This window comes from Micromonospora sp. NPDC050980 (genome assembly GCF_040653835.1).
GTDB lineage: Bacteria > Actinomycetota > Actinomycetes > Mycobacteriales > Micromonosporaceae > Micromonospora.
The window spans coordinates 293,051-401,160 of the sequence record NZ_JBFAGS010000003.1; the positions used below are offsets into that span (position 1 = coordinate 293,051).

At 73.7% G+C, this 108,110-nt stretch carries 103 protein-coding genes and 2 pseudogenes (1 of these 105 cut by a window edge); 49 read left to right on the forward strand and 56 right to left on the reverse strand.

The window, feature by feature from the left end:
- From AB0H28_RS07820 to rfbB, 4 genes are all read right to left on the reverse strand, one after another.
- A protein-coding gene (locus AB0H28_RS07820; RefSeq protein WP_358035727.1) for an expansin EXLX1 family cellulose-binding protein crosses the window boundary here: on the reverse strand, window positions 1-470 show its start. 496 nt of this gene lie to the left of the window's left edge; 470 of the gene's 966 nt are visible here — the first part of the coding sequence; its start codon is at window positions 468-470; the stop codon falls past the left edge of the window.
- A 54-nt stretch (window positions 471-524) separates the two neighbouring features.
- Window positions 525-821 carry a hypothetical protein gene (locus AB0H28_RS07825; RefSeq protein ID WP_358035729.1) on the reverse strand — a complete coding sequence of 99 codons (297 nt, stop codon included), beginning with the start codon at window positions 819-821 and terminating at the stop codon, window positions 525-527.
- Window positions 822-920: 99 nt separating this feature from the next.
- A complete protein-coding gene (gene rfbD / locus AB0H28_RS07830; protein WP_358035731.1) occupies window positions 921-1,808 on the reverse strand; it encodes a dTDP-4-dehydrorhamnose reductase in 888 nt (295 codons plus the stop codon).
- Complete coding sequence (gene rfbB / locus AB0H28_RS07835; RefSeq protein ID WP_358035733.1) at window positions 1,805-2,803, reverse strand: dTDP-glucose 4,6-dehydratase; 999 nt, start codon at window positions 2,801-2,803, stop codon at window positions 1,805-1,807. The genes rfbD and rfbB overlap by 4 nt, the downstream gene beginning before the upstream one ends.
- A gap of 33 nt (window positions 2,804-2,836) precedes the next feature.
- Between rfbB and rfbA the strand changes: the two genes are divergently transcribed.
- The 8 genes from rfbA to hutH are packed head-to-tail and all read left to right on the forward strand — an operon-like array spanning window position 2,837 to window position 12,191.
- Entirely contained in the window at window positions 2,837-3,706 is an 870-nt protein-coding gene (rfbA, locus tag AB0H28_RS07840; protein ID WP_358035735.1) for a glucose-1-phosphate thymidylyltransferase RfbA, read from the forward strand.
- Entirely contained in the window at window positions 3,703-4,323 is a 621-nt protein-coding gene (locus tag AB0H28_RS07845; protein WP_358035737.1) for a dTDP-4-dehydrorhamnose 3,5-epimerase family protein, read from the forward strand. The genes rfbA and AB0H28_RS07845 overlap by 4 nt, the downstream gene beginning before the upstream one ends.
- Before the next feature lie 54 nt (window positions 4,324-4,377).
- Window positions 4,378-5,226, forward strand: a complete 849-nt coding sequence (locus tag AB0H28_RS07850) for a MurR/RpiR family transcriptional regulator (protein WP_358035739.1) — start codon at window positions 4,378-4,380, stop codon at window positions 5,224-5,226.
- 12 nt (window positions 5,227-5,238) lie between these two features.
- A complete protein-coding gene (gene hutU, locus AB0H28_RS07855; protein ID WP_358035741.1) occupies window positions 5,239-6,918 on the forward strand; it encodes a urocanate hydratase in 1,680 nt (559 codons plus the stop codon).
- 11 nt (window positions 6,919-6,929) lie between these two features.
- Window positions 6,930-8,150, forward strand: coding sequence for an allantoate amidohydrolase (locus AB0H28_RS07860; RefSeq protein WP_358035743.1), 1,221 nt, complete (start codon window positions 6,930-6,932; stop codon window positions 8,148-8,150).
- Window positions 8,147-9,493: a formimidoylglutamate deiminase gene (locus AB0H28_RS07865; protein ID WP_358035962.1), complete on the forward strand. Its 1,347-nt coding sequence runs from the start codon at window positions 8,147-8,149 to the stop codon at window positions 9,491-9,493. The genes AB0H28_RS07860 and AB0H28_RS07865 overlap by 4 nt, the downstream gene beginning before the upstream one ends.
- The gene (gene hutI / locus AB0H28_RS07870; protein WP_358035964.1) at window positions 9,493-10,656 is read left to right on the forward strand and encodes an imidazolonepropionase; all 1,164 of its coding nucleotides are present in this window, start codon (window positions 9,493-9,495) and stop codon (window positions 10,654-10,656) included. The genes AB0H28_RS07865 and hutI overlap by 1 nt, the downstream gene beginning before the upstream one ends.
- Complete coding sequence (hutH, locus tag AB0H28_RS07875) at window positions 10,653-12,191, forward strand: histidine ammonia-lyase (protein ID WP_358035745.1); 1,539 nt, start codon at window positions 10,653-10,655, stop codon at window positions 12,189-12,191. The genes hutI and hutH overlap by 4 nt, the downstream gene beginning before the upstream one ends.
- 80 nt (window positions 12,192-12,271) lie before the next feature.
- Here hutH and rdgB read toward each other — a convergent pair whose 3' ends face one another.
- From rdgB to AB0H28_RS07925, 10 genes are all read right to left on the reverse strand, one after another.
- Window positions 12,272-12,895: an RdgB/HAM1 family non-canonical purine NTP pyrophosphatase gene (rdgB, locus tag AB0H28_RS07880; protein WP_358035747.1), complete on the reverse strand. Its 624-nt coding sequence runs from the start codon at window positions 12,893-12,895 to the stop codon at window positions 12,272-12,274.
- Window positions 12,892-13,620, reverse strand: coding sequence for a ribonuclease PH (gene rph, locus AB0H28_RS07885; RefSeq protein WP_358035749.1), 729 nt, complete (start codon window positions 13,618-13,620; stop codon window positions 12,892-12,894). Before rph ends, rdgB begins: the two co-directional genes overlap by 4 nt.
- 53 nt (window positions 13,621-13,673) lie before the next feature.
- Window positions 13,674-14,813, reverse strand: coding sequence for a glycosyltransferase family 1 protein (locus AB0H28_RS07890; protein ID WP_358035751.1), 1,140 nt, complete (start codon window positions 14,811-14,813; stop codon window positions 13,674-13,676).
- A gap of 90 nt (window positions 14,814-14,903) precedes the next feature.
- Entirely contained in the window at window positions 14,904-15,650 is a 747-nt protein-coding gene (locus tag AB0H28_RS07895; protein ID WP_358035753.1) for an MBL fold metallo-hydrolase, read from the reverse strand.
- 224 nt (window positions 15,651-15,874) lie between these two features.
- Window positions 15,875-16,840 carry a pyridoxal-phosphate dependent enzyme gene (locus tag AB0H28_RS07900; RefSeq protein ID WP_358035755.1) on the reverse strand — a complete coding sequence of 322 codons (966 nt, stop codon included), beginning with the start codon at window positions 16,838-16,840 and terminating at the stop codon, window positions 15,875-15,877.
- 11 nt (window positions 16,841-16,851) lie between these two features.
- Window positions 16,852-17,196 (reverse strand): MoaD/ThiS family protein, encoded by a 345-nt coding sequence (locus tag AB0H28_RS07905; protein WP_358035757.1) that lies wholly within the window; start codon window positions 17,194-17,196, stop codon window positions 16,852-16,854.
- 70 nt (window positions 17,197-17,266) lie between these two features.
- A complete protein-coding gene (locus AB0H28_RS07910) occupies window positions 17,267-17,755 on the reverse strand; it encodes a M67 family metallopeptidase (protein ID WP_358035759.1) in 489 nt (162 codons plus the stop codon).
- Between the two features lie 55 nt (window positions 17,756-17,810).
- The gene (locus tag AB0H28_RS07915; RefSeq protein WP_358035761.1) at window positions 17,811-18,314 is read right to left on the reverse strand and encodes a DUF2017 domain-containing protein; all 504 of its coding nucleotides are present in this window, start codon (window positions 18,312-18,314) and stop codon (window positions 17,811-17,813) included.
- Entirely contained in the window at window positions 18,311-18,601 is a 291-nt protein-coding gene (gene clpS, locus AB0H28_RS07920) for an ATP-dependent Clp protease adapter ClpS (RefSeq protein WP_358035763.1), read from the reverse strand. The genes AB0H28_RS07915 and clpS overlap by 4 nt, the downstream gene beginning before the upstream one ends.
- Before the next feature lie 115 nt (window positions 18,602-18,716).
- Complete coding sequence (locus tag AB0H28_RS07925) at window positions 18,717-20,279, reverse strand: hypothetical protein (protein ID WP_358035765.1); 1,563 nt, start codon at window positions 20,277-20,279, stop codon at window positions 18,717-18,719.
- Window positions 20,280-20,474: 195 nt separating this feature from the next.
- Between AB0H28_RS07925 and AB0H28_RS07930 the strand changes: the two genes are divergently transcribed.
- Genes AB0H28_RS07930 through AB0H28_RS07940 form a run of 3 tightly spaced genes read left to right on the forward strand, consistent with a single transcriptional unit; the run spans window position 20,475 to window position 25,046 of the window.
- Window positions 20,475-23,147 carry a LuxR C-terminal-related transcriptional regulator gene (locus tag AB0H28_RS07930; protein WP_358035767.1) on the forward strand — a complete coding sequence of 891 codons (2,673 nt, stop codon included), beginning with the start codon at window positions 20,475-20,477 and terminating at the stop codon, window positions 23,145-23,147.
- Window positions 23,148-23,163: 16 nt separating this feature from the next.
- Complete coding sequence (locus AB0H28_RS07935) at window positions 23,164-24,450, forward strand: nicotinate phosphoribosyltransferase (RefSeq protein WP_358035769.1); 1,287 nt, start codon at window positions 23,164-23,166, stop codon at window positions 24,448-24,450.
- Window positions 24,451-24,464: 14 nt separating this feature from the next.
- On the forward strand, window positions 24,465-25,046 hold the full coding sequence (locus tag AB0H28_RS07940; RefSeq protein ID WP_358035771.1) for an isochorismatase family protein: 582 nt from the start codon (window positions 24,465-24,467) through the stop codon (window positions 25,044-25,046).
- 243 nt (window positions 25,047-25,289) lie between these two features.
- Here AB0H28_RS07940 and ctaD read toward each other — a convergent pair whose 3' ends face one another.
- Window positions 25,290-27,050 carry a cytochrome c oxidase subunit I gene (gene ctaD / locus AB0H28_RS07945; RefSeq protein WP_358035773.1) on the reverse strand — a complete coding sequence of 587 codons (1,761 nt, stop codon included), beginning with the start codon at window positions 27,048-27,050 and terminating at the stop codon, window positions 25,290-25,292.
- A 128-nt stretch (window positions 27,051-27,178) separates the two neighbouring features.
- On the reverse strand, window positions 27,179-28,285 hold the full coding sequence (locus AB0H28_RS07950; protein ID WP_358035774.1) for an FAD-dependent monooxygenase: 1,107 nt from the start codon (window positions 28,283-28,285) through the stop codon (window positions 27,179-27,181).
- Window positions 28,286-28,504: 219 nt separating this feature from the next.
- Between AB0H28_RS07950 and AB0H28_RS07955 the strand changes: the two genes are divergently transcribed.
- Window positions 28,505-29,638: a cellulose binding domain-containing protein gene (locus tag AB0H28_RS07955; RefSeq protein ID WP_358035776.1), complete on the forward strand. Its 1,134-nt coding sequence runs from the start codon at window positions 28,505-28,507 to the stop codon at window positions 29,636-29,638.
- A 61-nt stretch (window positions 29,639-29,699) separates the two neighbouring features.
- Here AB0H28_RS07955 and AB0H28_RS07960 read toward each other — a convergent pair whose 3' ends face one another.
- Window positions 29,700-30,482, reverse strand: a complete 783-nt coding sequence (locus AB0H28_RS07960) for an aldo/keto reductase (RefSeq protein WP_358035778.1) — start codon at window positions 30,480-30,482, stop codon at window positions 29,700-29,702.
- 81 nt (window positions 30,483-30,563) lie between these two features.
- Between AB0H28_RS07960 and AB0H28_RS07965 the strand changes: the two are divergent.
- Window positions 30,564-31,363, forward strand: a pseudogene (locus AB0H28_RS07965) (DNA polymerase ligase N-terminal domain-containing protein).
- An 8-nt stretch (window positions 31,364-31,371) separates the two neighbouring features.
- Window positions 31,372-32,535, forward strand: coding sequence for a threonine synthase (locus tag AB0H28_RS07970; protein WP_358035780.1), 1,164 nt, complete (start codon window positions 31,372-31,374; stop codon window positions 32,533-32,535).
- 58 nt (window positions 32,536-32,593) lie between these two features.
- Here the strand turns inward: AB0H28_RS07970 and AB0H28_RS07975 are convergent, their stop codons facing one another.
- Window positions 32,594-32,986 carry a cupin domain-containing protein gene (locus AB0H28_RS07975; RefSeq protein ID WP_358035782.1) on the reverse strand — a complete coding sequence of 131 codons (393 nt, stop codon included), beginning with the start codon at window positions 32,984-32,986 and terminating at the stop codon, window positions 32,594-32,596.
- Window positions 32,987-33,230: 244 nt separating this feature from the next.
- Window positions 33,231-33,632 carry a hypothetical protein gene (locus AB0H28_RS07980; protein WP_358035784.1) on the reverse strand — a complete coding sequence of 134 codons (402 nt, stop codon included), beginning with the start codon at window positions 33,630-33,632 and terminating at the stop codon, window positions 33,231-33,233.
- 303 nt (window positions 33,633-33,935) lie between these two features.
- Here AB0H28_RS07980 and AB0H28_RS07985 point away from each other — a divergent pair, with 303 nt between their 5' ends.
- Entirely contained in the window at window positions 33,936-35,057 is a 1,122-nt protein-coding gene (locus tag AB0H28_RS07985; RefSeq protein WP_358035786.1) for a hypothetical protein, read from the forward strand.
- Here AB0H28_RS07985 and AB0H28_RS07990 read toward each other — a convergent pair.
- On the reverse strand, window positions 35,041-35,322 hold the full coding sequence (locus tag AB0H28_RS07990; RefSeq protein WP_358035788.1) for an iron-sulfur cluster biosynthesis family protein: 282 nt from the start codon (window positions 35,320-35,322) through the stop codon (window positions 35,041-35,043). The genes AB0H28_RS07985 and AB0H28_RS07990 overlap by 17 nt on opposite strands.
- 241 nt (window positions 35,323-35,563) lie before the next feature.
- On the opposite strand from AB0H28_RS07990, the gene AB0H28_RS07995 reads away from it, so the two are divergent.
- Both AB0H28_RS07995 and dacB read left to right on the forward strand, forming a co-directional pair.
- Complete coding sequence (locus AB0H28_RS07995; RefSeq protein ID WP_358035790.1) at window positions 35,564-36,280, forward strand: aquaporin; 717 nt, start codon at window positions 35,564-35,566, stop codon at window positions 36,278-36,280.
- 75 nt (window positions 36,281-36,355) lie between these two features.
- Window positions 36,356-37,939, forward strand: coding sequence for a D-alanyl-D-alanine carboxypeptidase/D-alanyl-D-alanine-endopeptidase (gene dacB, locus AB0H28_RS08000; protein WP_358035791.1), 1,584 nt, complete (start codon window positions 36,356-36,358; stop codon window positions 37,937-37,939).
- A 20-nt stretch (window positions 37,940-37,959) separates the two neighbouring features.
- On the opposite strand, the gene AB0H28_RS08005 is transcribed toward dacB, so the two are convergent.
- The 4 genes from AB0H28_RS08005 to AB0H28_RS08020 form a co-directional block, all read right to left on the reverse strand.
- On the reverse strand, window positions 37,960-38,271 hold the full coding sequence (locus AB0H28_RS08005; protein ID WP_358035793.1) for a hypothetical protein: 312 nt from the start codon (window positions 38,269-38,271) through the stop codon (window positions 37,960-37,962).
- Between the two features lie 106 nt (window positions 38,272-38,377).
- Window positions 38,378-39,253 (reverse strand): hypothetical protein, encoded by an 876-nt coding sequence (locus tag AB0H28_RS08010; protein WP_358035795.1) that lies wholly within the window; start codon window positions 39,251-39,253, stop codon window positions 38,378-38,380.
- Window positions 39,254-39,410: 157 nt separating this feature from the next.
- Window positions 39,411-40,694 (reverse strand): hypothetical protein, encoded by a 1,284-nt coding sequence (locus AB0H28_RS08015; RefSeq protein WP_358035797.1) that lies wholly within the window; start codon window positions 40,692-40,694, stop codon window positions 39,411-39,413.
- A 214-nt stretch (window positions 40,695-40,908) separates the two neighbouring features.
- The gene (locus AB0H28_RS08020; protein WP_358035800.1) at window positions 40,909-41,502 is read right to left on the reverse strand and encodes a pentapeptide repeat-containing protein; all 594 of its coding nucleotides are present in this window, start codon (window positions 41,500-41,502) and stop codon (window positions 40,909-40,911) included.
- 66 nt (window positions 41,503-41,568) lie between these two features.
- On the opposite strand from AB0H28_RS08020, the gene AB0H28_RS08025 reads away from it, so the two are divergent.
- Together AB0H28_RS08025 and AB0H28_RS08030 are read left to right on the forward strand one after the other, a co-directional pair.
- Entirely contained in the window at window positions 41,569-42,801 is a 1,233-nt protein-coding gene (locus AB0H28_RS08025) for a serine hydrolase domain-containing protein (protein ID WP_358035802.1), read from the forward strand.
- Window positions 42,802-42,893: 92 nt separating this feature from the next.
- Window positions 42,894-43,535 (forward strand): NAD(P)H-binding protein, encoded by a 642-nt coding sequence (locus AB0H28_RS08030; protein ID WP_358035804.1) that lies wholly within the window; start codon window positions 42,894-42,896, stop codon window positions 43,533-43,535.
- On the opposite strand, the gene AB0H28_RS08035 is transcribed toward AB0H28_RS08030, so the two are convergent.
- Both AB0H28_RS08035 and AB0H28_RS08040 read right to left on the reverse strand, forming a co-directional pair.
- On the reverse strand, window positions 43,536-44,000 hold the full coding sequence (locus AB0H28_RS08035) for a PPOX class F420-dependent oxidoreductase (protein ID WP_358035806.1): 465 nt from the start codon (window positions 43,998-44,000) through the stop codon (window positions 43,536-43,538).
- Window positions 44,001-44,031: 31 nt separating this feature from the next.
- On the reverse strand, window positions 44,032-44,673 hold the full coding sequence (locus AB0H28_RS08040; protein WP_358035808.1) for a hypothetical protein: 642 nt from the start codon (window positions 44,671-44,673) through the stop codon (window positions 44,032-44,034).
- 214 nt (window positions 44,674-44,887) lie between these two features.
- Between AB0H28_RS08040 and AB0H28_RS08045 the strand changes: the two genes are divergently transcribed.
- Complete coding sequence (locus AB0H28_RS08045) at window positions 44,888-45,664, forward strand: D-Ala-D-Ala carboxypeptidase family metallohydrolase (protein WP_358035810.1); 777 nt, start codon at window positions 44,888-44,890, stop codon at window positions 45,662-45,664.
- A gap of 79 nt (window positions 45,665-45,743) precedes the next feature.
- On the opposite strand, the gene AB0H28_RS08050 is transcribed toward AB0H28_RS08045, so the two are convergent.
- The 3 genes from AB0H28_RS08050 to AB0H28_RS08060 form a co-directional block, all read right to left on the reverse strand.
- Window positions 45,744-46,265: a hypothetical protein gene (locus AB0H28_RS08050; protein ID WP_358035812.1), complete on the reverse strand. Its 522-nt coding sequence runs from the start codon at window positions 46,263-46,265 to the stop codon at window positions 45,744-45,746.
- 299 nt (window positions 46,266-46,564) lie between these two features.
- Window positions 46,565-47,236, reverse strand: coding sequence for a response regulator transcription factor (locus AB0H28_RS08055; protein ID WP_358035814.1), 672 nt, complete (start codon window positions 47,234-47,236; stop codon window positions 46,565-46,567).
- 144 nt (window positions 47,237-47,380) lie between these two features.
- Window positions 47,381-48,622 (reverse strand): histidine kinase, encoded by a 1,242-nt coding sequence (locus tag AB0H28_RS08060; RefSeq protein ID WP_358035816.1) that lies wholly within the window; start codon window positions 48,620-48,622, stop codon window positions 47,381-47,383.
- Between the two features lie 133 nt (window positions 48,623-48,755).
- On the opposite strand from AB0H28_RS08060, the gene AB0H28_RS08065 reads away from it, so the two are divergent.
- The 4 genes from AB0H28_RS08065 to AB0H28_RS08080 all read left to right on the forward strand — a co-directional run bounded on the left by AB0H28_RS08065 (window position 48,756) and on the right by AB0H28_RS08080 (window position 51,791).
- Window positions 48,756-49,655: an ATP-binding cassette domain-containing protein gene (locus tag AB0H28_RS08065; protein WP_358035818.1), complete on the forward strand. Its 900-nt coding sequence runs from the start codon at window positions 48,756-48,758 to the stop codon at window positions 49,653-49,655.
- On the forward strand, window positions 49,652-50,443 hold the full coding sequence (locus AB0H28_RS08070) for an ABC transporter permease (protein WP_358035820.1): 792 nt from the start codon (window positions 49,652-49,654) through the stop codon (window positions 50,441-50,443). Before AB0H28_RS08065 ends, AB0H28_RS08070 begins: the two co-directional genes overlap by 4 nt.
- Before the next feature lie 2 nt (window positions 50,444-50,445).
- Complete coding sequence (locus AB0H28_RS08075; RefSeq protein WP_358035822.1) at window positions 50,446-51,141, forward strand: hypothetical protein; 696 nt, start codon at window positions 50,446-50,448, stop codon at window positions 51,139-51,141.
- 140 nt (window positions 51,142-51,281) lie between these two features.
- Window positions 51,282-51,791 (forward strand): hypothetical protein, encoded by a 510-nt coding sequence (locus AB0H28_RS08080; protein ID WP_358035824.1) that lies wholly within the window; start codon window positions 51,282-51,284, stop codon window positions 51,789-51,791.
- Between the two features lie 93 nt (window positions 51,792-51,884).
- Here the strand turns inward: AB0H28_RS08080 and AB0H28_RS08085 are convergent, their stop codons facing one another.
- From AB0H28_RS08085 to AB0H28_RS08095, 3 genes are all read right to left on the reverse strand, one after another.
- A complete protein-coding gene (locus AB0H28_RS08085) occupies window positions 51,885-52,817 on the reverse strand; it encodes a helix-turn-helix domain-containing protein (protein WP_358035826.1) in 933 nt (310 codons plus the stop codon).
- Entirely contained in the window at window positions 52,814-53,086 is a 273-nt protein-coding gene (locus AB0H28_RS08090; RefSeq protein WP_358035828.1) for a hypothetical protein, read from the reverse strand. The genes AB0H28_RS08085 and AB0H28_RS08090 overlap by 4 nt, the downstream gene beginning before the upstream one ends.
- Window positions 53,087-53,867: 781 nt before the next feature.
- A complete protein-coding gene (locus AB0H28_RS08095) occupies window positions 53,868-54,650 on the reverse strand; it encodes a serine hydrolase (RefSeq protein WP_358035830.1) in 783 nt (260 codons plus the stop codon).
- Window positions 54,651-54,763: 113 nt separating this feature from the next.
- Between AB0H28_RS08095 and AB0H28_RS08100 the strand changes: the two are divergent.
- The 6 genes and pseudogenes from AB0H28_RS08100 to AB0H28_RS08125 form a co-directional block, all read left to right on the forward strand.
- Window positions 54,764-55,420: pseudogene (locus tag AB0H28_RS08100) on the forward strand (CDP-alcohol phosphatidyltransferase family protein); the annotation flags it as partial.
- A 218-nt stretch (window positions 55,421-55,638) separates the two neighbouring features.
- Window positions 55,639-57,387 (forward strand): sulfatase, encoded by a 1,749-nt coding sequence (locus AB0H28_RS08105; RefSeq protein WP_358035832.1) that lies wholly within the window; start codon window positions 55,639-55,641, stop codon window positions 57,385-57,387.
- A 13-nt stretch (window positions 57,388-57,400) separates the two neighbouring features.
- Window positions 57,401-58,156: an FkbM family methyltransferase gene (locus AB0H28_RS08110; protein ID WP_358035966.1), complete on the forward strand. Its 756-nt coding sequence runs from the start codon at window positions 57,401-57,403 to the stop codon at window positions 58,154-58,156.
- A 15-nt stretch (window positions 58,157-58,171) separates the two neighbouring features.
- On the forward strand, window positions 58,172-58,711 hold the full coding sequence (locus AB0H28_RS08115) for a DUF1697 domain-containing protein (protein WP_358035834.1): 540 nt from the start codon (window positions 58,172-58,174) through the stop codon (window positions 58,709-58,711).
- 67 nt (window positions 58,712-58,778) lie between these two features.
- Window positions 58,779-59,942: an endonuclease gene (locus AB0H28_RS08120; RefSeq protein WP_358035836.1), complete on the forward strand. Its 1,164-nt coding sequence runs from the start codon at window positions 58,779-58,781 to the stop codon at window positions 59,940-59,942.
- A 137-nt stretch (window positions 59,943-60,079) separates the two neighbouring features.
- On the forward strand, window positions 60,080-60,934 hold the full coding sequence (locus AB0H28_RS08125) for an aldo/keto reductase (RefSeq protein ID WP_358035968.1): 855 nt from the start codon (window positions 60,080-60,082) through the stop codon (window positions 60,932-60,934).
- Here the strand turns inward: AB0H28_RS08125 and AB0H28_RS08130 are convergent.
- The gene (locus AB0H28_RS08130) at window positions 60,919-61,476 is read right to left on the reverse strand and encodes a nuclear transport factor 2 family protein (protein ID WP_358035838.1); all 558 of its coding nucleotides are present in this window, start codon (window positions 61,474-61,476) and stop codon (window positions 60,919-60,921) included. The genes AB0H28_RS08125 and AB0H28_RS08130 overlap by 16 nt on opposite strands.
- A gap of 124 nt (window positions 61,477-61,600) precedes the next feature.
- Here AB0H28_RS08130 and AB0H28_RS08135 point away from each other — a divergent pair, with 124 nt between their 5' ends.
- The 6 genes from AB0H28_RS08135 to AB0H28_RS08160 all read left to right on the forward strand — a co-directional run bounded on the left by AB0H28_RS08135 (window position 61,601) and on the right by AB0H28_RS08160 (window position 66,203).
- A complete protein-coding gene (locus AB0H28_RS08135; RefSeq protein WP_358035840.1) occupies window positions 61,601-62,326 on the forward strand; it encodes a hypothetical protein in 726 nt (241 codons plus the stop codon).
- The gene (locus tag AB0H28_RS08140) at window positions 62,295-62,552 is read left to right on the forward strand and encodes a helix-turn-helix domain-containing protein (protein ID WP_358035842.1); all 258 of its coding nucleotides are present in this window, start codon (window positions 62,295-62,297) and stop codon (window positions 62,550-62,552) included. Before AB0H28_RS08135 ends, AB0H28_RS08140 begins: the two co-directional genes overlap by 32 nt.
- A 57-nt stretch (window positions 62,553-62,609) precedes the next feature.
- Window positions 62,610-63,593 (forward strand): aldo/keto reductase, encoded by a 984-nt coding sequence (locus AB0H28_RS08145; RefSeq protein WP_358035844.1) that lies wholly within the window; start codon window positions 62,610-62,612, stop codon window positions 63,591-63,593.
- Between the two features lie 158 nt (window positions 63,594-63,751).
- A complete protein-coding gene (locus AB0H28_RS08150; protein WP_358035846.1) occupies window positions 63,752-64,306 on the forward strand; it encodes an NAD(P)H-dependent oxidoreductase in 555 nt (184 codons plus the stop codon).
- Window positions 64,307-64,335: 29 nt separating this feature from the next.
- Complete coding sequence (locus tag AB0H28_RS08155) at window positions 64,336-65,349, forward strand: ATP-binding cassette domain-containing protein (RefSeq protein ID WP_358035848.1); 1,014 nt, start codon at window positions 64,336-64,338, stop codon at window positions 65,347-65,349.
- Window positions 65,346-66,203: an ABC transporter permease gene (locus AB0H28_RS08160; RefSeq protein WP_358035850.1), complete on the forward strand. Its 858-nt coding sequence runs from the start codon at window positions 65,346-65,348 to the stop codon at window positions 66,201-66,203. The genes AB0H28_RS08155 and AB0H28_RS08160 overlap by 4 nt, the downstream gene beginning before the upstream one ends.
- Before the next feature lie 79 nt (window positions 66,204-66,282).
- Here the strand turns inward: AB0H28_RS08160 and AB0H28_RS08165 are convergent, their stop codons facing one another.
- Window positions 66,283-69,714, reverse strand: coding sequence for an AAA family ATPase (locus AB0H28_RS08165; protein WP_358035852.1), 3,432 nt, complete (start codon window positions 69,712-69,714; stop codon window positions 66,283-66,285).
- 151 nt (window positions 69,715-69,865) lie between these two features.
- Window positions 69,866-70,705: a helix-turn-helix transcriptional regulator gene (locus AB0H28_RS08170; RefSeq protein ID WP_358035854.1), complete on the reverse strand. Its 840-nt coding sequence runs from the start codon at window positions 70,703-70,705 to the stop codon at window positions 69,866-69,868.
- A 99-nt stretch (window positions 70,706-70,804) separates the two neighbouring features.
- Here AB0H28_RS08170 and AB0H28_RS08175 point away from each other — a divergent pair, with 99 nt between their 5' ends.
- On the forward strand, window positions 70,805-71,572 hold the full coding sequence (locus AB0H28_RS08175; protein ID WP_358035856.1) for an SDR family NAD(P)-dependent oxidoreductase: 768 nt from the start codon (window positions 70,805-70,807) through the stop codon (window positions 71,570-71,572).
- 103 nt (window positions 71,573-71,675) lie between these two features.
- Window positions 71,676-72,242, forward strand: a complete 567-nt coding sequence (locus AB0H28_RS08180) for a snapalysin family zinc-dependent metalloprotease (protein ID WP_358035858.1) — start codon at window positions 71,676-71,678, stop codon at window positions 72,240-72,242.
- Window positions 72,243-72,269: 27 nt separating this feature from the next.
- On the opposite strand, the gene AB0H28_RS08185 is transcribed toward AB0H28_RS08180, so the two are convergent.
- The 4 genes from AB0H28_RS08185 to AB0H28_RS08200 are packed head-to-tail and all read right to left on the reverse strand — an operon-like array spanning window position 72,270 to window position 76,179.
- Entirely contained in the window at window positions 72,270-73,229 is a 960-nt protein-coding gene (locus AB0H28_RS08185; RefSeq protein WP_358035860.1) for a hypothetical protein, read from the reverse strand.
- A complete protein-coding gene (locus AB0H28_RS08190; protein ID WP_358035862.1) occupies window positions 73,226-74,578 on the reverse strand; it encodes a hypothetical protein in 1,353 nt (450 codons plus the stop codon). Before AB0H28_RS08190 ends, AB0H28_RS08185 begins: the two co-directional genes overlap by 4 nt.
- A complete protein-coding gene (locus AB0H28_RS08195) occupies window positions 74,575-74,877 on the reverse strand; it encodes a DUF6403 family protein (protein WP_358035864.1) in 303 nt (100 codons plus the stop codon). The genes AB0H28_RS08190 and AB0H28_RS08195 overlap by 4 nt, the downstream gene beginning before the upstream one ends.
- Before the next feature lie 54 nt (window positions 74,878-74,931).
- Entirely contained in the window at window positions 74,932-76,179 is a 1,248-nt protein-coding gene (locus AB0H28_RS08200; RefSeq protein ID WP_358035866.1) for an AAA family ATPase, read from the reverse strand.
- A gap of 184 nt (window positions 76,180-76,363) precedes the next feature.
- Between AB0H28_RS08200 and AB0H28_RS08205 the strand changes: the two genes are divergently transcribed.
- Together AB0H28_RS08205 and AB0H28_RS08210 are read left to right on the forward strand one after the other, a co-directional pair.
- Entirely contained in the window at window positions 76,364-78,577 is a 2,214-nt protein-coding gene (locus AB0H28_RS08205; protein WP_358035868.1) for a choice-of-anchor J domain-containing protein, read from the forward strand.
- A 99-nt stretch (window positions 78,578-78,676) separates the two neighbouring features.
- Complete coding sequence (locus tag AB0H28_RS08210; RefSeq protein WP_358035870.1) at window positions 78,677-79,222, forward strand: flavoprotein; 546 nt, start codon at window positions 78,677-78,679, stop codon at window positions 79,220-79,222.
- Between the two features lie 80 nt (window positions 79,223-79,302).
- On the opposite strand, the gene AB0H28_RS08215 is transcribed toward AB0H28_RS08210, so the two are convergent.
- The 7 genes from AB0H28_RS08215 to AB0H28_RS08245 form a co-directional block, all read right to left on the reverse strand.
- Complete coding sequence (locus AB0H28_RS08215) at window positions 79,303-79,917, reverse strand: DUF6879 family protein (RefSeq protein ID WP_358035872.1); 615 nt, start codon at window positions 79,915-79,917, stop codon at window positions 79,303-79,305.
- Entirely contained in the window at window positions 79,910-80,179 is a 270-nt protein-coding gene (locus AB0H28_RS08220) for a hypothetical protein (protein WP_358035874.1), read from the reverse strand. Before AB0H28_RS08220 ends, AB0H28_RS08215 begins: the two co-directional genes overlap by 8 nt.
- Before the next feature lie 144 nt (window positions 80,180-80,323).
- A complete protein-coding gene (locus tag AB0H28_RS08225; RefSeq protein WP_358035876.1) occupies window positions 80,324-80,596 on the reverse strand; it encodes a hypothetical protein in 273 nt (90 codons plus the stop codon).
- Entirely contained in the window at window positions 80,596-81,582 is a 987-nt protein-coding gene (locus tag AB0H28_RS08230) for an oxidoreductase (protein ID WP_358035878.1), read from the reverse strand. The genes AB0H28_RS08225 and AB0H28_RS08230 overlap by 1 nt, the downstream gene beginning before the upstream one ends.
- Entirely contained in the window at window positions 81,579-81,791 is a 213-nt protein-coding gene (locus AB0H28_RS08235) for a hypothetical protein (RefSeq protein ID WP_358035880.1), read from the reverse strand. Before AB0H28_RS08235 ends, AB0H28_RS08230 begins: the two co-directional genes overlap by 4 nt.
- A gap of 206 nt (window positions 81,792-81,997) precedes the next feature.
- Window positions 81,998-82,810 (reverse strand): hypothetical protein, encoded by an 813-nt coding sequence (locus AB0H28_RS08240; RefSeq protein ID WP_358035882.1) that lies wholly within the window; start codon window positions 82,808-82,810, stop codon window positions 81,998-82,000.
- 62 nt (window positions 82,811-82,872) lie between these two features.
- Window positions 82,873-83,343: a hypothetical protein gene (locus tag AB0H28_RS08245; RefSeq protein WP_358035884.1), complete on the reverse strand. Its 471-nt coding sequence runs from the start codon at window positions 83,341-83,343 to the stop codon at window positions 82,873-82,875.
- Between the two features lie 170 nt (window positions 83,344-83,513).
- Here AB0H28_RS08245 and AB0H28_RS08250 point away from each other — a divergent pair, with 170 nt between their 5' ends.
- The 4 genes from AB0H28_RS08250 to AB0H28_RS08265 all read left to right on the forward strand — a co-directional run bounded on the left by AB0H28_RS08250 (window position 83,514) and on the right by AB0H28_RS08265 (window position 89,891).
- Entirely contained in the window at window positions 83,514-84,938 is a 1,425-nt protein-coding gene (locus AB0H28_RS08250) for a helix-turn-helix transcriptional regulator (RefSeq protein WP_358035886.1), read from the forward strand.
- Window positions 84,938-85,495 (forward strand): GNAT family N-acetyltransferase, encoded by a 558-nt coding sequence (locus AB0H28_RS08255; RefSeq protein WP_358035888.1) that lies wholly within the window; start codon window positions 84,938-84,940, stop codon window positions 85,493-85,495. Before AB0H28_RS08250 ends, AB0H28_RS08255 begins: the two co-directional genes overlap by 1 nt.
- Window positions 85,496-85,581: 86 nt before the next feature.
- Window positions 85,582-88,656 (forward strand): DUF3427 domain-containing protein, encoded by a 3,075-nt coding sequence (locus AB0H28_RS08260; protein ID WP_358035890.1) that lies wholly within the window; start codon window positions 85,582-85,584, stop codon window positions 88,654-88,656.
- Window positions 88,657-88,769: 113 nt separating this feature from the next.
- Entirely contained in the window at window positions 88,770-89,891 is a 1,122-nt protein-coding gene (locus AB0H28_RS08265) for a macro domain-containing protein (RefSeq protein WP_358035892.1), read from the forward strand.
- A gap of 128 nt (window positions 89,892-90,019) precedes the next feature.
- Here the strand turns inward: AB0H28_RS08265 and AB0H28_RS08270 are convergent, their stop codons facing one another.
- A complete protein-coding gene (locus AB0H28_RS08270) occupies window positions 90,020-92,179 on the reverse strand; it encodes an MMPL family transporter (protein ID WP_358035894.1) in 2,160 nt (719 codons plus the stop codon).
- A gap of 44 nt (window positions 92,180-92,223) precedes the next feature.
- Between AB0H28_RS08270 and AB0H28_RS08275 the strand changes: the two genes are divergently transcribed.
- Both AB0H28_RS08275 and AB0H28_RS08280 read left to right on the forward strand, forming a co-directional pair.
- The gene (locus AB0H28_RS08275; protein WP_358035896.1) at window positions 92,224-93,264 is read left to right on the forward strand and encodes a hypothetical protein; all 1,041 of its coding nucleotides are present in this window, start codon (window positions 92,224-92,226) and stop codon (window positions 93,262-93,264) included.
- A 35-nt stretch (window positions 93,265-93,299) separates the two neighbouring features.
- On the forward strand, window positions 93,300-93,665 hold the full coding sequence (locus AB0H28_RS08280; protein ID WP_358035898.1) for a VOC family protein: 366 nt from the start codon (window positions 93,300-93,302) through the stop codon (window positions 93,663-93,665).
- 340 nt (window positions 93,666-94,005) lie between these two features.
- Here AB0H28_RS08280 and yidD read toward each other — a convergent pair whose 3' ends face one another.
- Window positions 94,006-94,374, reverse strand: coding sequence for a membrane protein insertion efficiency factor YidD (gene yidD / locus AB0H28_RS08285; RefSeq protein ID WP_358035970.1), 369 nt, complete (start codon window positions 94,372-94,374; stop codon window positions 94,006-94,008).
- Window positions 94,375-94,502: 128 nt separating this feature from the next.
- Here yidD and AB0H28_RS08290 point away from each other — a divergent pair, with 128 nt between their 5' ends.
- A complete protein-coding gene (locus AB0H28_RS08290; protein WP_358035900.1) occupies window positions 94,503-95,363 on the forward strand; it encodes an AraC family transcriptional regulator in 861 nt (286 codons plus the stop codon).
- On the opposite strand, the gene AB0H28_RS08295 is transcribed toward AB0H28_RS08290, so the two are convergent.
- Window positions 95,360-96,697 carry a phosphotransferase gene (locus tag AB0H28_RS08295; RefSeq protein WP_358035902.1) on the reverse strand — a complete coding sequence of 446 codons (1,338 nt, stop codon included), beginning with the start codon at window positions 96,695-96,697 and terminating at the stop codon, window positions 95,360-95,362. The genes AB0H28_RS08290 and AB0H28_RS08295 overlap by 4 nt on opposite strands.
- A 129-nt stretch (window positions 96,698-96,826) precedes the next feature.
- A complete protein-coding gene (locus AB0H28_RS08300) occupies window positions 96,827-97,981 on the reverse strand; it encodes a hypothetical protein (RefSeq protein WP_358035904.1) in 1,155 nt (384 codons plus the stop codon).
- A 264-nt stretch (window positions 97,982-98,245) separates the two neighbouring features.
- On the opposite strand from AB0H28_RS08300, the gene AB0H28_RS08305 reads away from it, so the two are divergent.
- Both AB0H28_RS08305 and AB0H28_RS08310 read left to right on the forward strand, forming a co-directional pair.
- Window positions 98,246-99,787, forward strand: coding sequence for a gluconokinase (locus AB0H28_RS08305; protein WP_358035906.1), 1,542 nt, complete (start codon window positions 98,246-98,248; stop codon window positions 99,785-99,787).
- A 22-nt stretch (window positions 99,788-99,809) separates the two neighbouring features.
- Window positions 99,810-101,327, forward strand: coding sequence for an SLC13 family permease (locus tag AB0H28_RS08310; RefSeq protein ID WP_358035972.1), 1,518 nt, complete (start codon window positions 99,810-99,812; stop codon window positions 101,325-101,327).
- An 85-nt stretch (window positions 101,328-101,412) separates the two neighbouring features.
- Here the strand turns inward: AB0H28_RS08310 and AB0H28_RS08315 are convergent, their stop codons facing one another.
- The 6 genes from AB0H28_RS08315 to AB0H28_RS08340 all read right to left on the reverse strand — a co-directional run bounded on the left by AB0H28_RS08315 (window position 101,413) and on the right by AB0H28_RS08340 (window position 107,957).
- On the reverse strand, window positions 101,413-101,550 hold the full coding sequence (locus AB0H28_RS08315; RefSeq protein ID WP_358035908.1) for a hypothetical protein: 138 nt from the start codon (window positions 101,548-101,550) through the stop codon (window positions 101,413-101,415).
- A gap of 298 nt (window positions 101,551-101,848) precedes the next feature.
- Window positions 101,849-102,133, reverse strand: a complete 285-nt coding sequence (locus AB0H28_RS08320; protein ID WP_358035910.1) for an antibiotic biosynthesis monooxygenase family protein — start codon at window positions 102,131-102,133, stop codon at window positions 101,849-101,851.
- 36 nt (window positions 102,134-102,169) lie between these two features.
- Entirely contained in the window at window positions 102,170-102,928 is a 759-nt protein-coding gene (locus AB0H28_RS08325) for a MerR family transcriptional regulator (protein WP_358035912.1), read from the reverse strand.
- A 54-nt stretch (window positions 102,929-102,982) separates the two neighbouring features.
- Window positions 102,983-105,262, reverse strand: a complete 2,280-nt coding sequence (locus tag AB0H28_RS08330) for an EAL domain-containing protein (protein ID WP_358035914.1) — start codon at window positions 105,260-105,262, stop codon at window positions 102,983-102,985.
- A gap of 155 nt (window positions 105,263-105,417) precedes the next feature.
- A complete protein-coding gene (locus tag AB0H28_RS08335) occupies window positions 105,418-106,890 on the reverse strand; it encodes a hypothetical protein (protein WP_358035916.1) in 1,473 nt (490 codons plus the stop codon).
- Entirely contained in the window at window positions 106,887-107,957 is a 1,071-nt protein-coding gene (locus tag AB0H28_RS08340; RefSeq protein ID WP_358035918.1) for a hypothetical protein, read from the reverse strand. Before AB0H28_RS08340 ends, AB0H28_RS08335 begins: the two co-directional genes overlap by 4 nt.
- Between the last annotated feature and the right edge of the window lie 153 nt (window positions 107,958-108,110).

Sequence of the window (108,110 nt, forward strand, 5' to 3'; positions counted from 1 at the left end):
CCCCGCACCGGGTCGGCGATCCGCGCGAACGCCTCGGCGGAGAGGTCGAGGTGGCCGGGCGCGCACTCCGGGCACTGGTCCAGCACGAGCACCCGGACGGTGCCGCGCGGGCCGGTGACGTCGAGGAATCCGCCGCAGGACGCGCCGGCGGCGTACTCGCTCGGGCCGAGCGCCACGTAGAGCCGGTTCGCGGGAGCGGCGGGCCGGGAGCAGTTGCCGCCGGCGCCCTTCGAGTCGTAGAAGGTGGCCTTGCCGGTGTGGGTGGCGCCGCCGGCCGGCGGGGCGGCGCAGGCGGGGGCGGCGCCGCCGCGTACCGCGAGGGTCACGGCGACCACGACGGCGAGGCCGGCCAGGCCGGCGGCGGCGAGCCGGCGGCGGGTCCGGGGCGGGGTCCGACGGTGCCCGGCCGGGGCGGGCGGACGCCCGTCGCCGGTGGTGGTCGGTGGGTGGGGCGCGCTGCCGTCGGTCACGCCGGTCGATGCTGCCGGACCGGCGGGCCGCCGGACAAGCCGGCTAAGCGAAAGCTAAGGACGGCGGGCGCGCACGATCGACGCGAGCCCGGCCAGCTCAGCGCCGAGTTCCGGGCGGTGCCGAAGCGCGTCCTCCAGGCGGGCCCGCCAGAGGCCGGTCTCGACCGGCAGCCGGGCGTCACCGATCCGGCGGACGCGGTCGCGGCTCTCGGCGAGGGCCGCCTCGGTGGCGGGACCGAGCAGGTTGGCCAGTTCCTCGCGGAGCCAGCCGAACACCTGCTCGTCGTGGAACGCGCCGCCGATCATCCGGGCCGTGTCCCACGCCACCCGCGGCTGGTGCATCACCTGCATCTCGACTCCTCCGTCGACTGGATACCGTGCCCATCATCGATCCGGTGGCGTGCGCCCGGCAAGGGCCGGACGCAGCCGTCCTGGTCGGGTACGCCGGCTTCACGGCGTCGTCGGCGCACTCCGGTCGCCGAGGTCGGTGAGCGCCTCGGTCAGGTCGGCGTGCCAGTGCGCCGGCGGCGGCAGCTTCGCGGCGGCCCACCGGCCGTGGGCCAGCACGCTGTAGCGGGGGCGAGGGGCCGGGCGCGGGAACCGGTCGCTCGTGGTCGGGCGGACCCGGTCGGGATCCAGGCCGCGCAGCGTGAACACCGCGCGGGCGAGGCCGTACCAGGTCGTCTCGCCGGATGCGGTGCCGTGGTAGACGCCCGGCGCGGCCTCCCCGGCCAGCGCCGCGTCGGCCAGCGCGACGAGCCGTCCGGCGAGCCGGCGCGACCAGGTGGGCTGGCCACGCTGGTCGTCCACCACGTCGATCCGGTCGCGTTCGCCGGCCAGTCGCAGCACGGTGGTGACGAAGTTGCGCCCGTGCGCGCCGTAGAGCCAGGCGCTCCGCACCACGTAGCCGCTCTCCGGCAGCAGCCGCGCGACGGCCCGCTCCCCGGCGAGCTTGCCGCGGCCGTACGCGTTCACCGGCCCGGTCGGCGCGTCCTCCGGGTAGGGCTCGGCGGCGTCGCCGGAGAACACGTAGTCGGTGGAGACGTGCACCAGCCGGGCGCCGGTCGCCGCGCAGGCCCGGGCCAGGTGCGCGACGGCCGCGCCGTTGACCGCGGTGGCGTCGCGCTCCCGGTTCTCCGCCGCGTCCACGTCGGTCCACCCGGCGGCGTTGAGCACCACGTCGTGCCCGGCGACCGCGTCCCGCACCGCCTGTGCGTCGGTGACGTCGAGGTCGGCGCGGCGGGCGGCGGTGACGGACCCGGCCGGCCGGTCGCGCAGCACCGCCAGCAGGTCCCGGCCGAGCATTCCGCCGGCGCCGGTGACCAGCAGTCGGGTCATCGGCGCACCGCCTTCAGCGGCTTCCACCAGGCACGGTTCTCCCGATACCAGCGCACGGTCGCGGCGAGGCCGCGGTCGAGGTCGATGCTCGGCGCGTACCCCAGCCCGGTTTCGATCTTGGCGATGTCCAGTGAGTAGCGGCGGTCGTGGCCCTTGCGGTCGGTGACCGGCACGACCCGGTCCCAGCCGGCGCCGCACGCCGCGAGCAGCCGCCCGGTGAGGTCGGCGTTTGTCAACTCGGTGCCGCCGCCGATGTGGTAGACCTCGCCGGCGTGCCCCTTCTCCTGCACCAGCGCGACGCCCCGGCAGTGGTCGTGCACGTGCAGCCAGTCCCGCACGTTGCCGCCGTCGCCGTAGAGCGGGACGGTGCCGCCGTCGAGCAGGTTGGTGACGAAGAGCGGGACGAGCTTCTCCGGGAACTGGTACGGCCCGTAGTTGTTGGCGCAGCGGGTCACCACCACGTCCAGGCCATGGGTGCGGTGGTAGGCCAACGCCAGCAGGTCCGACCCGGCCTTCGACGCCGAGTACGGGGAGTTGGGCGCCAGCGGCGAGTTCTCCGTCCAGGAGCCGGACTCGATCGAGCCGTACACCTCGTCGGTGGAGACGTGCACGAACCGGCCGGTGCGGTGGCGCAGCGCGGCGTCGAGCAGCGTCTGGGTGCCCAGCACGTTCGTGGTGACGAACGGCGCCGCGCCGGTGATGGAACGGTCCACGTGCGACTCGGCGGCGAAGTGGACGATCACGTCGTGGCCGGGCACCACCTCGTCGACGAGCGCCGGGTCGCAGATGTCGCCGTGGACGAAGCGCAGCCGCCGGTCGTGCCGCACCGGGTCGAGATTGGCCGGGTTGCCGGAGTAGGTGAGCTTGTCCAGCACGGTGACCACGTCCGGGGCGGTCGGCGGCGCCCAGGCCGCCTCGCCGCCGGGGCGGCCGAGCAGCATCCGCACGTACTCCGACCCGATGAAGCCGGCCCCGCCGGTGACGAGGATCCTCACGGTGGTGAATCTACGCGACGGTAGTCTCCGCGGGTGCGTGGAATCCTTCTCGCCGGCGGGACCGGGACCCGGCTCTGGCCGATCACCCGGGCGGTGTCCAAGCAGCTCATGCCGGTGTTCGACAAGCCGATGGTCTACTACCCGCTCTCCACGCTGGTGATGGCCGGGGTACGCGAGATCCTGGTGGTCACCACGCCGGACGACCGCCCGCAGTTCGAGCGGCTGCTCGGTGACGGGAGCCAGTGGGGGTTGCGGCTGGCCTACGCCGAGCAGCCCCGCCCGGAGGGCATCGCGCAGGCGTTCCTGCTCGGTGCGGACTTCATCGGCGACGAGTCGGTGGCGTTGATCCTGGGCGACAACATCTTCCACGGCGTCGCGCTCGCCCAGCATGGTGACCCGGCCGGCGCCCGGGTGTTCGCGTACCCGGTGGCCAACCCCGGCGACTACGGCGTGGTCGAGTTCGACGCGGCCGGCCGGGTGCTGTCGATCGAGGAGAAGCCGGCCCGGCCCCGGTCCCGGTACGTCGTGCCCGGCCTCTACTTCTATGACAACCGGGTGGTGGGGATCGCCCGCAAGCTCACCCCGAGCGCCCGGGGCGAGCTGGAGATCACCGCGGTCAACGAGACCTACCGCGGATGGGGCGAGCTGTCCGTGACCGTGCTCGACCGGGGCACCGCGTGGCTGGACACCGGCACGTTCACCTCGATGATGCAGGCCGCCGAGTTCGTCCGGGTGATCGAGGAACGTCAGGGCCTGAAGATCGGCTGCATCGAGGAGGTGGTCTGGCGGTCCGGGCTGATCGACGACGACCGGCTGCGCGCCCTGGCGCACCCGCTGGCCCGCAGCGGCTACGGCGGCTACCTGCTGGGCCTGCTGGCGGAGCGGCCGGTGAGCGGGCCGTGAGGATCCGGCCGCTGGGCATCGAGGGGGCCTGGGAGGTCACCCCGCAGCAGCACGGCGACCCCCGTGGGCTGTTCGTCGAGTGGTACCGGTTCGACCGGCTCGCCGAGGCGGTCGGGCACCCGTTGCGGCTGGCGCAGGGCAACCTGTCGATCTCCGCGCGCGGCGTGGTCCGCGGCGTCCACTTCGCCGACGTGCCGCCCGGCCAGGCGAAGTACGTGACCTGCGTGCGGGGGGCCGTGCTGGACGTGGTGGTGGACGTGCGGGTCGGCTCGCCGACATTCGGCAGGTGGGAGGCGGTACGCCTGGACGACACCGACCGGCGGGCCGTCTACCTGGCCGAGGGGTTGGGGCACGCGGTCTGCGCCCTGACCGACGACGCGACGCTCAGCTATCTCTGCTCCGCGACGTACCGCCCGGCGGCCGAGCACACCGTGCACCCGCTGGACCGGGACCTCGGCATCGACTGGCCGGTGGGGAGGCCGCTGCTGTCCGCCCGGGACGCGGCGGCGCCGAGCCTGGCGGCGGCCCGCGCGGCGGGGCTGCTGCCCGACCATGCCATCTGCCGGTCCTACGTCGATGGCCTGCGTTCGCCCGGGCTCCGCCCTCCGGCCGGCTAGCGCGCCACCGGCGGGCGCTTGCGCGATGAAATTTTCTATGCATAGAGTCTCGATATGAATGAAGGCAGCGCGGCGGGAGCGGATCGCCTGCTCGACCTGCTGCACGGCGTGCGGCTCACCCCCACCCAGCGCCGGATCGCCCACTGCCTGATGCGACACAGCGGCGCGGTCGCCTATCTGTCCGCCGCGGAGGTGGCCGAGTTGGCCGGCGTCAGCCAGCCCTCGGTGACCCGGTTCGCCATGGCGCTCGGCCACGACGGCTACCCCGCGCTGCGCCGCCGGCTGCGGGAGCTGACCGTCACCGCGGGCACCGACCCGACCGACGCCGGGAACGCCCTGCAACGGGCCGTACGCACCGAGATGGCCAACCTGGACCGGCTCGCCGGGCAGCTCGCCGACGCCGACCGGATCGCCGAGGCCGGCCGGCTGCTCGCGGCCAGCCGTCCGCTGCCGGTGCTCGGGCTGCGCGCCGCCGCGCCGCTGGCCGCCTACTTCGCGTACTTCGCCGCGAAGGTGCACCCCGACGTGCGCGTCCTCGACCACGGTGGCAGCCTGCTCACCGACCGGGTCGACCAGGCCGTCGCGGCCGGCGCCACCGCGCTGCTCGCGTTCGTGCTGCCCCGCTATCCCCGGGAGACGCTGGACGCGCTGCGCGAGGCCCGCGACGCCGGGCTGACCGTCGTGGCGATCACCGACTCCCCGGTCAGCCCGGCCGTCGACCACGCCGAGGTGGTGCTGCCCGCCGCCGTCGGCACCGATCTGGTCTTCGACCTGCACACCGCCCCGATGACGCTGGCCATGGTGGTGCTCCAGGCGATCTGCGACGCCGCCCCGGCCGAGACCCAGACCCGGCTCGAGGCGTTCGAGTCGTCCGCCGCCCGCCGCCAGTTGTTCCTCGGCTGAGAGGAGTACGACATGCACCAGCCCGTCCGCGCCGCCCGCGGCACCGTACGCACCGCGAAGGGGTGGCCGCAGGAGGCCGCGCTGCGGATGCTGATGAACAACCTCGACCCGGAGGTGGCCGAGCGCCCCGACGACCTGGTGGTATACGGCGGCACCGGGAAGGCGGCCCGCGACTGGCCGTCCTACCACGCGCTGGTGCGCACGCTGACCGAGCTGCGCGACGACGAGACCATGCTGGTGCAGTCCGGCCGGCCGGTCGGCGTGATGCGCACCCACGAGTGGGCGCCCCGGGTGCTGCTGGCCAACTCCAACCTCGTCGGCGACTGGGCCACCTGGCCGGAGTTCCGCCGGCTCGAATCGCTGGGCCTGACCATGTACGGGCAGATGACCGCCGGCTCGTGGATCTACATCGGCACCCAGGGCATCCTCCAGGGCACCTACGAGACGTTCGCCGCGGTCGCCGAAAAGCTCGCCGGCGCCCACGGCGACGGGCAGCAATCCAGCGGTGGCACGCTGGCCGGCACCCTCACCCTCACCGCCGGGTGCGGCGGGATGGGCGGGGCGCAGCCCCTGGCCGTCACCATGAACGGCGGCGTCTGCCTGGTCGTGGACGTGGACCGCACCCGGCTGGAGAGGCGGGCACACGACCGTTACCTGGACGAGATCGCCGACTCGCTCGACGACGCGGTCGAGCGGGCGCTCGGCGCGAAGCGGGACCGCCGGGCGCTGAGCGTCGGCGTGGTCGGCAACGCCGCCACCGTCTTCCCCGAGCTGCTGCGCCGGGGCGTCGAGATCGACATCGTGACCGACCAGACCAGCGCGCACGACCCGCTGTCGTACCTGCCGGAGGGGGTGGACCTCGCCGACGCGCGGGACTACGCGGCGGCGAAGCCGGCCGAGTTCACCGACCGGGCCCGGGCGTCGATGGCGAAGCACGTCGAGGCGATGGTCGGCTTCCTCGACGCGGGCGCGGAGGTCTTCGACTACGGCAACTCGATCCGGGGCGAGGCGAAGCTCGGCGGATACGAGCGGGCGTTCGACTTCCCCGGCTTCGTGCCGGCGTACATCCGGCCGCTGTTCTGCGCGGGCAAGGGGCCGTTCCGCTGGGCGGCGCTCTCCGGCGACCCGAAGGACATCGCCGCCACCGACCGGGCGATCCTCGACCTGTTCGGCGAGAACGACTCCCTGGCCCGGTGGATGCGGATGGCCGGCGAGCGGGTCGCGTTCCAGGGCCTGCCGGCACGGATCTGCTGGCTCGGCTACGGCGAACGGGACAAGGCGGGGGTGCGGTTCAACGAGATGGTCGCCTCGGGTGAGCTGAGCGCGCCGGTGGTGATCGGCCGCGACCACCTGGACTGCGGCAGCGTGGCCAGCCCCTACCGGGAGACCGAGGCGATGGCCGACGGCTCCGACGCGATCGCCGACTGGCCGCTGCTCAACGCGCTGGTCAACACCGCCAGCGGGGCCTCCTGGGTGTCGATTCACCACGGCGGCGGCGTGGGCATCGGCCGGTCCATCCACGCCGGTCAGGTCTGCGTCGCCGACGGCACCGCGCTGGCCGGGCAGAAGATCGAGCGGGTGCTGACCAACGACCCGGCGATGGGCGTGATCCGGCACGTGGACGCCGGCTACGACGACGCCCGTGCGGTCGCGCAGCGCACCGGCGTCCGCGTCCCGATGACCGAAGCTTAAGGAGGGGCCCCTTGTTAACGCATTCGGTAGAGGAAGGGCCCCTTGTTAACAGGTTCCGCGCCCTGTGGGACGAGATCGCGCCGGTCGGGCGCGACGAGGGCAGCGGCGGCTACCTGCGGTACGCGCTCACCGAGCCGGAGCTGCGGCTGCGGGAGTGGTTCCGGGAGCAGGCCGACGCCCGCGGCATGCCGGTGAGCCAGGACGGCAACGGCAACCTGTTCGCCTGGTGGGGCGACCCGGCGGCCGGCGACGCGGTGCTCACCGGCAGCCACTTCGACTCGGTGCCGCACGGTGGCGCGTACGACGGGCCGCTCGGCATCGTCAGCGCGTGGCTCGCCGTGGACGAGCTGCGGGCCGCCGGCGTCACCCCGGACCGGCCGATCGTGGTGGCCGCGTTCGTGGAGGAGGAGGGCGCGCGGTTCGGCGTACCCTGCCTGGGGTCGAGGCTGCTCACCGGCGAGATCGACGTCGACCGCGCGGCCGGGCTGCGCGACCGGGCCGGGACGACCTTCGCCGACGCGCTGGCCGAGCGGCCGGCGGGGGCCGACCCGGCGCTGCTCGGCCGCTTCGCGGCCTTCGTGGAGCTGCACGTCGAGCAGGGCCGCGCGCTCGTCGACGCGGGCGCGCCGGTCGCGGTGGCGTCCGCGATCTGGCCGCACGGCCGCTGGCGGTTCGACGTCACCGGCGAGGGCAACCACGCCGGTACGACCCGGATGGCCGACCGCCGCGACCCGATGCTCACCTTCGCGTTCGCGGTGCTGGCGGCGAACAAGGAGGCCCGGCTGCGCGACGCGCACGCCACAGTGGGCCGGGTGTCGGTCGAACCCAACGCCACAAACGCGATCCCGTCCCGGGTCACCGGCTGGCTGGACGCGCGGGCGGCCGAGACGGACACGCTGTACGGTCTGGTCGAGGCGGTACGCGCCAAGGTCACCGAGCGGGCCGGCCGGGACGGCACCGCGCTGACCTGCACGCAGGAGTCGGCGACCCCGCCTGTCGCGTTCGACGGTGGGCTGGCCGGTCGGCTGGCCACGCTGCTCGACGCGCCGGTGCTGCCGACCGGCGCCGGGCACGACGCCGGGGTGCTGGCGGCGCACCTGCCCACCGCGATGCTGTTCGTGCGCAACCCGACCGGGGTGTCGCACTCCCCCGCCGAGTCCGCCACCGACGCCGACTGCGCGGCCGGGGTGGCCGCCCTGGCCCGGGTCCTGGAGGAGCTGGCATGCAGGTGACCCGCTGGCTGGCCGAGTACGCCTGGCTGCCCGAGCACGCCGAACCGACGCCGGACGTGCTGATCGAGGCGACGGACGGGCGGCTCACCGCGGTCACGCCGCTGACCGGCGGCGGGCCCCCGGCCGCCGGGGTGGCGGTGGACGCCACCCGGCTGCCCGGGCTGACCCTGCCCGGCCTGGCCAATGCCCACTCGCACGCGTTCCACCGGGCGTTGCGCGGGCGCACCCACGCCGGCCGCGGTGACTTCTGGTCCTGGCGGGACCTGATGTACGCGGTCGCCGCCCGCCTCGACCCCGACTCCTACCTGGCGCTGGCCCGGGCCGCGTACGCGGAGATGGCGCTCGCCGGGATCACCTGCGTGGGCGAGTTCCACTACCTGCACCACGGTCCCGGCGGCACCGGCTACGACGACCCGAACGCGATGTCCGCCGCGCTGGTCGAGGCCGCCGCGCACGCCGGGATCCGGCTCACCCTGCTGGACGCCGCCTACCTGACCGCCGGCGTGGACGGCGCAGAGCTGACCGGCCCGCAGCGCCGGTTCGGCGACGGCGACGCGCTGCGCTGGGCGGAACGGGTGGACGCGTTCCGCCCGGCCGACGGGCACGTCCGGCGCGGCGCGGCCGTGCACTCGGTGCGCGCGGTGCCGGCCGGGCAGCTCGCCACCGTGGCCGGCTGGGCCGACCGGCACGGGCTGCCGCTGCACGTGCACCTCTCCGAGCAGCCGGCCGAGAACGACGCCTGCCGGGCCGTGCACGGCCGCACCCCGGCCCGGTTGCTGGCCGAGCACGGCGTGCTGGGCCGGCACACCACCGCCGTGCACGCCACCCACCCGACCGCCGCCGACGTGGCGCTGCTCGGCGACAGCGGCACCGGGGTCTGCCTCTGCCCCACCACCGAGCGGGACCTGGCCGACGGGATCGGCCCGGCCCGCCGGATCGCCGAGGCGGGCAGCCCGCTCAGCCTGGGCAGCGACAGCCACGCCGTGGTGGACCTGTTCGAGGAGGCCCGCGCGGTGGAGCTGGACGAGCGGCTGCGCACCCGCAGTCGGGGTCACTTCACCGCCGCCGAGCTGCTCGCCGCCGCCACCGTCACCGGGCACGCGGCGCTCGGCTGGGGCGACGCCGGCCGGCTCGCCGCCGGCGACCGGGCCGACCTGGTGACGGTACGGCTGGACAGCGCCCGCACCGCCGGGGTGCCGCCGGCCGGCGTGTTCTTCGCCGCCACCGCGGCCGACGTGACGCACGTGGTGGTCGACGGGCGGCCCGTCGTCGCCGACGGCCGGCACCTCACCGTGGACGTCCCGACGGAGCTGCGGGACTCGATCGCGGCGGTCGCCCCATGATCGGCAGCCTGCTGGTGGACCGGATCGGCGAGCTGGTCACCAACGACGGCCGGAACGGCGACCCGCTGGGCGTCCGCCGGGACGCGGCCCTGTTGATCGAGGACGGCGAGGTGGCCTGGGTCGGGCCGGCCCGCTACGCGCCCGCCGCCGACCGGCGGATCGACGCCGCCGGCGCGGCCGTGCTGCCCGGCTTCGTGGACAGCCACGCCCATCTGGTCTTCGCCGGCGACCGGGCCGCCGAATTCGCCGCCCGGATGGCCGGCGAGCCCTACACCGGCGGCGGCATCCGCACCACCGTGGGCGCCACCCGGGCCGCCTCCGACGGTGAGCTGCGCGCCGCCGTGGGCCGGCTGCGCGCGGAGATGCTGCGGCAGGGCACCACCACGGTCGAGATCAAGAGCGGGTACGGGCTGACCGTCGCCGACGAGGCCCGCTCCCTGCGGATCGCCGCCGAGTTCACCGACGACACCACGTTCCTCGGCGCGCACGTGGTGCCCGCCGAGTACGCCGACCGTCCCGACGACTACGTGGGCCTGGTCTGCGGGCCGATGCTGGCCACCGCCGCGCCGTACGCCCGCTGGATCGACGTGTTCTGCGAACGCGGGGCGTTCGACGCCGACCACGCCCGGGCGATCCTCGCCTGCGGGCAGGCCGCCGGTCTGGGGGTGCGGCTGCACGCCAACCAGCTCGGCCCCGGGCCGGGCGTCCAACTCGGGGTGGAACTCGACGCGGCAAGCGTGGACCACTGCACCCACCTGTCCGACGCCGACGTCGACGCGCTCGCCGGCTCGGCGACGGTCGCCACGCTGCTGCCCGGGGCGGAGTTCTCCACCCGGTCGCCCTACCCGGACGCCCGCCGGCTGCTCGACGCCGGCGTCACCGTGGCGCTGGCGACCGACTGCAACCCCGGCTCGTCGTACACCTCGTCGATGCCGTTCTGCGTCGCGCTCGCCGTACGCGAGATGCGGATGACCCCGGCGGAGGCGGTGTGGGCCGCGACCGCCGGCGGGGCGGCGGCGCTGCGCCGCACCGACGTCGGCCGGCTGACCCCCGGGGCCCGGGCCGACCTGGTCGTGCTCGACGCCCCGACCCACCTGCACCTGGCCTACCGGCCGGGGGTGCCACTGATCCGCCAGGTTCTGCACAACGGAGTGCCACGATGACCACCGTCACCATCCTGCCCACCGGGGTCACCCCGGCCGACGTGCTCGCGGTCGCCCGCGGCACCGCCACGGTCCGGCTCGACCCCGCCGCCGTCGAGGCCATGGCGACCAGCCGATCCATCGTGGACGGCATCGAGGCCGCCGGCCGCCCGGTGTACGGCGTCTCGACCGGGTTCGGGGCGCTCGCCACCACAACCGTCGCGCCCGAACGACGGGCCGAGTTGCAGCACGCGCTGATCCGCTCGCACGCGGCCGGGGTGGGCGCGCCGATGCCCCGGGAGGTGGTGCGGGCCATGATGCTGCTGCGGGTACGCTCGCTCGCGCTCGGCCGCTCCGGCGTCCGCCCGCTCGTCGCCGAGGCCCTGGTCGACCTGCTCAACCACGAGATCACCCCGTGGGTGCCGGAGCACGGCTCGCTCGGCGCGTCGGGCGACCTGGCGCCGCTGGCGCACTGCGCGCTGGCGCTGCTCGGCGAGGGCTGGGTCCTCGGCCCGGCCGGGGAACGGCTCGACGCCGCCGAGGCGCTGCGCCGGGCCGGGCTGACGCCGATCGAGCTGGCCGCCAAGGAGGGGCTGGCGCTGATCAACGGCACCGACGGCATGCTCGGCATGCTGCTGCTGGCCGTGGCGGACGCCCGGCACCTGTTCGCCATGGCCGACGTCACCGCCGCGCTCGCCATCGAGGCCATGCTCGGCTCGGAACGGCCGTTCCGGCCCGAGTTGCACGCCATCCGCCCGCACCCCGGCCAGGCCGCCTCGGCCGCGAACATCCACCGGCTGTTGCAGGGCTCGGCGGTGATGGACTCGCACCGCGACGACCTGGCACACGCGGTGCAGGACGCGTACTCGATGCGCTGCGCGCCGCAGGTGGCCGGCGCGGCCCGGGACACGCTCGACTTCGTCGAGGTGGTGGCCGGCCGGGAGCTGCGGTCCGTGGTGGACAACCCGGTGGTGCTGCCGGACGGGCGGGTCGAGTCGACGGGCAACTTCCACGGCGCGCCGCTCGGCTTCGCCGCCGACTACCTGGCCATCGCCGCCGCCGAGGTGGGCGCGATCGCCGAACGCCGGGTGGACCGGCTGCTCGACGTGGCCCGCAACCGGGACCTGCCCGCGTTCCTCTCCCCCGACGCCGGAGTGAACTCCGGGCTGATGATCGCCCAGTACACGGCGGCCGGCATCGTCGCGGAGAACCGCCGGCTGGCCGCGCCCGCCTCGGTCGACTCGCTGCCCACCAGCGGCATGCAGGAGGACCACGTCTCGATGGGCTGGGCGGCCACCAAGAAGCTGCGCACCGTGCTGGACAACCTGACCAGCCTGCTCGCGGTGGAGCTGCTCGCCGCGGTACGGGGGCTGCAACTGCGCGCGCCGCTGGAGCCGTCCCCCGCCGGCCGGGCGGCGCTGGCCGCGCTCGGCGACACGATCGGCGCCCCCGGCCCCGACGTCTTCCTCGCCCCGCTGATGGAGGCGGCCCGCGAGGTGATCCGCACCCCGTCCCTGCGCACCGCCATCGAACACACCACCGGCCCCCTCACCTGAACCCCCACCCGCCTGATTCACGGAAAGAGTGGCTGTCCGGCGTCGGACAGCCACTCTTTCCGTGAATCAGCAGCGGGGGGTCAGGGGGTGGGCGGGAGCACCTTGGCGATCAGTTTGGCCAGGTCGCGTAGCGCCTTGCCGCGGTGGCTGACCGCATCCTTCTCCTCGGGCGTCAACTCGGCGTTGGTGCGGTCCTGACCGTCGCCCAGGAAGATCGGGTCGTAGCCGAAGCCGCCCTCGCCGCGCGGTGCGCGCAGCAGCCGACCGGACTGCCGGCCGTCGACCAGGTGCTCCTTGCCGCCGGGCAGCACCAGCGCCACCGTGCAGACGAAGGCCGCGCCGCGGTGCTCGTCCGGCACGTCGGCCACCTGGTCCAGCACGAGCTGGAGGTTGGCCCGGTCGTCGCCGTGCCGGCCCGACCAGCGGGCGCTGAACACGCCGGGCATGCCGTTGAGCGCGTCCACCGCGATGCCGGAGTCGTCGGCGATGGTCGGCAGGCCGGTGCGCCGGCAACCCTCCCGGGCCTTGATCAGCGCATTCTCGCCGAACGTGAGGCCGGTCTCCGGCAGCTCCGGATATTCCGCCACGTCGTCGAGGCCGATCAGGGCGACCCGGTGGGCGCCGAGCGCGCCGTCCAGGATCCGCTGCAACTCGACCAGCTTCTTACGGTTGCGGGTGGCCAGGAGCACCTTGTCGTCGGTCACAGGTTGAGCGCCTTCCGCTGCGCGTCGGCCAGTTCCAGGCAGCCCGCCACGCCCAGGTCGAGCAGCGCGTCGAGCTGGTCACGGGCGAAGACGCCCGCCTCGCCCGTCCCCTGCACCTCGACGAAGTCGCCGGTGCCGGTGCAGACCACGTTCATGTCCACCTCGGCGGTCACGTCCTCGGCATAGCAGAGGTCGAGCATCGGCTCGCCGCCGATCACGCCGACGCTGACCGCGGCCACCGAGCGGTGCATCACCTTCTCCACCCGGCCGGTGAGCGACTTGCGCTCGGCCAGCCAGGTGACCGCGTCGTACAGGGCGACGTACGCGCCGGTGATCGCCGCGGTGCGGGTGCCGCCGTCGGCCTGGAGCACGTCGCAGTCGAGCACCACCGAGTTCTCGCCCAACGCCTTGAGGTCGACGCAGGCGCGCAGGCTGCGGCCGATCAGCCGGGAGATCTCATGGGTCCGGCCGCCGACCTTGCCCCGGACGCTCTCCCGATCCGAGCGGGTGTTGGTGGCCCGGGGCAGCATCGCGTACTCGGCGGTCACCCAGCCCAGCCCGGAGCCCTTGCGCCAGCGCGGCACGCCCTCGGTGACGCTGGCCGTGCAGAGCACCCGGGTCGCGCCGAACTCGACGAGCACCGAACCCTCCGGATGGGTGCTCCAGCCCCGGGTCAGCGTCACCGGTCGGAGTTGGTCGGGCCGCCGCCCGTCAGGTCGCGCCATGCCTGCACCCTATGCGGTGCGGTGATCGCACCGCCCGCGGGTGCCGACCCCGGTCACGCCGGCTGCCGCCCGGCGGTCGGCGCACCGGCCAGCACGGCCTCGTAGTGCCCGATCAACTCGTCCCCGACCGCGTCCCAGCTACGCCGGGCCACCGCCGCGCGGGCCGCCGCGCCGAACCGGGCCCGGCGCGACGGATCGGCCGCCAACTCGGCCACGGCGGCGGCCAGCGCCGCGCCGTCGTCCGGCGGCACCAGCAGCCCGGTCACCCCCGACTCGACCAGATCCACCGGACCGCCGCTGGCCGGCGCCACCACGGGTACGCCGCTCGCCGCAGCCTCCTGGAGCGTCTGCCCGAACGTCTCGTGCGGTCCGGTGTGGACGAAGACGTCGAGGCTGGCGTACACCTCGGCAAGCGCGTCGTCGCGTCGCACACCGAGGAACCGGGCCGCCGGAAGCGCGCGTTCGAGCTGCCGCCGGGCCGGTCCGTCGCCGACCACCACCACCCGCACCCCGGGCAGGTCAATGGTCGCCGCCAGCAGTTCCACCCGCTTCTCCGGGGCGAGCCGGCCGACGTAGCCGACCAGCAGTTCGCCGCCCGGTGCGAGAGTCGCGCGGAGGCGAACGCTCCGCCGCGCCGGGTGGAACCGGACCGCGTCCACGCCGCGCCGCCACAGCCAGATCCGGCGTACCCCGTGGCTGATCAGATCCGCCGCGGCCCGGGTGGACGGCGCCAGGGTGCGCTGCGCGGAGTTGTGGATCTCGCGGATCCGTCGCCACGCGGCGGCCTCGCCCCACCCCACCCGGTACGCCCGCGCGTAGGCCGCCACGTCGGTCTGGTAGACCGCGACGGCGGGCAGTCCGTGCCGGGCGGCCACCGAGGCCCCCGCCGCGCCCAGCACGAACGGGCTGGCCAGGTGGACCACGTCGGGCCGGTGCCCGAGCAGCGCGCCGGTCAGCCCGACGCGCGACACGCCGAGCCGGAAGCCCTGGTAGCGGGGCAGGGGCACGCTCGGGATACGCACCACCGGATAGGCGTGGTGGTCGACCCGCCGCCGCCGGCCGCCGGCCGGGGCGGGCGCGACCACCAGGGGCTCGTGACCCCGGGCGACCAGGTGCTCGGCGGCCCGGACGACCGAGTGCGCCACGCCGTTCACGTCCGGCGGGAACGACTCGGTGACAATGGCGATCCGCATGGCCCGAGGGTGCGGGCCGCACGGATGCGGCAGGCGACCGCACGCTGACCGGCCGGCGAACACTGCGGCAACGCACGGGCCGGCCACCGGTCAGATGTCGTAACCGGCGCCCGCCCGGACCACCTCGATCGGCCCGGCGTACGCACCGACCGCCGACTCGACGGTGTGCGACTCGCTGCCCCACGCGGGGACGAGATGGGTGAGCAGCAGCCGGCCCACGCCCGCCTTGGTGGCCGCCTCACCGGCCTCCCGGCCGGTCAGGTGCAGATCCGGCGGGTTGTCCATCCCGTCCAGGTAGCTGGCCTCGCAGAGGAACACGTCGGCGTCCTGGGCCAGCCGCAGCAACGCCTCGCAGGGAGCCGTGTCGGCGGAGTAGCAGAACACCCGGCCGCCGTGCTCCAGCCGCACCCCGTACGTCTCGACCGGGTGGTTCATCCGGTCCACGGTCACGGTGAACGGGCCGATCGGGAACGTGCCGGGCTGGAGGCCGTAGAACTGGTAGACGTCCTCGACCGTGGCGTCCTCCTGCCCGTACGCGGCGGCCAGCCGGTCCGGCGCGCCGGAGGGCGCGTACATCGGCAGCGGCGGGTACGGGCCGTCCGGCGCGTACCGGCGTACCACCACGTAGTTCACCGCGTCGAACATGTGGTCGCAGTGCAGGTGGGTGAGGAGGATGGCGTCGGGGGCGTGCAGCCCGACGTAGCGCTGGAGCGTGGAGAGCGATCCCGCTCCGAAGTCGATCAGGAGGCGGAACCCGTCGGCCTCCATGAGGTAGGCCGAGCAGGGCGATTCGGGACCCGGGAAGCTGCCCGCACAGCCAAGGACGGTCAGTCGCATCCGGTTGCCTCGATCTCACCGTGGGTAGTCGACGCATCGGCAGCCGCCCCGCCGTTGATCTCCACCGACGCGCTCGCCACGCTGCGCAGCCTACGCGGCAGCCCGCGCTGGCAAGAATCATCTGGCGGAAGTTGTCATCAACGTGACACCCATACACGTCCGGATCCGGCACGCCGCGACGGTCCGGCCGGAGGCGTACCCGCCGGCCGGACCGTCGCCGGCCGTCAGGCCCAGAGTTGACCGTCGAGCGCGTCCTCGGCGTCCGCGAGCGTTCCGCCGTACGCGCCGGTGGAGAGGTATTTCCACCCGCCGTCGCAGACCACGAACGCCACGTCGGCGCGGCGGCCGTCGCGGACCGCCTCGTGCGCCACGGCCAGCGCGGCGTGCAGGATCGCGCCGGTGGAGAACCCGGCGAAGATCCCCTCCACCTCGACGAGCTGCCGGGTGCGCAGCACCGCGTCCCGGGTGCCCACCGAGAAGCGCCGGGAGAGCACCCCGGCGTCGTACAGCTCCGGCACGTAGCCCTCGTCGATGTTGCGCAGGCCGTAGACCAGCTCGCCGTACCTCGGCTCGGCGGCCACGATCTGGATGCCGTCGACCTTCTCGCGCAGGTAACGCCCGGTGCCCATCAGCGTGCCGGTGGTGCCGAGCCCGGCCACGAAGTGGGTGACGCCGGGCAGGTCGTGCAACAGCTCCGGGCCGGTCGTCTCGTAGTGCGCCCGGGCGTTCGCCTCGTTGCCGTACTGGTAGAGCATCACCCAGTCCGGGTGCTCGGCGGAGATCTGCTTCGCCGTGGCGACGGCCTGGTTCGAACCGCCGGCGGCCGGCGAAAAGATGATCTCGGCACCGTACATCCGGAGCAACTGCACCCGCTCGGTGGAGACGTTCTCCGGCATCACGCAGACCAGCCGATAGCCGCGCAGCTTCGCCACCATGGCCAGCGAGATGCCGGTGTTGCCGCTGGTCGGCTCCAGGATGGTGTCGCCGGCGCGCAGCCGACCCGCCTCCTCGGCCGCCCGCACCATGAACAGGGCCGCCCGGTCCTTGATGCTGCCGGTCGGGTTCCGGTCCTCCAGCTTCGCCCAGAGCCGCACCGGCGGCGCCCCGTCGGGCACCGTCGGCGACAGTCGGGGCAGGCCGACCAGCGGCGTGCCGCCACAGGCGTCGAGCAGGCTGTCGTACCGCGCCATGCCGGCCGCCCTCAGCGGGCGGCGGTGGCGCGCGTGGAGACCGCGTGCGAGGCGATCGCGGCCGCCGCCGCGAAGCCGAACGCGCCCCCGGCCACCGCCGGCAGGATCGTCACGCTGTCGCCGTCGGTGAGCTTCGCGTCGAGCGCGCCCAGGAAGCGGACGTCCTCGTCGTTGACGTAGACGTTGACGAACCGGTGCAGCGCGCCGGCGTCGGTGACCAGCCGGCCCCGCAGGCCGGCGTGCCGGGAGTCCAGGTCGGCGAGCAGGTCGGCGAGCGTGTCGCCACTGCCCTCGACGACCTTCGCGCCGCCGGTGTAGCTGCGCAGGATGGTGGGGATGCGAACCTCGATGGCCATGGTGTCTCGTGCTCCTCGTTCAGGATCGTGCCGGGTGACGGGAAGGGAAGGTGTGCCGGTGCGCTGGGGGTCAGCGGCCGGAACACTCGTAGTCGACCGTCGCCGGGCTCTGCCCGAACATGTAGGACTGGACGGCGTTCGGATCCACGGCGGCGTCCACGATCTCGACCGGCTCCTCGGTCACGACGCCGTCGACGATCCGGAAGGACCGGATCTCCTCGGTGTCGGGCTCGCGCGTCGAGACGAGCAGGTAGTGCGCACCCGGCTCGCCGGCGAAGGAGACGTCCGTGCGGGACGGGTAGGCCTCCGTCGCGGTGTGCGAGTGGTAGATGACGACCGGTTCCTCGTCGCGGTCGTCCATCTCGCGCCACACCCGCAGATGCTCCATCGAGTCGAACTCGTAGAAGGTCATCGAGCGGGCGGCGTTCTCCATCGGGATGTGCCGGGTCGGGGTGTCGCTGCCGGCGGGGCCGGCGACCACGCCGCACGCCTCGTCCGGGTGGTCCCGACGCGCGTGGGCGACGATCGCGTCGATGATCGACCGGTCGATGCTCAGCACGCCGACCAGACTAGCGCCTGGCCGTGCCGGGCGGCGAGGTGGTGACCGTCACCACTCAGTCGACAAGCGCGTTGAGCAGGGACTCCTGGAGATATCCGAGATAGGCGTAGACCGACAGTTGGAACACCCGGGACGAAGCCGGGTCGGCGGCGACCGCGTCGTCGAGCTCCTCACCCAGATCGGTGCCGTCCTTGATCTCCAGCCGGACGCCCATGGCCAGCCGGGCGTCGTTGAGCGCCCGCAGCCACGCCTCGGCCGCCTCCGCGTCCAGCCGCACCTCGCCGCCGGCGTCGCCGTCGGGCAGCGCGGCGAGGACCGCACCCGCCTGATCGATCTTCGCGGTCTTCAGGTCGCCCTCGGTGTAGCGACGGAACTCGGCGGTGCCGGCGTCGTCGTCCGGGTAGACCTCGGGGAACAGCCGGCCGACCACCGGGTCGCCGTGGTCGAACCCGTCGGTCAGCAGGCCGACCACCTCGGAGGCGACCTTGCGCAGCACCCGCGCCTCGTCGACCGCGAAACTCGCCACGTAGTGGTCGCCCCGGCGGCGGAACATGCTCATGAGCGTTCCACCGTCGCCCACAACCCGTAGGCGTGCAGCTGGGCCGCGTCGTGCTCCATCCGCTCCCGGGCCCCGCTGGAGACCACCGCCTTGCCCTTGTGGTGCACGTCCAGCATGAGCTGCTCCGCCTTCTCCCGGCTGTATCCGAACAGCTTCTGGAAAACCCAGGTCACGTACGTCATCAGGTTGACCGGATCGTCCCAGACGATGGTCACCCACGGCCGGTCGGGGACCGGCACCTCTTCGGTGTCCGGCGTCTCGACCGGCGCAACCTGTGGAGCCGCCATGCCCCCCATCGTGCCACCGGATCCGCCGAACCGATGAACCGGAACGGCGCGGCGGTCCGGATCGCCCGCCCGGAGCGGTCGCGCGGGCCCGGGGCCCCGCGCGGCGGCCCCGGCCTCAGGCAAGCAGGATGCCGTTGTCGACAGCATCGGCGAGCACCACGCCCAGCGAGAGACGGATCACCTCGAAGCGGCGGGACACCTCGCGGGACAGTTCGAGTTCGACCTCGCGCAGCGCGCGCTGCGCCCAGGACCGGGCCACGTTCGGGTCGTCGTTGCCGGGCGCCCGCCAGTGCTGCCAGCACCCGCCGTTGAGCGCCACCCCGACCGGCGGGAGCACCTCGTCACGCTCCGCGCCGGGCAGGCCGGCCAGCGCGTCCAGGGCGCCGGCGCCGGCCAACCCGGCGACCCCGGCCGAGCTGGTGACCAGGAGCACGCGGTCCAGCTCCCGGCCGTCCGGGTGGTCGGCCAGGCCCCAGCGCACCGCGCGGGTGATCCGCAGGCGCACGCCCTCGGCGAGCGGCGCGCCGAAGACCCGGGCGGCGGCGTCGTCGACGATGCTCCGGACCGCCTCGTCGCACTGCGCGGTGGCGAGCATCGACAACGCCTCCAGCTCGCGGTCGAGCAGTTGCGGCAGGCCGCCGCAGCCGACCCCGAAGACGATCTCCTGCACCACCCGGAGATGGATGTCGGCCAGTGCCAGCGCGAGGTGCTGGCGGATCCGCTGGGCGCAGGAGCGCGCCCGGCGGTGGATCCGGTCGCCCAGCTCGGTCGGGTCGACCCCGGCCAGCACCGGCACCCGGCCGTGCGCGCCGGGCGGCTCGGGCGGCCGGGCGCCGGCGCGGCGCAGCCCCTCGTCGGCGGCCCACCCGACCAGCGCGCGGCGCAGGTTCGGCAGTTCGGCCCGCCGGCCGGGGAACCATCGGGCCGACGCGAGCGCGGGCACCGCGGCCAGCAACGCCGCACGGTGGGCCGCGATGGAGACCCCCACCGGGTCGAGCCGACCGGCGGGGCCGAGCGGGCCGGACCGGGCGGGCGACGGCACGGACGCCCCCGTGCCCTCCGCCGTCGTGCCGTCCGCCGGCGCCGCCCGGCCGGTCACGCCGGGGGTGACGGCGAAGAACACCGCGACCCGGGCCCGCGCCACCTCGGCCAGCAGGTGCAGCTCGGCCGCACTGAACGCCTGGTCGGCGGAGATCACGAAGAGCAGTGCGCCGGCCCGGCCGACGGCGTCGCGCAGCACCCGGCCGCCGGCCGCGCCGAGGGTGGCGGTGTCCGGCGGGTCGAGCACCGCGAAGTGCCGCAGCAGCGGGTCGGGCAGGCTGAGCTCGACCCGGCGCGGCGGCCGGGCCAGCGCGGGGCCGGCGGCGAGCGGGTCGGCGCCGTACGAGTGCGGCTGGCGGTAGCCGGGGACGTAGGCCGCGCGGGTGGCGACCTTGGCGTGGTTGATCAGCAGGTAGCTGCCGGCGGGCACGACGAGCGTGCCGGCGTCCGACCCGAGCAGGCCGGCGATCAGCTCACGGCGGCCCGCGCCGGCCGGCCCGGCCACCACGACGGCGAGCGGCTCGCCCGGCCCGGGTTCCACCGCGCCGAGCCGGGTCGGCAGCGGGGCGCACCGCGACGGCTCGCCGCGCCCGCCGTGCTCGGGCACGTCGACCGAGGGGAGCGGACCTGGCCTCATCAGGTGGCCTCCCGGTCAGGCGGCCGGCGCATCAGCGCGGTCGCGGATTTTCCCGGCCAAACGGATGCTGGAAGCCTACGGGTGTCGGGCATCCGACAGCGAACGCATCCGGTACTCACGAGTAATGGACAGATTACTCAACTTCGCTGCGTGACGACGCGCACGCCTACGGCACACCATCGATATGCTGCACCGATGACCAGGTGGGAGTTCGTCGGCCGAGCGGATGAACTCAACCGGTTGTCGTCGGCGGTCGGTGGCCCGCACGGAAGCGGGCTGTTCTTCAGCGGTGACGCGGGCGTCGGCAAGAGCCGGCTGCTGCGCGAAGGGGTGGCCGCGCTCTCCCCCGAGCGGCACGCCGTCTGGTCGGTCGCGGCCAGCGCCACCACCGCCGCCCTGCCGTTCGGCGGGCTGGTCCAGGTGCTCCCCGAGCCGCAGCCGCAGGGCCTCTCCCCCGCCGGCATCCTGCGCTGGGCGGTGAACCTGCTCCAGGAGCAGGCCGCCGGCCGGCCCATCGTGCTCGCCGTCGACGACGCGCACCTGCTCGACCCGCCGTCCGCCGCGCTGGTGCACCTGATCGCCCGCTCGGAGAACGCCACAGTGGTCGGCACGCTGCGCAACGGCGAGCAGGTCCCGCTGCCGATCCGCGCCCTGTGGACCGACGACCTGGTCGAGCTGGTCGAGCTGGGGCCGCTCGGCCGTCGCGAGACCACCGGTCTGCTCGCCGCCATCCTCGGCGGCCCGGTCGACGCCGGCTCGTCCGAGCGACTGTTCCGGCTCTCCGCCGGCAACCCGCTGCTGCTGCGCGAGCTGGTGCTCGCCGCCGACGGCGAGCTCACCCGCACGTACGGGATCTGGAAGTGGACCGGCCGGCTGGAGTTGGCACCCAGCCTCACCGACCTGATCGACACCCGGATCGGCCAACTCACCCCCGGTGTCCGGGCGGTGGTGGAGCTGGTCGCCTTCGGCGAGCCGTTGGGCCTGCACCTGCTGCAACAGGCGGTCGAGCCGACCGACGTGGAGGTGGCCGAGGAACGCGGGCTGATCGCCATGGTCCGCGACGACCGGCGGCTCAACGTCCGCCTGGCCCACCCGCTCTACGGCGAGGTGATGCGCCGCCACTGCCCGGTCAGCCGCACCCGGCGGCTCCAGGCCACCCTCGCCGACCTGCTGGAGCAGGTCGGCAAGCGCCGCCGCGACGACCTGCTGCGGGTCGCGGTCTGGCGACTCGACTCGGGTACGGCGCAGAACGTGGCGCTGCTGCTCGACGCGGCCACCCAGGCCTTCGGCCGGTACGACGTGCCGCTGGCCACCCGGCTGGCCCGGGCGGCCCTGGAGGCCGGCGGCGGCACGGACGCGGCCGAGTTGCTCGCCACCATCCTGATGTTCGGCGACCGGCCGGAGGAAGCCCTCCGGGTGCTCGACCAGGTCGCCGGGGAGATCCGCGACGACCGGCGACGCAGTCGCTGGCTGACCGTCCGGGGCATGGTCGGCTACTGGGGTCTCAACCGGGAGTCCACAGTGGAGGAGATCGCCGCCCGGGGCGACGAGCTGGCCGACCCCGCCGACCGGGCCCGGGTGCGCGCCTTCGAGGCCACCATGCGGCTGCACCGGCTGGACCTCGACGTCGCGGTGCGGCTGGCCCAGGAGGTGCTGGACCGCCCGGCCGCCCCGATGGCCGCCCGGGAACTGGCCCGGTGCACCCTCGCCCACCTCCAGGCCGCTCAGGGACAATGCCGGCGCAGCGCCACCGCGATCGCCCGGGTGCAGGCCGAGGCGGCGTGCTGGCGGTCCGACATGCCCTACCTCCAGCTCGCCATGGAACTGGCCCGGGGCACCCGGCTGGCGCTCTCCGGCGACCTCGCCGGCATCGACGCGATCGTCGCCGACGAGTTCGCCGACCTGGCCGGCGCCGGTGACTTCCGGCTCGGCACCGGCTACCTGGCCATCCTCCAGGCGTACGCGGCGCGGCTGCGCGGGCGCGGCGACGACGCGCTCAAGACCAGCCTGGGCGCCTGCGCGGTGCTCGCCACCAGCCGGGTCTACGCCGGCCTGGCCCACGCCGAACGCGCGCAGGCCGCCGCGCTGCGCGGGGACGCCGTCCACGCGGCCGAGGCGATGGCCGAGGCGGACCGGACGCACGCGCCCGGGATGGCTGTCCTCTATCCGTGGCTGGAACAGGCCCGGGGCGCGGCGCAGGCGGCGGCCGGCGACCTGCCGGGCGCCACCAAGCACCTCTGCGCACTGGCCGACCGGCTGCGGGAGGACGGCCTCGCCGGCCACGAGTTGCTCGTCCTGCTCGACCTGGTCCGGCTGGACCAGGCCGCCGCGCCGGTCGGGCCGACCTGCACCGACGGCGGCCGGCGCAGCGTGGCGCAACGCCTGACGGAGCTGTCCGAACAGATCGACGGCGCGCTGCCGCCGCTGGTCGCCCGCTACGGTCGAGCCGCGCTCGACGGCTCCCCGGACGACCTGCTCGCGGTGGCCGACGGCTTCGCCGCCCGGGAGCTGGTCGTCTACGCCGCCGAGGCGACCGCGATGGCGCTGTGCCGGATACGCGAGGCGCGGGCCGGCGCGACCGGGCCGGCCCGGGAACGCCTCGCCGACCTGCTGCGCCGCTGCGACGACATCTCCACCCCGGCGCTGCGGCTGCTCCGCCCGGCGCTCAGCGACCGGGAGTGGGAGATCGCCCACCTCGCCGCCGGCGGGTCGACCAGCCGGGCCATCGCCGAGCGGCTCTATCTCTCCACCCGCACCGTGGAGAACCACCTCCAGCGGGTCTACAGCAAGTTGGGCGTCACCCGCCGCAGCGAGCTGGGGGCGGCGTTGCGGTCGATGCCGGGGCACGACGGCGCGGATCCGGCGTGAACTCTAGGCTGGGGTGGTGAGCACCCTTCGCCCCGCGCTGCTGACCGACCAGTACGAGCTGACCATGGTCAGCGCCGCGCTCTCCGACGGCACCGCCGACCGCCACTGCGTCTTCGAGGTGTTCAGCCGGCGGCTACCGGCCGGCCGCCGGTACGGGGTGGTCGCCGGCACCGGCCGACTCGTCGAGATGATCCGCGACTTCCGCTTCGACCCGGCCGAGATCGACTTCCTCCGTCGCACCGGCGTGGCCGACGAGCGGACCGCGCGGTGGCTCGCCGACTACCGCTTCACCGGTGACGTCGACGGCTACGCCGAGGGCGAGTTGTTCTTCCCCGGCTCGCCGATCCTCACCGTCTCGGGCACGTTCGCCGAGTGCGTGCTGTTGGAGACGCTGGTGCTGTCGGTGCTCAACCACGACTGCGCGGTCGCCGCCGCCGCGGCCCGGATGGTCACCGCCGCCCGGGGCCGGGCGCTGATCGAGATGGGCTCCCGCCGGGCGCACGAGGAGGCCGCGGTCGCCGCCGCCCGCTCGGCCTACCTGGCCGGGTTCCGGTTCACCTCCAACCTGGCCGCCGGGCAGCGCTACGGCATCCCGACCGCCGGCACCGCCGCGCACGCGTTCACCCTGCTGCACGACGACGAGCGGGCGGCGTTCGCCTCCCAGGTGGCCACGCTGGGCAAGGACACCACCCTGCTGGTCGACACGTACGACATCGCCCAGGGCATCCGCAACGCCATCGCGGTGGCCGGCCCGGAGCTGCGGGCGGTCCGGATCGACTCGGGCGACCTCGCGGTGATCGCCCAGCAGTCCCGCGAGCTGCTCGACTCGCTCGGCGCCACCGAGACGAAGATCATCGTCTCCGGCGACCTGGACGAGTACGCGATCGCGTCGCTCGCCGCCGAACCGGTGGACATGTACGGCGCGGGCACCGCGGTGGTCACCGGCTCGGGCGCACCCACCGCCGGCCTGGTCTACAAGCTGGTCGAGGTGGCGGGGCGGCCGGTGGTCAAGCGCTCCGAGCACAAGGCCACCATCGGCGGCCGGAAGGTGGCCGTCCGCCGGCACAAGCCGACCGGCACCGCCACCGAGGAAGTCATCGTGCCGCAGGGCGTACCGGACCGGCAGCCCAACGACCGGCTGCTCCAGCACTCGTACGTGGTGTCGGGCGAGCCGGTGGCGCTGCCCGCGCTGGACGAGTCCCGGGATCACCTGCGCCAGTGCCTCATCTCCATCCCGTGGGAGGGGCTGAAGCTCTCCGCCGGCGACCCGGCCGTTCCGGTGACCGTCGTACCCGCGACCTGAGGAGGACCGACCAGATGGCGAACGCCCTGATCATCGTGGACGTGCAGAACGACTTCTGCGAGGGCGGCTCCCTCGCCGTCGGCGGCGGGGCCGGGGTGGCCGGCGGCATCTCCCGGCTGCTCGCCGCCGAGCCGGACCGCTGGGACCACGTGGTCGCCACCAAGGACTACCACGTCGACCCGGGGGCGCACTTCGGTGATCCGCCGGACTTCGTCGACTCCTGGCCCCGGCACTGCGTGGTCGGCACGTCCGGCTCCGAGTTCCACCCGGAGCTGGAGACCGGCCGGGTCGAGGCGATCTTCCACAAGGGCGAGCACGCGGCCGCGTACTCCGGTTTCGAGGGGCACGCGCCCGACGGCGAGTGCCTGGCCGACTGGCTGCGCCGCCACGACGTGGACCGGGTCGACGTGGTGGGGGTCGCCACCGACCACTGCGTCCGCGCGACCGCGCTGGACGCGGCGCGGGAGGGTTTCCGCACCACCGTGCTGCTGGAGCTGACGGCCGCAGTCGCCCCGGACACGCTCGACGTGGCGCTGCGTGCGCTCGACGGCGCCGGCGTGGAGCTGGTCGGCGAGCCTGTGATCAGGGCCGCTTGACCGGGTAATCGCCTGCGGCTGTCGTACCCCCGCCCAGAGTGGGCCCGCGCTGCCCTTCCCGGTGCTGCTGCCCACCGCGTCCCTGGCCGGGCTGCTCGCCCTGCCGGTCCTCCACCGCGGTTCCCGCCCCCACCCTCGCGCATTGATCATGAAGTTGGCGGCGACGGATCGGGCGCGGAGTGCCGCCTACTTCATGATCAACGCTGCGAGTGGTGCGGGGGGGGCCAGCGGCGGGGTTGCTGATCAGCGCTGGTCGAGGTTGCCGGCGGTGTCCTCCTGGTAGCTGGCACCACCGTTGGTCTCGCTGGTCAGCGGCTTGGCACCACCCTCGGGGGGGCCGGCCAGGCTCTGCTGCCCGGCGGCCAGCTCCGGGAACTTCGCGTCGAAGGCGGGCCGCTCGGAGCGGATCCGCGGCATCCGGTCGAAGTTGCGCAGCGGCGGCGGGCAGGAGGTGGCCCACTCCAGCGAGTTGCCGTGCCCCCAGGGGTCGTCGACCTCGACCACCGGGCCGGTCTTGTACGACTTCCAGCAGTTCCAGATGAACGGCAGGGTCGAGATGCCGGTGATGAACGCGCCGATGGTGGAGACCATGTTCAGCCCGGTGAAGCCGTCGTCGGCCTGGTAGTCGGCGTAGCGGCGGGGCATGCCCTCGGCGCCCAGCCAGTGCTGCACCAGGAACGTGGTGTGGAAACCGATCATGGTCAGCCAGAAGTGGATCTTGCCGAGTCGCTCGTCGAGCATCCGGCCGGTCATCTTCGGGAACCAGAAGTAGATGCCGGCGAAGACGGCGAACACGATGGTGCCGAACAGCACGTAGTGGAAGTGTGCCACCACGAAGTACGAGTCGTGCAGGTGGAAGTCGATGGGCGGGCTGGCCAGCAGCACCCCGGTCAGGCCGCCGAAGAGGAACGTGACCAGGAAGCCGATGGCCCACAGCATCGGCGTCTCGAAGCTGATCTGGCCGCGCCACATGGTGCCGATCCAGTTGAAGAACTTCATCCCGGTGGGCACCGCGATCAGGTAGCTCAGGAAGCTGAAGAACGGCAGCAGCACCTGACCGGTGGCGAACATGTGGTGCGCCCACACGCTCATCGACAGCGCGGCGATCGCGACGGTGGCGGCGACCAGGCCCTTGTAGCCGAAGATCGGCTTACGGGAGAACACCGGGATGATCTCGGTGATGATGCCGAAGAACGGCAGCGCGACGATGTAGACCTCGGGGTGCCCGAAGAACCAGAACAGGTGCTGCCACAGCATCGGCCCGCCGGTGGCCGGGTCGTACACGTGCGCGCCGATGATGCGGTCGGCGGCGAGCGCGAACAGCGCGGCGGCCAGCAGCGGGAAGACCAGGATCGCCAGCAGGCTGGTGACCAGCATGTTCCAGGTGAAGATCGGCATCCGGAACATGGTCATGCCCGGGGCGCGCAGGGTCAGGATCGTGGTGATCAGGTTGACCGCGCCGAGGATGGTGCCCAGACCGGAGATGGCCAGGCCGACCACCCACATGTTGGCGCCGACGCCCGGGGAGTGCTCGACGGTGCTCAGCGGCGTGTAGGCCGTCCAGCCGAAGTCGGCCGCCCCGCCGGGGCTGATGAAGCCGGCCACGGCCAGCGTGCCGCCGAAGAGGTAGAGCCAGTAGGCGAACGCGTTGAGCCGGGGGAACGACACGTCGGGCGCGCCGATCTGCAGCGGCACCACGTAGTTCGCGAAGGCGAACACGATCGGCGTCGCGAAGAACAGCAGCATGATCGTGCCGTGCATGGTGAAGAGCTGGTTGTACTGCTCGGGCGACAGGAACTGCAGGCCCGGCCGCGCCAGCTCGGCGCGCATGATCAGGGCCATCAGACCGCCGATCATGAAGAACGCGAACGCGGTGACCATGTACATGATCCCGATCTGCTTCGCGTCCGTGGTGCGCAGCAGCCGCGCGATGGCCGACCCCTTGACCGGCTCGCGGACCGGCCAGGGCCGGGTCACGACCGGCTTGGGTGCGACGGTGGTCACGAGTGGCCTCCGGTTCTGGGTTGTCCCGCTCGGCGCGCTGGTCATCGGCGCAGCCGTCATCCGCAAGGAGGATAGTCCCCGGTAGGTGGCCCCGCCGCGTGGGGTGGGCGGCTACGATCTTCGCCTTCCTACAGCGGCCCGGTGAGGAGCCGGTAGTGCTCGCCGAAGATCCGCCCGCCGCGCCCGCGCAGCACCGGGTCGCGCAGCGCCGGCGGCACGTCGCGGGTGCGGTTGCGGTCCCGGGTCCGGTCCCGCACCCAGCGGGTACGCGGCCGGCGGCGACTCTCGTACGCGATCAGCGCGGCGTCGACACTGCCGGCGGCCCGAAGCGACTCGGCGAGCACGACGGCGTCCTCCAGCGCCATCGCGGCGCCCTGGGACAGGGTCGGCGCCACGGCGTGAGCGGCGTCACCGACCAGCAGGACGCGGCCGTGTGACCATCGCCCCAGCTCGACCTCCTCGGTGCGCTCCACGTGCACCGTCTCGAGCGCGGCGAGAACCTCGGGCACCGGCCCGCCGTAGTCGCCGAACAGCTCGCGGAGCCGGGCGAGCGGGTCGGCCGGCAGGACGCTGCCCGCCTCGTCCGCATAGCAGTAGAGCCGGCCGGCGCCGAGCGGCACGACCAGGAAGCCGGCCCGCTGGCCGAGCAGGGCGGTCCAGTCGGCGACGTGCGGGCCGCCGCGCACGAGGGCGCGGTAGACCACCTGCCCGGCCGGTCGGGGCGGCCCACCGAGCGCGGCCAGGGTGCGCACCGCGGAGCGCGGCCCGTCCGCGCCGACGACCAGGTCGTACTCTCCGCCGGTGCCGTCGGTGAAGCCGACCGCGACGCCGCCCGGGAACGGTTCGACGGTGCTCACCTCGGCGCCGTGGCGGACCGCGCCGCCGGCCCCGGTGAGCAGGACCCGGTGCAGCTCGGCCCGGGGCAGGGCCCGGCACTCCCCCACGCCGGCCCAGAGCGCGTCGAGGTCCACCTCGCACAGCGGCGCTCCGGCGGCGTCGAGGAAGCGTTGCCGGTGGATCACCTCGCCGAGCGGTCGCAGCGGACCGTCGAGGTCGAGCCGGCGCATCGCCCGGGCCGCGTTGCCGGGAAGGTAGAGGCCGGTGTCGGTGCGCTCGGTGGGTGGCAGGCGCTCGGTGACGTCGGGCCGGAATCCGGCGAGGCGCAACGCCCGGGCCACGGCGAGGCCGGCGATGCCCGCGCCGACGACGAGGATGCGTGCGGGAGAACCACCCATCGTGGGGTACGCCTCCGGAGGGGGGTCGGGACGCGTTGGAGGCAAGACACTACTCGCCGCAATCAGGCGACGGAAGTGTCCGGCGACCCTTTCGCATGCTTCTTAACCGGTTCAGTTGCACAACGGTTTCAGACATGTAAATGTGTTCCTGAGCATGGGAGCGCTCCCGCACGTACCCCCCGTCAGCCCCGGCGCCTGGGCGCCGAACCAAGGAGCATCATGAAGCGTTCACTCAGAGCCCTCGCCGCGGCCGGCCTGCTGGCCGCCGGCAGCATCGTCGCCGTCGCGCTCGGCGGCACCGCTTCGGCCGACACCCAGATCTGCGAGCAGTACGGCTCCACCACCATCGGCGGCAAGTACGTGGTGCAGAACAACCGCTGGGGCACGAGCGCCCAGCAGTGCATCAACGTCACCTCGACCGGCTTCTCCATCACCCGGGCGGACGGCTCCGCGCCGACCAACGGGGCGCCGGTCTCGTACCCGTCGGTCTTCGTGGGCTGCCACTACACCAACTGCTCGCCCGGCACCAACCTGCCGGTCCAGGTGAAGAACATCAGCAGCGCGCCGGCCAGCATCAGCTACAACTACGTCAGCGGCGCGATCTACGACGCCGCCTACGACATCTGGCTCGACCCGTCGCCCAAGCGCGACGGCGTGAACCAGATGGAGATCATGATCTGGCTCAACCGGCAGGGTCCGATCCAGCCCATCGGCTCCCCGGTCGGCAACGCCAACATCGCCGGCCGGAGCTGGGAGGTCTGGCGGGGCAGCAACGGCTCCAACAACGTCATCTCCTACGTGGCGCCGTCCGCCGTGTCCAGCTTCAGCTTCGACGCGTTGGCGTTCATCAACGACACCCGCAACCGGGGCGCGATCACCAACGACTGGTACCTGACCAGCATCCAGGCCGGCTTCGAGCCGTGGCAGGGCGGGGTCGGGCTGGCGGTCAACTCGTTCTCGCAGAGCGTCAACACCGGTGGCAACCCGCCGCCCACCAGCACGCCGCCGACCACCACCCCGCCGCCCTCCGGCAACGCGGCCTGCACGGTGACCTACAAGGCGAACGCGTGGAACAACGGCTTCACCGCCGACGTGACGGTCAAGAACACCGGCAACAGCACCATCAACGGCTGGACGATGAACTACAACCTGCCGTCCGGGCAGACGATCACCGGCGCGTGGAACGCCACCGTGACGCAGAGCGGCTCGGCGGTGACCGCCCGGAACCTCAGCTACAACGGCACGCTGTCACCCGGCGCGTCGACCAGCTTCGGCTACCAGGCCACGCTGAACGGCAGCTACTCCTCGCCGAGCAGCTTCACCCTCAACGGCACCACCTGCGCCCGGGGCTGACCACCGGAGCGCACGGCGGGGCGCGGTCCGCATCGGACCGCGCCCCGCGCCGCACCTCGGGTCAACCGCCGAGCGCGTCGATGTCGCGCATCTCCTCGGCGGTCAGCGAGAACCCGAACACGTCGGCATTGGCCCGGATCCGCTCCGGCGTGACCGACTTCGGAATCACCACGATCTCGTGGTCGATGTGCCAGCGCAGCACCACCTGCGCGGGCGAGACGCCGTGCGCCTGGGCGATGCGGACCAGCACCGGGTCGGACAGGTCGCTGGTCTTGAACGGGCTGTAACCCTCCAGCGCCACCCCCCGGTCCCGGTGCGCCACGTGTGTCTGCCGGTCGTACAGCGACGGGCTCCACCGGATCTGGTTGAGCGCGGGCGTCTCCTCGGTCGCCTGGATCAGCTCGTCGAGCTGCCCGATCGAGTAGTTGCTCACGCCGACCGCGCGGGCCAGGTTCTCGTCCCGGGCGGCCAGCATCTCCCGCCACACCGGAATGCTGTCCCCCGGCGCCGACGGCGGCCAGTGCACCAACCACAGGTCGACGTACCCGGTGCCCAGCGCGTCCAGGCTCGCCTCGATGGTCTCCCGCTCGCGGCCCACCCGGTCCGGCGGCAACTTGGTGGTGATGAAGAGGTCCTCCCGCCGCAGCCCGCTCTCGGCGACCGCCCGACCGACCTCCTTCTCGTTGCCGTACATGGTGGCGGTGTCGAGGTGGCGGTAGCCGGCGTCCAGCGCGGCGAGCACGGCCTGGTAGCCGTCCTCACCGGTGGCCTGCCAGGTGCCGAAGCCGAGCAGCGGAATCCGCACGTCGCCGGTGAGCGGGAGGGTGGGCTGGTCGAGGTCCATGCCGACGGTTCTACCCATGATCGCCGCCGCCATGCCGGCGCCCGGGGCGGGTGTGCCGGAGAATACGGGTGTGGGGACCGGCTGGAGGACTACCGGCGCAAGCGGGACGCGGCGCGTACCCCGGAACCCGTGCCCGAGCGGTCCCCGCGGCGCGGGCGGCCGGCGCGGCGCGCGCCCCGCTTCGTCATCCAGCAGCACCACGCCCGCAGCCTGCACTGGGACCTGCGGCTGGAGCACGACGGGGTGCTGGCCTCCTGGGCGGTGCCACGCGGCCTGCCCCGCGATCCAGGCCGCAACCACCTCGCCGTGCACACCGAGGACCGGGCTGGACACCGATGCCGGAGCTGGTCCGCCCGATGCGCGCCGTCGCCGGGAAGCGGCTGCCGCGCGATGCCGCCGCCTGGGGGTACGAGCCGCGCTGGGTGGGCGTGCGGGCGACGGCGTACGTCTCCGGCGGCCGGCTGCGGCTGCTCGACGGTGACGACACGGACGTCACCGGGGCCTACCCCTGGCTGCGGGCCATGGCCGAGGAGCTGGCCCCGACCGAGGTGGTGCTGGACGGGGTGCTGGTGCGGATCGACCCGGCCGGCCGGCTCCACCCGCCCACCCGGCGCGACGACCAGTTCCTCGCCGTCGACCTGCGCTGGCTGGAGGGCGTGTCCAGCCTCGACGTGCCGTACGCGCAACGCCGCGAGCTGCTCGACTCGCTGGCGCTCGCCGGCCCGCACTGGCAGACTCCGCCGTGGTTCCCGGGAGTCGGCGCGGACGCCCTGCGGGCCGCGAACGAACAGGGGCTCCCGGGAGTGGTGGCGAAGCGCCTCGACTCCCGCTATGAACCGGGCCGGCGAAGCCGGCACTGGCTGAGCATCGACGCGAGCTGAGGACCACCGTGCACCTGACGCACCTGGAGTGCCCGCGCTGCGGCCTGGACCACCCGGCCGACACGTTGCAGAACCTGTGCGGGTGCGGCTCCCCGCTGCTGGCCCGCTACGACCTGGCCGCGGTGGCCGCCACGACGGCACCGGAGCAGTTCGGGCTCCGCCCGGCCGACCTGTGGCGCTACCGGGAACTGCTGCCGGTGGCCGACCCGCGCTTCGTCACCACGCTGGGCGAGGGCTGGACGCCGATGTGGCGGGCCCCGGCGTACGGCCACGAGATCGGTGTGGACGAGCTGATCGTCAAGGACGAGGGGCTGACGCCGACCGGGTCGTTCAAGGCCCGGGGCGCGGCGGTCGGCGTGAGCCGGGCCCGGGAGCTGGGGGTCGAGCGGATCGCCATGCCGACCAACGGCAACGCCGGTGCGGCCTGGGCCACGTACGCGGCCCGGGCTCGGATGGGCGCGACGATCGTCATGCCGTTGGCCGCGCCGACCATCTGCCGTCAGGAGTGCCTCGCCGCCGGGGCGGACCTCCGGCTGATCGACGGCCTGATCAACGACGCCGGCCGGGAGGTCGCCGCGCTGGTGGGCGCGTCCGGTGGGCGCGTCTTCGACGCCGGCACACTGCGCGAGCCCTACCGCCTGGAGGGCAAGAAGACGATGGGGTACGAGATCGTCGAGCAGCTCGGCTGGCAGGTGCCCGACGTGATCATCTATCCGACCGGCGGCGGCGTCGGGCTGATCGGCATCCACAAGGCGCTGCACGAGCTGCGCGAGCTGGGTTGGGTGGAGGACCGGCTGCCCCGGCTGGTGGCCGTGCAGTCGACCGGCTGCGCGCCGATCGTGCGCGCGTTCGCGGCCGGCGAGGAGCGGGCCACCCCGTGGGCGGACGCGCGCACCGTCGCGTTCGGCATCACCGTGCCCGCTCCGCTGGGCGACGAGCTGATCCTGACCGCGTTGCGGGAGAGCGCCGGCACCGCGATCGCGGTGGACGACGCGGAGATCGTCGCCGACCTGCGCGACTTCGCGGCCCGGGAGGGGCTGCTGCTGTGCCCCGAGGGCGCGGCCTGCCTGACCGCGGCCCGGCACCTGCGCGCCGGCGGCTGGATCCGCCCCGGCGAGCGGGTCGTCGTCCTGAACACCGGCGCCGGCATCAAATACCCCGACCTGATGTAAGGAGGGGCCCCCTGTTAACGCCTCCGGCATAGCAGGGGCCCCTTCTCACCACTGGCGCTCAGGACGTCGGCGGCTCGTCCTCACCGGCCTCCTCGGCGGCGTCCGCCTCCTCCTTCGTCCGGTGCACCGCGCCGTCGGCGTGCTCCGGCGGGCCGTAGACGGTGTAGAGCACCAGCGGGTTCGGCCCGGTGTTGACGAAGTTGTGCTTCGTGCCGGCCGGCACGACCACCAGGTCGCCGGCGACGACCTCCTGCTTCTCCCCGGCCACCCGCGCCTCGCCGGTGCCGCTGACGAAGGTGAGGATCTGGTCGATGCCCTCGTGCACCTCCTCGCCGATCTCGCCGCCCGGCGGGATGGTCATGATGACCAACTGGGTCTGCTCCCCGGTCCAGAGCACGCGGCGGAAGTCGGGACTCTTCTCGGCGACGGTCGCGATCGTGAAATGCTCCATGGCCCGCACATACCCCGTTCCCGCGCCCGCCACGCCGCGAGTGGCAGATGGTGGAATTCCCCACCCGGGCCAGGTTTGACCGCGCCGGAACGGGGCATCTGCTGGCGACAAGACCGGTGCGGGCTGGACCGGTCGAGCCAGGTCCCCGCTGACGTACCGCCGCACGGCTGCGCCGGTGGGAGACGGCCAGAGCGCGGCGACGCTACGACCGGCAGGTCGTGCGGCGCCGTGCGCTCGTTTCCGGTCAGGCGAGCACGGCCAGGTGGAACGGCCGGTCCACGTGCCCGCTCGCGGCGTGCGTCTCGACGAAGACCGCGTTGGCGATCCCGGCCCGGGGCGCCACGGTGACGACGCCCTGCTGCGCGAGGCCGCCGGTGGCCGGGCCGACCGTTCCGACGTACGCGGCCCGGGCGACGTCCTGGTCGAAGGCGACCTGATACATCCCGACCGCGAGCCGGGTCGCCGACGTGGCACCGAGGCCGCGGATCAGGCCGCCGCCGGCGTCGACCACGGCGAACAGCACGCGCGCGGTGGGCGGCAGGCCGACCGACGAGCATGAGTTGATCTCGTTGTCGATGCGTGCGGCCTCCTGCGCGCTCGGGGTGGGCTGGCCGGTCACTCCCCTCCGCGGTCTGGGGCTGCGCATGGTGATCCTCTCTCCCACCGGTACGCCGGCGGGAGGCGTTCGTGGTACGTCCCGGCGATCAGCGGCGATCAACCTGCTGATTCCGAAGCTATGCCGCGCCGCCGCCCGCCAACCAGCGCCAGCACTGTCCGATCAAGGACAGTCACCGCATCTGAGCTGCGAATACGTCGATCCTGCCGGGTCCGGGGCAGCGACGCGGCCGAGGCCGCGGTGGAGCGGATGACCGGCGGGCCGGGTGCGGAGTGGTTCCGCGCCGGACCGGCGGGATGGTGACGCTGAGCAATCGGGTCGCTACATTTAAGTATGGTGCCCGTACCCGGCGGGAGGCCGCCGGACCCGGTCTACCGTCCCGTGCTGGCCGCTCGCCGGGGCGAACTCGATGCCCTGACCCACCTCGACGACACCGCCGCCGGCCGGCTCGCGCCGATCCTCGACCTCACCTCGGCCGATCCGGGCACGGCGGACGCGCTCGGTCGACTCCCGGCCGGAATCCTGCCCGCCGTGGACGCGACGGCGCTGCCGGACACCCCGGAGCACGATCCGGTCCACTGGGGCGTACCGCTGGTGCCGGTGGTCGGTCTCGCGGACAGCGACCGTCGGTTGGCGGCCCACGGCGCGGCGGCGCGGGCCTGGGCAGGTCGGGCGGTGATCCGGCTGCGGACCGGACCGGACCGCGCCGGGCCGGACGCCACCACCGCCGCCGCGGAACGGGTGTGGCGCTCGACCGGGCTGGCGCCGGAGCAGTGCGACCTGCTGTTGGACGCGGGGGACGTGTGCTGCCCGGCGGACGTGCGGCTGGCCGAGCCGCGCGTGCGGCGCGCGGCCGAGTGGGCCCGGCGGCACGCCTGGCGGTCGGTGACCGTGGCGGCGGGCGGAATGCCACCGGCGCTGGCCCGGCTACCGACCGACGAACCGGTGCGCCTGGACCGCTACGACTGGCTGCTCTGGCAGCGCCTGGCCGACCTGCGGCTGGGCTACGGCGACTACGGGGTGGGCTGCGCGGCACGGGGCGCGGAGGCCCCGGGCGACCGGCTGCCGACGCTGCGCTGGACGGCCGGCGACGCGTGGTGGATCTACCGCTGGTCGCGGCGGGGCGGACGGGGCGACGAGCGCTTCGCCAACCTGTGCCGCACCCTGGTGGCCGCGCCGCACTGGCCGGCGGCCGGGGCCGGCTTCTCGTGGGGCGACCACGAGGTGCTGCGCCGGGCCCGGCGGGGCGCCGGCGCCGGCTCGGAGGCCTTCTGGATCGCCTGGAGCACCTCGCACCACCTGGCGCACGTGCTGGCCGCGCTGGTCCGGCCGGAGCGGGGGCAGCGCGGCGACTCCTGGCGGGCCGACCAGGACGCCCCCGACTGGGGACGCGCCGGCCGGCCGCAGCGCGGCGGGGAGTCCCGCCGCGCCGGCCGAGTCACTCCTTCTCGGTGAACCCGAACTGGACGATGCCCTCGTCGTCGACGACCGCGTCGACGGCGGTGTCGTTGAGCAGCTCGGCAGCGTCGGAGTCCAGGAAGATCCGCGCCCCCTGGTCGTCCACCACCTGGTCACCCTGCACGGGCTGGGGGACCAGTTCGAGGGAGAGCGATCCGGCCTCGGTGTCCGCGGCGATGCGCAGCCCGCCCGCGTCGGCGAGGTCCTGCTGGGCGGCGAGGTCACGGATCACCAGCACGGCGTTGTCGGTCATGGTCAGCATGGCGGAACTCCTCATGGCTGGGGTTCGGAAGTCTCGCGGGCGACATGGCCCACGCGGTCGGCTCGCGACCGGGAAGCGGGCGAAGCGATGCTCGCCGCAGGAAGCGGGGCGGTCGGACGGCCCCTCCCTATCCACCGTGCCCGCTGGCGGCGGATCCGTCAAATGGAGGCGGGTGATCGGCCTCGGCGGTGTGAACAGGGGTTTTCCCTCCAAGGGCCGGTCAAGTCCCTAGGCTTGGGGTGTGGACGACCCACGCAGGTACGCCGCCGAGTTCCTCGGCTCGCTGCTGCTGATCTTTTTCGGCGTGGGCAGCGCCGTCTTCGCCCGGGTTCAGGGCGGCGTGGTGGTGGTCGCCCTGGCCTTCGGCTTCACCATGCTGGCGCTGGTCTACACGATGGGGCCGCTCTCCGGCAGTCACATCAACCCGGCGGTGACGCTCGGTGTGCTGCTCTCCGGGAAGATCTCCCCGCTGGGCGCGGTGGCCTACTGGATCGCGCAGTTCGCCGGCGCCACGCTCGCCGCGTTCGTGATCTGGGCGCTCACCCGGTGGGGTGACGTGGTGGACCAGACCGGCGCGCTCGGCACCAACGGCTACGGCGCGCACATCAACCTGGGCGGCGCTGCCGTGCTGGAGACGGTGCTGACGTTCCTGTTCGTCCTGGTGGTGCTGGTGGTGACCGGTCGCGGCGAGCACGCCGCGTTCGCCGGGGTGCCGATCGGCCTCGCCCTGGCCGCGGCGCACCTGGTCGGCCTCACCCTGGACGGCACCTCGGTCAACCCGGCGCGCTCGTTCGGCCCGGCGCTGTTCGAGGGCGGGACCGCGCTGCGCCAGCTCTGGGTCTTCATTGTCTTCCCGCTGCTGGGCGGCGCGCTCGCCGCGCTGGCCGCGCCGCTGATCCTGCGACCGGGGACGGGCGGGCGGGGACCGGCGGAACGGGTGATGACGCCGCACAGGTGACCCACCGGCGGCAACGGCAACAACCTTTCCCTCCGGGCCCTTTCCCGGAGGAAAGCTCCATGGCAGCATCGGCGCATGCATCCTCGTCTCTTTCCCCGGGCACTCGCGGCGCTCGTGCTGGTCGCCACCGCGGCCACCGCCGGCGCCCCCACCGCGACGGCCGAAGCGCCCACCCCGGCGCAGATTCGGCTGCACGCGACAATCGACGCGGTCCTCGCGGACAGCCGGCTCGACGGGGCGCAGGCGGGCGTGGTCGTGGTCGACACCACCACCGGCCGCACCCTCTACGACCGCAACGGCAGCCGGCGGCTCGTCCCCGCCTCCAACACGAAGCTGCTCACCTCGACCGCGGCGATGGAACTGCTCGGCCCGGGCCACCGGTTCACCACCGACGTCAGCGCCGACGGGCCGCGCCGCGCCGGTCTGCTCTCCGGCGACCTCTACCTGCGCGGCGGCGGCGACCCGACAATGCTCGCGGCGGACTACGACCGGCTCGCCGCACAGGTCGCCGCGACGGGCGTCCGGGTGGTGACCGGCAACCTGGTCGCGGACGACACCCGCTACGACGGCAGCCGGCTCGGTCCGGACTGGACCTGGGACGACGAGCCCTACTACTACGCGGCACAGGTGTCCGCGCTGACCGTCGCCCCGGACACCGACTACGACGCCGGCACGGTGATCGTCAACGCGACGCCCGGCGCGCGGGCCGGCGCCCGGCCGAAGATCTCGATGACGCCGGCCAACGGCTGGCTGCGCATCGACAACCGGGCCGAGACGGTCGCCGACGGCGAGACCACCATCTCCGTCGAGCGGGAGCACGGGAGCAACACCGTGGTGGTGACCGGGCAGATCGCCGTCGGTGAGGCCACCGAGAGCGACTGGGTGACGGTCTGGGAACCGACCGGGTACGCCGCCGACGTGTTCCGGTCCGCGCTGCGCCGGCACGGGGTACGGGTCCTGGGCCGCACGGTGCTCGGCGTGTCCACTCCGGACGACGCCCGACCGTTGGCCCGGCACGACTCGATGCCGCTGGCCGACCTGCTGGTGCCGTTCCTCAAGCTCTCCAACAACGGGCACGCCGAGGTGCTCACCAAGGAGTTGGGTCGGATGCTCTCCGGCTCCGGCACCTGGTCGGCCGGCCTGAGCGCGATCGGCGAGTACGTCGGTGACGCCGGGATGGACACCGGCACGCTGCGCCAGCGCGACGGTTCCGGCCTGTCCCGCCGCAACCTGATCCCGTCGGCGCAGTTCGTCACGCTGCTCTCGGCGGTCCGCGCCGAACCCTGGTTCGACACCTGGTACGCCGCGCTTCCGGTGGCCGGCAACGCCGACCGTTTCGTGGGCGGGACGCTGCGCAGCCGGATGGCCGGCACCGCCGCCGCGAACAACGTGCACGCCAAGACCGGCAGCCTGACCGGTGTCTCCGGCCTCTCCGGCTACGTCACCGACGCCGACGGCCGGCTGCTGGCCTTCTCGATCGTCCTCAACAACTACCTGACCTCGTCGGTCAAGGGGCTGGAGGACCAGATCGCGATCGCCCTGGCCGCGTACACCGAGAAGGAGACGGCGACGGCCCGGCGGACGGTGCCGGCCGCGCCCGACTCGCCGCGGGTGCCGGAGGGGCGGGAGTGCTCCTGGGTCAAGCCGGTCCGCTGCTGACCGCCGGGCCGGCCCGGCGGTCAGGCGCCGGGCCGGTACGGGCCGGGGCCGGCGGCCGGGTCACCCCGCTCGACCAGCGCGTCGATCTCGGCCGGCGGCAGTCCGCGCAGGGCGAGCACCCGGCGCCCCCAGCGGTGCAGCCGGCACGGGTACGGGCTGGCGTCGTTGCGGCAGATCGTCCCGCCCGACCAGATCCGTGGCGCGTGCACCACCACCGCCCGCACCGCGAACTGGACGTCCTCGACCGTCACGTACGGCGGCAGCGGGATCTCCCGCAGCACACCGCCGTCGACGGGTTGGCGGGCGAGGGCCACGGGCGCGGGGCGGCTCATCGGGCGGACCTCCACAGGGGACGGTCGGACGGGACATCGAGAACGTACGCCGCCCGGTCCGGCCGGCGACGGACAAACTGTCCCGGTGACCCGGGAGGGCCGGCGGTCAGCGCAGCGCGACGGCCTGGAGGCTGACGTTGCCGCACTGCCCGAGGGCCTCCTCCACGGTCCAGGTCAGCAGCAGCTTCTCGCCGCGCGGGGCTCGGAACCGGACGGTGAAGTCGGCGGTCATCGCGGTGTGCGGGTCCTCCATCCGGATCGTGCTGGCCGGGCCGCCACCCACCCGCACGTCGAGCCGGCCGCGGGCCATCCAGAGCCCGGCGTAGAGGTGCACGGTGCGGGGTTGGCCGTTGCCGGTCACCGTCAGGCGGAAGCCGCTGCCCCGGTCGCAGGTGTAGACGCCGGACATGGTGCCGCTGGCCGAGGCCACCGGGCTGCCGTCGCGCCAGGCGTACGCCTCCGGGTTGTTGCGGTAGCTCTCCCGCTTCCCTCGGCCGCCCTCGTCCCGGATCTCACCGGAGCCGCCGCGCTTGCGGACCGTCCGGTCGGCGCCGAGCAGGCCCCAGTGGACCCAGTCGGCGACGCCCGCGGCGGTGAGGTCGACCGAGGCGGGCACCTCGGCACGGCTGACCGCGACGGTCGGCGGCGCGGACGTGGCGGGCGCCGCGGTCGAGGGGGACGGGCTCGGCGACGGCGGGTGCTGGCGGGGGCGCAGCCCGGGGGTGACGACCGCGCCGTCGCCCTCGCTCGGCAGCCCCACCCGGCCGGGCGGTGCCACCGGGAGCGCCGCGCTCTCCTCGCGGGGCGTGTCGTGCCGCTCGGCCCCGAGGTAGGCCACCAGCGCCGCCAGGCAGAGGAGCGCGGCCAGGGCCTCCAGCATCAGCCGCCGCCGGCGGCGCAGTCGGCGCAGCGCGGACCGGGTGAGCGGACGGCCCTCTCGGTGCGAGCCGGGGCCGGTTCGTGCACGGTCCTCCTCGCCCACCACACCTCCGCTTCGTCTGACGCGACGCCGCCGGGGAGCGGCCGGAGCGCGACGGGCCTAACCGTGTCACCGCCCGGCCGTTTGCGCCATATGTGCATCGGCGGGCGTTTCCAGTTCGTTACCAAGCGCCGGTCGCGCGGACCGGCTGCGCGGTCGGTCAGCTTACCGTGATCGCCTCCAGCGACACCCCGTCGTTCTGCCCGCCGGTCACCGTGAGGGCCCGCCAACTGATCAGCAGCCGCTGGTCGCGCGGCGTCCGGAAGTGGATGACGAACTGGTAGAAGCGGTCCCCCCGGGCCAGGGCCACCTCCCGGACGGCCGGATCGCCGCCGCCGCCGGAGAGCGAGACGTCGAGCCGCGCCCCGGCCGAGAACGCGCCGACGAACAGCCGCACGGTCCGCAGATCCCCGCTGCCGGCCACGGCGAGCGCGAAGGACTTCCCGGCGCCGCGCTGGAAGACGCCCGCCCGGGTGCCCTCCTCCCGGACCGTCGGCGTGCCGTCGGTCCAGGTCAGCCCCGACGGTCCGGCGTTGTGTTCCAGCCGCGCGCCGCTCGGGTCCTGGATCTCCCCGGTGCTGCGCTGCTTGCGCTGGACGCTGCCCGCGCCCGCGCCGCCCCAGTGCCGCCAGTCCCGTACGCCGAGCAGGGTGAGCGACACCGCCGCCGGCACCGGTTCCTGGTCCACCCCGAGCAGCGGGCCGCCCGGCAGCGCCGGCTCGCCGGTGACCGGCACGACAGTGGGCGGTGCCGCGGTCGGGGCGGGCATCGACCCGGTCGGCGCGGCCGCCGGCACCGCGGGGCGGCGCGGGGGCGCGTCCGGCGGCCGGACGGAGTACGCCAGCGCCACCACCGACGCGGCCAGCGCCGCGGTGGCCAGCACCGCCCGCCGACGTCGGCGCCGGGCCCGCGCCGCGCCGACCCGGGTGGCCGGGGTCTCGGCGGCGGACCCGGCCGCCGGGCGGAAACCTCCGCGCAACCGGGGGTACGCCGCGCGCAGCCGCGTGGCGCCCTCGCGCAGCCGGACCGCGAGCGGGCCGGCCAGCCCGGCGAGCCGCGCGCGCAGGCTCTCCGGGGCGGTGTGCCGCCCGGGTGCGACCGGCGCCGCTCCCCCACCCCCCGAGGGGTACGCACCGATCGGCCGCAGCCCGCCCGGAGGCCACGAGGCGTCCAGGTCGCCCCGCGCCGACGGCCAGCCCGAGGCCGGGCCGGTCAGCCCGGGCCCGGCCGGAGGCAGGCCGGTCAGCCCGGGCCCGGCCGCAGCGGGGCCGACCAGCGGCACCGGCCCGGTCGGCGTCGGCGGTTCGGCCGCCGCGAGGTTCGGATCGTCGGGCAGTCGACGCGGACCGGCGGGCGGTGGCGGCGGGCCGGCCGACTCGACCGGCGCGGCCGGCAGCCAGCCACCGACCCGGATCCCGGACCGCGTGCTGTCGTCCTCAGCCAATGCCCCTCCCTCGGCCGCAGACGCGGGCGGCCGTCACCATGGCTCGCCGCAGGGCAGGATGACACACGCTCCGATCTTCGAAAAGCCGTCGAAGCACACCGATCGCCGCCCGGCCGGCCCGGGCGTGTCGGGTCGGGAAGGAAGGTGGGGTAGAAACGGACATACCTGAGCGTCATAGTTATGACTCTCGGGTATGTCGCTCGTGAGTGAAGGGTCAGCCGACCTGGAAACCGAGGGCCTGGGCCAGCGCCACGGCCTGCTCGACGTCGACGCGCGCCCCGGCGCGTTCGACAGCGGTCGGGTCGAGCGTGGACAGGTCGCTGCCGCGCAGGTCGGCGCGGGTCAGCTTGGCGCCGCGCAACTGGGCGCCGGACAGGTCGACCCCGGTGAGCACCGCGCCGGTCAGGTCGGCGCCGGTCAGGTCGACCTCGCGCATCCGCGCGTCGGTGATCCGCGCCCCGCGCAGGTCGGCTGCCGGCAGCGCGACGAAGGACCAGTCGCCCCGGTCGACCCGCAACGGGCGCAGGTCACAGCGGTCGAAACTGCTGCCGACCAGCTTGCAGCCGGTGAACTCGGCCTCGAACAGGTTGCACCGGATGAACGTGCACCGGGTGAATGCCGAGTCGGTGTGCCGGGAGGCGTTGAACGCCACGTTGCCGAAGACGCACTCGGTGAAGACCGCGCCCCGGCTGACCGCCTCGGTGAGGTCGACGTCGAGGAACTCGCACCGCACGTAGCGCCGGTCGGCCAACTCTTCGGCGTACCAGTCCTGGTGGCGGTAGGTGACGTCCTCGGCGGGCTCCGGCATACCGCCGAGACTAGTGTGGCCGGCCGACACTTCCGGCGCGCCGTACCGGCGGGTAGGTTCGCGGAGGTGAGCGTCGCAGTGAGCACCGACCCCGACCGTCTCGGCTTCGATTCCGCCCGGCTGACCCGGATCGACGAGCACTTCGCCCGCTACGTCGACGACGGTCGGCTCGCCGGCTGGCAGATCGTCGTCACCCGCCGGGGCGAGATCGCCCACTCGTCGACGTACGGGCAGCGCGACCGGGAGGCCGGCACGCCGGTCGAGGCGGACACGCTCTGGCGCATCTACTCGATGACCAAGCCGATCACCTCGGTCGCCGCGATGATGCTCTGGGAGGAGGGCCGGTTCGAGCTGACCGACCCGGTCAGCCGCTGGCTGCCGGAGTTCGCCGACGTCCGGGTCTACGACCGGGGGTCGGTGCTCAAGCCGTACACCGTGCCGGCGACCGAGCCGATCCGCATCTGGCACCTGCTCACCCACACCTCCGGTCTGACGTACGGCTTCGCCCAGGTCTCGGTGGTCGACGGCCTCTACCGGGCGGCCGGCTTCGACCTCGGCGTGCCCCCGGGCACGGACCTCGCCGCCGCCTCGGCCGGGCTGGCCCGGCTGCCGCTGCTCTTCCAGCCGGGCACGAGCTGGAACTACGGCGTCTCCACCGACGTGCTGGGCCGCCTGGTCGAGGTGGTCTCCGGGCAGTCACTGGCCGCGTTCTTCACCGAACGGATCCTGCGTCCGCTCGGGATGACCGACACCCGCTGGTGGGTGGACCCGGCGGACGCCAAACGGCTGGCCGCGCTCTACGCCCCGCACCCCGCGACCGGCCAGGCGGTACGCGCCGACAAGCTCGGCCGGGCCGCGCTGGCGGAGCCGAGCTGGCACTCCGGCGGCGGCGGGCTGGTCTCCACCGCGGCCGACTACCACCGCTTCACCCAGTTCCTGCTCCGCGACGGCGAGCTGGACGGGGTACGCCTGCTCGGCCCCCGCACGCTGCGCTTCATGACCCGCAACCACCTGCCCGGCGGCCGGGACCTCGCCTCGTTCTCCCCGGAGGGGTTCAGCGAGACCGTCCTCGACGGGATCGGCTTCGGGCTGGGCTTCGCCGTGGTGCTGGACCCGGTGCCGGCGCGGGTGCCCAGCAGCACGGGCGAGTACTACTGGGGCGGCATGGCCAGCACCGCGTTCTGGGTGGATCCGGTGGAGCAGGTCACCGCGCTGCTCTTCACCCAGCTCATGCCGTCGAGCACCTACCCGCTGCGCAGCCAGTTGCGCCAGCTCGTCTACTCGGCGCTTGTCGACTGAGCGCGGCCGGGCCGGCCGCGCCGATCGAACCGGCCGGGCGGGTTCCGGCGGAACGGCACCCGGTCGCCGCCACGCTGCCTAGCCTGTGAGGCATGAGCGACATCGTCGTGTTCGGCGCCGGTGGGACGGCCGGCTCCCGGATCGCCGCCGAGGCGGTCGAGCGGGGGCACCGGGTCACCGCGGCGGTCCGCCGGCCGGAGGCGGTCGGCTACCTGCCGCCCGGCGTACGCACGGTGACCGGCGACGCGACCTCGGCGCGGAGCGTGCGCGAGCTGGCCGAGGGCGCAGACGTGCTGGTGGTGGCGATCGGCGGCGGTGAGCGCGAGCTGTGGCGCGACGCCGCGCGGACGCTTGTCGACACGCTTCGTGAGCTGCCCGAGCCACCCCGGGTGATCCATGTCGGCGGTGGCGCGACGCTGCTCACGTCGAACGGCACCCGATTCCTGGACGAGTCGGACTTTCCACCCGAATATCGGGACTCGGCGCAGGGGCAGGCCGACGCCCTGGAGTTCTACCGCTCCTCGGCCGACGGGGTGACCTGGACCTACGTCTCCCCGCCACCGTTGGAGTTCCACCCCGGCGAGCGGACCGGGCACTACCGCACCGGCACCGACCACCCGGTGACCGACGCGCAGGGCCGCTCGGTGCTCACCTACGAGGACCTGGCGGTGGCGATCGTCGACGAGATCGAGAACCCGAGGTTCGGCAACGCGCGCTTCACCGCCGCGTACTGATCAGTCGGCCAGCCGGGCCGGGAAGCCGCCGGTGGCGATCGGACCCCAGGCGGAGATCGTCACCCGGATCAACGACTTGCCCTGCGCGACCATGGCGGCCCGGTACTCGTCCCAGTCCGGGTGCTCACCGGAGATGCTGCGGAAGTAGTCCACGAGCGGGTCCAGCGCCGCCGGCAGGTCGAGCACCTCGGCCACGCCGTCGACCTGCACCCACGGGCCGTCCCAGTCGTCGGAGAGCACGCACGCCGAGACGCGGGGGTCGCGGCGGATGTTCGTCACCTTGGCCCGCTCGGGATAGGTGGAGATGACCAGCCGACCCTCGGCGTCGACGCCGCAGGAGACCGGGGACGACTGGGGCCGGCCGTCGGCGCGGGTCGTCATGAGCACGACGCGGTGCCGGGGGCGGAGGAACTCGGTCAGGGCGTCCCGGTCGACCCGGGTGTTGCGCGCGATGCTGCGTGGCATGCCTCGGTTCTACCAGGCCGGCGGGCGGTTCTCAGCGCGGGCGGGCGGGCGCCCGGCGCGGGGAGACCTGCTCGGGCACGCGGGGGCGCGCGGTGGGCCGCCAGGCACGGCCGTTGGCATAGATCACCCGGAAACCGAGGTACGCGGCGAGCGGCGCCCAGTGCGCCGAACCCATCCGCAGCTCGGCGGCGTTGTGCCGATGCCCGTTGGCCAGCACGTCGAGCAGCACGGTCTCGAAGGCCGCCGACTCGACCCAGTCGACGTCGCGGGTGAAGCCGCAGATCAGCGCCGCGCCGGTGACCTCCAGGAAGCCGCGGAGCGTGGCGTCGGAGGCGCGCAGCACGGAGCAGCTGCCGAAGTAGAGGCGTCGCCCCTCGCAGCGGCCGGCCATCCGCTCGGCCACGTCGGCCAGCTCGACCGAGTCCCAGTCGGTGAGGCAGAGCCGGCTCGGCTCGCCGTGCATGGCGAAGAAGCCGACCCGGTGGTCGGCGTACTGCTTGAGCAGCCAGCGGTCGAGGAAGTAGAACAACTCGTCACGGGTGGCGGCGTCCTTGTGGATGTAGCGGATCCGACCCAGTCGTTCGAGCAGTTCGAGCGTGGGCAGGACGGACCCCCGCTCGTTGAGGTCTCGGTGCCACTGCCCCTCGACGCAGAACACGCCGCCTCGCGCCAACCCCCCACCTCCCCCGTGTGCAGGCCGCCGCCCGGGCCGGTCGATCCGGGCCCGGGAGCAGACGTTACCGCGCGCCTCCGACGCGACCGAATGTGAAGACAATTTCCGCTAATCACCACGAAGACCCCCGGCGGCTGTCACGGTGAGAAGGACGGGACGTATCGGTCGTTCTGCCGTCCCGACCCCAGATCCGCTCTTCATCGGGAGGACTCCTGTGCGCGTCAACACCCTCAAGCGGGCGGCCGTCGCGTTCGCGCTGGCCCTGCCCGGCGCTGCCGTCGCGACCGTCGTCGCCGCACCACCGGCCCACGCCGACGGCTGCTACACCTGGGCCCGGACGCTCGCCACCGGCAGCTCGGGCGCCGACGTCCGGCAGCTCCAGATCCGGGTGGCCGGCTGGGCCGCGTACCGCGGCATCGTCCGGGTCGACGGGCGGTACGGGCCGGAGACCGCCGCCGCGGTGCGGCGCTTCCAGGCCGCGTACGGGCTGCGGGCCGACGGCATCGCCGGCCCGCAGACGTTCGCCAAGATCTACGCCCTCCAGGACGACGACTGCACGCCGAAGCACTTCAGCTACGCCGAGCTGGACAACGGCTGCGGCAAGGGCGGGTGGAGCGGCGGTCCGCTCTCCCCGGCCGCGACTCGGGAGAACGCCGTGCGCGCCATGTGGAAGCTGGAGGCGCTGCGGCGCAGCCTCGGCGACAAGCCGCTCTACGTGACCAGCGGCTTCCGCAGCGTCGCCTGCAACCGGCAGGTCGGCGGCACCTCGGACAGCCAGCACCTGTACGGCGACGCGGCCGACCTGATCTCGCGGAGCCGGACCCTCTGCGAGATCGCCCGGTCGGCGCGCGACAGGGGCTTCAGCGGCATCTACGGCCCCGGCTACCCGGACCACGGCGACCACGTGCACGTGGACTCACGCCGGGAGAACAACAAGGACAGGTCGGCAAACACCACCAACTGGTCCGCCCCGACCTGCGGCATCAACTGACCGAGGTAAGGAGGGGCCCCCTGTTAACGCTTTCGGTAGAGGCGGGGCCCCCGCTTAACACCACGCTCGGGCGGGAGGATCAGCTCGCCCGGGGCCAACTCGGTCGGGCGGTGGGCGCCGACCGGCCGGCGGCGGGACGTGGCCCGGGTCGTACCGGCGGCGCCGCAGCCCGCGGGACGGCGCCGCGCTGACCGGCGGCCGGAGCGGCGGGGCCCGGCCGGACAGCCTGGCCCGCGCCCGGCCGGGCGGTCTGAGCGAGGCCGGGTCGGACGGCCTGCGCCGCGGCCGGGCGCGCAGACGGGCCGGTCAGCACGAACGGGAACGGTACGTGCACGAACGGGTTGCCGTGCCGGATCAGCGCGTCGATCTGGCGCTCGTTCAGCCCGTGTGTCTCCAGCACCCGGCGCCCCCAGCGGTGCAACCGGCACGGGAACGCCGCACCGTCGTTGCGGCACTTCGGCCCCGCGGGCCATTCCTCGGCGGCGTGCACCACCACCGCCCGGACCGCGAGGCGCACGTCCTCGGGGGTCAACGTCGCCGGCACCGGCACGTCACCCAGGATCTGGTCGATGGGATCCCTCGACTGCTCACCAACTCGCACGGCAGGCCTCCCGCAGCTCGGCAGCGGTGCGGCGGACCGGCCGCACCACATCCTCGCCCACTGGTACGGCCGGACACCGGCAGCAGTTCAATGCCGGCACGCGGTGGGCAGTTCCGCCAACCCGCTCACGGCCACGCCGTGGCCCCCAGCTGGCACGGCGGTGGCGTAGCCGGCTCAAGTCGATCTCAAGATCGCTCCGCCGCAGACCAGCTCGGCCGCAGATCTTGGAAGCTCCCGGCCCCTCCAGGGGCACTTTCCTTCCAAGATCTCCATCCAGCCGTGGACCGCACGGGGCGGGGTCAGGCCAGGTTGGCGTCCTGCACCAGTAGCGCCACCTGCACCCGGTTGTTCAGGTCCAGCTTGGTGAGCAGCCGCGACACGTACGCCTTCACGGTCGCCACGCTCATGAACAGCTCGGCGGAGATCTCCGCGTTGGTTCGCCCCCGGCCCAGCAGTAACGCGACCTCCCGCTCCCGCTCGGACAGCCCGCTCAGCAGCCGCGTCGCCCGCTCCTGTCTCGGGTCCGGCCCGGGCGCCGGCGCGACGGCGGTCACGTGTGCGATCAGCTTGCGGGTCACCGCCGGGGACAGGGTCGCCTCCCCCGCCGCGACCCGGCGTACCGCCGCCACGATCTCAGCCGGCGGCGTGTCCTTGAGCAGGAAGCCGCTCGCCCCGGCACGTAACGCCCGTAGCACCTGCTCGTCGGCGTCGAAGGTGGTCAGCACCAGCACCTCGGGCGGCTCCGCCGCCGACCGCAGCGCCTCGGTGGCGGCCAGCCCGTCCACCCGGGGCATCCGGATGTCCATCAGCACCACGTCCGGGGCGTGTGCGGCGATTGCCGCGGGCACCTCGGCGCCGTCGGTGGCCTCACCCACCACGGTCAGGTCGGGTACGCCGCCGAGGATCATCGACAGCGCACCCCGGACCAGCGGGTCGTCGTCCACGATCAGCACCCGCACCTGGTCACTCATCGGACCACCCCCGCCGCCGACCGCAGGACCGCACTCATGCCGCACCGACCGGGCATGCGCCCACGGCCCTCGCTCCGCTCGGTGCGTTCACTCACGCCGCACCGACCGGGCATGCGCCCACGGCCCTCGCTCCGCTCGGTGCGTTCACTCATGCGGCACCGCCCAGGGCAACCACGCGGTCAGCCGGAAGTCGCCGTCGGGGTCGCGGCCGTGGTCGAGTCGCCCGCCGGCCAGCGACACTCGTTCGGCGACGCCGACCAGCCCGGTGCCGGCGCCGGGAATCGCGGTCGCCGGACCGCCCACCGGCCAGGGGTTGCTGATCTCGACCGTCAGCCCGGCGCCGGGGCCGCCGGCCAGCCGGACCGAGACCACCGCGCCGGGCGCGTGCTTGCGGGCGTTGGTGAGCCCTTCCTGCACGATCCGGTACGCGCTGCGCCCGATCGCCACCGGCACCCCAGCCGGCTCGGCCACCTCGTCGACCACGCTGACGCGTACCCCTGCCTCCCGGCTCTCGGCGACCAGCGCGGGCACGTCGCCGAGCGTCGGCTGCGGCCGTTCCGGGGTGGCCTCGGAACCCACCTCGGCCCGCAGCACCCCGATCACCTCGCGCAGGTCCTGCAGCGCGGCGTGCGCGCTGGCCCGGATCACCCCGGCCGCCCGGGCGACCTCCTGCGGCGGCGCGTCCGGGCGGAACTCCAACGCCCCGGCGTGCAGGCTGAGCAGGGAGATCCGGTGGGCGAGCACGTCGTGCATCTCCCGCGCGATCCGGCCGCGTTCGAGCCGGCGGGCCTGGTCGAGCCGGAGTTGCTGCTCGGCCTCGGCCCGCTCGGCCCGGTCGCGCAGCGACAGCACGAGCTGGCGTCGGGCCCGGACGAACAACGCCCAGGCCACCGCGATGCCGAGGAACAGCACGGTCCAGGCCATGGCCGCCCAGAGCGGCATGGCCGGGTCGGGGCGCAGCGCGATGTAGGGCAGCGCCGTGATCAGGTGCCAGCCGAGCAGCGTCAGCCCCACCGGGAGCGGCCGGTGCACCAGCACGGTGAACAGCAAGATCAGCAGCACGGCCCCGGCGGTGACGGAGAAGAGCGCCAGCGGCGCGGTGGCCACGGCCAGCCCGATCGGCCAGCGGCGGCGCAGCCAGAGCGCGCCGGTCGCCAGCAGACCGGCGAGCAGGTCGAGCCCGATCAGCCAGTCCGGCCCGATGTTGAGCGCGAACTCGGGGTCGCGGCTCACCGCGTCCTCGTGCGCGACGAGCACCCAGAGCAGGGCGATCAGGAACAGCAGGCCGTCGACGAACCAGTCCCGCGGGGTACGGCGGGGGGCTCGGGCCGGGACCAGGGAGCCCGGCAGGAGCCAGGGGTGGTCGGGTACGACGACGCTGCTCACCTGCCCAATGCTAGGGAGCCGGCCGGGCCACCGGCCAGCTACCAAAGTCGACGCCGGCGGTGAACCGAGGTCGGTGCCGGCGGCGACCGCCGGCCGCAGCGGATCACCGGGTGGCCCCGGCAGGCTTTCCGGCATGATCGAAGTCGACCACCTGACCAAGCGGTACGGCCCGCACACCGCCGTCGAGGACGTCACCTTTCGCTGCGAACCGGGCACGGTGACCGGATTCCTCGGCCCGAACGGCGCCGGCAAGTCCACCACGATGCGCATGATCTGCGGGATGACGCCGCCCAGCTCGGGCGGGGCCACGGTGGCCGGCCGGCCCTACCGGCAGCTGCCCAACCCGGGGCGGGAGATCGGCGTCCTGCTCGACGCCTCCGCCCAGCACGCCGGGCGCACCGGTCGGGAGACGCTCACCCTGGCCGCCCGCGTGATGGGCGTGGACCGGGGGCAGGTGGCCGCGAAGCTGGACCTGGTCGGGCTGAACGACACCGCCGCCCGGCGGCGGGTCGGCGCGTACTCCCTGGGCATGCGGCAGCGGCTCGGCCTGGCGCTGGCGCTGCTGGGCGACCCACGGGTGTTGATCCTGGACGAGCCGGCCAACGGCCTCGACCCGGAGGGCATCTACTGGATGCGCGGCCTGCTGCGCGACTTCGCCGACCGGGGCGGCACCGTGCTGCTCTCCTCGCACCTGCTGCGCGAGGTGGAGGCGGTGGCCGACCGGCTGGTGGTGATCGGTGGCGGCCGGGTCGTCGCCCAGGGCGCCAAGGACGAGCTGCTGGCCGGCGCCGGCACCCTGGTCCGGGCCCGGGACCAGCACGCGCTGCGGCTCACCCTGGACCGCGCCGCGCTCCCGGCCACCGCCGGCACCGACGGCGGCTTCGTCGTCCGGGCCGAGCCGGAGGCCGTCGGCCAGGCCGCGGCCGACGCCGGGCTGGTCCTCACCGAACTGCGTCCGGCCGGCACCGGCGGGCTGGAGCAGCTCTTCCTCACCCTCACCGCCGGCGCGTCGACCAAGGAGGCCGTCCGATGACCACCGCCACCGCTGACGTTCCCACCGCACCGGCGCGGCACGAGCCGACCGCCGCCGGGCCCTCGCTGGGCCGGCTGACCCGGGTGGAGCTGCGCAAGCTCGCCGACACCCGGGCCGGGCGCTGGCTGCTGATCAGCATCGGGTCGATCGCGGTCGCCATCGTGGTGGTGCAGCTCTTCGTCACCGACGGACCGGAGCAGACGTTCACCGCGTTCTTCACGCCGTCGCTGCTGCCGGTCGGGCTGCTGCTGCCGGTGCTCGGCATCCTCTCCATCACCGGCGAGTGGTCCCAGCGCACCGCGTTGACCACGTTCGCGCTGGTGCCCCGCCGGGAGCGGGTGATCGTCGCCAAGCTCGCCGCGGTGGTGCTGGCCGCGCTCGCCTCGGTGCTGGTCAGCCTCGCCGTCGCCGCCGCCGGCACGCTCGCCGCCCGGGCCACCGGCGGGGCGGGCGCCTGGACGTTCGACTGGCAACTGCTGCCGTACGCGGCGGTGTTCCAGGTGGCGAACGTGCTGATGGGGGCCGGATTCGGGCTGCTGCTGCTGAACACGCCGCTGGCGATCGTCACCTACCTGCTGCTGCCGACCGTGTGGAGCGTGCTGGCCGCGATGATCGAAGGACTGCGCGGGCCGGCCGGCTGGCTGGACACCTCGCGCACCATGGAGCCGCTGCTGAGCCCGGACGTGACTGTCGGGCAGTGGGAACGGCTCGGCGTCTCGCTGGCCCTCTGGATGCTGCTGCCGCTGGTCGCCGGCTTGATCCGCACGATGCGGCGGGAGGTGTCCTGACCGTGCCGCCCCGGGAGCCCGGCGACGCCGTGGTCGACGGCGGGGTCGGCGAGCTGGTGCTGATGTGGGCCGGATTCCCGCTGTTCGGGGCCGGCGTCGGCGTGGGGCTGACCGCCCTGTCCAGCTGGCTCGCCGGACTGGCCTGGTTCCCGTTCCAGGGCGTGTTCGAGCTGCTCGACAGGTGGCCGGACCAGCGGTCGTACCCGCTCGGTGCGGCGGTCGTGGCGCTGGCCGGGGTGGTCCTGGCGGTCGTGGGCACCCGGGAGCGGTTGACCGTCACGGTCGGGCGCCGGTCGGTGCGGCTGCACCGGGACGGGCACGGCCGGGACGTGGCGCGGGCCGACGTGGCCGGCGTGTTCGTCGACGGCAAGGCGCTGGTGCTGCTGGACACCGCCGGCGGCGAGCTGGCCCGGGAGCGGTCCGACCTGGACGCCGGGCGGCTGCGGACGGCGTTCACCGGGCAGGGCTGGCTGTGGCTCGACCAGGATCCGCACCGGGACGCGTACCGGCGGTGGGTGCCCGGGCTGCCGGGACTGCCGACCGGCGCGGACGCGCTGCTGCGGGCCCGCGAGCGGGCGCTGAAGGACAGCCGTGACGCCGAGGTCCGGGAGCTGCACGGGGAGCTGGCCCGGCTCGGCGTGGTGGTACGCGACGAGGGCAGGCGGCAGTACTACCGCCTGCTCCCCCACCCCCACTAGCCCCACGAGCCCCACGAGCCCCACCCCCGTTTCGCTGATTCACGGAAAGAGGGCTCATTCGGGCCCGCATCACCACTCTTTCCGTGAATCAGTGGCGGGGGTCGGGGCGCGGGGGGCGTCCTATACTCGGGGGCCGGGTGATGGGAGTTTCTGTGCGTGCTCGGCTCATAGCTCCGGTCCTGGTTCTGCTGCTCGCCGGCTGCGGCGGCGGGGCCGAGCCTGTCGCCCTGCCGCCACCGGCGGGCCCGACGCCGAGCACCGTGGCGGCGCCGCTGACCGTCAAGGAGGCGAAGGGGCGCTACCTGGCCGTGGTGGCGGCGTACGACATCGCCCGGGACGAGCTGGCGGAGGCCGAGCAGGCGGGCCGGCCGTGGCGGTCGGTGCGGGAGCGGGCCGCGGCGATCGTCGCCGCCAACGAGACCTGCGCCGCTGAGCTGCGGGCCGTCCGCTGGCCGGCGACCGTGCAGGCGCCGATGGCGACGCTGCTCGCCGAGCACGAGGTGGCACTGCGGCACTGGAGGCTGGCGACCGGGGCCCGCAGCGCCACCGAGCTGCGCCGCGAGATCCGGGCCGCCCGCGCCCACGACGGCGTCCGGCAGGCGGCCAAGGTACGCGCCGCGCTGGGCCTGCCGCCGCTTCGCGCCGCCTGACCCGATCCGATCTTCGCGCCGGGGAGGTCGAGCAGATCGCTGACGAGACCGAGAGGAGGGCCGCTCCTACCAACTCGGGCTGTGGCAGTGTCGTCAGGTTCTGGGCTCGCTTCTCTTCGATGCGGCGAACCGGCCCAGCAATGCCGTCCAAGGCCTGCGCAGACGATGCTTCCCCCTTCCTACCTCCGCCTCGCGCTGGGGCTTGGGCACCGATCGGACCGCAGGCGCATGTGCGCCAGCCAGAGGCCGTTGCGGATCGGCGCTGTGGATCGGCAGGAGGATGTGGTACTCGTCGGTGCCGGACTTGAGAGCGGTGAGCGCGCTCTTGGCCCGCTGTTCCTGGTCGTGGAGTTGGTGGAGCCGGGCTACCCACTCGCCGGCGCGGTCCTCCGGAAGGCCGCATGCCAGCAGGTAGGCGAGCACATGACGCGGACGCAGCGGAGCTCGGCCATTGAGCATCTCGTGCAGCTGGGAACGAGTGAGGCCCCCGGAAACGTCGGTGCCGGGCAATGTCATGAGCCGTGAGCGTGCAGCGATGCGACGCAGACTCAGGCCCGTCTCACCACGGATGTGCCCCAGGGCAACGAGGTATTCCGCCAAGTCCATCACCGGGCTCGGTCCGACTTCGACGAAGCGGACATCGAGCATCGGGAGCGACGTACGGCGGATCGCGGCGGATCGTGGCCGCCCTGCGTCCCCAGATGCCGCGTCGACCCTGGCCGCACGCCGCGCGACCTGCTTCTCGTGCTGGAGTCGACGGTGGACTGTGCGCCAACGCCGCATCCAGAGTACGACGTCCTCGTCCCGCGCGCCGCAGGCACGGACGTACGCTTCGACGCACCGCCAGCTCGGGAAACGGGTGCCGCTGGCAGCGACCGACAAGGTGGAGACTGAGTAGAAGGAACGGCTCGCCATGGTTCGGTAGGTCGGTGTGCCGGCCTCCTGGCGCAGACGACGCAGATGGGCCGCGAATTGCACCGCAGGCCCTCCGGACGGGTCCAGCGGCTTTTCCGGCCGGCCGGTCACTCGGCGGACCTCGTCGTGTCGTCGACCTTCTGTTCCGCCTCGCGACGCCTCGTGGCATCCCCGAGATACCGCCGAACAGCCTCTGCGGCAAGCGTGCAGGCTCCCGTACCGGCGAGCGCGGCGAGAGTGGCGTTACCCAGCCTCCAGGAGACGACGCTGAACAGCATCAACATGAGTACGGTCGCGGAGACGGCGATGGTGGCGGTCAGGGTCGGGACGTCACCGGAAGAGGATGACGTCCTCGACCCCCGTGGACGCTGCGCGCTCACGAGGATCCTCTCTACTGTGAGTAGAGACCCGCAGCCCCCGCTGCGGGTCGCCTACCCGGACGTGGGTCGTGAAGAGGCGGACAGTCCGGGCAGTTCGCCAGGTGGGCGCCTGACGGATCCTCGCTGACCGCTCCCGGAATCCTCTCAGACGACCGGCCGGCGAGACGTGATTACATCGCTATGCATGAATTCATTGCCGCGAAATGTCGTCAGTTTCGCACTCTCCGTGCCCGAACAACCCGGTGAGTTGTTTACTCCTACCGCAGCGAGAGTTGCCGGACGGTTGGCGAACAACGTTCTATAGTGCAAGTGCAGCGGAGGCCCGAGCGAGGCTCGGGCATCGCCTCCGCCGCTCACCGGAAGACGCTCTCTCAGGACGTGGGTCGTCGCCGGACCTGGGGGCCGTCCGTGGGCGCGGATCGGCCCCCTCTTCATTGACCAGGGGAAACGTGACGGCGGTCACCATGTGACCAGCCAGTAATAATAGGTCCACCGAACGGCCCCACCCTCTCGGCCGAGGCGACATCGCACGATCAGCTCATAGAAGCCGCTCACAGTATGAGTGTCCGGGTATGTCGCTGATGAACCAACCGTGCGACCCGCCGTAACAGCTTGCGCTGTCAACGGATTCACCCACCACCTTCGAGTGTGACCGGCACCACGTGAGCCATGCGAAGCATCAAGTGAGCGCATTTTTGCTCGAAAGCAACACCAATCGAACTCGAACATGCGTACTGCGGCGGCGTCCGGCGCAGGCCGAACCCGCACCCGCCCACGTTGGTCACGCGGCGATCACCACCACGGCCGCGACGGCGAAGGCGGCGGAGAGCGCCGATCCCGCCCACCGCCTCCACGACGGCCCCCCGGCGACGACCGGCAGGTCGCGCCAGTGGCGGGCGGCCAGTGCCGCGGCGGCCCCGGTCAGCGCGGCCCCGAGCGGCCAGATCCAGCCCGGCACCAGCGACCAGTCGCCGAGCCGATGACCGAGGCCGAGGCTGAGCACCGCCCAGACGGCGGCGGACAGCACGGTGAGCCGGTCCGGGCCGCCCCGGGCGGTGCTCCACAGCGACAGGCCACCGAGGAACGTGAACGCCAACGCCAGGGCGGCGCCGATCCAGCTGGGCAGGCCGATGGACTCGTTCGCCGCGTCGCCGCCCACGCCGAGCAGCCGCAGACCCAGCGCGTCGACGTCGTGGGCGCTGTTGCTGAGCACCACGATTCCCCGGCCGGTGGCGCGTTCGTAGCCGACGTACGCCCGGAAGCCGCCGGTGCCACCGTTGTGCCAGACGATCTCCCGGTCGCCGTATCGGCTGGTGAACCAGCCGTAGCCGATCCGGCGGCCGTCCTCGTCGTCGAAGCGGGGGGTGGCCGCGTCGGCGCCGGGCGCGGTGCCGGCGAGCATGGCGGCGGTGAGCCGGGCCAGGTCCTCGGCGGTGGACCAGACGCCGAATCCGGCGCGCCGGCCCCGCCGACCCCCGCGGTCGGCGCCGACACCCGGCTGGTGCGCGGTGCATCCGGTGCGGGTCCTCGACGCGAAGCCACTCGTGAGGGCGAGTTTCGGCATCAGAGCGAACCGTTAGGGCATGTTCTGCGTACAGACCGGTGGGTCGTGACGCGCAACTCGGAGGCACAGTGTCATTGGTTCGGACTGATCCATTCGCGGGGACTATCCTTCAGATGGGTGTGCTGGCGGGTCTCGCCGGCACGGTCGGCCTGGGCCCGGCGGGCTGGTTGGCCGGCCTGGGATACGGGGTGGTGACGCTCGCCGTGCTCGGTCACGGGCTGCGTCGTTCCGGCGCGGACCGGCTCGGGCCGGCCGACTGGGTGACGCTGGGCCGGGCCACGCTGGCCGGCGGCGTGACCGCGCTGGTGGCGGACTCGTTCAGCCGACCGGTCGTGGTTCCGGTGCTGGTCGCGCTCACCGCCGTTGCCCTCTCCCTCGACTGGGTGGACGGGCAGGTGGCCCGGCGTACCGGCACGGTCAGCGCGCTCGGGGCCCGGTTCGACATGGAGGTCGACTCCTTCCTCGTCCTGGTGCTCTGCGTGTACGTGACCGGCCAGGTGGGTCCCTGGGTGCTGATGATCGGCGCGATGCGGTACGCCTTCGTCGCGGCCGGTTGGATGCTGCCCTGGCTGAACGGCTCGTTGCCGCCGCGCTACTGGCGAAAGACGGTCGCCGCGATCCAGGGCATCGCGCTGGCCGTGGTGGCGGCGGACGCGCTGCCCGGCGCGCTCGCCACGGCGGTGCTGGTGGGCGCGCTCGCGCTGCTGGTCGAGTCGTTCGGTCGTGACGTGCGCTGGCGGTGGCGGCACCGCGCCCGCGCGGTCCGGCCGGCGGCCCGCCACCCGGAGGCGGTCCACCCGGAGGTCGCCCGTCCAGAGGTCGCCCGTCCCACCGTCGCCCGTCCCACCGTCGCCCGTCCCACCGTCGCCCGTCCGTCGTTCCCGCGGCCGGGGACGGTCCGCGCCGCCACACCGGCAACCCGCCACAGTGGCTGGGAGCCCGGCGCTGCGGTGCTGGTGGCCCGCGCCGAGGTCGGCGGTCCGCGCCCGTGACCAGCGACGACGACCTGGCCCCGCCCCCGGCTTCCGCACCGGCCGACCCGACCGCGACCGACGCCAAGGCCGCCGACCCGGCCACCGCCGACCCGGCCACCGCGCCCCCGGCGGCCACGAACGCGGCCACCGTCGACGGGCGTCGCCGTCGGGGCCGCTGGGTGGCCGGCACCGTGCTGGCCGCCGCGCTCGTGCTGGCCGCCCTGGTCGCGCCGGCCGACGTCGACGACCTCACCCCCGCCGCGTTCCTCCGGATCCCGGTGGAAGGGCTGGTCGCGGTCGTCCTGCTGCTGGTGCTGCCGCCGAGGCCGCGCCGGATCGTGGCCACCGGGCTCGGCGCGCTGCTCGGCGTGGTCTTCGTCCTCACCCTCGCCGACCTCGGTTTCTCGGCCGTCCTGGACCGGCGCTTCGACCTGATCGCCGACTGGGCCTTCCTCGGTGCCGGCGCGGAGTTCCTGTCCGAGTCGTACGGCCGGGCCGCCCAGGTGGGCGCGGTGGCGGTGGCCGTGGTCGCGGTGGTCGCCGTACCGGTGCTGATGACGCTGTCGGCGCGGCGGCTGGCCCGGCTGCTGGGCGAGCACCGGCTGGTCAGCGCCCGCGCCACCGCGGCGTTCGCCGCCGCCTGGGTCGTCTGCGCCGTGCTCGGCGCGCAGCTCGTGCCCGGGCTGCCGGTCGCCGCCGGCACCGTCGCGACGGGTGTCTACGACCGGACCCGGCAGGTGAACGCGGGGTTGCACGACCAGGAGCGGCTCAACGACCAGCTCGCCGGTGACAGGTTCCAGGACACCCCCGGCGATCGGTTGCTGACCGGCCTGCGCGGCAAGGACGTCCTGGTCACGTTCGTGGAGAGCTACGGCCGGGTGGCGGTGGAGGATCCGGAGCTGGCCCCGGCGGTGGACGCCGCGCTGGACGAGGGGACGCGGCAGTTGACCGCGGCCGGCTACGGCAGCCGCAGCGCGTTCCTCACCTCGTCCACCACCGGCGGGGGGAGTTGGCTGGCGCACGCCACGCTGATGACCGGCATCCGCGCCGACAACCAACTGCGCTACACGAACCTGGTGCACAGCGACCGGCTGACCCTCAACGGCGCGTTCAAGCGGGCCGGGTGGCGGACCTCGCTGGTCATGCCGGCCCTCACCCGGGCCTGGCCGGAGGCCGACTTCTTCGCCGCCGACCGGGTGTACGGCGCGAAGGACCTCGGCTACCGGGGGCCGCTGTTCAGTTTCTCCTCGCCACCGGACCAGTTCACCCTGGAGGCGTTCCAGCGCCAGGAGCGCACGCCCGGGCACGCCCCGGTGATGGCCGAGATCCCGCTGCTCTCCAGCCACATCCCGTGGACGCCGGTGCCCGAGCTGGTCGACTGGAACGACCTCGGCGACGGGTCGGTCTTCGCGGGCACCAACCGCGCGAACCGCGCGGACGAGGGCACCCGGACGGCCTACCGGCAGTCGATCGTCTACTCGCTGCGTACGTTGATCTCCTACGTCCAGCGGTACGGCGACGAGAACCTCGTGCTGGTCTTCCTCGGCGACCACCAGCCGGCGCGGGCGGTGACCGGGGAGGGGGCCGGCAAGGACGTGCCGATCACCATCGTGGCCAAGGATCCGGCCGTGCTCGACCGGATCTCCGGTTGGGGCTGGCAGGACGGCCTCAACCCCGGCCCGGACGCCCCCGTCTGGCCGATGGAGTCGTTCCGCGACCGGTTCCTGCGGGCCTTCGGTCCGCAGTCCAGCACTCACAGTTAGGAACGTCGTGACGATGCTCGCGCGGGCCTGGGGGCTCACCCGGTCCCTGGCCATCTACCACGGCCAGCCGGCCAAGCACCGACGCGCCCGGGAGTTGTACGGCCAGTTCCTCTCCCCCGGCGACCTCGGCTTCGACATCGGCGCCCACGTCGGGGGCCGGGTGCGCACCTGGCGGCGGTTGGGCGCCCGGGTGGTCGCGGTCGAGCCGCAGCCGGACTGCCTGCGGGTGCTGCGCCTGGCCTTCGGGCGCGACGACGAGGTGGCGATCGAACCGACAGCGGTCGGCGCCCGGGCCGGCCGGGCGCGGCTGGAACTGTCGTCGGCGACGCCGACGGTGTCCACCATGTCGTCGACCTGGATCGACTCGGTCACAGCCGACCCGAGCTTCGCCGGGGTGCGGTGGGACCGGTCGGTCGAGGTGCCGGTGGTGACGCTCGACGACCTCGTCGCCCGGCACGGCGTACCGGCGTTCTGCAAGGTCGACGTGGAGGGCTTCGAGGTGGACGTGCTGGCCGGGCTGAGCCGGCCGGTGCGCGGGCTCTCCTTCGAATATCTCCCACCGGCGCACGACGCGGCGCTCGCCGCGCTCGACCTGGTGGACCGGTTGGGCGCGGGGGCGGGCGGCTACCGCTACAACTACTCGCCGGTGGAGACGATGCGCCTCGCCTCGCCCGAGTGGCTCGACGCGGCGGGCCTGGTGCGGCTGCTGGAGACGTACCGCCCGGCCGGCCGTTCCGGTGACGTCTACGCCCGGCTGGTGTCCGCCTGACCTAGGCTGGCGACCATGACCCGCTACGCCGCCCTGCTGCGGGGCGTCAACGTCGGCAACGCCCAGTTGGCGATGGCCGACCTGCGCCGAGTCGTCACCGACCTGGGCCACACCGACGTCAAGACCTACCTGCAGAGCGGCAACGTGGTCTTCACCAGCCCACCCACCCGCGGCGAGGTGCTGGCCGAGGGCATCGCGGCCCGGCTCGCCGACGAGTTGGGCCTGCGGGTGCCGGTCCTGGTCCGCGACGGCGGCGAGCTGGCCGCCGTGGCCGGGTCCAGCCCGTACGCCGGACGCCAGGACGACCCGACCCGGGTGCTCGTGGTGTTCCTGTCCGCCGCGCCCGACCCGGCCCGGGTCGGCGAGCTGGCCGTGCCGGCCGGCGAGGAGATGGAGTACGCGGTGGTCGGCCGCGAGGTGCACCTGCACTTCCCGGCCGGCCGTTACGGGCGGACCAAGTTCACCGCCGCGTACCTGGAGAGGAAGTTGGGTGTGGTGGCGACGGCCCGCAACTGGAAGTCGGTGTTGGCCCTGCGCGACCTGACCGCCGGCTGACCGGTCGACGGAAAGTTGACGTCGTGATCTCCCGGCGTTCACCCGATCGCGACTAACATCGCTGTTCATGAATATTAGGAGCGTCACCCGCTCGCGACCCGGGCGGCTGATCGCGGCGGTCGCGCTGACCGTCACCATCACCACCCCGCTGGTGGTGACAAACGCGGCGTCGGCGGCGACCACCCTGACCGTCGCGCAGGCGCTGGCCGCCCAGGACGGCCGCGCCGCCACCGTCACCGGCTGGGTCATCGGCCAGCCCACCGCCACCAACACGGTGATCACGTCCGGCTACACCGCGGACACCGCCATCGCGATCGCCGACCAGGCCGGTGAGACCAGCACCGGCCGGATGCTGTACGTGCAGGTCACGGCCGCCTGGCGGAGCACCTTCGGGTTGCTCGCCAACCCGTCCCTGCGCGGGCGGCAGGTCACCGCCACCGGCACCCTGACCGCCTACTTCAGCCACGGCGGCCTGAAGAACCCGACCGCGATGAGCCTCGGCGGCGGCACCACGCCGACCCCCACGCCGAGCGGCACCGGCACGCCCACCGGCTACTACGCCGCCGCCACCGGCAAGACCGGGCCGGCGCTGCGCACCGCCCTGCACGCCATCATCAAGGTGCAGACCCGACTCACCTACGACCAGGTGTGGGAGGCGCTCAGGGACACCGACCAGGACCCGGCGAACCCGGCAAACGTCGTGCTGCTCTACAGCGGACGTTCGCAGAGCAAGACCGCCAGCGGCGGCGGCCCCGACGACTGGAACCGGGAACACGTCTGGGCCAAGTCGCACGGCGACTTCGGCACCGCCACCGGTCCCGGCACCGACGTGCACCACCTGCGACCGGAGGACGTGTCGGTCAACTCGGCCCGCGGCAACAAGGACTTCGACACCGGCGGCAGCGCGGTCGCCCAGGCGCCCGGCTGCTACACCGACGCCGACTCGTTCGAGCCGCGCGACGCGGTGAAGGGCGACGTCGCGCGGATGATCCTCTACATGGCGATCCGGTACGAGGGCGACGACGGCTGGCCGGACCTGGAGCCGAACGACTCGGTGGCCAACGGCGCCGCGCCCCGGCTCGGGCGGCTGACGAAGCTGCTCGCCTGGCACGAGCAGGACCCGCCGGACGCCTTCGAGCAGCGCCGCAACCAGCGCATCTACGAGCGCTGGCAGGGCAACCGCAACCCGTTCGTCGACCACCCGGAGTGGGCGCGGGCGATCTGGGGCTGACGTTGTCCCGGATCACCCCGCGACGGCGTGAGGACCGGCGCCGAGCGGGTAGGAACAGCGGGTGGCAGCACGGCCCGGGAGCCCCCAGGGTGGAAGCGCTTCCGGGCACCCCCGAACGATCGGAGATGAGACACGACATGGCCGCCAACCCCGTTCCGGACATCTCGCTCAACGACGGCAACTCCATCCCGCAGCTCGGCTTCGGGGTGTTCCAGATCGAGCCCAAGGACACCGTGCGGGCGGTCGGCACGGCGCTGGAGGTCGGCTACCGGCACATCGACACCGCCCAGATGTACGGCAACGAGGCCGAGGTGGGCCAGGCCGTCCGCGCCTCCGGGCTGGACCGGGGCGACGTCTTCGTGACCAGCAAGCTGAACAACGGCTTCCACCGCCCGGACGACGCCCGCAAGGCGTTCGAGCAGTCGTTGCGGGAGTTGAAGTTCGACTACCTCGACCTGTTCCTGATCCACTGGCCGCTGCCCACGCGCTACGACGGCGACTTCGTCTCCACCTGGAAGGTGCTGGAGGAATTCCGCCGCGACGGCAGGGTGCGGTCGATCGGGGTGTCCAACTTCCAGGTGGCGCACCTGGAGCGGCTGGCCGCCGAGGCGGAGGTGGTGCCGGCGGTCAACCAGGTCGAGGCGCACCCCTACTTCGGCAACGAGGAGGTGCGGTCGTACGACCGGTCGCACAACATCCTCACCGAGGCGTGGGCCCCGATCGCGCAGGGCAAGGTGCTGGACGACCCGACCGTGGTCGACCTCGCCGAGCAGGTCGGCCGGACCCCGGCCCAGGTGGTGCTGCGCTGGCACGTGCAGCGCGGCGACATCGTCTTCCCGAAGTCGGTCACGCCGAAGCGGATCGAGGAGAACTTCGGCATCTTCGACTTCACGCTCGACGACGCCGCGATGGAGCGGCTCACCTCGCTGGACCGCGGCGAGGACGGCCGGCAGGGCCCGAACCCGGACACGTTCGACTACGTGCCGAGCTGACCTCCTCCGGAGGAGGGGCCACGGCGGCCCCTCCTCCGCGCCCACGGTGGGCCGGCCCCCGTCAGATCCGGCCCCACCGAGTCCTGGTTCTGCACCACCAGCCAGCGTCCGTGCTGGTGGGTGAAGCTCACCCCGATCAGCAGCGGCACCCGGACGTTCCCGGCCGGCTCGGCGTAGACCGAGTCGAAGAGCACGAAACCGGTCCGGCAGCCGCTGACCGTGCGCTTCGCGACCGTGAAGGACTGCGTCCAGGACGGGTCCGCGAAGAAACCGGCCAGCCAGTCCACGGTCTCCCGCCTGCCGTCGAGCACCTGCCCGTCGGAGGCGAAGACCACCGTGACGTCGGGGTGCAGCAGGGCGGCGAAGCCGGGCAGGTCGTGGCGGGCGGTCGTGTCGACGTACGCCTGGACGGCCCGGTCGAACGCGGCGCGGCACCCGGTCGGTGGCGCTCCGGACGCGGCGCCGGTGGACGGCAGGGCCAGGGCGCCGGCGGCCATCCCGGTCAGGGCCAGCGTGCGGGCGGTGGTTCGGACGGCTCCCATGTGGCCTCCTCGCTCGGCGGGTGCACCGCAAGTGCACCCCGGCACGCCCATCGAGTGGTACTGATTCGAACCTGCTCGAACGGCGGCCCCCGCGCCGCCTCCCGCGCCCCGGTACGCTGCGGTCGTGATGGTCGCGCGGTTGGACGGCCTCAGCCTGTCCCGGCTCCGGCTGGCCGCGTCGCCGGTCGCCGAGGCGACGCACTGGATGCGGGTCACCCTGACCCGCTCCGGGCACCCGGTGCACGGCGATCCCGGCCCGGTCGCCCGCGCCGCGCTGCGCCACCCGGACGTGGCGCTGGCCGCGCACCTGCTCACCCCGGCGGGTCGGCCGGGCTACATGCCGGACCTGCTGACCCCGAAGCCGCCGCCGGGGCCACCCGAGACCGTTTTGGAGAGACAGTTGGCGGCGGTCGCGGCCACCCCGGCGGAGCTGGTGGCGACCCAGGTCGCGGCCCGCTACGGCGGCCGTCCGGCGCCCCCAATGGTGCGCGCGGCGCTGGCCGAGGGGACGCTTGCCGCGCGGGTGGCGGTGGGCCTGCGCCGGTTCTGGCAGGAGGCCCTGGCCGACCGGTGGCCGCAGGTGCGCACGCTGTTGGAGGCCGAGCTGGCCGGGCGGGCCGCCCGGATGGCCACCGGCGGCGTGGGGAGCCTGCTGGACGGCCGGGACGCTGTCGGTCGAGAGCCGGTTCCACACCGAGGCGACGCTGCGCGACACCGAGGTGGTGGTGACCCCGTCGGTGCTGGCCTGGCCCCAGGTCACGGTGCAGTTCTGCGACGCCCGGGAAGCCGTGCTCGGCTATCCGGCACCCGGCCCGCCGGTGCCCGGCCCGGGTCGTCGGCTGCTCGGTGACCTGGTCGGGACGAGCCGGGCCGACATCCTCGCCGACCTGGACGTGCCGCGCTCGACCGGCGAGCTGAGCCGGCGGCACCACCTGGCGCCGGCCACCGTCTCCTACCACCTGGGCGTGCTGCTCCGTTCCGGTCTGGTGCGCCGCCGGCGGGACCGGCACCGGGTGCTCTACCAGCGTTCGGCCTCCGGTGACGGGCTGCTGGACCGGCCGGCGATCGGGGTTTGACTTCGGGTGCGCTCGAAGGGGCAGGGTGGCGGGAACGCTCCGACGGGGAGGACTTCCATGCGTTACCGCACCATCGGCACCGACCCGGCCACCCGCCGCGAGGTCAGCGTGCTCAGCCTCGGCGCGATGCTCTTCGGCACCGCCACCGACGAGGCCACCTCGTACGCCATCCTGGACCGCTACGTGGCGGCCGGCGGCACGTTCGTCGACACGTCGGACAACTACGCCTTCTGGCACAACGGCGGCCAGGGCGGGGAGAGCGAGGAACTGCTCGGCCGCTGGCGGCGCAGCCGCGGGATCGGTGCCGAGATCGTGTTCGCCACCAAGCTCGGCGCCCGCCCGCTGGCACCCGGCACGAGTTATCTGGACAACCCGGAGGGCCTGTCCGCGAAGGTGATCCGCGAGTCCGCCGAGCGCAGCCGGGACCGGCTCGGCGTCGACCGGATCGACCTGCTCTACGCCCACATCGAGGACCGGACCGTCGCGCTGCGGGAGACTGTCGAGGGCTTCGCGGAGCTGGTCGCCGAGGGCACGGTCGGGCTGCTCGGCGCGAGCAACCACCGCGCCTGGCGGGTGGAGCGGGCCCGGGCGATCGCGGCGGCGGCCGGCCTGCCCGGATACGAGGTGCTGCAACACCACCGCAGCTACCTGCCCCCGCGGGTGGACCGGCCGGGCGACCTGGACCCGGACGGCGACGTCGGCTGGGTCGGCCCCGACCTGGCCAGCTATCTGCGGGCCGAGCCGCAGCTCACCCTGGTCGCCTACTCGCCGCTGCTCAAGGGCGCGTACGCGAAGCCGGAGCGGCTCGACGACGCGTACGCCCTGCCCGGCACCCCGGCCCGGTTGGCCGCGCTGCGGGCGGTGGCCGACGAGACCGGCGCCACGGTGAACCAGGTGGTGCTGGCCTGGCTGATGGGCGGCGACGTGCCGGCGATCCCGCTGGTGGGCTTCTCGTCGGTGGCGCAACTGGACGAGGCGCTGGCGGCGGTGGAGCTGGAGCTGACCGCCGAGCAGCGGGCCCGGCTGGACGCCGCGCACTGACCTGCCAGCAGCGCCAGGTCGTCGGTGCTCCACCGGACGATGCGCACCTCGGTCATGCCGCCGATCGGACCAGGAACCCCTGACAGAAGGCCCGCCAGAAGAGATCTGGCGGGCCTTCTGGCGCCTGCGGGGTGAGGCCGGCAGCGAGGGAGGGTGGCATGACGCCGTTACGGCTCGCCGTGATCATCGGCAGCACCCGGGAGGGGCGGGTCGGCGACCGGATCGGGCGCTGGTTCGTCTCTCAGGCCCGCGGCCGGGCCGGGCTGGTCGTGGACGAACTAGACCTGGCCGGGTACGCCTTCCCGGCCGCGCTGCCCGCCGAGCCCACGCCGGCGATGCGGGAGTTCGTCCGGCAGGTGGCGGAGGCGGAGGCGTTCGTCGTGGTCACCCCGGAGTACAACCACAGCTTCCCGGCCTCGTTGAAACAGGCGATCGACTTCGCGTACGACGAGTGGCAGGCCAAGCCGGTCGGCTTCGTCTCGTACGGCTGCCGGTCGGTCGGCCTGCACGCGGTCGACCAGCTCCGGACGGTCTTCACCGCGCTGCACGCGATGACCGTGCGGGACACTGTCGGCGTCGACCTGCTCGACGGCGAGCCCACCGGGCACGGCGAGGAACGGCTCCGGCAGGACGTCCGGGTGCTCCTCGACGAGTTGTGCTGGTGGGGCCTGGCGTTGCGCGAGGGTCGCGCGGCACGCCCGTACGCCTGCTGAGAACCACCCACGTCAGAGAGGGACTGATCATGAGTAACCGGAACACCGGTCTGGCCGTCGAGGCCGACGGCCTGGTCCGGTCGTTCGGCTCGACCCGGGCGCTCGACGGCCTGGACCTGCGGGTCCCCGCCGGCACCGTGTACGGGCTGCTCGGGCCCAACGGCGCCGGCAAGACCACCGCCGTGCGCGTGCTGGCGACGCTGCTGCGTCCCGACGCGGGCACGGCCCGGGTCTTCGGCCACGACGTCGTCACCGAGGCCGACGCGGTCCGCGCCCGGATGAGCCTGACCGGTCAGTACGCCTCGCTGGACGAGGACCTGACCGGGGCGGAGAACCTGGTTCTGCTGGGCCGGCTGCTCGGGTTGGGCCGCCCGGCGGCGCGGGAGCGGGCCGAGGCGCTGCTGGCCGCGTTCGGGCTGACCGAGGCGGCCGGCCGGCAGGTGAAGAAGTACTCCGGCGGAATGCGGCGGCGCATCGACATCGCGGCGAGCATCCTGAACACGCCGGACCTGCTGTTCCTGGACGAGCCCACCACCGGGCTTGACCCGCGCAGCCGCAACCAGGTGTGGGAGATCGTCCGGGCGGTGGTGGCGCACGGCACCACCGTGCTGCTGACCACGCAGTACCTGGACGAGGCCGACCAGTTGGCCGGGCGGATCGCGGTGGTCGACCACGGCCGGGTGATCGCGGAGGGCACCCCGGGCGAGTTGAAGTCGTCGGTCGGCTCGGGCACCGTCCACGTGCGACTGCGTGACGCCGGGCAGCGGTCCCGGGCCGAGCAGGTGCTGCGGACCGCGCTGAACGTGCCGGTGCAGCTCGCGGCGGACCCGGTGGCGCTCACCGCCCGGGTCGGCGAGGACGGCACCGACCTGGAGGCCGGCGAGCAGGCGGCACGTGCGCTCGGCGAGCTGGCCCGGGCCGGCATCGTGGTGGACGACTTCTCCCTCGGCCAACCCAGCCTGGACGAGGTGTTCCTGGCCCTGACCGACCACCCGGCCGTCGCGACCGACGAGCGGGACGACGAGCTGGAGGCGGCCCGATGAGCGACACCGCGACCACCACGACCGGGCGGGCGCCGTCGGTCTATGTGCCGTCGACCGAGGCGCTGGCCACCGTGCTCGCGCCCGGGGAACGGCCGGTCCGGCCGAGCGCGCTGTCCGCGTCGCTGACGTTCGGCTGGCGTGCCATTCTCAAGATCAAGCACGTGCCGGAGCAGCTGTTCGACGTCACCGCGTTCCCGATCATCATGGTGCTGATGTTCACGTACCTGTTCGGCGGCGCGCTCGCCGACAGCCCTCGTGCGTACCTCCAGTTCTTCCTGCCCGGCATCATGGTCACCAGCGTCGTGATGATCACCATGTACACCGGGGTCGGGTTGAACAACGACATCGAGAAGGGTGTCTTCGACCGGATCCGTACCCTGCCGGTGTGGCGGCCGGCGGCGCTGGTCGGCATGATCTTCGGCGACGTGCTGCGCTACATCCTGGCCGCGGTGGTCATCCTGGCCGTGGGGCTGGTGCTCGGTTTCCGGCCCGACGGCGGGCTGGTCGGGGTGCTCGCCGGGATCGGCCTGCTGGTGGTCTTCTCGTTCGCGTTCTCCTGGGTGTGGACGTTCTTCGGCCTGGTGCTGCGCAGCGAGAAGTCGGTGATGGGCGTCAGCATGATGGTGCTGTTCCCGCTGACGTTCCTGAGCAACGTGTTCGTCGAGCCGGCCACCATGCCCGGCTGGTTGCAGGCGTTCGTCAAGGTCAACCCGGTCACCCACCTGGTCGCCTCGGTACGCGCCGCGATGGCCGGTTCCACGGACGCCACGAACACGATGTGGCTGCTGCTGTGGAGCGTCGGGTTCGTGGTGGTGTTCGGCACGCTGACCATGCGGCGCTACAACCACCGCTGATCCTTCGATCCACACCAGCTCGCCGAGGTGGTGGGGTCCACCGTGCGTGGATCCCGCCACCTCGGCGTAACGGTGCCGATCAGAGGCGCCAGGGCACCGGCTCGGCCGGCAGGTAGCGGCAGGTGCCGCCCGTGGTGACCGATTCGCGCAGGTGCGCGGCGAGTGATGGGTGCCGCTGCTCGATCCGCCGGAGCGTGTCCCGGATCCGGCCGGTCACCGCCTTGCGCGCCCGTTCGGCCTGGTCGCCGAGCCGGCGGCTGCGCCCGGCCAGCCCGGCGGCGGCCCGCAACTGGTCGAGCAGGGCCGCGCGTTCGGCGTCCAGGGCGGCCAGCCGCCGCTCGTCGTCGCGCGACGCGGCCCGGTCGATCTCGCCGTCGAGCCGCCGCAGGTGCTGCCGGTAGCGGGCCTTCGCCTCGTCGTCGAGCACCGGGTCGGCCCCGAGCCGGCGGGCGGCGACCAACTCCGCGCCGGCCGCCGGATCCAGCAACTCGACCGCGGGCACGTCGACCCCCGGTCGGCTCAGCAGCAACCGCAGGTCGTGCAGGCCCTTCGCGTCGGGCAGGTGCACCACCGTGCCCGCCCAGGCGAGCCGCCACACCGACCCGTCGAAGCAGAACTCGGGCCGGCCCGAGCGACCGGCCGTGTCGACGGCCAAGCTGGACCAACCGCTGACACCGGGACCGCCCTCCATGCCGACCCGAACGCCCGAAGAGACCGCCCCGACCGGCGATGCCGCCGACACGGGTCGGGCGGTCGCCACCGCGCCGGGGGCATCCTCGCCGCAGACAGCGCCCGTGCGGGCGGAAGCGCCCGCCGCCGGGGCGGAACCACCCGATGCCCCGGCGGAAGCAGCCGGAGTGCCGGCCGGCGGCCTGGCCGCGCCCAGCCGCTCGACCACGTGCGCCATGCCCAGCTCACGCGCCTCGGCCTCCGTCTCGGCCCGCAGCCGGGCCGCCTCGGCGGCGTCGCCCGGACCGCCGCGCCCGAGCAGCGCGGTCACCAGCCCGGCCCGGCCGAGCACCGACCAGGGCCGGGCGTCGAGCCGGTCGGCGGCGTCCCGGGCCGCCGCGTAGCCGGCGACCGCGTCGTCCCACCTCCGCTCCGCGGCGTCCACCCCGGCCAGCCAGAGGTCGACCGGGCCGCCGATGTCGCAGCCGAACAGCGCGACCATCCACCGCCCGCGGTGCGGGGTCAGGGCCGCCCGCGCCTCGGCGCAGCGGCGGGGGTCACCGTTCACGGCCGCCGCCTGGGCCCGCGACCGCAGCCACAGCGCCGACACCGGTCGGGGGTACGCGGTGCCGGCGGCCTCGATCCCGTCGGTGAGCCGTAGCAGGGTCGCCGTGTCGCCGCGCTCGGCGGCGGTGATCGCGCGCAACAGCTCCCCCTGCGGGTGGTTGGCCGCGCCAGGCCGGTCGAGCAGCGCTTCGGCCTCGGCGAGCCGACCGCGCAGGAGTAGCAGGGACCAGCGCAGGTGGTGCGCCATGAAGGCGTGGTCCGAGTGCTCCCACTCGCCGAAGCGCGCCATCTCGGCGTAGCACGCCTCGGCGGCGGCGAAGTCACCCCGGAAGGCGGCGATGATGCCGCTGTCGACGGCCGCCGCCATCCGCTGCCGGGCCACGTCGCCCGTCCGGCAGCCGTCGACGAACGCCGCCAGCTCGTGCCGGTAGCCCGGGTCGCCCAGCTCCAGCAGCGCCACCCAACGCAGCGAGGTGGCCCACAGCTCGGTGTCACGGTCGCCGCCGCGGCGGGCCACCTCCCGGATCTCCGCGGTGACCACGGCCCGCTCCTGCGCGGTGCCGAGCCCCCAGGTGGTGTCGTGGCGGGCCCACAGGCTGAAGGTCAGCGCCTCGTCGTCGCGGCCGTGCCGGGCCAGCGTCTCGGTGGCGGTGATCAGGTCGGTGACCAGGGCACGCGTCGACCGCTCCGGGTCGGGCGGGCCGATCAAGCGCGCGTACGCCTCCCGGACCAGCGCGTCGGCGTCGAGGCGGCGGCGGGTCACCGAGTGCTGGCTGCGGGCGGTGAGCGCCACCCGGGCCAGCACGGCCGGCTCGGCCAGCCCACGGGCGAGCGCGGCGGCGTCGACCAGCAACTGTTCGGCCTCGCCCGGGGTGCCGGCGTGGTGCAGCAGCCCGGCCAGCTCCAGCAGCACCCGGACCCGCCGGGCCGGCTCGTCGGTCAGGTGCAACGCGCGCCGGAAGTGCCGCACGGACTCCTCCACCGCCAGCCGCCCGCCGGCGTCCCGCGCGGCGGCCACCAGCAGGTCACCGGCGCGTACCGGATCGAGGTCGGCACCGGCGAGCCAGGCGTGGCGGGCCAGGTCGGCCGCGATGAGCCGGCCGGCGAGCACGTCGGACCGGTCGACGGCCCGGACCACCGCGGCGTGCCGTGCGCGGCGATCGCTCTCCGGCAGCCCGTCGTAGAGCGTCTCGCGGACCAGGTCGTGCACGAAGGCGAACCGGCCGCCGCCCCGGGCCAGCACCAGCCGGGCGGCGGCGGCCCGGTCGAGCAGCAGGTCGACCTGCGCGGCCGGGCCGGGTACGCAGGCGGCGAGCGTCTGCCGGTGGAACTCGCGGCCGAGCACGGCGGCCACGGTCAACGCCTCGACCACCGGGGCGGGCAGTTGGTCGAGCCGGCGGCGCACCGCCTCCCGGACGCCGGGGGCGATGGTGTCGGCGAGGCCGTCGGTGTGCCAGAGCCGGGCGGTCTGCTCGACGAAGAACGGATTGCCGCCGGTGCGGCGGTGCACCTCGTCGACGAGGCCCGCGCCGGGCTCCCGGCCTGCGGTCCGACTCATCAGGGCGGCCACCTCGTCGCGGCCGAGACCGGTCAGCGTCACCGTGGTGGACTTGGCGGTCAACGGCAGCAGCAGCGGTCGCAGGCGGTGGTCGCCGGCCTCGACCTCGGCGTCCCGGTAGGTGCCGATCAGCAGCAGCCGCTCGAACCAGGTGTGCTGGGTGGCGAACTGGAGCAGCCGCAGCGACGCCGGATCGGCCCAGTGCAGGTCGTCGAGGACCACCACGACCGGCCGGTGTTGGGCGACCGCGACCAGCGCGCTGGTCGCGGCGTCGTGCCGGGCGAACTCGGCCCGCCCGCCGTCATCACCCGGCTCACCCGGCCCGCCGTCTTCCTCCGGCCCGACCTCGCCCGGGCCGCCGGTGGCGGTCGGGGTGCCGGTGGCGCGGTCGCCGAACAGGGCCGCCAGCCCGACCGCGGCGGCCTCCCGGGCGGCGGGCGGATCGTCGGTGAAGCGGGCCAGCCGGCGCAGCACCTGCACCCACGGCCAGTAGTCGGGGGCGGTGTCGGAGTCCCAGCAGGCGGCGCCGAGCACCAGCGCCCCGCGCCGACGGGCCTCGTCGGCGGCGGCCGAGACGAGGGTGGTCTTGCCGATGCCCGGCTCGCCGGTGACCAGGACCAGGCCACCGTGGCTGTCGACCACGCGGGTCACCTCGGCGCGCAGCAACGCGGCCGGGTGCTCCCGCCCGATGATCTCCTCGCCGAACCGCGGCCCCATGACCTCCCGACGCTAGTCGACACCTCCGACAGCCTGGAACGCCATATTCGCGGTGAGGCTCAGCGGCTGCCGCCACCGCTGGGTCGAGCGGGTGTCCGTCGTCGTTCATCGTCGGCCCGTTCCTGTGCCTGAGTCACGCGCCCGAAGGCGGTCAGGCGGGAAAACGCTCGTGCCCGAGCACGGCGAGCAGCCGTAGCTTCTCCGCGCCCTCGCTGCGCGGCGGCGCGGTGAGCACCAGCAGTGCCTGCGACTGGTCCTCGGTGAACAGCACCTGGCAGTCCAGCTCGATCGGGCCCAGTTCCGGGTGGATGAGCGTCTTGTGGTCGGCGAAGCGCTGCGCCACCTCGTGCCGGTCCCACAGCTCGGCGAACTCGGCGCTGGCCGCGCGCAGCGCCCGCACCAGCTCGCCGGCGCGCGACCGGGGGCCCATCGACCCGTACGCGGCGCGCAGGTTCGCGACCTGGGCGCGGCTCTGCCGGTCGTGGTCCGCGGCCGGGTAGCGCCACCGGTCCCCCGGCTCGGTGAACCACCGGTAGATCTCGCTGCGGGCCAGCCCGGTGTAGCCCGAACGGTCGCCGAGCAGCGCGGCGGACATCCGGTTCTGCACCAGCGTCTCCCCGAGGTTCGACAGGATCAGCGCCGGCGTGTCCGTCAGCCGGTCCAGCACCCGCAGCAGCGCCGGCGCGACGTGGGTGGCGGCGGCGACCGCCTCGGGCGGGCTGTGCCCGGCCACCCGGAACAGGTAGTCACGCTCGTCGGTGGTCAACCGCAGCGCCCGGGCCAGCCCGGCGAGCAGGTTCGGGCTGGGTTGCGGGCCGCGCCGCTGCTCCAGCCGGGTGTAGTAGTCGGTGGACATCGCGGCGAGCGCGGCGACCTCCTCCCGGCGCAGGCCGGGCGCCCGTCGCCGGGCACCGGGCGGCAACCCCACGTCGGCGGGGCGCAGCGCCGCACGGCGGCGGCGGAGGAAGTCGGCCAGGGCAGCACGGTCCATGATCCGAGTATCCGCCGCGCGGCGGCGGGAACCAGGGATCGGCGGTCCCCCGATCACGGATCTCTGCACCCGGCCGGGCCGCCGGGCCATGCTGGGGCCATGAACATCTCCGGAAACACGATCTTCATTCCGGGCGCGACCAGTGGGATCGGCCTGGCGCTGGCGCTCGCCCTACGGGACCGGGGCAACACGGTGATCGTCGGCGGGCGGCGCACCGAGCTGCTCGACGAGATCGCCGCGGCCCACCCGGGCCTGGACACCGTACCCATCGACACCACCGACCCGGCGAGCATCACGGCGGCGGCGGAGACGGTGCTGGCCCGGCACCCGGACCTGAACGTCCTGGTGGCGATGGCCGGCGTCATGCGGATCGAGGACTGGCGCTCGCCGGAGACGTTCCTCGCCTCGGCCGAGGAGGTGGTGACCACGAACGTGCTCGGCCCGATCCGGCTGATCGGCGCGTTCGTCGAGCACCTGACGCGCCACGGGGACGCCACAATCGTCACTGTCTCGTCCGGCCTGGCGTTCGTGCCGCTGCGGGTCACGCCGAGCTACAACGCCTCCAAGGCCGCGATCCACATGCTGAGCGAGTCGATCCGGCTGCAACTCGCCGACACCGGCGTCCGGGTGGTGGAGCTGGTGCCGCCGGCGGTGCGGACCGCCCTGCTGCCGGAGCAGGAGACGAGCGAGTTCGCCATGCCGCTGGACGAGTTCGTGTCCGAGGTGGTGGGGCTGTTGGAGACGCGGCCGGACGCCGCCGAGATCCAGGTCGAGCGGGTGAAGTTCCTCCGGCACGCCGAGGCGCGTGGCGACTACGACCAGGTGGTCGCGGCGCTGAACGCCGCCGACCCGCACGCCGCCACCTGACCGCCGGCGGACCCCTTTACATCGACACTCTTGATATCGACAGGAACCTATCTATAGGCTGTCGGCGTTCCCGCACACCCCCCATCCCCCAGGAGTGTGAACCATGCGTACGCCGAAGCTGTCCCGGATCCTCGCCACCCTCGCGGCCGTGACGCTGACGGCGCTGGGCGCGGTCGCCGTCAACCCGGCACCGGCCTCCGCCGCGGTCCGCAACGTCTGCTACAACACCAGCCAGGCCGGCCCGTTCGCCAGCTACGCGGTGCAGGCGGCGTCCATCTGGAACAACCGCACCAACAACATCAACATGGCCCAGTGCGGGTCGAACCTGATGATCTACTACACCTACGGCGGCGGCTCGTACGCCCAGCGGACCAGCCTCGGCAACGGCCGCGTGGTCATCGACTACTACCAGGCCCAGCAGTACTCGCCGCTGCGCATCATGACGCACGAGATCGGCCACATCCTCGGCCTGCCGGACAACTACAACGGCAACTGCGCCATCCTGATGTCCGGCGGCAGCGCCGGCACCAGCTGCACCAACCCGTACCCCAGCACCACCGAGGCCGCCCGGGTCGACTCGCTGTTCGGCTTCGCCGCCCGCAGCGCGACGCCCGCCCAGGTCTTCAGCGGTAGCTGGCCGGCCGCCACGGTGGTCGGCGCCGGTCGCTGACGACGCACCATCGACGGGGCCGGCGGTTCACCGCCGGCCCCGTCCGCGCGTCCGCTTGCGGCCCCTCCCCGCCGTCGCGCCGGGAGCCCGCCGCGGCGTCGCACGCGGCTTCCCGCCGGACGCCAGGTCGGCGGCCCGCCGGCTCAGCTCCTCGACCCGCTCACGCAGCCGACCCACCGAGTCACCGGAGTCCGCACCGGACACCTCGTCGAGCAGCCCGGCGTAGTCGCCGGCCAACCGCCGGTAGGCCGGACCGCCGGTGGCGTCCAGATCGATGATCTGCTGGGCCAGGACGGCGGTCACGGCCCCCAGCGCGGCCCGCTCGTCGGCGCGCGCGTCCCGCCCGGCCCGCCGCGCGTCGGCCAGCCTCCCGGCCCGCCGGCCGCCCAGCCAGAGCACCGCCGCGCCGGCCACCACGCCACCTACCGCGCCGCCGGCCAGCAGATAGCGGGGCAGCGACGGGCTGATGGTGCGCCCACCGTCGGGCACCAGGCCGGCGCGGACCATCCGGTCGTAGTTGAGCACGACCACCTTCAGCGCCTCGACCGGCCGGTCCACGAAGGCGTCCGCGCCGCGACCGATCACCGTCTCCACCGCCATCGACCGGCCGATGTCGCGCGGGCTGTCGCCGCCGATACGGGAGCAGCCGTACGTGTCCCAGTCGTCGCCGTCGCGGCTCATCGCCAGCACCAGCGTGCCCTGCGTGGCGCGCTCGGTGTCGTGGCAGGCGCCCGGCAGGTCGGCGCCCGGTCGCATCATCAGCACCACCAGCCGCCGGTTGCCGATCACCCGCTCGGCGGCGGCCCGGTCCAGGTCGACGCCGGGCGCCGCATAGACCGACGAGGCGCGCACCTGCCGGGCCACCGGCCCGTCGAACAGGCCGCCGGACCACAACGCCCAGCCGGCCAGCGCCAGGCAGGCCAGCACCGCCCGGCCGAACGCGGTGCCGACCAGCCGGCCGGGCAGCCGGCGCACGGCAGCGGTCACCACAGCCTCCCCCGCAGGTAGACGTCCGGCCGGTAGCCGGGCATCCGCACGTCCCGGGCCACGCCGTCCAGCTCGGCCTCCGCGTCGGCCAGCAGCCCGCGTACGTGCTGCTCGGGCAGCCCGTCGTCGAGCGCGTACCGGGCCGACCGCAGCCGGCCGACACCCCGCACCAGCGCCGGGTCGGTGCGCGCGTCGGTCAGCAGCGACAGCTCCACGGCCAGCGCGCAGAGCCCGGCCAGCCGCGCCGGCGTGCCACCCGGCCCCAGGTCGCCCGGCCGGCCCCGGCCGGTGCCACGCACGGTGCGGATCGACAGCACCACGAAACCGGCCACGCAGCCGGCGAAGAGCCACGGCAGCGCCGGCAAAGCCACCCGCAGCGGGTCGAACGGCCGGTACGGCAGCGGCCGGTCGAACAGCCCCGCGTAGCGCACGTCGGTGACCCGGGCCAGATACGCGCCGAGCACGTTGAGCTGCGGATAGTCGTAACGGCTTAGCCGGCTGCCGTACTGCGCGTAGAAGCTGGCGCCGGCCACCTCGGCGAACTGGGCCGCGCCCGGGCCGTGGTACTCGACCCAGCCGCCGTACATCACCACCACCGGCCGGTCCGGGGCGAGCCGGTGCAGCGCCGGCCCGTACGCCGGTAGCGGCGTCCCGTACGGCTGGGCCGGGAGCACGACGAACCAGGCACCACCCGGGAACGCCTCCCGCGCGCCCCGCTCCGGCAGCCGGGGCAGCGTGGCGCCGGGGGCGACCCACCGGCCGGTGGCCCGCAGCGCGGCGGTCACCGGGGCCAGCTCGGCGGTGGTCGGCTCCCGCCAGCGCAGGTCGTCGCGGTCCGGCGGGGACGGCTGCTCACGCAGCGCGGCGAGCAGCGTGAGCACCTGGCCGGTGACGTCGCCGGTGGCGAACTGGGCCCGCCAGCCCGGCAGGTCGTCCGGCGTGGCCGCCAGCACGCCGCCGCTGACCTCGGTGCCGACGATCCGGATCTCGGCGTTCTCGACGTCCTTCACCCGCCGGCGTTCCGCCTCGTCCAGCCCGGGCGGGGCGACCAGGATCCGGGTGCCGCCGGGACCGGCGGCGGCCCGCACCCGCCCCTCGTCCCAGCGGGCGACCGCGCCGGGCAGGCGGACCACCGGGTCGGCCGCCACCAGCGCGGTCATCTCCTCGACCGTGGGCACGCTCGCGTCGCTCAGCTCGCCGGCGGAACCCTCCGCCGGCAGCGACGCCGACGACGGCGACCGCCCGTAGCTGACCTGGACGCTCTGCCGCTGCGCGACCAGGAACACCACGAGCACCGCCGCCGCGGCGGCCAGCAGCGACCAGCGCAGCAGCTCGCGGCGTACCCTCACGCGCCGGCCCGCCACAGCTCGTCGGCGCGGCGGGCGTGCTCGGCCGCCTCCCGGGCCGCGTCCGCGCCGCCACCGCGCGCGGCGGCGAGCAGCTCGGCGCGGGCCAGCAGCCGCTGGGCCTCGGGCACCGGCGTGACCGCCGCGTCCCGGCTGACGGTGGCGTCGTGGATCGCCGCCCGGGCCGACGACCAGGCGACCTTCCGGCGCGCGGCACGGGCGCGACGCCCGGGCAGCAGCGTGGCGACGAACCCGGCGGCCACCGCCACCACGGTCCCGCCCAGCCAGGGCAGCACGCTCATGGTCATGATCCTGTTCTACTGCACCCCCGCCAGCGACGACGAGGGCCCGTCCGGTCAGGGCCGGTGCGCGTCGAGGTGGGTGAGCACCGTCTGGTTGGCCTCCCAGCCGTCCGGGAACCGCACCGGCACGTCCAGGTGCACCCGGTCGGTCGACGGGTAGGCGTCGAGCAGTTCGCCGATGCCGGCCCGGGTCACCACCACGCAGGCGTGCCGGTGCCGCGACGCCAGCACGCACAGCCGCCCCGACTCCAGGTGGAACGCGGTCGCGTCGCGCCGGCCGGAGAGCGGGTGCAGCACGATCGTCACGTCGTACTCCCGGCCCTGGAGCCGGTTGGCGGTGTCCACGGTGACGCCCGCGCCGGCCGCGCCCAGCCGGGCCCGGACGGCCGCGACCTGGTCGCGGTGGGCGGCGCCGACGGCGATCCGGTCCGCGGTCACCGGCGCGCCGCCGGGCGCGGCCTCGCTGACCGCGACCGCGCCGCGTGCGAGCACCCGCAACGCCAGCTCCGCGCAGGCCGCGGCGGCCTCGGCGTCGGTACGCACGGTGTGCCGGGCGGGCAGTTCGTGCAACGCCCAGCCGGTGGCGGCGGCCAGCTCGACCGAGGCGTCGTAGCCGTCGCCGGGGCCCGGCTCGGTGAACGTGAGCGCCCGGTCGGCCGGCCCGGTGCCGGCACGGAACCCGGTGAACGGGTAGAACGCGGCGGAAACGACCGGGGCTGCGGAGGCGGGCAGCCGCCACGACACCGGCAGCTCCGGGTTGTGCCGCAGCAGCGTGGCCACCGCCGACTGCATCGGGTCCCAGGTCAGGCCGGTCCAGCGGGCGGTCTCGACGGTGGAGAACGGGTCGAGCTGCCCGGGGTCGCCGACGAACAACGCCCGCTCGAACCGCCCGGCCACCCGCAGCAGCGCGTCCGCGCGCATCTGGTACGCCTCGTCGAGGATCGCCCACGGCCAGGTGCCCTCGGTGACGGTGGCCCACTTGGCCGCCGTACCGATGGTCACGGCCGGCCCGCCCAGGTCGGCGACCTTCGCGGCGACCCGGACCGTCTGGTGGCCACCGACCCGGTCGCTGGGCCGGTAGTCGGCCGCGGAGAGCCGGCCGATGCGCAGCGCGGGCGCCCGGCGGGCGAGCCGGTCGACGAGGTCGTCGACCTGCTCGTTGGTCTGCGCGACGACCATCAGCGGGTCACCGCTGGCGGCCAGTTCGGCGGCGGCGCGGACGACGAGTGTGCTCTTGCCGGCGCCCGGCGGCGAGTCGACCACCACGCCCCGGTGGGCACCGGAGCGCACATCGCTCAGCACACTTTCGATGACGTGCAAGGCCGGGCCCCTTCTTAACGCATTCCGTATAGGCGGGGCCCCTTCTTAACACGTTCGACTGGTTGCCAAAGGCAACGGTGTGGCGTACGAACGACGATGAATGTCACTCCGGTGGATACGACGGTCACCCCGTCGGCCGGATCCGCACACCCGACAAGGGGGGCAAATGGCACGCAGCCGGATCGCCGGTACCGCAGCCATCGCACTCGTCCTACCGTTCCTCGGCGTCCTGCCCGCCACGACCGCGTCGGCGGCACCGGCCAAGCCCAAGGCCAAGCCGGTCGTCGACGACACCCGCGAGCTGACCCGCAAGGACTTCACGCTCGACGGCAAGCCGGTGAAGACCCCGGCCCGCTACCACAAGCGCGCCCAGTCGCGGTCGAAGGCCGCCGCGGCGCAGACCCCGCCGGTCGGCACCGTCCGGCAGTGGCTGGGCATGGACGACTACCAGGGCACCTACTACCGCAAGGACTACACGCTGCGCGGCGTCGGCGACAACGTCGAGGTGTGGGTGGCCAACGACATCGCGTTCCCGGCCGACGACTGCCGCAACCAGATCCCCACGTCGACGCAGGTCACCGACGCGCAGGTGCAGAGCTTCGTGCACGAGTTCGACACGAACATGTATCCGAAGGAGACGGTGGCGTTCAGCCGGCCGCCGGACCGCGACGGCAGCAACGCGCAGATCCCGCCGGACGCGCAGGGCAACGGCGGCGACTACTCCGGCGGCGGCAACAAGACGGTCACCCTGGTCGACAACGTCCGGGACGACAACTTCTACGACTTCCCGGCCGCGCCGACCTACATCGCCGGCTTCTTCTCGGCGCAGCTCAACGAGCTGTTCGACCGCAACGTGATGACCGTCGACGCGTTCGACTGGTTGCACCGCACCGGCGCGAACCCGCCGGACGAGCCGACCGACGACCTGTGCACCAGCCGCCCGGCCCGCCCGTTCAGCTACGAGGGCACGTTCGCCCACGAGTGGCAGCACCTGGCGCACTACTACACCGACCCGTTCGAGACCACCTGGATGAACGAGGGCCTGTCGGACTTCGCGCAGACCCTCACCGGGTACGTGGACACGAAGGCGACCGTCTTCGACCGGGGCGCGGACAGCCACCTCTACTGCCAGCAGGGCTTCGGCACGGTCAAGACGCCGTACAACGCGAACCCGCGCGACTGCGGCGGGCCGGAGAACTCGCTGAACCTGTGGGGGGAGAGCCCGAACCCCAACGCGGTGCTCGCCGACTACGGCAACGCGTACGCGTTCATCCAGTTCCTCTACGACCGCTACGGCAACGACATCGTGCACCGGCTGCACAACGACGCCGACCTGCAGGGGCTGGCCAGCCTGGACGCCGCGCTCAAGGCCGAGGGCGCGAAGGACATGTACCAAGTGATCCACGACTACCAGACCATGACGCTGGTCGACAAGATCGTCGGGGAGTCGCGCCGGGGCATCATGCTCGGCGTACCGAAGAGCCGGGTGACCACGGCGAGCCTGCGCTCCACCGTCAACCTGGCCAACCCGGCCGCCAACGCCACGCCCGGCGCGGCGCCCAACGGCGCCGACTACGTGCCGCTGGCGAAGGCCGACGGCACCCTGCTGCGCGGCCGTGACCTGCGGTCGCTGTCGTTCCAGGGCGCGAAGACGCTGCCGGCGCTGCCGCTGGCCTGGACCGTGGTGACCGACGACCCGGACCGGCCCGGCAACCCGGTGCTGTTCTCCGGCAACACGAACAACACCGACGCCGCGGCGGTCACCCCGGTGACCGTGCCGACCGCCGACCCGACGTTGCGCTTCGTCGCCAAGTACGGCGCGGAGCTGGGCTTCGACTACGGCTACGTGGTGGTCTCCACCGACGGCGGCGCCACCTACACGGCGGTCGCCGGCGACAAAACCATCGACGGTCCGCTCGGCCCGGCGCTCAACGGCACCACCGACGGCTTCGAGCCGCACAGCTTCGACCTGTCCGCGTACGCCGGCAAGGACATCCTGCTCGGCTTCCGCTACGTCAGCGACGGCGGCGTCAACGAGGGCGGCCTGCGCGTCGACGACGTCACGGTCGGCGGCACCACGGTCAGCGACGGCAGCAGCCTCGCCCCGTTCGACTCGCCCACCGAGATCAAGCCGATCGCCGTGGCCAACTGGAACCTGCGGCTCATCGGCCTGGACGAGAAGCACTCGCTGGCCTGGCAGTTCGAGTTCGACGGCAAGTCGAGCCTGACGCTCAACCGGCTCCAGCTCGCGCTGCTCGCGCTGTTCCCGAAGGTGGTCGCCGTGGTCGCCTACGACGAGCCCACCGAGCAGGTCCAGCAGTACGCCCCGTACACCCTCACCGTCAACGGCGTGGTGCAGAAAGGCGGGGCCCCCTCTTAACGCCTCCGGTATAGGAAGGGCCCCCTATTAACAACCTGCCCCGCCCGAGCACCCGCAGACGGTGCTCGGGCGGGGCCGTTTGCGGGTAGAACTGCGGGCATGAGTGAATCGCCGGTGCTGTACCTGGTCGTCTGCGCCGCTCCCCCGGCCCAGCGGATCGGCGAACTCGCCGACCTGCTCGCCGCCGACGGCTGGCGGGTCTGCCTGATCACCACCCCGACCGCCGCGAGCTGGCTCGACGTCGACGCGCTCGCCGCCCAGACCGGCCATCCGGTACGCGTCGACTGGCGCCGCCCCGGCGACCCCGAGCCGCACCCGCCGGCCGACGCCGCCGCGGTCGTGCCGGCCACGTTCAACACGTTGAACAAGTGGGCGGCCGGGGCGAGCGACACGCTGGCCCTGGGCATCCTCAACGAACTGCTCGGCACCGGGCTGCCGGTCCACGTGTTCCCTCAGGTGAAGGCCGCGCTGGCCACGCACCCCGCGTACGCGCCGAACCTGCGGCTGCTGCGGGAGGCGGGGGTGACGGTGCACGACGGGGACGTGCTGCGCGCGCCGGACGAGATGACACCGAGCCGCTGGGCGGCGGTGGTCGACGCGCTGCGCGCGGCGCGTCGGCCTACCGCCGGCCCCGTCGGGCGGTGAGCCGCCGCGCCAGGTAACGACCAGCCAGAGCCAGGACCCTGCCGAGGAGTAGGCGAGGATGGCCGGGGCGGCACCGCAAGCTACAGGTGGGCGGTGGAGGGTGTCCGGCCGTCGACCTCCCGCCGGAAGAACGAGTCGAACGGCTCGGCCTGGTCGAACAACGCCAGGATCAGGGACCGGCAGCCCTCGACGACCCCGGGCTCGACGACCTTGTCCGCGCCGACCGGAAGCCCCGTCTCGTCGTAGCGGACGTCGTAGACAGTCTCACCGCCGGCCACCATCAGCTCCGGTATCCGACCGTGCGCCTGCTCGAACTCTGACACTGCCCCCGCGTCGAGCACACGGATCCGCTCACCGGCCTCGGCGCGGAAGCGAAGGAAGTTCAACTCCCAGATCAGGTACGGCGTGAGAGGAAGCTCCACGATCCGCAACCGGTGCAGACCGGAGCCCCGGCCGCCGAGGCGGGCGAAGAACTGCGCCAGCTCGGGGTTGGGCTGAGCGGCGATCCGCAGCGCCTCGTCCCAACGGCCGGCGGCGAAGGCCTCCCAGCTCGGGCTGCCCGGCTCGCGGAACGTCTGGAGCCGCTCGGTCTTGAGGATCAACCCGTCCACGGTCTCCACGGTGGCGTAGAAGTCGGCCTCGTACTCGGGCAGGCTCATCCGCCGGGCGGACGCCGCTCGCAGGAGGTCACGCATCCGGGATGTCCGGCTTGGCGGCGCGGATCATGCTGCGCGGAATGACGACCAGCCGCTCGTCGCGGCCGACGTTGACCCCGTCCGGCAGTCGCCCTTCATAGGCACCTGTCAGGTCGCGGCCGATGACCGCTACGTCACCGTTGGAGAGTTCCCAGATGTCGGGGCAGGTGGTCGTGCCGCCGCTCTCGCCCAGCTCGGCGGCGGACCGTCCGAGCCGCCGGGCGAAGCTCGCCGCCGGTTCCGCTTCCCATCGGCCAGCCATCGTCAACTCCTCGGAGTAACGGATCGAGCACCCAGATTAGTCAGGGCTGGCCCGCGGATGCCTATGGATTTCGCGAACTGAAGTAGATCTCCACGACCCTCACAACAGCGCGCTCAACCGTCGAGGCACACCGCGGGCGCGGGTTCACCAGGCGGCGCCGGCGGTGAATTTTTCCACGTCGGCATATTCGGATTGCCAATTGCGCAACGCAGTCTTGATCTGACGGTTCTCGGCGTCCGCCAGGCGGAGCTGGTAGGACCGCTCGGCCAGTTCGTAGGCGAGGCGGTGCAGGACCGCGTCGACGTCCTCGACGCGGTAGCCGCGCCGCAGTCGCGACGTCAGCGGCAGCTCGATCGCCTCGATCCGGCCCGGGGTGAGCGGCCCGGCGAGCGCGTGCCGGCTGCGGTAGACGGCCATCACCGGTCCCCGATCGTCGGCAGGTGCAGCCGGTCGGCGGGCACCCCGGCGATGTGCAGCCAACGGTGGGCCGCCGCGAGCATGGCCGGTGGGCCGCAGGCGTACACGTGCTGTCCGGGCCGATGGTGGTAGGTGGCCAACGCGATCGCGGTGCCCCGCTCGGCGGGTGTGGCCTCGGGGTCGGCGGAGAACGCCGGCACGACGGTCAACCAGCCGTGCGCCTGCTGGAGCTTGTCCAGCGCGATCGCGTCGTACAGGTCGGTGAACGTGCGGGCGCCGACGATCAGCGTGACCCGGCGACCGGCCGGCGCGGCGGCGACCTGCTCCACCAGGGCGCGCAGCGGCGCCAGCCCGGTCCCGCCGGCCACCAGCAGCAGGTCGTCGCCGTCGTCGACCAACTCCAACCCCGAGTCCTGCGGTGCGCCGAGGTGCAGCAGTTCGCCGGGGCGTACCTCATGGACCAGGCTCCGGGAGACGGCCCCGACGGCCCGGACGTGGAACTCGACCGTGCCGTCCGGGCGGGCAACGTTGGCCGGCGACAGCCACCGCCACCGCCCCGGCCGGCGCGGCGTGCACACCGGCACCGCCTGGCCGGCGCGGATCGGCAGCCGCCGCCACGGTCGTACCGTCAGGATGGCGACGGTGTCGGCGGCGCGGTCGTGGTCGAGGACCTCGACCGGCCACCAGGCCGGGCCGTCCGGCACCCGCGCGGCGGCCCGCTCCACCAGCCGCCACGCACGCCACCAGCGCATGCCCGGTGCGGGCAGCAGCGCGTCGCCGACCGCCGCCGCGTGCCAGGGCCGAAAACCGAAGCTCCGGTACGCGCACCCGAGCGCCCGCAGCAACGCCAGGCGCCCCGCCCGGTCGTCGCCGCCCGCCAGCAACCGCAGCAGGGACGCATGCAGCAGTGGCGCGTCCCGCTCCGGCAGCAACCCCGGGCACCGGTCCTCGACCGCCGCCCAGAACCGGCCCGCGTCCTCGGTCACCGCGCCCCGTCCGCGCCGAACCCGGCCGCGCGCAGCGTGGCGTGCCCCCAGCGGGCCAGGCGACAGGGGTACGGGACGCGCTCGCTGCGGCACAGCGGGCCCTGTGGCCAGCGCTCCGGCACGTGTACGCGCACAGCCAACGCGGCGACGGCCAGGTCCTCGTCGGTGACCGGGGTGGGGACGGGGAAGTCGGCGAGTACGGCGGACATCGGTGGGCGCCTCCGGGGTCGGGTGGATGTCGTGGAGTGGCGCCGGGGCGGGCGGGGTCGGCGGGCAGCCGCGATCGGGGGACGCGGCACCGCCGGAGCCCGGCACCCGCCCCGGGCCATACGCCGACTGTCGACCTTGGTCCCTGGTAGCCGTATGACCCCGTGATCTTCGCCAGCATGCACGCTGCGTATACGGCAGGTGACGCTCAGGACGAGGAGAGGTGGCGACGTTCCCGGTGGTCGCGCCAGCGGCGGGCGGCGTCGAGGAGCGGCCCACGGTGCGGGGCGGGTGAGGTGCGCTGCCGGCGTTCCCAGAGCTGCGCCAGCGCCACGGCGAACGCGGTGACCGCGTCCGGACGCGCGCCCGCGAACGCCGGCACCCGGGACGCCCACCGCTCGGCCGCACCCGGGTCGTGGCCGGCGCGCACCAGCCGGACCAGCATGAACGCGGTGTCGATCCAGGCGGCCCCGCGGCTCGGCGCGGACCAGTCGACCAGCCGCAGCCGGCCGCCGTCGAGGAGGAAGTTGCGCGGCGTCATGTCGGTGTGCAGCAGCGTGTCCCCGTCGACCAGCTCAGCGTCGACCAGGCCGCGCCAGCGCTCGGCGAACGGCTGCGCCTCGACGAAAGGGCTGGGCGTCAGCCGGCGGGCCAGCGTCGACAGCAGCCCGGCGACCGCGTCCAGGTCGGGCGAGCCGGGTTCGAGGCGGGGATGCCGGCCGGGCGCGTACGCGAAGCCGAGCACCAACCAGCCGTCACGCTCGACCGTCCACCGCACCCGGGGCGCCGCGTCCGGCAGGACCGGGTTGATCCGGGCCTCCCTGCGGTACGCCCAACCCCTCGGGCCGTCGACAGGCCCACCCTTGCAGAAGACGCGACCGTACGCGGTGTCGACGACGGCGGCGAACTCGCAGGCGGCGCCGTCCAGTACCGGGTCGACGCGGAGGACGGCACCGGCCTGCCGCGCGACATCGCGCCGCACCGCCACGGGCAGTTCGTCCCAGTGGTGGCGGTGCGCCATCGGTCTGCCCTTCGCCGGCGGTGGTCCCGGCCAGCGTAGGCCCGGGACCACCGCGCGACGGGTCACCCGGTCGGGCTGTCGTGGCATCCCGCGTGGCACTGGTGGCACTTGGTCTCGCACTTCGCCGCCACGCCCCACAGCTCTCGGTCGAGCGCGAAGCCGGCGGCGGCGATCGCGTCGACCGCCCGGGAGATCGGCACGCCCAACGGCTCCGGCACGACCGGCCCGCTCTCCTCGGCCGGCGGGTCGGGCTGGTGGTGGATGAACCGACCCGCGACGCGCCGGCAGAAGTCGGCGTAGTCGCGGGTGTGCAGGATGAACGTGTGCCAGCCGATGTCGACCAGCTCGCTCGGGCCGAGCGGCACGGTCGCGGTGGCACAGGCGCCGAGGAAGGCGAGCGCCTGGTCCAGGATGCGGGCGGGCAGGTCGGCGGCCAGGTCGGGATGGTCGCGGGCGATGCGGGCGGTCAGCGTGTCGAACAGCTCGGCCGAAACGAGCGCCCGGCCGGCGCTGACCCGGTCAATCGTGAGCATCGTGCTCCTTCCGTCAGGGATGCTTCACAGACTCGGCAGGCCGACCGGCGTGGGCCATGATGCGGTGATCGTCGTCGATATGCGCGGCACGCATACCGTCACCCCACGAAACGGTTTGAATGGTTAGGCTCGATTTCGGACACAGCCACCCGCGAAGAGCGAGGTTGCCGGTGACACACACGAACTGTCCCCGCTGTGGCGGACGCCTGGCCCGCGACAACGACAGCGGCCGGTGCGCGCCCTGCCAGGCCGCCGAACGCGACCGGCTGAGCACGCCGCCGGTGGCGCCGGAGTCGTTCTGGGAACACGAACCGGTGCGGCAGGCTCTCGCTGATCGGCATCTCGGGCGGGTGATCCGGGCGTACCGCTACCACCCTTACCACGGGCGGAACCCGCTGCCGCAGAGCGTGGTGGCCGGGTGGTTGGGGATCACACAGGCGCAGTTAAGCAGGATCGAGAACGGGCCGGCGCTGGTGCACCTCGACCGGCTGGCGCACTGGGCCACGATGCTCCGGGTTCCGCCAGGGCGCCTCTGGTTCGCCCTACCCCGCGGGCCAGCGCCTACAGTGGTGTCAGTCGCACGCGTTGAAGAAGGTGGTAGTACGAATCGCCGTCAATTTCACGCCCTGGCCGCGTTTGCCGGCATCCAGGCCAGCACCGGCCTCGACGTGCTGACGGCGAGTGCGGAGCCGCCACCCAACCTCGGCATGGAGCAGGTGCGGTACGCGGCCACACTCGTCGACCAGTTCCGCTCGGCGGATGCGGCTGTAGGCGCGGACGCGCTCTGTGACATCGCCATGCAGGTGCATAAGCGCCTGTCCGCCTGGGCTGAACAGACCGCATACAGCCGGTCAGTGGGCGAAGCGCTTCAAAGCGCACTTGCACACCTGGCGATTCAGGCAGCCTGGCTCGCAATCGACGCTGACCGTCGCCCCGAGGCGAGGCCCTACCTGAACGAGGCCATCGCTCGAGCGCGCGTCGCCGACGACGCTCACGTCGAGGTGCGTGCCCTCACCTGCATGTCACTGCTTCTCCGTGAGGAGCGGCCAGCCGAAGCGATGCACTGCGCCGAAGCAGCGCTGCGCGCCGCCGCCGGCTGGACCACACCGCGACTGACTACGCTGCTCCACCTTCGCTCGGCTCACGCCCACGCCATCCTGCGGGACACGTTCGGCTTCGATCGGGAGATGACCAAGGCTCGCCGCGCATTCGAAGCAGGCAGCCACGAAGATGACCCGCCCTTCATCTCCTTCGTGACCGAGCAGGAGGTCAGGGCCATCAACGGGCTCTCGTACCTCGCGCTCGACCGGCCGGACCGAGCGGCAGCTTGCTTCCGGGCGATCACGGCCAGCCCTCCTGATGCGCACCGACGCAACCGGGTCTATTCCACCGTCCAACTCGCCAGGGCTTCGATCCGCCAAGGCGATGTGCCGGGCGCGGCCAACGCCGCGCTGGCTGTCCTGCCCGAGCTTCACCAGGTGCGTTCCGGGCGGACCCTTCGCGTGCTCGCCGAAGTGCGCTCCGGCCTTGATGCACATCGCGCGGTTCCCGAGGCCCGGCAGTTCTTCGAGGTCTACGACGGGTCGCTGGCCTGATGGTGCAGAACGTACGTTTGCGCCATTACTCCGCCACCGAGGCCGAGAAACTGCTGACCCAACTCGTAGACGTGTATCTGGATGCGCACGCTGACGATGGGCCGCTCTACACGGCCGAACGGTATGAGCGGCAGCTCGCGGCACACATGCCCCGACCGGGCTGGTCGTCGGTGACGGCATGCTCCGGTGACGAGTTGGTCGGGTATATCTACGGGTTCCCACTCGGTGCGGACACCCACTGGTGGGACGGCATCCAAGGGTCGGTGCCGGACGGCTTCGTCAACGAGAACGGTCGACGGACCTTCGGCGTCAGCGAGTTGGTCGTACGCCGCTTGTACCAGCGCCGAGGCATCGCACGGGCTCTCCACGACGAGATGCTTGGCAGTCGGGGTGAAGAACGAGCCGCGCTGCTCGTCCGACCAGGCAACTCTGCCGCGCAGCATGCCTACGACTCCTGGGGATGGCAGCCGGTCGGGCGTCTCCGCCCGTCCTGGGAGGGGGCGCCGCTGTTCGACGTCCGCGTGAAGCCGATCGAGCCACGCTTGTCGAAGATTTGACATCGGGCGGACGAACCGCCCGACACCTACCGATTCCAAGGCTGTAGCGGCTTCCGCAGAACCTGTGTCAGGGTTAGCTTGCCTCCGTGGGGGATCTTGAGCAGGGCATCTACGAGCATCTGATCACGCAGGAACTGGCACAGCGGCTTCAAGGCGTTGACCAAGCACTTGTCCAGGACGACAAGCTTGACCCGGCCGACTCGCACGACGTGCTTGCTCGCCACCTCGCCGCCCTCGCACGGCGAGCGCTGCTCGCGGTCGGCGGCGGGGAGGACAAGCTCGCCAGGCAGGTCGGCCTGGCCAACCGCATCGCTGCGCACATCGCCCAGGCCGAGCCGCGCGCCGTCACGGCCGACGACCAGGTGGCAGATGCTCAACGCCTGCTGCACGCCATCGCCGCCCCGCCCACCCCGCCAGCCGCGCCGGTCTTCCCGGTCCGCCCGTCCACGCCACTGTCCACCGGCGCGCTGCTGGTCAACGGGCGGCACCAGCCGCGGATCGGGCACGAGGTCGGCCACGAGATGGCCTCGGCGGACGCGGTGGACCTGCTCTGCGCGTTCATCAAGTGGCACGGGCTGCGCATCATCGAGCCGGCGCTCACCGACCTCATCGCCCGAGGTGGTCGGGTGCGCGTCATCACGACGACGTATCTGGGTGCGACCGATCAACGGGCGATCGACCGGCTCGCCGAGCTTGGCGCCGAGGTCAAGGTTTCCTACGAGACGCGGACCACCCGCCTGCACGCCAAAGCGTGGCTGTTCCGCCGCACCAACGGCACCACCACCGCGTACGTCGGCTCGTCGAACCTGTCGAAGGCCGCGCTTGTCGACGGCGTGGAGTGGAACGTGCGCATCTCGAACCTGGAGCAGCCGCACGTCATCGACACGTTCGAGGCGACGTTCGCCGACTACTGGAACGATTCGGCGTTCGAGACGTACGACCCGGCGCGGGACGCCGAGCGGCTGCGCGTCGCGCTGCGCGGGGAGCGCGCCGACGAGGCACCGACCGAGATCGCGAACCTGGACGTGCGGCCGTTCCCGTACCAACAGGAGGTGTTGAACGATCTCGACGCCGAACGGCTGGTGCACGGGCGTTGGCGGAATCTCGTAGTGATGGCTACCGGCACCGGCAAGACGGTGGTGGCGGCGTTGGACTACCGCCGGCTCCAGCGGGCCGGGCACGTCAACTCGCTGCTCTTCGTCGCGCACCAGGAGCAGATCCTGCGGCAGAGCCGGTCGGTGTTCCGCCAGGTGATGGGCGACGGCGCCTTCGGGGAGACGCTTGTCGGCGGCGACCGGCCGCAGGGCTGGAAGCACGTGTTCGCGTCGATCCAGTCGCTTTCCCGGCAGGAGTTCGCCCCCGAGGCGTACGACATGGTGATCGTGGACGAGTTCCATCACGCCGAAGCGCCGACGTACACGCGGTTGTTGGAGCGGCTTCGGCCGCGCGTACTCCTGGGGCTGACCGCGACCCCCGACCGGAGCGACGGCGGGGACGTGCGGCGGTGGTTCGACGGCCGCGCGTCGGTGGAGTTGCACCTGTGGGAGGCGTTGGAGCGGCAGTTGCTCGCGCCGTTTCAGTATTTCGGGCTGCACGACGAGGTCGATCTGACGCGGGTGCGGTGGAAGCGCGGGCAGGGCTACGACAAGGCCGACCTGGACGGCGTCTACACCGGCAACCACGCGCGGGCGCGACTCATCCTGCACGCGGTCAACCGGATCGCCGACGTCGGGCGGATGCGGGCGCTCGGCTTCTGCGTCAGCATCGGGCACGCCGAGTTCATGGCCGGCTGGTTCACCCGGCACGGCGTACCGGCGGCGGCGGTGACCTCGACGCTCGACCGCGGCGAACGGCACACGCTTATCGACCGGTTCCGCAAGCGGGAGCTGCGGGTGCTGTTCACAGTCGACCTGTTCAACGAAGGCGTCGACCTGCCGATGGTCGACACGATCCTCATGCTGCGGCCCACCGAGAGCGCAACCATCTTCCTGCAACAGCTCGGCCGGGGGCTGCGGCTGGACGACGACAAGCCGTGCCTGACCGTGCTCGACTTCATCGGCGGGCAGCACGCCAACTTCCGCTTCGACCTGCGGTGGCGGGCGCTGGCCGGCGTCAGCCGGCGGGCCGTCGAATCGGCCGTACGGGAGGACTTCCCGTCTCTGCCCAGCGGCTGCCACATCGAGCTGGACCGGGTGGCGAAGGACATCGTGCTCGCCAACCTGAAATCGGCGCTGCCCACGTCGAAGAACGCCCTGGTGGGCGAGTTGAGGCAGCTCGGCGACGTGAGCCTGCCCGCCTTCCTACGGGAGACGGGCCTGGAGATCGAGGACATCTACCGGTCGGCAAGCGTCGGCGGCTGGGCGGGACTACGGCGCCTCGCCGGTCTCGACCCTGCCCCGGGCGGGCCGGAGGATCGGGATCTCGGCCGGGCCATCGGCCGGATGCTGCATGTGGACGACGTGGATCGGTTGGACCTCATGGGCCAGGTCGCGGCCGGGCAGCGGCCCGCAGCGGGGCGACTGCTCGACATGCTGCACTTCAGCCTCTGGGGACCGTCGACGCCGTTGGCCGAGCGCGATGCCCGACTTGAGCGGCTCCGGGCGCAGCCGGCGCGCTGCGCGGAGTTGCGGCAGGTCGCCGAGGTGCTGCGCGATCGGATCCGCCGGGTCACCGAGCGGCCCGCCTCTCAGCGGGTGCCGTTGCGGGTGCACGCCCGCTACAGCCGCAACGAAGCGTGCGCGGCGTTCGGAATGACGAACCCGGGGTCGCTGCGTGAGGGCGTGAAGTGGTTGCCGGACGAGCAGGCGGACCTCTTCTTCGTCACGCTGGTCAAGTCGGCGGAGCACTACTCGCCGACCACGATGTATGCCGACCGCGCCATCACCGATCGGCTGTTCCAGTGGGAGTCACAGAGCACCACCTCGTCCGCGTCGGCGACCGGGTGGCGGTATGTCGACCACGTCGCCCAGGGGTCGACGGTGCATCTGTTCGTGCGGGAGACGCGGATCGCCGACCGTGACCTGGGCGCGCCGCCGTACCTGTACGCCGGGCCGATGACGTACCGGGAGCACAGCGGCGACCGGCCGATGCGGATCCTCTGGGAGCTTGGATGCCCGCTGCCCGCTGACGTTTATGCGGCTGCTCGGGCGATCGCAGCCTGATTGATCGCGCCTCGCGGAGGGGATTGCATTCGCGGTCTGCTGGCATCATCGACGCGTACGTTGATGTCAGACAGCAGTGGTACTACGGATACCAGCCGAGGGGAGGTGCGTGAGTGATCGTCATCGACCACGGCAACCTGCTGACCGCCGACGCCGAGGCCCTGGTGAACACGGTCAACACGGTGGGCGTCATGGGCAAGGGCATCGCCCTCCAGTTCAAGCGCGCCTACCCGGCGAACTACACCGCCTACCGAGCGGCCTGCGCGGCTCGACAGGTCAAGCTGGGCGAAATGTTCGTCTTCGACTCGGCCCGCCTAGGTCCGCGCCGATATGTGATCAACTTCCCGACGAAAGGTCACTGGCGAGCCAACTCGCGGATCCAGGACATCCGCTCCGGGCTGGCGGACCTGGTTCGTGTGCTGCGCCAGAGAGAGATCACGTCGGTGGCGATTCCAGCGCTCGGCTGCGGCAACGGCGGTCTGGACTGGGCCGAGGTTAGACCCGTGATCGAAGAGGCGTTCGCCGAGCTTCCCGAGGTCCGGGTGCTGCTGTTCCCTCCTGAAGGTGCGCCCGATCCCGGCGACATGCCGGTGGCCACGGAGAAGCCCGCGCTCACTCCTGGCCGAGCGGCGCTGCTTCGCGCCATCGAGCGTTACGTCGAACGCGCCCGTGCCCTCGAACCGCGCGACGGCGTCACCGTTCTGGAGATTCAGAAGATCGCCTACTTCCTCCAGGTGCTCGGCCAACCGCTGCGTCTCAATTTCACCAGAGGGCGCTACGGCCCCTATGCGGAGAGCCTCAATCACGTCCTCGACCGGATCGAGGGCCACTACCTCACCGGCTTCGGCGACCGATCAGCCAGAGTCGAGGAACTTCAACCGGTCCGTCTGGTCGACAGCACGGCCGACGATATCTCCGCCTGGTTCGCCGCACATCCCGCTCCGGTCGCGCTGCTGGACCGCTTCGCGCAGCTCGTCGACGGTTTCGAAGCGCCATACAGCCTGGAATTGTTGGCGACGGTGCACTACGCCGCCGAGCTGCACCCACCGGCCGTCGACATCGACGAGTTGGTCGATCGGGTGCGGACGTGGAGCGGCCGAAAGGCTCGGCTCTTCACGTCTGCTCACATCCGGATGGCCCACGACCGGTTGCAGGAAGTTGGCCTCCTGGCTCAACGCCCGGGGCAGGCTGTTGGAGGCGCAACTCACCGAGCTGCGCCGGATCTGGCGCGGTGAGCCCTTCCGGTGGGCGGCGCCGCTCGCCTGGGCCGGCAGGCTGGTGCGCACGGTCCACGACGAGTGGGCCGTCGCCGGGCGCAGCGGCCGTCCCGGCGAGAGCCGATTCTCGCTGAGGCGGACCGTCCTCAGCCCTCGTCCGCGCCCACCGGCTCCGCCGCCGCGTGCCGTCCCCCACCGTTAGGCCGCTCGTCCCCGTGCCCCGGCCACCACGCCTTGTGCCCGATCAACCCCGTCAACGCCGGCACGAAGAACATCGACATCACGAACGCCGACAGCACGATCCCGATCGCCACCGCGAACCCCATCTGCTGGAGGAACGAGATCGGCGCGAGCATCAGCACCCCGAACGTGCCGGCCAGGATCAGCCCGGCCGCGGCCACCGTCGGCCCGGCGTGCTCCACCCCGATCGCCGCCGCCTGGTGCGGTTCGTGGCCCTCCCGGGCCTCCTCGCGTAGTCGGGCGATCATCAGGATGTTGTAGTCGGTGCCGATCGCCACCACGAACAGGTAGAGGGTGATCGGGAGCTGGAACGTGACGCCCGGGTTGCCCTGGAGCCCCTGGAACACGTAGACGGTCGCGCCGAGCGTGGCCGCGAAGTTGAGCAGCACGGCGATCACCAGGTAGATCGGCGCGACGAGGCTGCGCAGCAGCAGCGCGAGGATCAACGCGATCAGGCCGGCGGCCACCGGCAGGATCACCGACAGGTCCCGGTTGTTGGCCGAGTTGATGTCGGCGAAGATCGCGGTCGGCCCGCCGACAAGTGCCTTCGTACCCGATGGGGCCCGGTCGTGCAGCGCGTCGCGCAGGTCGTCGCGGACCAGGTTGATCGCCTCGTTGGAGACCGGGTTCTCGTCGAGCAGCAGGTTGATCCGGGCGACGCTCGGGTCGGTGGTGCTGCGCTCCGGCGGCTGCACCCGGGCCACGCCCGGCGCGTCGGCCGACGCGGCGGCGAAGTCGTTGACCTGCTGGTCGGTGAGCGGGGTGCCGTTGCCGGTGGTCAGGTAGACCTCGGTGGGGGCGAGCGCACCGGCGGCGAACCCGCGCTGGAGGTCCTTGGCGGCGCGCGCCGACTCGGTGTCCTGCGGGAAGCCGGCGCTGAAGTCGTAGTCGGCCTGATAGCTGAGCACCCCGGCGGCGAGCGCGACGAGCAGCGCGCCGGAGGCCGCGGCCACCACGGCGGGCCGGCGCCCGACGACGCCGCCGAGCCGCCGGGACAGGCTCGCCTTCGGGGTACGCTGCCACGCCTTCGACGGCCAGAACACCCACCGGCCGAGCAGCGACACGATCGCCGGGATCAGGGTCAGCGAGGTGACCAGCATGACGCCGACGGCGATGGCGAGCGCCGGGCCGAGCGAGCCGAAGAAGCCGAGTGAGGCGAGCAGCAGCACCAGGAACGCGACGATGACCGCGCCGGCGGCGGACGTGATGACCTCGCCGACCCGCTGCACCGTGACGATCATCGCGGTGCGCTTGTCGTCGCCGGCGCGCAGCCGCTCGCGGTAGCGGAACAGCAGGAACAGGATGTAGTCGGTGCCGATGCCGAACAGCACGATCAGCAGGATGGTCTGCAGATCCTGGCTGACGTTGAGGTCGAACGCCTTGCCGGCGGCGGCGACCAGGCCGGTGGTGACGGACATGACCACGCTGATCACCACGACCGGCAGCAGCGCGGCGATCGGGCTGCGGAAGATGATCAGGATCAGTCCGATGATCAGGATGATGGTGGCGACGCCGACGATCGCGAACGCCGAGTTGAACGTCTCCTCGTTGTCGACGAAGCTGGCCACGTCGCCGGCCACCCCCGCGGTCAGGCCGCTGCCGGCCAGCTCCGGGCCGAGGGCGGCGCGCAGGTCGCGTACGGCGTCGAGCAGTTTCGGGTCGTCGGGGCGCTCGGCGTCCAGACCGACGGAGATGATCTGCACCGACCGGTCCGGCGCGACGGCCTGCGGCCCGGTGAGATAGCCGGAGGTCTGCGGGATGTTCCGCCCCTTGAGCGCCTGGGCGAGCTGCCCGACGCGCGCCTCGTCGGCCGCGGTGAGCGGCTTGCCGTCGGCGCGCTTGACCACGACGGTGGCGGTGGCGGTCGCCGCCTGCGGGAACGCCTCGGTGGCCAGCTCGGTCGCCTGCACCGACTCGTAGGAGCGCGGCAGGAAGCTCTCCTGGTCGGCGGAGGTGATGTCGCTCAGCGACGGGCTGGTGACCACGATCGCGATCGCGGCGAGCACCCAGCCACCGATTACCCACCAGGCCTTGCCGACGACGAACCTGCCCAGCCGCTCGAACATCGTTCCCCCGTGTGTTCGACTGTGTCCCGCGTATCCTACCGGCGGTGAGCAATCCTTTTCGGACGGCGCGCGCGGGGGTGCTGGCGGCGTGGCTGCTGGCGACCGTGTCGGTCCCACTGCTGTTCTTCGCGTGGACCCACCGCTGGGAGGAGGACCCGCAGGTCGCACCCGCGCTGTGGTGGCCCGTGCTCGCGTCACCGGTGCTCGCCGCCGTGGTCGCGGCCGGTCAGCGGCGGCATAGCGGCCCCGCCGGCCCGGCGCTCGCGGTCGCCACGTCCACACTGGTCACGGCCGTGCTGCTGGGCGCGTCGCTGGCCTTCTTCCGCTGGGTGGCGCCGCTGACCGGCGAGGCCCGCTGGGGGCGGGCGCTGCTCGGCGGCCTGGCGCTCGCCGTGGTCGGGGCCCTGATCGGGTACGCCGCCGGCGGGCTTCTGCCGCGCCGGGCCCGTCCGGCGTCGCGGCGCGGCTACCTGGTCGGCGGGCTCGCCGTCGTGTTCGGGGCGCTGCTGGCGCAGTCCGCGGTCCGGCTCGGCGCCGAGGGCAGCACGAGCGGGCTGGTCCCGAGCGAGTACGGCGGAACGGGCCCCTACGCCACGTCGGCCGGGCGGGTCACGGTGCCGGCGCCCGGGGCGTACGCGATCTTCGGGGTGGGTGACGCCCCGGCGGGCGCGGACTGCCGGCTCACCGACGCCGCCTCGACGGTCCGGGTGGCCGAGCCGGTCTCCGTGCCGCCCGGCAACTTCGGCGGTGACGCCACCGCGTTCGCCTGGGTCGCATCGGTCCGGTTGCCGGCGGCCGGCGCGTGGACGCTGGAGTGCCGGTCGTCGGACCCGCAGGCGTCCTACGTGCTCAGTGAGGTGCCCCGGGTGCGGGGCGCGGTCGGCGCGCTGATCCACTGGCCGGTGGGCGTGATCTGGCTGCTCGGCGCGCTTCCCGGCCTGCTGATCGGCGCGGACACCGCCCGGCGGCGGCGCACCGGCCGCCGTCCGGGTGGGACCGGGTCCGGGGGTGCGTCCGCGCCGCCGGACGAGGTCACGGGCGGGGGTGCGGTCGGTGCGCCGGGAAGTGTCGTAGCCGGCTCGTAGCCTGGCGGGGTCATCGGCGATCAGCGGGAGGCGACGTGCTCGACCACTTCTCCGTAGCGGTGCGCGACCTGACGGCCAGCGCCGCCTTCTACGACACGGTGCTCGCCCCGCTGGGCGGCCGGCGGATCATGGAGCCCGGCCCGATCGGCTACGGCGTCGACGCACCCGACTTCTGGGTCGAGCCCGCGCCGGCCGACCCCGCCCCGGCGCCGGTGCACATCGCGTTCACCGCGCCCGACCGGGCCGCCGTGCGGGCCTTCCACGACGCGGCGGTGGCGGCCGGCGCCGAGGTGCTGCACGCGCCGAAGCTGTGGCCGGAATACCACGCCAACTACTACGGCGCGTTCGTGCGCGACCCCGACGGCAACAACGTCGAGGCGGTCTGCCACCGGCCCGAGTGACCCGCCGGCCGGCGGGAGGCAGGATGGACCTGTGGAGATCGAGCCGGTCGAGCACGCGCCCGCGCGCGTCATCCGCCGGGCCTGGCTGGCGCAGCGCTGGCACGACCTGACGTTCCTGCACCGGGCAGTCCCCCGCACGGGCCAGTCTTGCCGGGAGCGGTGTCGCTCAGCGGCCCGGTTCGGCCCGATCCGGCCGGCCAGTGGTCCATGATCGACACCAGCTCGGGGAGGTGGCTGAATCGACTGCTCCGGATACCGCCACTTCGCCGAACTGGCGAAGCAGGCGCGGGCGAGGCGACCCGGGCAAGGAGGGCCGGGCGGCAGGCCGGATCGAGGGCGGTCAGGGCAGCGGGTCGTGGGTGCCGCGCGGGACGCCCGGGCGGCAGCGGCGTACCCGCTCGGCGGCCATCCGTCCGCCCACCGCCAGCCCGTGCCGTTCCACGGCGGCCAGCCCGTAGGCGCTGCACGTCGGCGTGTAGCGGCAGGTTCCGGGCCAGCGCTGCGACAGCCACCGCCGGTAGCCGAGGATGGCAGCCCGCCCGGCCCGGTCCACCACCGGGGTGCGCGCGATGCCGGCGGTCACCGAGCCGAGGGTGAGCAACGTCGAGAAGAGTCCGAGGTCGCAGCACCCCGGGCCGTCACAGTCGAGCAGGTCGCAGTCGCAGTCGCACCAGTCCCGGTGCTTCTTCTTGTGGCGTCGCTTCCGCATGATCACGCCGCCATGGTGCGACACTCCCGCCAGCGGAGGCTCCAGCCGACCGGAACGGGTCCGGTGGGGTCGGGTCGGTGGGCGGCCGGCACCCTAGCGTCGAGGGCGTAACCAGGAAGGAGCATCGGGTGCTGGATCGGCTCAACCAGGCCATGGACCACCTCGAACAGCGGCTCGACCAGCCGCTCGACGTGGCCGCGCTGGCCCGGGTCGCCTGCGTGTCGGAGCACCACTTCCGGCGGCTGTTCTCGGCGCTGGCCGGGATGCCGCTGTCGGAGTACGTGCGCCGCCGCCGACTCACAGTGGCCGCCGCCGACGTGCTCGCCGGTCGGGAGCCGCTGCTCGACGTGGCGGTCCGCTGGGGGTACGGCTCGAACGAGGCGTTCGCCCGCGCGTTCCGGGCGGTGCACGGCGTCGGCCCGGCCGAGGCCCGCCGCGCCGGGTCGGTGCTGCGGTCCCAGCCCCGGATGTCCTTCCGACTCGTCGTCGAAGGGAGCACCAGCATGGACTACCGAATCGTGACCAAGGACGCCTTCCACCTCGCCGGGGTGAAGGCGCGGGTGCCGCTGGTGCACGAGGGGATGAACCCGCACATCGTGGCGTTCCTCAAGAGCGTGGACCCGGAGACCGTACGCCGGATCGAGGCGCTCTCCGACCAGGAACCGCGCGGCATCGTGAACGTCAGCGACGACCTGGCCGGTTCCCGGGCGGAGGGCACCGAGCTGGACTACTGGCATGGCGTGGTGACCGGTGCCGAGGTGCCGGACGGTCTGGACAGCCTGCCGGTGCAGGCCGGCGACTGGGCGGTGTTCCGCAGCTCCGGGGCGTTCCCACAGGCGTTGCAGCACCTGTGGCGTGACGTGTTCACCCAGTGGTTCCCGTCGAACCCGTACGAGATCCGGCCCGGGCCGGAGATCTCCCGGGTGCGGATCGCCGAGAGCGGCGACACGGCCGACGCGGAGCTGTGGATCCCGGTGCGCCGGGTCTAGCGACGCGCCTCGGCGGCGGCCTGCGCCAACGCGGCCGGCACGTCGGGTGCGTGGTAGGGGTGTTCGCTCGGTTCGATGCCGGCGAGGAACATCGCGTACACGGCGGCCAGCCGCAGCGGCGCGACCGGCCGGAGCAGGTCGAGCGCCCGGCGTGGGTCGCAGCCGGGCGCGTCGGCCCGCCACCGGTCGGCCCACGCGGCGACCAGCCGGGCGGCGGCGGGCGCGTCGAGGCCCTCGGTGAGGCGCAGGATGTCGAACGCGGGGTGGCCGACGAACGCGTCCGCCCAGTCGATGACCACCGGGTGGGCGCCGTCGCCGCGCACGTTGCCGGGGTGCAGGTCGCCGTGCGCGAGCGTGTCGGGCAGCCCACACTCGCGGACCCGCCGCAGCCGTTCGTCGAGCCCGTCGAGGAGCCCGGCGGCGACGGACACGTCGTGCCCGGCCAGCCGCGCCCGGACCCACTCCGCCAGCCGCCACCTGCGAAGATCGGGCACGCCGCCCCCGACCAGCCGGTCCACCGCCCCCACCGAGCGCACCTGCACCGCGTGGTGCGCCGCCGCGATACCCGCCCGCTCCGCCTCCCCGGCCCCGTACCGGTCCTCCCCCGCCACGTGCTCCAGCAACACCCGTCCCTCCCCGTCCGCCGCCAGCACCACCGGCCCCGCGCCGACGATCGAGGAGCTTGTGTCGTCAGCGAGATCGACACGGACACGAACCCCTTGGTCAACGGGATGGCCGGGGCGGGTCAGCCAGGTCAGGACCGTGGGTTCGTGGTGGGCGAACGGGGGGAGCTGTTTCAGCCAGGCGGCACCGTGCGCGGTGTCCAGGCGCCAGATCGCGGAGAGGTTCCAGGTGCGCTGCTGCGCCACGGCGGTCACCCGGCGGCCGAGGCGGCGCAGCTCGCCGGTGGCCCAGGCGACGCTGCGCGCCGGGCCGCCCGGCTCCGCCCACGGCTGGCGCAGCGGATGCGGCGCGAGGTCCACCGTCGCCCATCCCGGGGGTACGCCGAGGCGGGCGACGTCGCGTTCCGGCGTGCCGGGCCCGGCGGGGCCGCGTTCCGGCGTGCCGTGCCCGGCGGGGCCGCGTTCCGGCGTGCCGTGCCCGGCGGGCGGGCCGAGGGGCTGGGCCAGGTAGCGGACGTGGCCGCCGGGTGGATGCGGGCGGTCGGCGTCGAGCAGCCGCAGCACGGCCACGTCGACGCCGTGCCGGCTGCGGGCACCGTCGACGACCGAGGCCACCTGCTGCCACCACGGTTCCGGCACCTCGAACGGGGGCAGCGCGCCGAGCGGCCGGCCGGCGGCGTCGACCAGGAGCAGGTTCACGGTGCGGGACACAGCCGGGACGGTAGCCGCGCACCCCTACGGGAGGCGAGCGGATTCTTCCGGGAGCGGCACGGGGCCGATCCTGTTAACAGGGGGCCCCGCCTATACCGAAAGCGTTAACAGGGGGCCCCTCCTTACACCTCAGCTTCGGAGGGTGCGGCGCAGCCCCTGGTGACCGGCGCACACGTCACGCTGCCCGCCGGTGCGACTGATCATGCCGTCGCGGCACTGCACCAGCCAGCCCCGGCCGGACCAGAAGCCGGGCACGCACTCGAACCAGTCGCACACCCCGGCCGCCGGCGTGCGGATCTTCTCGCCGCCGCAGAAGTCGTACCCGAAGGGGTTCGGTGGGGCGCCGCAGCGGCGCTCGACGACCGGCTGCGGGTCGGGGCTGCCCGGCGCGGACCGACTGCGGCGCGGTTGCGGGCTGGCGCTGGGGCGGGCTTCGACGGCGGGGGTGACCGTCGGCGGTGCGGGCGTGGCGGTGGCCGCCGGGGTGGCGGCGGCGGCGCGCTCCGACCCGGCGCGGGTGGACGGGTTGGACTCGACGAGTGTCGCCGGCACGGCCAGCGCGAGCGCCGCACCGACCGCGACGGTCCGCCGGCCGCCCGGCACCCGCGCGGAGATTCGGGCCTGCGCCGGGGTGAGCACCGCTGGGCGTTGCGGGCGCAGCTCAGCGTGTTCGGCAAGCAGCTCGTCCAGTTCGGCGACGACCGCCGCGCGTTGCTCGATCGCGTCGGCGAAGGCCAGCGTGAGCGTGAACCGGAAGTCGGCCACCGCGCCGGTGGGCAGCAGCAGGCCCGAGGTGCGCCGCCGGTCCAGCACCTGGATCAGGGTGACCGGCGCGGCCGGGTCGTGGGACAGCCCGGTCATCCGGCCGTACGTCCAGTCGCGCCGGCCCCGTCCGCCGAGCAGCACGAGACGCCGGTTGGTGAGCACGGCCAGGCCGGCGTCGACGACCTTGACCCCCTCGGGGCGGCGCGGGCGCAGCATCGGCGGGTCCGGGTCGACGGTCAGGTCGGGTGCCGGCAGCACGGCGGTGTGCCGCACCTCGACCAGTTGCGCGGCCGGCAGCGTCCAGAAGACCACCTCGCCGGGGGCCAGTTCCATCGGCAGGCCGACGCCGGCCCGGACCGACCCGTGGAAGGAAACCGCGAGGGTACGCAGGCGGCGCAGCTCGTCGTCGCGGCGTTGCCATGCCTCGTCGGCGGCGCGGAACGCGCGCTGCCGCCGTTCGTTCTGCCGGTGCGCCCACCGGTAACGCCATGTGGAACCCGTCGAATCAGTCATCGCCACGCCGACTCCTCCGCCGCGCGAGCCCACCAATCGGGGTGTCACCGGGATCAACGGCCGGGCAGGGGTACGAAGACACGCGAAAGTCACTAATTCGACCGATTGGCTGATTGACCAGCTGGATCAGGTGAATCCCGTGCGTCGATTCACCTTTCGCGCCGGCCCGCTTCCGGGGGCTTCGCTTCGTCATGCGGGTCGCCGGACTCGTCGGTAACGTCAGCCGCAGGCCGGGGACCGGTGTCCCCGGCGGCGAGCGGAGGTGCACCGGTGGGCGACCCGACCGTCGTGCTGGGCGTGGACATCGGCACCACCAGCAGCAAGGCGGTCGCGTTCGACACCGACGGCCGGCAGCTCGCCAGCCACTCGATCGGCTATCCGCTCCAGGAGCCGCACCCGGGCTGGGCCGAGCAGGATCCGGACGTCATCTACCAGGCCGTGCTCGGGGTGATCCGCACGGTCGTCGACGAGCTGGCGGAGCCGGTCGCCGGCCTGTCCTTCAGCACCGCCATGCACAGCCTGATCGGGCTGGACGCCGACGGCAACCCGCTCACCCCGTCGATCACCTGGGCCGACTCCCGGGCCAGCGCGCAGGCGGAGCGGCTGCGCGCCGCGCCGTCCGGGCTGGCCCTGCACCGGCGCACCGGCACCCCCGTGCACCCGATGGCGCCGCTGTCCAAGCTGGTCTGGTTCGCCGAGCAGGAGCCGAAGCTGCACGAGCGGGTCTCGCACTGGGTCGGCATCAAGGACCTCGTCCTGCGTCGGCTGGCCGAGGCGCTGGTCACCGACCATTCGGTCGCCTCGGCCACCGGCCTGATGGACATCCACAAGCTGTCCTGGGACGCCGAGGCGCTGCGCCTCGCCGGCATCACCGAGGAGCAGCTTCCCCAGCTCGTCCCCACCACGCACGTGCTGCCCGGGCTGACCGCCGACGCCGCCCGGGCCACCGGCCTGCCGGCGAGCACCCCGCTGGTGGTGGGCGCCGGCGACGGCCCGCTGGCCAACCTCGGGCTCGGCGCGGTACGCCCCGGCGTGGTCGCCTGTTCGATCGGCACCAGCGGCGCGATGCGGGTGATGGTGGAACGCCCCGGCGTGGACCCGCTCGGTGGCGTCTTCTGTTATGCGTTGACCGAGGACCGGTGGGTCGTCGGCGGCGCGATCAACAACGGCGGGATCGTGCTCCAGTGGGCCCACGACGCGCTCGCCCCGGAGCTGGGCGAGGACGCCGAGGAGGAGCTGCTCGGCCTGGCCGCGCAGGCACCGGTCGGCTCCGGCGGGCTGATCATGCTGCCGTACCTGCTCAGTGAGCGGGCACCGCACTGGAGCGCGCTGCCGCGCGGCGCGTACATCGGGTTGACCCACGGCCACGGCCGCCCGCATCTGGTGCGGGCCGCGCTGGAGGGGGTCTGCCAGCAGCTCGCGCTGGTCCTGGCGTCGGTCCGCGCGGCCGGCAACGAGGTGCGCGAGGTCCGCGCCAGCGGTGGTTTCGCCCGCAGCCCGCTGTGGCGGCAGATCCTCGCCGACGCGCTGGGCATGCCGGTGCGCTTCCCGGCCGGGCACGAGGGCTCCGGCTTCGGCGCCGCGCTGCTCGGCATGCAGGCGCTCGGCCTGATCTCCTCGGTCGAGGTCGCCGCCGACCTGGTCCGGATCGAGGAGACGGTCCGCCCCGACCCCGCCTCCGCCGCCACCTACGCGGCGCTGCTGCCGCTCTTCTCCGAGCTGTACGACGCGCTCGTGCCCACGTTCGCGTCGCTGCGACGGCTGGCTCCGAGCCTGCCGCCGGAGCCGTCACCGACCGCCCCTCCCCGTTGACCAACCAGAGGTCGTGATCGACGTGGTAACACTGCTCGCCGCACCGGCGGAACCACTCACGGACGCCGGCAACACCCAACTCGTCATCGCCGCCCTGCTGGGCATCGCCGCGGTGGTGCTGCTGATCGCCTGGGCCAAGGTGCACCCGTTCCTGGCGTTGATCCTCGGCGCCGCGGTGCTGGGCGTGGCCGCCGGTGTCTCCGCCGACAAGATCGTCACTTCGTTCAGTGGCGGGGTCGGCTCGACGGTCGGCGGGGTCGGCCTGCTGATCGCGCTCGGCGCGATGATCGGCGGCATGCTGGCCGAGTCGGGCGGGGCGGACGGCATCGTCGCACGGGTGGTCGGCCGGGTCTCCGGCGGCGCGCTGCCCTGGGCCATGGCCGGGGTGGCCGCGCTCATCGGCCTGCCCCTCTTCTTCGAGGTCGGTGTGGTGCTGCTGGTGCCGATCGTGCTGCTGGTCTCCCGCCGGGTCAACGTGCCGCTCATGAAGATCGGCATTCCGGCGCTGGCCGGGTTGTCCGTGCTGCACGGACTGGTGCCGCCGCACCCGGGCCCACTGGTGGCGATCGACGCGCTCGGCGCGAACCTCGGCCAGACGCTGGCGTTCGGCCTGCTGGTGGCGATCCCCACGGTGATCGTCGCCGGTCCGGTCTTCGGCACCTTCATCGCCCGCTACGTGCCGGCCAGCGCACCGGAGGCGCTGCTGCCCACCCGTCGCGACATGGCGGTCGGCGGTGACCGCAGCCCCACCCGCCCCGGGGGCGGCCGGGTCGACGCCGACGGCGACCTGGTCGCCGAGGACGACCTCGTCAATCCGGGCACCGGGCGTCCGGGCGCGTCGATCGACGAGCCGGTCGGGCCGCGGTCCCGCCGCGCGCCCGCGCTCTGGGCCGCCGTGGTCACCGTGCTGCTGCCGGTGGTGCTGATGCTGCTGCGGGCCATCGGCGAGCTGACCCTGAACGAGGACACCACCGGCCGCAAGGCGTTGGACATCGCCGGCACCCCGATCGTCGCGCTGCTCGCCGGCGTCATCTTCGCCATGATCTTCCTGGGTTACCGCAGCGGCTTCAGCCGCAGCCAGGTCTCCGGGTTCCTGGGCGGCTCGCTGCCGGCGATCGCCGGCATCCTGCTGATCGTCGCCGCCGGCGGCGGTTTCAAGCAGGTGCTCGTCGACGCCGGCGTGGGCAACCTGGTCGCGGACGCGGCCGAGGGCGCCAACCTGTCGCCGCTGCTGCTGGGTTGGCTGGTCGCGGTCGGCATCCGGGTCGCCACCGGCTCGGCCACCGTCGCCACCATCACCGCCGCCGGCATCGTCGCGCCGCTGGCCGGCACGCTCCAGGGCCCCGAGGTGGCGCTGCTGGCCCTGGCGGTCGGCTGCGGGTCGCTGTTCTTCTCGCACGTCAACGACGCCGGATTCTGGCTGGTGAAGGAATACTTCGGATTGACCGTGGGGCAGACCATCAAGAGCTGGTCGGTGATGGAGACCATCATCTCGGTGGTCGGTTTCCTCGGCGTCCTCCTGCTCGACGTCTTCGTCTAGCCGGCCGCCGCCCCCGCCCGCCGGCCGGGCGGATGTTCGCCCGCGACTGCCTTTGGAGCTGATATCACCAACGACTCAGCCTCGGTCACCCCGATCCGCCGCCGAGGGCTGGATGGAGCAGCGCGGGCAGCGCGAGCAGCGCGGGCAGCGCGGGCAGCGCGGGCAGCGCGGGCAGCACGGGCAGCGCGGGCAGCACGGGCAGCACGGGCAGCACGGGCAGCACGGGCAGCACGGGCAGCGCGGGCAGCGCGGGCAGCGCGGGCAGCGCGGGCAGCGCGGGCAGCGCGGGCAGCGCGGGCAGCGCGGGCAGCGCGGGCAGCGGCTGGTGATATCACCAACGACTCAGCTCTAGAGGGAGGCCGAAGCATCCACTGCCGGAGACCCGGCGACGTGGACGAGTTGGCGGGGCCCACCGCGGAAGGCGTCGGCCAGGGCGGTCAGCGGCCAAGGTAAGCGGAGGCCAAGATGAGCGGGGGCCAAGATGAGCGGGAGCCGAGGCGGCCAAGGAAACCGGGGCGCGGTCAGGGCGCCTCGACGCCGGAGATGCGGAACTTGTGCACCTCGGCACCGAGTATCGCCGTTACCTGGTCGGCGTCCGGGCCGGAACCGCGGAATGCGAGCAGTTGCTCGTCGGACTCCCACCGCTCGTACACGTTGATCCGGCCCGGCTCGACCAGGTCGGCGCTGACCGCGAAGTCGACACAACCGGGTGCGGCGCGGGCCGCGCGGACCGCCTCCGCGCAGGACGCCAGGTAGGCGTCCCGCCGGGCCGGATCGACGTAGAGGGTGCCGGCGACGATGAGCATGCCGGTCATCGTGCCAGGAATGCCGGCGATGCCGGGTCAGGCCCGGCTGATCGCGTTGGCGTGGATCGCCTCGTTCAGGTAGACCGCCATCCCGGGCCGGATGGTCTCGAAGTACGCGGTGAACCGCGGGTCCGCCACGTACATGTCGGCCAGCCCGGTGTGCAGCTCCAGTGGGCAGTCGTACCACCACTCGGTGATGAGCTGCCGGTGCTCCTCGGCCAGCGCCATCGCCTCCGGCCCGTCGGCCGGTGCGCCGGAGTCCATCAGCGCGGCGAACCGTCGGCCCCAGTCCTCGTTCTGCTCCTTGTTGCGCAGCCAGTCCTCCTTCGAGTAACCGCTGGCCCGCTCCTGCGACTGCCGGTACGCCTCGGTGTCGCCCCAGCGCCGCTCGACCTCCTCGGCGTGCTCGTCCGGGTTGAAGTCCCCGAACACCTCGAAACGCTCCTCCGGCGTCAACCGAATCCCCAACTTCCTCGCCTCCATCGCGCGCTCGATCGCCGTCACCATCTCCCGGAGCTTGCTGATCCGGCCCGACAGCAGCTCGTGCTGCCGGCTCAGGTGCGCCACCGGGTCGGCGGCCGGGTCGTCCAGGATCTCGGCGATCTCGTCCAGCGGGAACCCCAGCTCACGGTAGTAGCGGATGAGCTGCAGGCGGTCCAGGTCCCCGTCGTCGTAGCAGCGGTAGCCCGCCGGTGTCCGCCCGCCCGGCCGCAGCAGCCCGATCTCGTCGTAGTGGTGCAGCGTGCGGACCGTCACCCGGGCCGCCCGCGCCACCTGTCCCACCGTGTACGCCATGGTTCCCTCCCTTCCGCGACCCAGGCTCCCGCCTCCCGCAGCGTGAGGGTCAAGTCAGTTGGTGAAACTCTCCTGCGCCAGCGCGGGCAGCAGGTCGGGCAGGGCGGTCGGACGGCCGTACCGCCAGCCCTGGCCCTGCCGGCAGCCGATCGCGGTGACCGCCGCGTGCTGCGCGCCGGTCTCCACCCCCTCGGCCACCACCGCCAGGTCGAACGCGCCGGCCAGCCGGTTGACCATCTCCACCGTGGCGTACGCGCGGGCGTCGCCGACCCCCAACCGGGACACGAAGGACCTGTCGATCTTCAGCTCGGTGGCCGGGATCCGGTGCAGGTAGCTCAGCGACGAGTAACCGGTGCCGAAGTCGTCGATGGCGATGCGGATGCCCAGGTCACGCAGTTGGGCCAGCCGGTCGAGCACCGCCTCGCTGCCCTCGATCAGCGCCGACTCGGTGAGTTCGAGCGTGAGCGCCCGGGGCGGCAGGCCGGCCGCGCCCATCGCGCCGGTGACGGTGGCGATCAGGTCGGGCCGGCACAGGTGGGTGGCGGCGATGTTGACCGCCACAGTCACCTCGGGCGCCCGCTCGCGCCAGGTCGCCGCCGCCCGACACGCCTCGTGGATCACCCACCGGTCGATGGCCAGGATCAGCCCGGTCTCCTCGGCCAGCGGCAGGAACCTCGCCGGGGGGAGCACGCCGAGGCGGGGATGCCGCCAGCGGACCAACGCCTCGGCGCTGCGTACCGTGCCGGTGGCCAGGTCGACGATGGGCTGGAACTCCATCAGCAACTGGCCCTCGTCGACCGCGCGGCGCAGGTCGGCGATCAGTTCGGCCCGACCGACCGCCGACTCGCGCAGTTGCGGCGTGCAGGTCCGCCAGGCGGACTTGCCGGCCGCCTTCGCCGCGTACATGGCGATGTCGGCGTCGCGGAGCAGGTCGGTGTGCGAGCTGTGCTGCGGGCCGTACTCGGCGATGCCGATGCTTGCCGACGGATGGACGCCCAGGTCCTCCTCGCCGGGCAGCGGCTCGAGCGCGGCGAGCAGCCGGACCGCGAGCCGCTCGGGCGGCACCGGGCGGTCACCGGCGACCAGCACCGCGAACTCGTCGCCGCCGAGCCGCGCGATCATCCCGTCCGGGCCGACCGCGTCCCGCATGCGCTCCGCGGTGGTGGTGAGCAGGCGATCCCCGGCGGCGTGCCCGAACCGGTCGTTCACCTGCTTAAAGCCGTCGAGGTCGAGCAGCACCACGGCGACCGGCCCGTCCTCGCGCAACGCGCGGCGCAGCCGCCGGATGAAGGTCAGCCGGTTGGGCAGGCCGGTGAGCTGGTCGGAGTAGGCGAGCCGGCGCAGCCGGGCGACCAGCCGCAGGTTCTCGTTGGCGGCCAGCCCCTGACGCAGCGCGAGCACCCCGAGCAGCGCCATCATGCCGATGAAGACCAGGTGCGGGGTCTGCCCGGTGGGCCGGCGGGACATCATCACCGCGACGATCGCGCCGCCCACCGGCAGGTACGGCAGCGCGACCCGCCACCACGGCGGCAGCGGCGACTCACCGGCGTCGTCCTCGGAGGCCGCGCCGCCCGGCGGTGGGTAGCGGGTGGCGAGGCCGACCAGCAGGTAGCTCAACGGCCAGCAGACGTCGACCGGGTGCCCCGCGACGTAGCTGCCGTGCGCGACGAGGGAGACGTAGACCGCGTCGGCGCCGGCCCGGATCGCCAGACCGGCACCGATCACGGTGAGCGCCCGCCACATCTGCCGGCCCGGCCCGGCGACCGCCACCAGGATGGTGAGCTGCATCAGGTCGAACATCGGGTAGAGCAGCCCGAACGTGCGCAGCGGGTCGGACAGGTCGGCGTCGGCGAGGTCGCGGAACACCACCACCCAGCCGACCGGGATCAGGGCCAGCGCGACGATCACGCCGTCGAGCAGCGTGCGGGCCTGCCCGACCAGGCTGCGCGGGCCGGCCCGGGAGCAGAGCAGCGCGGCGGTGCCGGTGACGATGCCGGCGGCGAAGAGCGCGCCGACCAGCGGGGTGTGCGGCAGGTCGATCCCGCCGAGACGTTCGACAGTCCACACCGCGCGCCCCAGCGCGGCGAGGACCATGGTGACCGCGAGCAGCCCCCAGAACCGCCGCAACGCCAGCGGGTGCCGGCGGGCCGCGCCGACGCAGAGCACCGCCGCCCAGCTCGACACCGCCATCGCGCCCAGGTCGCTGACCAGGGCCGCCCCGGGCAGGGCGGCGACGAGCCAGACCATCTCCCCGAGAACGACGACGGCGGCCGCGACGAGTCCGACACGGCCGGCGAGCGGGTGACGTGCCGGCGCCGCGACGGCGAGGCTCACGTCGTGCTGGTGGACAACGATGCGCTCCGGCTCTCTTCCAGACGTGCACCCTCGGCGACGAGGACCGGACGACGGACGACGAACGGCGCAAGCCTAGTCAGCGCCGGGGGCCGCCGCCAGAGTCGTCCGCTGTCGGTCACCGGACGGCCCCGCCGCTACTCCTCGTGCTGCTCCGGTGGGCCGCCGTGCGTCCACGGTGTCTCCTCCGGCGCCGGGAACACGCCACCCGGCAGGAAGCCGTCCGACAGGCTGGTCAGGCAGATCCGCTCCCCCACCTCCGGCACGCTGCCCACCGGCGCGGTCAAGCCCCGCCCCATCCCGCCGGACAACTCCAGCACCAGAGCGGTCCTGCCGTCCGCGCCCGGCGTCACGAACACCACAGTGGCCTTCTGCCCCGGCCGGGCCGGCGAGTACAACGTCGCGCCCACCGGCATCGGCACCACCTCGGTGGTCACCACCTGGATCCGGGGCCGCAGCACCGGCCGTTTCCCCGAGTCGTCCACCCGCTTCGGGTCGGCGAGCGTCACCTCACCCACGAACGCCTCCCCGGCCAGCCGGTGCTCGGCCATCACCAGCGGATCGTCGTACGCCCGCTGCACCGTCCACGAGGTCAGCGCCCGCTCCAGCCGCTGCAACCGCGACGCCGCCGCCACCGCGCCGTCGCGACGCGGCTGCGGACCGCCGCCGGCGTCCACATGCTCGGCGTACGCGGTGAACGCGTCCCGGTCACCGGCCCACCGGCCGGCCACCCGCGCGCCGGGCGGCAACGCCCGCAACAGCCCGACGCCGCGCCACATCAGCTCCCAGGTCGGCGCGAGCTGGTCGCGCAGCAGGCCGCAAAGCTCGGCGTACGCGGTGGCGCGGGCGGTCGCGTCGTCCCCGGCACCCGCGTACGCCTCGATCGCCGGGGCGAGCCGGTGATTGTCGAAGTCCGGGTCGGTGGCCGGCCCGGCCGGTGGGACGAGCGCCGGATCCTCGGCCCGGGCCGCCGCCTCGGCGCCGGTCGACCCGACCGGCGGGTCCAGCCAGCCCAGCACCGCCGGCAGGTGCAGATCCTCCACCGCGCTCTGCCCGGTCGCCCAGTGCAGCGTCAGCGCGTCGGTGAGCGCCAGCAACGCCGCCGAGCCGGGCTGCTCGGCGCGCTCGGCGAAGAACGTCAACCAGCGGCCCAGCAGCGGCACCGACGGGTGCACCGGATGCTCGCCGTCCGGGCGGCGGAACCGCGTGGACCGGCCGAACAGCCGCAGGAACGTGATCCCGGCCGGGTTCGGCACCAGCAGTTGCGGCGCGTCGACGTACCGGTGGCGGACGTCGCGGCCCCGGTCCACCGCCACCGCCTCGGTCGCGCCGCGCAACGAGTCCAGGTAGGGCAGCAGCACGCCGGCCAGCTCGGCGGCGAACGCGAAGCGCTGGTCCCGGTTGCGCGGCTGCGGCACCACCAGCAGCCGGGCCTCGTCCGGCGCGGCGCCGACCAGGGCGGCCAGCGGAGCGTTCGCCTCACCCGCCAGCGCCAGCGGCACCAGCACCAGCGGCCGGTCCGACAGGTGCAGGTGCCGGACCGTGGCCACCGGCTGGGCCCGCCCGGCGGCGACCGCCTGCGCTTGGGCCAGCGCGCGCAGCGTACTCATGCCGGGTTCTCGGCGAGGGCGTCGGCGCGCAGGCGCGCGGCGGTCCGCAGCAGCGCGGCGGCCTCCGCCTGCTCCGGCTCGGGGGCGCGTACGCCCTCGGCGAGCGCCAGCACGTCCGCCACCTCGACCACGCCGCCCAGCGCCTCCCGGACCGGCCGGCCCAGCGCCCCGGTGTGGCCGCGCGCCTCGTGCCGGCAGAAGTAGGCCAGCTCGCAGACGGCCAGGCAGTCCGGGGCGTAGCGGGCCGGCACCCGGCGCAGCGCGGCGGCCAGCGCCGCCGGGTCGGCGGTGGGGTCGGCGGTGAACCCGACCGGCACGGTCGCCAGCAGGTCGTCCACCCGGGCCATCCGGGCCAACTGGCGGCGCAGCACCAGCAACTGCTTGCGCACGTCGAGCAGGCTCGCCACCGGCCGGTTGCCGAAGTCGCGCGGGCAGATCAGCACCACCTCGTGCGCGACCAGCTCCGGATCGCGCCCCTCGGCGGCGAGCAGTTCCCGCAGCGCCAGCACGTAGACCGCCGACTGGATGGCGGCGGCGGCCACCTTCGCCGGATCGGCCTGCCCGTCGATCAGCGGGAACGACTTGATCTCCACCACGTGGTACCGGCCGGCCAGCCGGGCCGCGACCAGGTCCGGCTCCAGGTGCACCCGCCGGCCCGCCACGTCCAGCCCGAGCAGCGGATGGTCGAACAGCGCCGGGCCGTCGCCGCTCGCGGTCAACGCCGCCCGGGAGCGCTCCGGCCGGTCGTCGTCGCCGCCCAGGTCGGTCCAGGTCGCGCCCGCCGGCACCGGCACGCCGAGCCGCTCCGCCACCAGGCGCAGCAGTTCCCCGCCGCCGTCCGCCTTGAGCTGGGCCTCGAACGCATTGCCCCGGGTGATCGCGAAGCGGGACCGCCCGAAGCGGGCCGGGAAGCCCAACCGTTGCGCCAGCGCCGGCTTGTCCACGCCGGCGCTGTCCAGCACGGCACGCCGGGTGCAACCGGGGTTGCCGGTCAGCGCCGCGACGGTGCGGGCGTTGTGCCGTCGTGGCGGCCCTCCACCCCGAATCTCCCCCAGCCGATCTTCCACCCCTGGAGTGTAAGGAGGGGCCCCCTGTTAACGCCTCCGGTAGAGGAGGGGCCCCTTGTTATTGACGAGTTGCCCAAATGTGCCGTGATCGTTGGGTGTGTATGGGTGTGGTGGTGCGTGATGCGCGGTCGCTTTCCCCGGCGGCGCAGGAGG

What these genes read in the sequence shown, in the direction of transcription:
- AB0H28_RS08215 (WP_358035872.1), bottom strand. Translation starts at nt 79,917, where the DNA reads ATGCGTGACCTCCTGCGAGCGGCGTCCGCCCGGCGGATGAGCCTGCCC.
- AB0H28_RS08165 (WP_358035852.1), bottom strand. Translation starts at nt 69,714, where the DNA reads ATGGGGCCGCGGTTCGGCGAGGAGATCATCGGGCGGGAGCACCCGGCC.
- AB0H28_RS07980 (WP_358035784.1), bottom strand. Translation starts at nt 33,632, where the DNA reads ATGCGCAGCCCCAGACCGCGGAGGGGAGTGACCGGCCAGCCCACCCCG.
- AB0H28_RS08240 (WP_358035882.1), bottom strand. Translation starts at nt 82,810, where the DNA reads ATGGCGCACCGCCACCACTGGGACGAACTGCCCGTGGCGGTGCGGCGC.
- clpS (WP_358035763.1), bottom strand. Translation starts at nt 18,601, where the DNA reads ATGGCGGCTCCACAGGTTGCGCCGGTCGAGACGCCGGACACCGAAGAG.
- yidD (WP_358035970.1), bottom strand. Translation starts at nt 94,374, where the DNA reads ATGCGGAAGCGACGCCACAAGAAGAAGCACCGGGACTGGTGCGACTGC.
- AB0H28_RS08245 (WP_358035884.1), bottom strand. Translation starts at nt 83,343, where the DNA reads ATGCTCACGATTGACCGGGTCAGCGCCGGCCGGGCGCTCGTTTCGGCC.
- AB0H28_RS07895 (WP_358035753.1), bottom strand. Translation starts at nt 15,650, where the DNA reads ATGCGACTGACCGTCCTTGGCTGTGCGGGCAGCTTCCCGGGTCCCGAA.
- AB0H28_RS08205 (WP_358035868.1), top strand. Translation starts at nt 76,364, where the DNA reads ATGGCACGCAGCCGGATCGCCGGTACCGCAGCCATCGCACTCGTCCTA.
- dacB (WP_358035791.1), top strand. Translation starts at nt 36,356, where the DNA reads ATGCATCCTCGTCTCTTTCCCCGGGCACTCGCGGCGCTCGTGCTGGTC.
- AB0H28_RS08160 (WP_358035850.1), top strand. Translation starts at nt 65,346, where the DNA reads ATGAGCGACACCGCGACCACCACGACCGGGCGGGCGCCGTCGGTCTAT.
- AB0H28_RS08035 (WP_358035806.1), bottom strand. Translation starts at nt 44,000, where the DNA reads ATGCCACGCAGCATCGCGCGCAACACCCGGGTCGACCGGGACGCCCTG.
- hutH (WP_358035745.1), top strand. Translation starts at nt 10,653, where the DNA reads ATGACCACCGTCACCATCCTGCCCACCGGGGTCACCCCGGCCGACGTG.
- AB0H28_RS08180 (WP_358035858.1), top strand. Translation starts at nt 71,676, where the DNA reads ATGCGTACGCCGAAGCTGTCCCGGATCCTCGCCACCCTCGCGGCCGTG.
- AB0H28_RS08150 (WP_358035846.1), top strand. Translation starts at nt 63,752, where the DNA reads ATGACGCCGTTACGGCTCGCCGTGATCATCGGCAGCACCCGGGAGGGG.
- AB0H28_RS07900 (WP_358035755.1), bottom strand. Translation starts at nt 16,840, where the DNA reads ATGGCGCGGTACGACAGCCTGCTCGACGCCTGTGGCGGCACGCCGCTG.
- AB0H28_RS08220 (WP_358035874.1), bottom strand. Translation starts at nt 80,179, where the DNA reads ATGGCTGGCCGATGGGAAGCGGAACCGGCGGCGAGCTTCGCCCGGCGG.
- AB0H28_RS08120 (WP_358035836.1), top strand. Translation starts at nt 58,779, where the DNA reads ATGAATATTAGGAGCGTCACCCGCTCGCGACCCGGGCGGCTGATCGCG.
- AB0H28_RS08320 (WP_358035910.1), bottom strand. Translation starts at nt 102,133, where the DNA reads ATGCTCATCGTCGCCGGCACCCTCTACGTCGATCCGGCCCGGCGGGAC.
- AB0H28_RS07950 (WP_358035774.1), bottom strand. Translation starts at nt 28,285, where the DNA reads ATGGGTGGTTCTCCCGCACGCATCCTCGTCGTCGGCGCGGGCATCGCC.
- AB0H28_RS07850 (WP_358035739.1), top strand. Translation starts at nt 4,378, where the DNA reads ATGAATGAAGGCAGCGCGGCGGGAGCGGATCGCCTGCTCGACCTGCTG.
- AB0H28_RS08115 (WP_358035834.1), top strand. Translation starts at nt 58,172, where the DNA reads ATGACCCGCTACGCCGCCCTGCTGCGGGGCGTCAACGTCGGCAACGCC.
- AB0H28_RS08210 (WP_358035870.1), top strand. Translation starts at nt 78,677, where the DNA reads ATGAGTGAATCGCCGGTGCTGTACCTGGTCGTCTGCGCCGCTCCCCCG.
- AB0H28_RS07990 (WP_358035788.1), bottom strand. Translation starts at nt 35,322, where the DNA reads ATGCTGACCATGACCGACAACGCCGTGCTGGTGATCCGTGACCTCGCC.
- AB0H28_RS07975 (WP_358035782.1), bottom strand. Translation starts at nt 32,986, where the DNA reads ATGGAGCATTTCACGATCGCGACCGTCGCCGAGAAGAGTCCCGACTTC.
- rph (WP_358035749.1), bottom strand. Translation starts at nt 13,620, where the DNA reads ATGGCGCGACCTGACGGGCGGCGGCCCGACCAACTCCGACCGGTGACG.
- AB0H28_RS08130 (WP_358035838.1), bottom strand. Translation starts at nt 61,476, where the DNA reads ATGGGAGCCGTCCGAACCACCGCCCGCACGCTGGCCCTGACCGGGATG.
- AB0H28_RS08080 (WP_358035824.1), top strand. Translation starts at nt 51,282, where the DNA reads ATGGGAGTTTCTGTGCGTGCTCGGCTCATAGCTCCGGTCCTGGTTCTG.
- AB0H28_RS08055 (WP_358035814.1), bottom strand. Translation starts at nt 47,236, where the DNA reads ATGAGTGACCAGGTGCGGGTGCTGATCGTGGACGACGACCCGCTGGTC.
- AB0H28_RS08095 (WP_358035830.1), bottom strand. Translation starts at nt 54,650, where the DNA reads ATGCCGAAACTCGCCCTCACGAGTGGCTTCGCGTCGAGGACCCGCACC.
- AB0H28_RS08070 (WP_358035820.1), top strand. Translation starts at nt 49,652, where the DNA reads ATGACCACCGCCACCGCTGACGTTCCCACCGCACCGGCGCGGCACGAG.
- AB0H28_RS07905 (WP_358035757.1), bottom strand. Translation starts at nt 17,196, where the DNA reads ATGGCCATCGAGGTTCGCATCCCCACCATCCTGCGCAGCTACACCGGC.
- AB0H28_RS08020 (WP_358035800.1), bottom strand. Translation starts at nt 41,502, where the DNA reads ATGCCGGAGCCCGCCGAGGACGTCACCTACCGCCACCAGGACTGGTAC.
- AB0H28_RS08170 (WP_358035854.1), bottom strand. Translation starts at nt 70,705, where the DNA reads ATGGACCGTGCTGCCCTGGCCGACTTCCTCCGCCGCCGCCGTGCGGCG.
- rfbD (WP_358035731.1), bottom strand. Translation starts at nt 1,808, where the DNA reads ATGACCCGACTGCTGGTCACCGGCGCCGGCGGAATGCTCGGCCGGGAC.
- AB0H28_RS08270 (WP_358035894.1), bottom strand. Translation starts at nt 92,179, where the DNA reads ATGTTCGAGCGGCTGGGCAGGTTCGTCGTCGGCAAGGCCTGGTGGGTA.
- AB0H28_RS08235 (WP_358035880.1), bottom strand. Translation starts at nt 81,791, where the DNA reads ATGTCCGCCGTACTCGCCGACTTCCCCGTCCCCACCCCGGTCACCGAC.
- AB0H28_RS07925 (WP_358035765.1), bottom strand. Translation starts at nt 20,279, where the DNA reads ATGAGGCCAGGTCCGCTCCCCTCGGTCGACGTGCCCGAGCACGGCGGG.
- AB0H28_RS08325 (WP_358035912.1), bottom strand. Translation starts at nt 102,928, where the DNA reads ATGGCGTACACGGTGGGACAGGTGGCGCGGGCGGCCCGGGTGACGGTC.
- AB0H28_RS07960 (WP_358035778.1), bottom strand. Translation starts at nt 30,482, where the DNA reads ATGGACCTCGACCAGCCCACCCTCCCGCTCACCGGCGACGTGCGGATT.
- AB0H28_RS07915 (WP_358035761.1), bottom strand. Translation starts at nt 18,314, where the DNA reads ATGAGCATGTTCCGCCGCCGGGGCGACCACTACGTGGCGAGTTTCGCG.
- AB0H28_RS08155 (WP_358035848.1), top strand. Translation starts at nt 64,336, where the DNA reads ATGAGTAACCGGAACACCGGTCTGGCCGTCGAGGCCGACGGCCTGGTC.
- AB0H28_RS07825 (WP_358035729.1), bottom strand. Translation starts at nt 821, where the DNA reads ATGCAGGTGATGCACCAGCCGCGGGTGGCGTGGGACACGGCCCGGATG.
- AB0H28_RS08065 (WP_358035818.1), top strand. Translation starts at nt 48,756, where the DNA reads ATGATCGAAGTCGACCACCTGACCAAGCGGTACGGCCCGCACACCGCC.
- AB0H28_RS08125 (WP_358035968.1), top strand. Translation starts at nt 60,080, where the DNA reads ATGGCCGCCAACCCCGTTCCGGACATCTCGCTCAACGACGGCAACTCC.
- AB0H28_RS08335 (WP_358035916.1), bottom strand. Translation starts at nt 106,890, where the DNA reads ATGAGTACGCTGCGCGCGCTGGCCCAAGCGCAGGCGGTCGCCGCCGGG.
- AB0H28_RS08225 (WP_358035876.1), bottom strand. Translation starts at nt 80,596, where the DNA reads ATGGCCGTCTACCGCAGCCGGCACGCGCTCGCCGGGCCGCTCACCCCG.
- AB0H28_RS07930 (WP_358035767.1), top strand. Translation starts at nt 20,475, where the DNA reads ATGACCAGGTGGGAGTTCGTCGGCCGAGCGGATGAACTCAACCGGTTG.
- hutU (WP_358035741.1), top strand. Translation starts at nt 5,239, where the DNA reads ATGCACCAGCCCGTCCGCGCCGCCCGCGGCACCGTACGCACCGCGAAG.
- AB0H28_RS07955 (WP_358035776.1), top strand. Translation starts at nt 28,505, where the DNA reads ATGAAGCGTTCACTCAGAGCCCTCGCCGCGGCCGGCCTGCTGGCCGCC.
- AB0H28_RS07890 (WP_358035751.1), bottom strand. Translation starts at nt 14,813, where the DNA reads ATGCGGATCGCCATTGTCACCGAGTCGTTCCCGCCGGACGTGAACGGC.
- AB0H28_RS07940 (WP_358035771.1), top strand. Translation starts at nt 24,465, where the DNA reads ATGGCGAACGCCCTGATCATCGTGGACGTGCAGAACGACTTCTGCGAG.
- AB0H28_RS08175 (WP_358035856.1), top strand. Translation starts at nt 70,805, where the DNA reads ATGAACATCTCCGGAAACACGATCTTCATTCCGGGCGCGACCAGTGGG.
- AB0H28_RS08110 (WP_358035966.1), top strand. Translation starts at nt 57,401, where the DNA reads ATGCTCGCGCGGGCCTGGGGGCTCACCCGGTCCCTGGCCATCTACCAC.
- AB0H28_RS08195 (WP_358035864.1), bottom strand. Translation starts at nt 74,877, where the DNA reads ATGAGCGTGCTGCCCTGGCTGGGCGGGACCGTGGTGGCGGTGGCCGCC.
- AB0H28_RS08005 (WP_358035793.1), bottom strand. Translation starts at nt 38,271, where the DNA reads ATGAGCCGCCCCGCGCCCGTGGCCCTCGCCCGCCAACCCGTCGACGGC.
- AB0H28_RS08255 (WP_358035888.1), top strand. Translation starts at nt 84,938, where the DNA reads ATGGTGCAGAACGTACGTTTGCGCCATTACTCCGCCACCGAGGCCGAG.
- AB0H28_RS08030 (WP_358035804.1), top strand. Translation starts at nt 42,894, where the DNA reads ATGAGCGACATCGTCGTGTTCGGCGCCGGTGGGACGGCCGGCTCCCGG.
- AB0H28_RS07985 (WP_358035786.1), top strand. Translation starts at nt 33,936, where the DNA reads ATGGTGCCCGTACCCGGCGGGAGGCCGCCGGACCCGGTCTACCGTCCC.
- AB0H28_RS08145 (WP_358035844.1), top strand. Translation starts at nt 62,610, where the DNA reads ATGCGTTACCGCACCATCGGCACCGACCCGGCCACCCGCCGCGAGGTC.